The organism is Gordonia amicalis NBRC 100051 = JCM 11271, assembly GCF_000332995.1.
Lineage (GTDB): Bacteria > Actinomycetota > Actinomycetes > Mycobacteriales > Mycobacteriaceae > Gordonia > Gordonia amicalis.
Genome location: NZ_BANS01000009.1, coordinates 1 through 115,343, shown reverse-complemented (window position 1 = coordinate 115,343; position 115,343 = coordinate 1). Strand labels below are relative to the sequence as shown.

Annotated in this window: 98 protein-coding genes, 4 tRNA genes, 5 pseudogenes and 1 riboswitch (1 of these 108 running past the window's edge); of the genes and pseudogenes, 42 read left to right on the top strand and 65 right to left on the bottom strand. The window is 66.6% G+C overall.

Annotated features, from left to right (window positions below):
- From GOAMI_RS05405 to GOAMI_RS05370, 8 genes are all read right to left on the bottom strand, one after another.
- A protein-coding gene (locus tag GOAMI_RS05405) for an MATE family efflux transporter (protein WP_006435385.1) crosses the window boundary here: on the bottom strand, nucleotides 1-378 show its start. Its footprint begins 876 nt before the window's first position; only the first 378 of its 1,254 coding nucleotides appear in the window; its start codon is at nucleotides 376-378; its stop codon lies beyond the left edge, outside the window.
- Nucleotides 375-1,616: an O-antigen ligase family protein gene (locus GOAMI_RS05400; RefSeq protein WP_006435384.1), complete on the bottom strand. Its 1,242-nt coding sequence runs from the start codon at nucleotides 1,614-1,616 to the stop codon at nucleotides 375-377. The genes GOAMI_RS05405 and GOAMI_RS05400 overlap by 4 nt, the downstream gene beginning before the upstream one ends.
- 149 nt (nucleotides 1,617-1,765) lie before the next feature.
- Nucleotides 1,766-2,773 (bottom strand): glycosyltransferase, encoded by a 1,008-nt coding sequence (locus GOAMI_RS05395; RefSeq protein ID WP_006435383.1) that lies wholly within the window; start codon nucleotides 2,771-2,773, stop codon nucleotides 1,766-1,768.
- Nucleotides 2,770-3,627, bottom strand: a complete 858-nt coding sequence (locus tag GOAMI_RS05390; protein WP_255219179.1) for a glycosyltransferase — start codon at nucleotides 3,625-3,627, stop codon at nucleotides 2,770-2,772. The genes GOAMI_RS05395 and GOAMI_RS05390 overlap by 4 nt, the downstream gene beginning before the upstream one ends.
- A 137-nt stretch (nucleotides 3,628-3,764) precedes the next feature.
- The gene (locus tag GOAMI_RS23390; protein ID WP_247603070.1) at nucleotides 3,765-4,064 is read right to left on the bottom strand and encodes an acyltransferase; all 300 of its coding nucleotides are present in this window, start codon (nucleotides 4,062-4,064) and stop codon (nucleotides 3,765-3,767) included.
- 275 nt (nucleotides 4,065-4,339) lie between these two features.
- Nucleotides 4,340-5,338, bottom strand: a complete 999-nt coding sequence (locus GOAMI_RS22300) for a nitroreductase family protein (RefSeq protein WP_006435380.1) — start codon at nucleotides 5,336-5,338, stop codon at nucleotides 4,340-4,342.
- A gap of 96 nt (nucleotides 5,339-5,434) precedes the next feature.
- On the bottom strand, nucleotides 5,435-6,736 hold the full coding sequence (locus GOAMI_RS05375; RefSeq protein ID WP_006435379.1) for a UDP-glucose dehydrogenase family protein: 1,302 nt from the start codon (nucleotides 6,734-6,736) through the stop codon (nucleotides 5,435-5,437).
- A complete protein-coding gene (locus tag GOAMI_RS05370) occupies nucleotides 6,736-8,253 on the bottom strand; it encodes a sugar transferase (RefSeq protein WP_040004572.1) in 1,518 nt (505 codons plus the stop codon). Before GOAMI_RS05370 ends, GOAMI_RS05375 begins: the two co-directional genes overlap by 1 nt.
- A 641-nt stretch (nucleotides 8,254-8,894) precedes the next feature.
- Between GOAMI_RS05370 and GOAMI_RS05365 the strand changes: the two genes are divergently transcribed.
- Both GOAMI_RS05365 and GOAMI_RS05360 read left to right on the top strand, forming a co-directional pair.
- Nucleotides 8,895-9,917, top strand: a complete 1,023-nt coding sequence (locus tag GOAMI_RS05365; RefSeq protein ID WP_006435377.1) for a glycoside hydrolase family 26 protein — start codon at nucleotides 8,895-8,897, stop codon at nucleotides 9,915-9,917.
- 62 nt (nucleotides 9,918-9,979) lie between these two features.
- On the top strand, nucleotides 9,980-10,270 hold the full coding sequence (locus GOAMI_RS05360) for a hypothetical protein (protein ID WP_006435376.1): 291 nt from the start codon (nucleotides 9,980-9,982) through the stop codon (nucleotides 10,268-10,270).
- A 250-nt stretch (nucleotides 10,271-10,520) separates the two neighbouring features.
- Here GOAMI_RS05360 and GOAMI_RS05355 read toward each other — a convergent pair whose 3' ends face one another.
- Genes GOAMI_RS05355 through GOAMI_RS05345 form a run of 3 tightly spaced genes read right to left on the bottom strand, consistent with a single transcriptional unit; the run spans nucleotide 10,521 to nucleotide 14,393 of the window.
- On the bottom strand, nucleotides 10,521-12,638 hold the full coding sequence (locus GOAMI_RS05355) for an acyltransferase family protein (RefSeq protein ID WP_006435375.1): 2,118 nt from the start codon (nucleotides 12,636-12,638) through the stop codon (nucleotides 10,521-10,523).
- A 16-nt stretch (nucleotides 12,639-12,654) separates the two neighbouring features.
- Nucleotides 12,655-12,837 (bottom strand): hypothetical protein, encoded by a 183-nt coding sequence (locus GOAMI_RS05350; RefSeq protein WP_006435374.1) that lies wholly within the window; start codon nucleotides 12,835-12,837, stop codon nucleotides 12,655-12,657.
- Nucleotides 12,834-14,393, bottom strand: a complete 1,560-nt coding sequence (locus GOAMI_RS05345) for a glycosyltransferase family 2 protein (protein WP_006435373.1) — start codon at nucleotides 14,391-14,393, stop codon at nucleotides 12,834-12,836. Before GOAMI_RS05345 ends, GOAMI_RS05350 begins: the two co-directional genes overlap by 4 nt.
- 204 nt (nucleotides 14,394-14,597) lie before the next feature.
- On the opposite strand from GOAMI_RS05345, the gene GOAMI_RS05340 reads away from it, so the two are divergent.
- Together GOAMI_RS05340 and GOAMI_RS05335 are read left to right on the top strand one after the other, a co-directional pair.
- The gene (locus GOAMI_RS05340) at nucleotides 14,598-15,824 is read left to right on the top strand and encodes an alpha/beta hydrolase (protein ID WP_174324707.1); all 1,227 of its coding nucleotides are present in this window, start codon (nucleotides 14,598-14,600) and stop codon (nucleotides 15,822-15,824) included.
- A 94-nt stretch (nucleotides 15,825-15,918) separates the two neighbouring features.
- Nucleotides 15,919-16,746 (top strand): SGNH/GDSL hydrolase family protein, encoded by an 828-nt coding sequence (locus tag GOAMI_RS05335; protein ID WP_006435371.1) that lies wholly within the window; start codon nucleotides 15,919-15,921, stop codon nucleotides 16,744-16,746.
- Nucleotides 16,747-16,804: 58 nt separating this feature from the next.
- Here GOAMI_RS05335 and GOAMI_RS05330 read toward each other — a convergent pair whose 3' ends face one another.
- Complete coding sequence (locus GOAMI_RS05330) at nucleotides 16,805-17,509, bottom strand: hypothetical protein (protein WP_006435370.1); 705 nt, start codon at nucleotides 17,507-17,509, stop codon at nucleotides 16,805-16,807.
- Between the two features lie 434 nt (nucleotides 17,510-17,943).
- On the opposite strand from GOAMI_RS05330, the gene GOAMI_RS05325 reads away from it, so the two are divergent.
- Both GOAMI_RS05325 and GOAMI_RS22995 read left to right on the top strand, forming a co-directional pair.
- The gene (locus tag GOAMI_RS05325) at nucleotides 17,944-19,200 is read left to right on the top strand and encodes an HNH endonuclease (RefSeq protein ID WP_157228268.1); all 1,257 of its coding nucleotides are present in this window, start codon (nucleotides 17,944-17,946) and stop codon (nucleotides 19,198-19,200) included.
- 425 nt (nucleotides 19,201-19,625) lie between these two features.
- Nucleotides 19,626-20,159, top strand: a complete 534-nt coding sequence (locus GOAMI_RS22995) for a hypothetical protein (protein WP_157228267.1) — start codon at nucleotides 19,626-19,628, stop codon at nucleotides 20,157-20,159.
- Here the strand turns inward: GOAMI_RS22995 and GOAMI_RS05320 are convergent.
- The gene (locus GOAMI_RS05320; RefSeq protein ID WP_006435368.1) at nucleotides 20,054-20,953 is read right to left on the bottom strand and encodes an alpha/beta fold hydrolase; all 900 of its coding nucleotides are present in this window, start codon (nucleotides 20,951-20,953) and stop codon (nucleotides 20,054-20,056) included. The two genes, GOAMI_RS22995 and GOAMI_RS05320, sit on opposite strands and share 106 nt — an antisense overlap.
- Before the next feature lie 93 nt (nucleotides 20,954-21,046).
- Here GOAMI_RS05320 and GOAMI_RS05315 point away from each other — a divergent pair.
- A pseudogene (locus GOAMI_RS05315) lies at nucleotides 21,047-21,897 on the top strand (alpha/beta fold hydrolase).
- 210 nt (nucleotides 21,898-22,107) lie between these two features.
- Nucleotides 22,108-22,501 (top strand): annotated as a pseudogene (locus tag GOAMI_RS05310) (HNH endonuclease); the annotation flags it as partial.
- Nucleotides 22,502-22,748: 247 nt separating this feature from the next.
- On the opposite strand, the gene GOAMI_RS05305 reads toward GOAMI_RS05310, so the two are convergent.
- The 4 genes from GOAMI_RS05305 to GOAMI_RS05290 all read right to left on the bottom strand — a co-directional run bounded on the left by GOAMI_RS05305 (nucleotide 22,749) and on the right by GOAMI_RS05290 (nucleotide 25,511).
- Nucleotides 22,749-23,636: a CopD family protein gene (locus GOAMI_RS05305; RefSeq protein WP_006435365.1), complete on the bottom strand. Its 888-nt coding sequence runs from the start codon at nucleotides 23,634-23,636 to the stop codon at nucleotides 22,749-22,751.
- A 3-nt stretch (nucleotides 23,637-23,639) separates the two neighbouring features.
- Nucleotides 23,640-24,191 carry a copper resistance CopC family protein gene (locus GOAMI_RS05300; protein ID WP_006435364.1) on the bottom strand — a complete coding sequence of 184 codons (552 nt, stop codon included), beginning with the start codon at nucleotides 24,189-24,191 and terminating at the stop codon, nucleotides 23,640-23,642.
- Complete coding sequence (locus tag GOAMI_RS05295) at nucleotides 24,184-24,906, bottom strand: YcnI family copper-binding membrane protein (protein ID WP_006435363.1); 723 nt, start codon at nucleotides 24,904-24,906, stop codon at nucleotides 24,184-24,186. Before GOAMI_RS05295 ends, GOAMI_RS05300 begins: the two co-directional genes overlap by 8 nt.
- A gap of 83 nt (nucleotides 24,907-24,989) precedes the next feature.
- On the bottom strand, nucleotides 24,990-25,511 hold the full coding sequence (locus tag GOAMI_RS05290) for a hypothetical protein (RefSeq protein WP_006435362.1): 522 nt from the start codon (nucleotides 25,509-25,511) through the stop codon (nucleotides 24,990-24,992).
- A gap of 85 nt (nucleotides 25,512-25,596) precedes the next feature.
- Between GOAMI_RS05290 and GOAMI_RS05285 the strand changes: the two genes are divergently transcribed.
- A complete protein-coding gene (locus GOAMI_RS05285) occupies nucleotides 25,597-26,442 on the top strand; it encodes a GNAT family N-acetyltransferase (protein WP_006435358.1) in 846 nt (281 codons plus the stop codon).
- A complete protein-coding gene (locus GOAMI_RS05280) occupies nucleotides 26,439-27,614 on the top strand; it encodes an alkaline phosphatase family protein (protein WP_006435357.1) in 1,176 nt (391 codons plus the stop codon). Before GOAMI_RS05285 ends, GOAMI_RS05280 begins: the two co-directional genes overlap by 4 nt.
- A 153-nt stretch (nucleotides 27,615-27,767) precedes the next feature.
- Here the strand turns inward: GOAMI_RS05280 and GOAMI_RS05275 are convergent, their stop codons facing one another.
- A complete protein-coding gene (locus GOAMI_RS05275; RefSeq protein WP_006435356.1) occupies nucleotides 27,768-28,904 on the bottom strand; it encodes a DNA polymerase IV in 1,137 nt (378 codons plus the stop codon).
- A 66-nt stretch (nucleotides 28,905-28,970) separates the two neighbouring features.
- Nucleotides 28,971-29,708, bottom strand: coding sequence for a hypothetical protein (locus tag GOAMI_RS05270; protein ID WP_006435355.1), 738 nt, complete (start codon nucleotides 29,706-29,708; stop codon nucleotides 28,971-28,973).
- A gap of 336 nt (nucleotides 29,709-30,044) precedes the next feature.
- Here GOAMI_RS05270 and GOAMI_RS05265 point away from each other — a divergent pair.
- From GOAMI_RS05265 to GOAMI_RS05255, 3 genes and pseudogenes are all read left to right on the top strand, one after another.
- A pseudogene (locus GOAMI_RS05265) lies at nucleotides 30,045-30,731 on the top strand (DUF4389 domain-containing protein); the annotation flags it as partial.
- Nucleotides 30,709-31,272 carry an Rv1733c family protein gene (locus GOAMI_RS05260; RefSeq protein WP_006435349.1) on the top strand — a complete coding sequence of 188 codons (564 nt, stop codon included), beginning with the start codon at nucleotides 30,709-30,711 and terminating at the stop codon, nucleotides 31,270-31,272. The pseudogene GOAMI_RS05265 and the gene GOAMI_RS05260, both read left to right, overlap by 23 nt.
- Nucleotides 31,273-31,284: 12 nt before the next feature.
- Nucleotides 31,285-34,032, top strand: a complete 2,748-nt coding sequence (locus GOAMI_RS05255) for a cation-translocating P-type ATPase (protein WP_006435348.1) — start codon at nucleotides 31,285-31,287, stop codon at nucleotides 34,030-34,032.
- On the opposite strand, the gene GOAMI_RS05250 is transcribed toward GOAMI_RS05255, so the two are convergent.
- The gene (locus GOAMI_RS05250) at nucleotides 34,026-34,406 is read right to left on the bottom strand and encodes a hypothetical protein (RefSeq protein WP_006435347.1); all 381 of its coding nucleotides are present in this window, start codon (nucleotides 34,404-34,406) and stop codon (nucleotides 34,026-34,028) included. The genes GOAMI_RS05255 and GOAMI_RS05250 overlap by 7 nt on opposite strands.
- A 248-nt stretch (nucleotides 34,407-34,654) precedes the next feature.
- On the opposite strand from GOAMI_RS05250, the gene GOAMI_RS05245 reads away from it, so the two are divergent.
- Nucleotides 34,655-35,596, top strand: coding sequence for a 1-phosphofructokinase family hexose kinase (locus GOAMI_RS05245; RefSeq protein WP_040004579.1), 942 nt, complete (start codon nucleotides 34,655-34,657; stop codon nucleotides 35,594-35,596).
- A 15-nt stretch (nucleotides 35,597-35,611) separates the two neighbouring features.
- On the opposite strand, the gene ppsA is transcribed toward GOAMI_RS05245, so the two are convergent.
- Nucleotides 35,612-37,933: a phosphoenolpyruvate synthase gene (ppsA, locus tag GOAMI_RS05240; protein ID WP_006435345.1), complete on the bottom strand. Its 2,322-nt coding sequence runs from the start codon at nucleotides 37,931-37,933 to the stop codon at nucleotides 35,612-35,614.
- 243 nt (nucleotides 37,934-38,176) lie between these two features.
- Here ppsA and GOAMI_RS05235 point away from each other — a divergent pair, with 243 nt between their 5' ends.
- On the top strand, nucleotides 38,177-38,737 hold the full coding sequence (locus GOAMI_RS05235) for a hypothetical protein (RefSeq protein WP_006435344.1): 561 nt from the start codon (nucleotides 38,177-38,179) through the stop codon (nucleotides 38,735-38,737).
- A gap of 9 nt (nucleotides 38,738-38,746) precedes the next feature.
- Here the strand turns inward: GOAMI_RS05235 and GOAMI_RS05230 are convergent, their stop codons facing one another.
- Complete coding sequence (locus GOAMI_RS05230) at nucleotides 38,747-39,262, bottom strand: flavodoxin domain-containing protein (RefSeq protein ID WP_040004578.1); 516 nt, start codon at nucleotides 39,260-39,262, stop codon at nucleotides 38,747-38,749.
- A gap of 183 nt (nucleotides 39,263-39,445) precedes the next feature.
- Between GOAMI_RS05230 and GOAMI_RS05225 the strand changes: the two genes are divergently transcribed.
- Both GOAMI_RS05225 and GOAMI_RS05220 read left to right on the top strand, forming a co-directional pair.
- A complete protein-coding gene (locus GOAMI_RS05225) occupies nucleotides 39,446-39,865 on the top strand; it encodes an Hsp20/alpha crystallin family protein (RefSeq protein WP_006435342.1) in 420 nt (139 codons plus the stop codon).
- Between the two features lie 17 nt (nucleotides 39,866-39,882).
- Nucleotides 39,883-42,231 (top strand): heavy metal translocating P-type ATPase, encoded by a 2,349-nt coding sequence (locus GOAMI_RS05220; protein ID WP_006435341.1) that lies wholly within the window; start codon nucleotides 39,883-39,885, stop codon nucleotides 42,229-42,231.
- Nucleotides 42,232-42,238: 7 nt separating this feature from the next.
- On the opposite strand, the gene GOAMI_RS05215 is transcribed toward GOAMI_RS05220, so the two are convergent.
- Genes GOAMI_RS05215 through GOAMI_RS05195 form a run of 5 tightly spaced genes read right to left on the bottom strand, consistent with a single transcriptional unit; the run spans nucleotide 42,239 to nucleotide 48,782 of the window.
- The gene (locus tag GOAMI_RS05215) at nucleotides 42,239-43,129 is read right to left on the bottom strand and encodes a universal stress protein (protein WP_006435340.1); all 891 of its coding nucleotides are present in this window, start codon (nucleotides 43,127-43,129) and stop codon (nucleotides 42,239-42,241) included.
- A 2-nt stretch (nucleotides 43,130-43,131) separates the two neighbouring features.
- Nucleotides 43,132-43,641: a hypothetical protein gene (locus GOAMI_RS05210; RefSeq protein WP_006435339.1), complete on the bottom strand. Its 510-nt coding sequence runs from the start codon at nucleotides 43,639-43,641 to the stop codon at nucleotides 43,132-43,134.
- Nucleotides 43,642-43,680: 39 nt separating this feature from the next.
- Nucleotides 43,681-45,477: an Hsp70 family protein gene (locus tag GOAMI_RS05205; RefSeq protein WP_006435338.1), complete on the bottom strand. Its 1,797-nt coding sequence runs from the start codon at nucleotides 45,475-45,477 to the stop codon at nucleotides 43,681-43,683.
- 55 nt (nucleotides 45,478-45,532) lie between these two features.
- Nucleotides 45,533-47,368, bottom strand: a complete 1,836-nt coding sequence (locus tag GOAMI_RS05200) for a GTPase (protein WP_006435337.1) — start codon at nucleotides 47,366-47,368, stop codon at nucleotides 45,533-45,535.
- A gap of 31 nt (nucleotides 47,369-47,399) precedes the next feature.
- Entirely contained in the window at nucleotides 47,400-48,782 is a 1,383-nt protein-coding gene (locus GOAMI_RS05195) for a GTPase (RefSeq protein WP_210737936.1), read from the bottom strand.
- Between the two features lie 211 nt (nucleotides 48,783-48,993).
- Between GOAMI_RS05195 and GOAMI_RS05190 the strand changes: the two genes are divergently transcribed.
- The 8 genes from GOAMI_RS05190 (at nucleotide 48,994) to GOAMI_RS05155 (ending at nucleotide 55,366) form a co-directional block, all read left to right on the top strand.
- Entirely contained in the window at nucleotides 48,994-49,392 is a 399-nt protein-coding gene (locus GOAMI_RS05190) for a hypothetical protein (protein WP_006435335.1), read from the top strand.
- 73 nt (nucleotides 49,393-49,465) lie between these two features.
- Nucleotides 49,466-50,005, top strand: coding sequence for an RNA polymerase sigma factor (locus GOAMI_RS05185; RefSeq protein ID WP_006435334.1), 540 nt, complete (start codon nucleotides 49,466-49,468; stop codon nucleotides 50,003-50,005).
- Between the two features lie 126 nt (nucleotides 50,006-50,131).
- Nucleotides 50,132-50,458: a hypothetical protein gene (locus GOAMI_RS05180; protein ID WP_006435333.1), complete on the top strand. Its 327-nt coding sequence runs from the start codon at nucleotides 50,132-50,134 to the stop codon at nucleotides 50,456-50,458.
- Nucleotides 50,459-50,565: 107 nt separating this feature from the next.
- Complete coding sequence (locus GOAMI_RS05175) at nucleotides 50,566-51,507, top strand: AlbA family DNA-binding domain-containing protein (protein ID WP_040004576.1); 942 nt, start codon at nucleotides 50,566-50,568, stop codon at nucleotides 51,505-51,507.
- A gap of 141 nt (nucleotides 51,508-51,648) precedes the next feature.
- Entirely contained in the window at nucleotides 51,649-52,530 is an 882-nt protein-coding gene (locus GOAMI_RS05170) for an endonuclease domain-containing protein (protein ID WP_006435331.1), read from the top strand.
- Nucleotides 52,531-52,680: 150 nt separating this feature from the next.
- Nucleotides 52,681-53,052: a VOC family protein gene (locus GOAMI_RS05165; protein WP_006435330.1), complete on the top strand. Its 372-nt coding sequence runs from the start codon at nucleotides 52,681-52,683 to the stop codon at nucleotides 53,050-53,052.
- Between the two features lie 36 nt (nucleotides 53,053-53,088).
- A complete protein-coding gene (gene glsA / locus GOAMI_RS05160; protein ID WP_006435329.1) occupies nucleotides 53,089-54,315 on the top strand; it encodes a glutaminase A in 1,227 nt (408 codons plus the stop codon).
- A 52-nt stretch (nucleotides 54,316-54,367) separates the two neighbouring features.
- The gene (locus GOAMI_RS05155) at nucleotides 54,368-55,366 is read left to right on the top strand and encodes an alpha/beta fold hydrolase (RefSeq protein WP_006435328.1); all 999 of its coding nucleotides are present in this window, start codon (nucleotides 54,368-54,370) and stop codon (nucleotides 55,364-55,366) included.
- A gap of 65 nt (nucleotides 55,367-55,431) precedes the next feature.
- Here GOAMI_RS05155 and GOAMI_RS05150 read toward each other — a convergent pair whose 3' ends face one another.
- The 13 genes from GOAMI_RS05150 to GOAMI_RS05090 form a co-directional block, all read right to left on the bottom strand.
- Entirely contained in the window at nucleotides 55,432-59,388 is a 3,957-nt protein-coding gene (locus tag GOAMI_RS05150) for a DNA-directed RNA polymerase subunit beta' (RefSeq protein ID WP_006435327.1), read from the bottom strand.
- Between the two features lie 86 nt (nucleotides 59,389-59,474).
- A complete protein-coding gene (rpoB, locus tag GOAMI_RS05145) occupies nucleotides 59,475-62,981 on the bottom strand; it encodes a DNA-directed RNA polymerase subunit beta (RefSeq protein WP_006435326.1) in 3,507 nt (1,168 codons plus the stop codon).
- A 328-nt stretch (nucleotides 62,982-63,309) separates the two neighbouring features.
- Nucleotides 63,310-64,149 (bottom strand): hypothetical protein, encoded by an 840-nt coding sequence (locus tag GOAMI_RS05140; protein WP_005199672.1) that lies wholly within the window; start codon nucleotides 64,147-64,149, stop codon nucleotides 63,310-63,312.
- The gene (locus GOAMI_RS05135; RefSeq protein ID WP_210735179.1) at nucleotides 64,149-64,793 is read right to left on the bottom strand and encodes a hypothetical protein; all 645 of its coding nucleotides are present in this window, start codon (nucleotides 64,791-64,793) and stop codon (nucleotides 64,149-64,151) included. Before GOAMI_RS05135 ends, GOAMI_RS05140 begins: the two co-directional genes overlap by 1 nt.
- 94 nt (nucleotides 64,794-64,887) lie before the next feature.
- Nucleotides 64,888-66,129, bottom strand: a complete 1,242-nt coding sequence (locus tag GOAMI_RS05130) for an MCE family protein (protein ID WP_005199670.1) — start codon at nucleotides 66,127-66,129, stop codon at nucleotides 64,888-64,890.
- Complete coding sequence (locus GOAMI_RS05125; RefSeq protein WP_006435325.1) at nucleotides 66,126-67,430, bottom strand: MCE family protein; 1,305 nt, start codon at nucleotides 67,428-67,430, stop codon at nucleotides 66,126-66,128. Before GOAMI_RS05125 ends, GOAMI_RS05130 begins: the two co-directional genes overlap by 4 nt.
- Entirely contained in the window at nucleotides 67,430-68,779 is a 1,350-nt protein-coding gene (locus GOAMI_RS05120; protein ID WP_005199668.1) for an MCE family protein, read from the bottom strand. Before GOAMI_RS05120 ends, GOAMI_RS05125 begins: the two co-directional genes overlap by 1 nt.
- On the bottom strand, nucleotides 68,779-69,870 hold the full coding sequence (locus GOAMI_RS05115; RefSeq protein ID WP_024499808.1) for an MCE family protein: 1,092 nt from the start codon (nucleotides 69,868-69,870) through the stop codon (nucleotides 68,779-68,781). Before GOAMI_RS05115 ends, GOAMI_RS05120 begins: the two co-directional genes overlap by 1 nt.
- A 5-nt stretch (nucleotides 69,871-69,875) precedes the next feature.
- A complete protein-coding gene (locus GOAMI_RS05110) occupies nucleotides 69,876-70,958 on the bottom strand; it encodes an MCE family protein (RefSeq protein ID WP_005199666.1) in 1,083 nt (360 codons plus the stop codon).
- A complete protein-coding gene (locus GOAMI_RS05105) occupies nucleotides 70,955-72,292 on the bottom strand; it encodes an MCE family protein (protein WP_005199664.1) in 1,338 nt (445 codons plus the stop codon). Before GOAMI_RS05105 ends, GOAMI_RS05110 begins: the two co-directional genes overlap by 4 nt.
- 2 nt (nucleotides 72,293-72,294) lie before the next feature.
- Nucleotides 72,295-73,122: an MlaE family ABC transporter permease gene (locus GOAMI_RS05100; RefSeq protein ID WP_081598192.1), complete on the bottom strand. Its 828-nt coding sequence runs from the start codon at nucleotides 73,120-73,122 to the stop codon at nucleotides 72,295-72,297.
- 56 nt (nucleotides 73,123-73,178) lie between these two features.
- Nucleotides 73,179-73,985: an MlaE family ABC transporter permease gene (locus GOAMI_RS05095; protein WP_005199661.1), complete on the bottom strand. Its 807-nt coding sequence runs from the start codon at nucleotides 73,983-73,985 to the stop codon at nucleotides 73,179-73,181.
- A complete protein-coding gene (locus tag GOAMI_RS05090) occupies nucleotides 73,982-75,211 on the bottom strand; it encodes an ABC transporter ATP-binding protein (protein WP_005199659.1) in 1,230 nt (409 codons plus the stop codon). Before GOAMI_RS05090 ends, GOAMI_RS05095 begins: the two co-directional genes overlap by 4 nt.
- A 299-nt stretch (nucleotides 75,212-75,510) precedes the next feature.
- Between GOAMI_RS05090 and GOAMI_RS05085 the strand changes: the two genes are divergently transcribed.
- Nucleotides 75,511-76,452 carry a type IV toxin-antitoxin system AbiEi family antitoxin domain-containing protein gene (locus GOAMI_RS05085; protein WP_006435323.1) on the top strand — a complete coding sequence of 314 codons (942 nt, stop codon included), beginning with the start codon at nucleotides 75,511-75,513 and terminating at the stop codon, nucleotides 76,450-76,452.
- A gap of 144 nt (nucleotides 76,453-76,596) precedes the next feature.
- Here the strand turns inward: GOAMI_RS05085 and rplL are convergent, their stop codons facing one another.
- Together rplL and rplJ are read right to left on the bottom strand one after the other, a co-directional pair.
- Nucleotides 76,597-76,986, bottom strand: coding sequence for a 50S ribosomal protein L7/L12 (gene rplL, locus GOAMI_RS05080; protein WP_005199657.1), 390 nt, complete (start codon nucleotides 76,984-76,986; stop codon nucleotides 76,597-76,599).
- An 80-nt stretch (nucleotides 76,987-77,066) separates the two neighbouring features.
- Nucleotides 77,067-77,591, bottom strand: coding sequence for a 50S ribosomal protein L10 (rplJ, locus tag GOAMI_RS05075; protein ID WP_006435322.1), 525 nt, complete (start codon nucleotides 77,589-77,591; stop codon nucleotides 77,067-77,069).
- A gap of 265 nt (nucleotides 77,592-77,856) precedes the next feature.
- Between rplJ and GOAMI_RS05070 the strand changes: the two genes are divergently transcribed.
- The 3 genes from GOAMI_RS05070 to GOAMI_RS05060 all read left to right on the top strand — a co-directional run bounded on the left by GOAMI_RS05070 (nucleotide 77,857) and on the right by GOAMI_RS05060 (nucleotide 82,728).
- Nucleotides 77,857-79,032 (top strand): glycoside hydrolase family 76 protein, encoded by a 1,176-nt coding sequence (locus GOAMI_RS05070; RefSeq protein ID WP_024499807.1) that lies wholly within the window; start codon nucleotides 77,857-77,859, stop codon nucleotides 79,030-79,032.
- Between the two features lie 221 nt (nucleotides 79,033-79,253).
- Nucleotides 79,254-81,311 (top strand): CocE/NonD family hydrolase, encoded by a 2,058-nt coding sequence (locus GOAMI_RS05065; RefSeq protein ID WP_006435320.1) that lies wholly within the window; start codon nucleotides 79,254-79,256, stop codon nucleotides 81,309-81,311.
- A gap of 127 nt (nucleotides 81,312-81,438) precedes the next feature.
- On the top strand, nucleotides 81,439-82,728 hold the full coding sequence (locus GOAMI_RS05060; protein ID WP_006435319.1) for an oxygenase MpaB family protein: 1,290 nt from the start codon (nucleotides 81,439-81,441) through the stop codon (nucleotides 82,726-82,728).
- A 6-nt stretch (nucleotides 82,729-82,734) separates the two neighbouring features.
- Here the strand turns inward: GOAMI_RS05060 and GOAMI_RS05055 are convergent, their stop codons facing one another.
- Nucleotides 82,735-83,253: a TIGR04338 family metallohydrolase gene (locus GOAMI_RS05055; RefSeq protein WP_006435318.1), complete on the bottom strand. Its 519-nt coding sequence runs from the start codon at nucleotides 83,251-83,253 to the stop codon at nucleotides 82,735-82,737.
- Between the two features lie 48 nt (nucleotides 83,254-83,301).
- Between GOAMI_RS05055 and GOAMI_RS05050 the strand changes: the two genes are divergently transcribed.
- The 6 genes from GOAMI_RS05050 (at nucleotide 83,302) to GOAMI_RS05025 (ending at nucleotide 89,614) form a co-directional block, all read left to right on the top strand.
- Nucleotides 83,302-84,201 (top strand): YhjD/YihY/BrkB family envelope integrity protein, encoded by a 900-nt coding sequence (locus tag GOAMI_RS05050; RefSeq protein WP_006435317.1) that lies wholly within the window; start codon nucleotides 83,302-83,304, stop codon nucleotides 84,199-84,201.
- Nucleotides 84,202-84,380: 179 nt separating this feature from the next.
- On the top strand, nucleotides 84,381-85,511 hold the full coding sequence (locus GOAMI_RS05045) for an ABC transporter ATP-binding protein (protein ID WP_006435316.1): 1,131 nt from the start codon (nucleotides 84,381-84,383) through the stop codon (nucleotides 85,509-85,511).
- Nucleotides 85,508-86,890: an ABC transporter substrate-binding protein gene (locus tag GOAMI_RS05040; RefSeq protein ID WP_006435315.1), complete on the top strand. Its 1,383-nt coding sequence runs from the start codon at nucleotides 85,508-85,510 to the stop codon at nucleotides 86,888-86,890. The genes GOAMI_RS05045 and GOAMI_RS05040 overlap by 4 nt, the downstream gene beginning before the upstream one ends.
- Nucleotides 86,887-87,741, top strand: coding sequence for a metallophosphoesterase (locus tag GOAMI_RS05035; protein WP_006435314.1), 855 nt, complete (start codon nucleotides 86,887-86,889; stop codon nucleotides 87,739-87,741). Before GOAMI_RS05040 ends, GOAMI_RS05035 begins: the two co-directional genes overlap by 4 nt.
- A 3-nt stretch (nucleotides 87,742-87,744) precedes the next feature.
- Nucleotides 87,745-88,713, top strand: a complete 969-nt coding sequence (locus GOAMI_RS05030) for a carbohydrate ABC transporter permease (protein WP_006435313.1) — start codon at nucleotides 87,745-87,747, stop codon at nucleotides 88,711-88,713.
- Nucleotides 88,700-89,614 (top strand): carbohydrate ABC transporter permease, encoded by a 915-nt coding sequence (locus GOAMI_RS05025; RefSeq protein ID WP_006435312.1) that lies wholly within the window; start codon nucleotides 88,700-88,702, stop codon nucleotides 89,612-89,614. The genes GOAMI_RS05030 and GOAMI_RS05025 overlap by 14 nt, the downstream gene beginning before the upstream one ends.
- Before the next feature lie 64 nt (nucleotides 89,615-89,678).
- On the opposite strand, the gene GOAMI_RS05020 is transcribed toward GOAMI_RS05025, so the two are convergent.
- The 4 genes from GOAMI_RS05020 to GOAMI_RS05005 form a co-directional block, all read right to left on the bottom strand.
- A complete protein-coding gene (locus GOAMI_RS05020; protein WP_374978477.1) occupies nucleotides 89,679-90,503 on the bottom strand; it encodes a LysR family transcriptional regulator in 825 nt (274 codons plus the stop codon).
- 237 nt (nucleotides 90,504-90,740) lie between these two features.
- Nucleotides 90,741-91,571: a DUF2786 domain-containing protein gene (locus tag GOAMI_RS05015; RefSeq protein ID WP_006435310.1), complete on the bottom strand. Its 831-nt coding sequence runs from the start codon at nucleotides 91,569-91,571 to the stop codon at nucleotides 90,741-90,743.
- A 161-nt stretch (nucleotides 91,572-91,732) separates the two neighbouring features.
- Nucleotides 91,733-92,005 carry an excalibur calcium-binding domain-containing protein gene (locus tag GOAMI_RS05010; RefSeq protein WP_006435309.1) on the bottom strand — a complete coding sequence of 91 codons (273 nt, stop codon included), beginning with the start codon at nucleotides 92,003-92,005 and terminating at the stop codon, nucleotides 91,733-91,735.
- A gap of 137 nt (nucleotides 92,006-92,142) precedes the next feature.
- Entirely contained in the window at nucleotides 92,143-93,096 is a 954-nt protein-coding gene (locus GOAMI_RS05005) for an L-lactate dehydrogenase (RefSeq protein WP_006435308.1), read from the bottom strand.
- 121 nt (nucleotides 93,097-93,217) lie between these two features.
- A riboswitch (cobalamin riboswitch) is annotated at nucleotides 93,218-93,399 on the top strand.
- Nucleotides 93,400-93,471: 72 nt separating this feature from the next.
- On the opposite strand from GOAMI_RS05005, the gene GOAMI_RS05000 reads away from it, so the two are divergent.
- The 3 genes and pseudogenes from GOAMI_RS05000 to GOAMI_RS04990 all read left to right on the top strand — a co-directional run bounded on the left by GOAMI_RS05000 (nucleotide 93,472) and on the right by GOAMI_RS04990 (nucleotide 96,419).
- Nucleotides 93,472-94,524, top strand: a complete 1,053-nt coding sequence (locus GOAMI_RS05000; protein ID WP_024499804.1) for a FecCD family ABC transporter permease — start codon at nucleotides 93,472-93,474, stop codon at nucleotides 94,522-94,524.
- A complete protein-coding gene (locus tag GOAMI_RS04995) occupies nucleotides 94,524-95,348 on the top strand; it encodes an ABC transporter ATP-binding protein (RefSeq protein ID WP_024499803.1) in 825 nt (274 codons plus the stop codon). Before GOAMI_RS05000 ends, GOAMI_RS04995 begins: the two co-directional genes overlap by 1 nt.
- Nucleotides 95,345-96,419 (top strand): annotated as a pseudogene (locus GOAMI_RS04990) (ABC transporter substrate-binding protein). Before GOAMI_RS04995 ends, GOAMI_RS04990 begins: the two are co-directional and overlap by 4 nt.
- 40 nt (nucleotides 96,420-96,459) lie before the next feature.
- On the opposite strand, the gene GOAMI_RS04985 reads toward GOAMI_RS04990, so the two are convergent.
- The 14 genes from GOAMI_RS04985 to GOAMI_RS04920 form a co-directional block, all read right to left on the bottom strand.
- Nucleotides 96,460-97,791 (bottom strand): bifunctional adenosylcobinamide kinase/adenosylcobinamide-phosphate guanylyltransferase, encoded by a 1,332-nt coding sequence (locus GOAMI_RS04985; RefSeq protein WP_006435302.1) that lies wholly within the window; start codon nucleotides 97,789-97,791, stop codon nucleotides 96,460-96,462.
- Complete coding sequence (locus GOAMI_RS04980; protein WP_006435301.1) at nucleotides 97,788-98,576, bottom strand: ABC transporter ATP-binding protein; 789 nt, start codon at nucleotides 98,574-98,576, stop codon at nucleotides 97,788-97,790. The genes GOAMI_RS04985 and GOAMI_RS04980 overlap by 4 nt, the downstream gene beginning before the upstream one ends.
- Nucleotides 98,573-99,595, bottom strand: a complete 1,023-nt coding sequence (locus tag GOAMI_RS04975) for a FecCD family ABC transporter permease (protein ID WP_024499802.1) — start codon at nucleotides 99,593-99,595, stop codon at nucleotides 98,573-98,575. Before GOAMI_RS04975 ends, GOAMI_RS04980 begins: the two co-directional genes overlap by 4 nt.
- Before the next feature lies 1 nt (nucleotide 99,596).
- Nucleotides 99,597-100,496 (bottom strand): ABC transporter substrate-binding protein, encoded by a 900-nt coding sequence (locus GOAMI_RS04970; RefSeq protein WP_024499801.1) that lies wholly within the window; start codon nucleotides 100,494-100,496, stop codon nucleotides 99,597-99,599.
- Nucleotides 100,497-100,606: 110 nt separating this feature from the next.
- On the bottom strand, nucleotides 100,607-101,323 hold the full coding sequence (gene rplA / locus GOAMI_RS04965) for a 50S ribosomal protein L1 (RefSeq protein WP_006358216.1): 717 nt from the start codon (nucleotides 101,321-101,323) through the stop codon (nucleotides 100,607-100,609).
- A 145-nt stretch (nucleotides 101,324-101,468) separates the two neighbouring features.
- A complete protein-coding gene (gene rplK, locus GOAMI_RS04960) occupies nucleotides 101,469-101,903 on the bottom strand; it encodes a 50S ribosomal protein L11 (protein WP_006435298.1) in 435 nt (144 codons plus the stop codon).
- 243 nt (nucleotides 101,904-102,146) lie between these two features.
- The gene (gene nusG, locus GOAMI_RS04955) at nucleotides 102,147-102,980 is read right to left on the bottom strand and encodes a transcription termination/antitermination protein NusG (protein WP_006435297.1); all 834 of its coding nucleotides are present in this window, start codon (nucleotides 102,978-102,980) and stop codon (nucleotides 102,147-102,149) included.
- A 67-nt stretch (nucleotides 102,981-103,047) separates the two neighbouring features.
- Nucleotides 103,048-103,530: a preprotein translocase subunit SecE gene (gene secE / locus GOAMI_RS04950; RefSeq protein ID WP_006435296.1), complete on the bottom strand. Its 483-nt coding sequence runs from the start codon at nucleotides 103,528-103,530 to the stop codon at nucleotides 103,048-103,050.
- 39 nt (nucleotides 103,531-103,569) lie between these two features.
- Nucleotides 103,570-103,642, bottom strand: a tRNA-Trp gene (locus tag GOAMI_RS04945).
- 467 nt (nucleotides 103,643-104,109) lie between these two features.
- Nucleotides 104,110-105,207, bottom strand: coding sequence for a fused (3R)-hydroxyacyl-ACP dehydratase subunits HadA/HadB (locus GOAMI_RS04940; RefSeq protein ID WP_006435295.1), 1,098 nt, complete (start codon nucleotides 105,205-105,207; stop codon nucleotides 104,110-104,112).
- Between the two features lie 239 nt (nucleotides 105,208-105,446).
- Nucleotides 105,447-105,614 (bottom strand): 50S ribosomal protein L33, encoded by a 168-nt coding sequence (rpmG, locus tag GOAMI_RS04935; RefSeq protein WP_003929651.1) that lies wholly within the window; start codon nucleotides 105,612-105,614, stop codon nucleotides 105,447-105,449.
- Between the two features lie 93 nt (nucleotides 105,615-105,707).
- Nucleotides 105,708-105,781: transfer RNA gene (locus tag GOAMI_RS04930), tRNA-Met, on the bottom strand.
- Nucleotides 105,782-105,802: 21 nt separating this feature from the next.
- A tRNA-Thr gene (locus tag GOAMI_RS04925) sits at nucleotides 105,803-105,875 on the bottom strand.
- A gap of 118 nt (nucleotides 105,876-105,993) precedes the next feature.
- A tRNA-Tyr gene (locus GOAMI_RS04920) sits at nucleotides 105,994-106,074 on the bottom strand.
- A gap of 150 nt (nucleotides 106,075-106,224) precedes the next feature.
- Here GOAMI_RS04920 and GOAMI_RS04915 point away from each other — a divergent pair.
- Nucleotides 106,225-106,716 carry a YajQ family cyclic di-GMP-binding protein gene (locus GOAMI_RS04915; RefSeq protein ID WP_006435294.1) on the top strand — a complete coding sequence of 164 codons (492 nt, stop codon included), beginning with the start codon at nucleotides 106,225-106,227 and terminating at the stop codon, nucleotides 106,714-106,716.
- A 200-nt stretch (nucleotides 106,717-106,916) separates the two neighbouring features.
- Nucleotides 106,917-107,774, top strand: coding sequence for a zinc metalloprotease HtpX (htpX, locus tag GOAMI_RS04910; protein WP_006435293.1), 858 nt, complete (start codon nucleotides 106,917-106,919; stop codon nucleotides 107,772-107,774).
- A 137-nt stretch (nucleotides 107,775-107,911) separates the two neighbouring features.
- On the opposite strand, the gene GOAMI_RS04905 is transcribed toward htpX, so the two are convergent.
- Nucleotides 107,912-108,928 (bottom strand): polyprenyl synthetase family protein, encoded by a 1,017-nt coding sequence (locus tag GOAMI_RS04905; RefSeq protein WP_006435292.1) that lies wholly within the window; start codon nucleotides 108,926-108,928, stop codon nucleotides 107,912-107,914.
- A gap of 119 nt (nucleotides 108,929-109,047) precedes the next feature.
- Between GOAMI_RS04905 and GOAMI_RS04900 the strand changes: the two genes are divergently transcribed.
- Both GOAMI_RS04900 and GOAMI_RS04895 read left to right on the top strand, forming a co-directional pair.
- Nucleotides 109,048-110,322, top strand: coding sequence for a geranylgeranyl reductase family protein (locus GOAMI_RS04900; RefSeq protein WP_006435291.1), 1,275 nt, complete (start codon nucleotides 109,048-109,050; stop codon nucleotides 110,320-110,322).
- A gap of 239 nt (nucleotides 110,323-110,561) precedes the next feature.
- A pseudogene (locus GOAMI_RS04895) lies at nucleotides 110,562-111,595 on the top strand (oxygenase MpaB family protein).
- A 44-nt stretch (nucleotides 111,596-111,639) separates the two neighbouring features.
- On the opposite strand, the gene GOAMI_RS04890 reads toward GOAMI_RS04895, so the two are convergent.
- From GOAMI_RS04890 to GOAMI_RS04880, 3 genes are all read right to left on the bottom strand, one after another.
- Complete coding sequence (locus GOAMI_RS04890) at nucleotides 111,640-113,259, bottom strand: HNH endonuclease signature motif containing protein (protein ID WP_006435289.1); 1,620 nt, start codon at nucleotides 113,257-113,259, stop codon at nucleotides 111,640-111,642.
- Between the two features lie 479 nt (nucleotides 113,260-113,738).
- Nucleotides 113,739-114,446, bottom strand: coding sequence for a demethylmenaquinone methyltransferase (locus GOAMI_RS04885; RefSeq protein ID WP_006435288.1), 708 nt, complete (start codon nucleotides 114,444-114,446; stop codon nucleotides 113,739-113,741).
- Between the two features lie 81 nt (nucleotides 114,447-114,527).
- On the bottom strand, nucleotides 114,528-115,343 hold an 816-nt coding region (locus tag GOAMI_RS04880), incomplete at its 5' end, for a glycosyltransferase (RefSeq protein WP_006435287.1).

Sequence of the window (115,343 nt, the reverse complement as noted above, 5' to 3'; positions counted from 1 at the left end):
CGGAGCAAAGACCGCGAAGAAGACGACGGCGTCCTTGTAATCCGGCAGAGCCACCAACATAAGAGGTGTTACCAGAAGGACCGTGCACACTCCGAGAACCAACGAGCTGGCCACAGCCCGCTGCGCCCTCCCACGCGCTTCCAAGTCAGCAACAGCTCTCTCGCCAAACGAGATCGGTTCGCCGGTGTACGCGCGCACGAGTCCGACGAGGATGCCCGTGACCGACATGATCACGGCGTAGACACCCACGGCATCTGTAGTCATGGCGCGAGCCACAGCCATTGTCAGAAGGAAATTCGACGCATTGGAACAGATCTGCACTCCGACTGCGACCGACAACCGACCAACCGGGCGGCGCTTCACTTGCAGGGTCGTCATGGGCTACGCCGCCAATAGGGCTGGTCCATTCCCTGGAGCCTGACTACTGGGCCTGAACCAACTAACGCCGCCAACACCACCAGCAGCTGCGAGGACCCGGCGTCACGCATATACGGGTGGATCAACATCGCGACGAGTGCGAAAGCTGAAAAGGTGAAGCCCGCGCGCCGGAGGGCATCAAAGTTCGAGTCGCTCGTGCTCGGGAAGTCCTGCTTGGTTCGGGATCGAAGTTGGTACATGAGACTACCGAACATCGCGACGAACCCCGCGAAAGCGACCAGACCACCGGCGACAAGAACCGAGAGGTACTGAGACTCAACATAGGCAAAGACCCGGTCAGTACTTCGTATCGGCCCATGCCCGAATATCACGTTCTCCACAAACAATGGCAAATAGTCGTTCTTCCACACCTCGAGTCGAAAAGCGATCGTCTGAGGAAGAATCGAGTCGCGAGACGAAGTCGACTGTTGCTCGACGACGCGCTGCGAGAACAGATCCCCGAGCGGAGTGGAAAGCGCAACCACAACCGCCGCGACGAGCGCCCCCACCGCGACTCTGGCCGCCCTCCTGATTCCAACCGCGACAATCGCTGCCGCGAACGCAACAGCCATCATGTCGAAAGTCAGCGCCGATCCAAGCCCGATCAGGATACCCACACCACACAACCCTTGAATGATGCGGCTATCGAACACACTTTGGTTTCGGGCCCATCCGACTACTAGTAGCACTAACGCGAGCGCCATAATGCTCGCGTATGCATGCCACGAGTTGAACAGCCCGATACTCCTGCTGATCTTCCAGTTGAGTGGATCTATGATGCGGGTGCTACCTGTGAGGGTGGACGTCATCCAGAGAACCGGTGTCACACGCAACGCTTGCAGCAGGCCAAGCACTCCCATCAAGGCGCAGCCTACGAGGACGTACCTTATGGCGAGCCGCGGCAGATCGGGTACCGCTCTTCCGTACAGCGCAGCGAAGTAGATCGCGAGCAGCGCCAACGGGCCGAAACACACGGAAACGAAGCTGAAGTTCCCCAGTGTCGGGTCGAGAAACTGGTGGTAAGCGGTGGCCACGAAGAGGCTGAGAATGTACCCCGCGATGCCCACAGCGAGGGGCCCAACCGACAAAATTCTGGCACCTGCGATCAAAAACCCTACGACCAGTAGGATCGCGAGGATTTCGGAGAGTTTGAGGCCCGGCACGATAAGCCCACGACGCGTTCCCGAAAGCAGGGGCATCAAGGCGATCAATAGCGCGAGAAAGTGGGTCCACGGGACGGCCGGACGCTTTACGACACCGTGACCCGTACCTTGACGGAAGGACTCCTTTGTCGACGCTGAATAACCAGCCATAGTGTCCCTGCCCATCGTCGAAACTTCGGATTGGCTCAAGACGCGCCCCATGGAAGGCGGCTTATGCCGCCCGTTGCTCGGTTGCTCTTCCCTTCGGCGGACTTGACGGCGCGCCGCAACTCTTCGACTGCAAGCGACTGGTCGGCCAGAACCTGTTCGAAACGTCGGCGAACCCTAGCAGTGATCGCCCCCGAGTTACTCAAGGCTTCGCGAACTCCCCGTGCGATATCTGCGTGGCTGTGCGGGTCGACATAAATCGCGGCATCCGCGTGGAAGTCACGCAGCACTTTGAAGTCTGCCGTAACTTGCGGCTTGGCGGCCGCGATCGCCTCGTACCCAGCTCTCTGCATGGTGTGGTCTCTCGTCGTGAGTGCCATCACCACGTCGCAGTTTGCCAGCTCCGCATCGTAATCACTGTTCGTGAGATAGCCAGTGAACTTCACGTTCGGTGGTGCCGCATTTTTGACGGAACCAGGTGCCCGGCCGGTCAACCTGAACTGGACACCATCCGCTGCCAAGTCCTCCGCAGCTCTAAGCAGTTCTTCGATAGGTTCGTCGTTCGCATACCCCAACGGGCAGAGAACGACCTGTCGCCCGTCCGAGAGCGTCTCGCGGTCGATCTCCGGAATGCTGTTAGGGAGCGGATCATGGAGGACGATGGCCTCCAGTCCAGCTCGATTGCATCGGGCCTGCAGAGGATGATTGGTGACCACACAGGTTCCTCCGCGTAACAGGAAGAGGGTGGGCCGGAGGAAAGGACGCCACTTAGGGTTCAGGAACACGCCCGTGTGGAGGTCTCCGATTACGGGGGTGCGCGGGAATAACACGCGCACCAGCAACAGCAACGGAAACGGCGGCAGCATCAAGATTATGAACCGAGGCCTGTTCCTTCGGACCTCACGGACCGTGTCGATCGCGGCATACAGATACTTCGAAGGAGCCGGTTTCCGCGCGGTAGCTTCTGACAAAAACACTGCGGGGATGTCCAGCTGTTCAGCGATGGCTTTGCTTCTGCCGTGTGTCCGCACCCAACTCACGATCACTGTCCGGCCTCCGCTGTGATCACTTTCTTTTCCATTGCTCGCCAAATGTTGTCGACAACGAGATCCGGTGCTTCAACAACTTCGGCAAGGTCCAAGCGCCGCACCAAGTTTGCAATCTGGGTCTGATGGTCATCGACGTGCTCTCCTCGTGAGCGACGACGCGGAACCACCACCGGATACCGGCCCAGCTCCAGTATCCGCATGATGCTGCCGACGCCTGCGTGCGTGATCACAACGTCCGCTGCGAGGATGTTCTTGTCCATCTCTTCGCTGTCCAGCGCTCGATGGACTTCTCCAGGTAGGTCTGTCCTGAAGCTGGACCCGAGCTGCCACACGGTATCGGACAGATCGAGTCCGCTGTGGAGCAAAGCCTCGATGAGCGAATCTTGCTTATACGGACGAATCGTCCCAAGTGTCACGAAGAGTCGGGGAGCCGCGCCCTCCGGACGGCCGACTGCCGCCAGCGTGTGATGTCCAGCAACACTCTTGTACGAGTCCAAGACAGTTCTGCGGTGCTTCCACCTCCGGGTCGACCAGTTAGGATGTTGCGTCTCGAGCTCGACCGCGCGACTGGCCGCCAGCATCCTCCCGGTGAGCGACGGACCGTCCGTTCGAGAAACACTCTCGATATAGAGCGCGGGTATCCCGTGGCGGCGGGCAGCCAACAACCCGGGAAGCGCGAGCGCCGCGCCGGTACTGATCGCCTGGTCGAACGGCATATATTGGGGAATCTCGCGGACGAGCTGACGGTAGACCGTGAAGGCCGTTCGAGCGTCCCGCGGTTCAATGTAAGGCACGTACAACACGTTTCGTCCATGCAGCAATGCTCGGCTCTGGGTGGTGTCGAACGTCACCCACAAAGAGTTCTCACCTGCACCAAGTGATTCCGCGAGTCTGTCCAACTGCGCGAGGTGTCCAACTGTCGATGCGATAAGCAAGAGACGTCTCGCCGCACCGCAATCGAGACCGTGCACCATTTCCCGTTGTTCGGTCACTGCTTGTCCCCGGTCGCAACGACTTCCATCGCCTCCACGGATCTACCGTCCTCACCTGCATCGGGCGGCAGACGCCGCTTCAATCGTGCGGGGACGCCGGCATAAAGGCCGTTCGCCTGTAGGTCGTCGACCACGACTGCGCCCGTAGCTACCACGCAACCTTCTTCGATCGTGACACCTGGGCACACCGTCACTGCCGCTCCGAGCCATGTGCCACTGCCGATGACCACGGGTGCGTACTGCGTTGGTGATGCCGCTCTCTGACGCGATCCTCCGATCGTGTGTGACCCAGTCATCACAGTGCAGTTCGGGCCGAAATGAACGTTGTCGCCGATAGCGACACCTCCAGTCGGAAATATCGAGACGCCTGTGTTGATGAATACGCCGTCCCCGATCGTGAGGTTCGTAAGATCACCACGAAAGGTCCCGCCCGCAAGTATGCGCGCCCCACCAATTCCCGCTCCGGACCATCGGAGGAGGCGACGTCGTAGGACGGGGGGAATCGAATACGACGCGCCTGGACCATTCACAATCCATGCGGCCAGGTAGGAAGCAATCCTGCTCCAAACACTCACGAGATTCCGACCTTGTGTCGGTCCGTGCGTAGCGGGGACACCGTCACACGAGCATCATCCGCCGGGTAACCGACAGCGATCATCATGATGACCAGTTCATGATCTGGCAGGTTGATCTCCCGCCGGAGTCCAAAATCCTGCGCTTTGGTTGCGCTCCAGTTCAGGCAGCACGCGCCGATACCCCGCGCGTGCAACGCGTACAACAGGGTCATGGCGTACAGCCCGCCATCGACGTATGCCTGATTACGTTCTCCGGGCGTCAGCATCGTCCGAAGATCATGGGTGATCAAGAGGACATGACTTGCGTCGCTACCAAAACCTTTATTTCCGTTTTGGTGCTTCAGCATCCGGTCTGCTTCCGGACCACGCGGGACTATCCGGCACAGTGCCCCTTGTCGGTTACACACCGACGGAGACGTCGAAGCGAGTGTGGCCGCCGCCTCGATCTCCGACAGTGGCACGACTTGATCCGAGAAACTACGCACGCTTTCGCGGGAAGACACAAACTCGCTGAAGTCTATGGCGGTCTGGCGCGCAGACGAGGACAGTGGCTTGATACCACCTTCACGTTCGTCCAGGCCCAAGAAGAGTGCAAACTTCTTCCTGACTTCTTCGGCCCATTCAGGCGCCGGTCCGGAAACAGCGTCGAAATATCCGAAGTAGTCGTCGACCGCACCCAACGCCATGCTCCTGGCATGGACAACATGGCTGTCCGCGTTGTTGGGCAGTTCTCCCACCGCCGCCGAAAGCCGCTCGAGCACATCGCGACCGAACCAGTTGCGCGGTGTCGGAAGTGCCAGTCCTTTTTCTATTCGGTGGGAGTCCATGACGACCCGTGCGCAAACCGAGTAATCGTCGACTTCCGCCCGGCCTGAGAACCTACGGTACCGACGCCAGTCAGCAACGTACCCGCGCACGATCTCTACTTCGTCACGGGCCGACCGCGCCCCGGGTATCTCAGCGATGCGCTTCTTGACACTCTTCTTCGTCAACATCGATGTCAAATCCTTTCGCCCTCCCTGCCACGCAAAGACGGTTAGCGGTACACGGTGGCGTCCGCCAACCTCTTTCGTTCCTGCGTCCGGGGACCACTAGGCGCAGTAGCGCCAGCCCGCGGACTTCCAACTCGACGCATCAAGGCAGTTGCGACCGTCGATGATATTCCGTTGTCTCACAAACGGTTCGAGGTCACTGGGGTTCAAGCTGACGAATTCCTCCCACTCGGTCAAAACCAATACGACGTCGGCTTTATCGCAGGCTTCGTGTGCCGATACTGCGTAATCGAGTGTGGGAAAGAGTTTCCGCGAGTTGTCCATTGCCTTCGGGTCATATACTGCAACGGAGGCGCCCTGCAACTGAATCTGACCTGCAACGTTCAGAGCGGGGGAATCTCTCACGTCGTCCGATTTGGGCTTGAACGCCGCTCCCAAGATCGCAATCCGCTTTCCGAGCAGTGAACCACCGCAGACTTCACGGGTGAGCTCGACCATTCGAGTCCGCCTTCGCATGTTGACGTTGTCGACCTCGCGTAGGAAGCTGAGCGCTTCGGCAGCACCGAGTTCACCAGCTCGCGCCATGAAAGCGCGGATGTCCTTTGGTAGGCATCCGCCGCCGAAACCCAGACCTGCATTGAGGAACCTACGGCCGATTCGCGCGTCATAGCCGATCGCGTCGGCGATCGCCCTGACATCTGCTCCGGCAGCGTCACATACTTCCGCTATCGCGTTGATGAACGAGATCTTCGTAGCCAAGAATGCGTTGGCAGAGGTCTTCACCAGCTCGGCCGTCGGCGGATCGGTAACAATGAACGGTGTTCCACTGCTTATGATCGAGCCATAGATGTCTCGGCACACCTCTTCGGCGCAACTACCCGGGAACGCACCGAGAACCACACGATCTGGATGAAGCGTGTCCGCCACCGCGAACCCCTCGCGGAGGAATTCGGGGTTCCACGCGATCTGGACGTCCACATCCTTCGCCAGCTCATCCACGCGCTCCGAGAGTTTCTGAGCAGTCCCAACAGGGACGGTCGACTTTCCGAGGATCAGGGCATCACGAGTGAGCAGCGGCACCAACTCTTCGATGGCGGACTCGACGTATTGAAGATCAGCGCTGTACTCCCCCTTTTTCTGGGGCGTTCCGACCGCGATGAAGAACACGTCGGCGAAGTCTGCCGCGTCTGTGTAGGAGCCCGAGACCTTCAGTGCGCCTGAATCGATGTGCTTCTTCAGGAGCTCAGGCAAGCCAGGCTCGTAAAAGGGCACTTCACCGGCGGCGAGCTGTGCCCGCTTGTCCGGTATTACCTCGATGCCAAGCACCTCATGTCCAAGCTCAGCCATGCATGCAGCGTGGGTCGCGCCGAGGTATCCGAGTCCGAGTACAACCATCCGCATCAGTACGCACCATCTTTCGCTACGACCGCCTTGACCGTCTTCCACAGAATCAGAGCATCTTGCATGATCGACCAGTTCTCCACATAGGAAAGGTCAAGTCGCACAGACTCTTCCCATGAAAGGTCCGACCGACCGGAGACTTGCCAGAGACCTGTCATCCCCGGCTTCACCAACATCCGACGGGCTACGCGTCCGTCATAGCGTTCTACTTCATCCGGGAGGGGAGGCCGCGGCCCCACAAGACTCATAGTGCCGCCCAACACATTGAAGAGCTGTGGCAGCTCATCCAAGCTGTATCTCCGGATGAACGCACCTACGCGAGTCACACGTGGGTCATCCCGCATCTTAAACAGGACGCCCGATCCCTCATTCAACGCTCGCAGGTTCTCTTTGAGGGCGTCCGCATTCTGCACCATCGAGCGAAACTTCCACATCGAGAAAGACACATTGTTGAGTCCTACACGTGTTGCGCGGTAGAAGACCGGTCCCCGCGAGTCGAGCTTGATTGCGACCGCTACGGAGAGCAGGACAGGTGCTAGTAGAAACAGAATCAGCGCAGCGCCGACTCGGTCGACGAACGCCTTACGGAACCGGTTCGCTCCTTCGTAGCGCGGCTTATCAATGTGCAGAAGAGGAAGCCCAGCAACGGGACGAACCATCACTCGGGGTCCTGCGACATCGGTGACCCCCGGGGAGACCATCATGTCGACGTCGAGTCCTTCAAGATCCCATGACAGCGCCTGCATGGCGTCGTGACCCAGCGCCTCTGCGGAGGTCACCGCGACGGTGGTCGCACCCGAGTCGACGACCGCGTTGCAGACGTCTCCGAAAGTCCCGTGTACCGGGACTTCCGTGTCCCCCACGGACACGAATGCTCTGTGCGCCAAGCGATTTGGCAGGCAGATCCCCACTACTCGGTATCCGAGATTGGGTTGCCGCAGAAGACGTTCGATCATCGGGACCGCTGAGACTTCGGTACCGACGACCAGCACGTGCTCCAAACTCTGCGACCTGAGACGTTGGTGCCCTAATCGCTGGCGCCATAACCATCGCGAGATGAGAAGGCCCAAGGTACCCGCGGGTAATGCTATTGCGATGAACCCTCTCGCAATATTCAGACGAAACAACAGGTCCACCATCGCGAGAACTCCGAACAGAGCAAGGCACGCGGTGACGACACGACTGTACTCTTGCGAGCCCGAGCCAACGATCCGTCGGTCGAGTGTCTGGAACGCACGCAATGACATCAGCCAACTAAAGCCGAGCACAACAGAAACGAGCACCGCCGGCACCTGCGCGTCGCCATTCGGCGCCATTGCACTATCAGCGCCGAAGCGAGCTACCTGCGCTAAGCACACCACAAGGGCGACAATCACAGCGTCAGTCCACGCAAGTCGAATGACGTAACCGTGGATCCAGGAACGTGAACGCTCGCCAACCCTGCCAGCAAAGCGCAGTCGCAGGGGTGCGCGCTCCGAACTCCGTCCCAAAGTGTCATAGGCCGGACGATGGGCCACTGCCAACCTCCCAAAACAAAACTTATGAACTCGAAGGCGGCGATCGGCCCCTACGCCCAACCACCAGAACGTCGACGACGTCCGACCGCAATTTGACTACGCGGATGTTAGTGAGCGTATTTCAGGATGGTCGCGGTTACAACCTGAGTGCGCTTTGAAGTCCGACCGAGGAGCGTCTCACATTGCCATTTTGCAGGATCATCCCGTCAGCAAAGAGACGGAGCGGCCGCACGTCACTGCGTCCAGGTGCCTATCCGCACACCTTGGGCCGACCCGCCATGGACCATGGATCGCGCCGAACGACTCAGTGCCACAGGGTCTTCAGCTTCTCGGCCGCTCCCGAAACAAAGTGTGACTCATGTCACTTCCAGCGCATGCCCAGGGGCTGCCTCGTCCGCGGGGTCTGCGGACTCGGTTCCTTACCGAGTCGCGCAAACGAAGGGAAAAGAGACGCGGGATTAATCTTCTCTACACAATGACTGCGACTATCAAATACCAGAAATCGGACACGCGATGCTGAATGTGGTTTATATTCTCGGCCATCGCGAACAATCAGTTTCTGCATCGTGAACGGCCTGTTGTCTTTGGATTGCGGCAGCCCCTGTTCAGGCTGCCGCTTGAGCACAGGCGAGAATGACTAGATGGTCGAGGACGGCAAGCCACTTGCACTAGGTGCCGGCCTACCGCGGCGCACGCTGTTCGGAGCGGTTCTGGGGGCGGCGGTCACGCTCGTTACCGCGTGCAGTGCAGACGATGAGAAGACACAGATGGGATCGCCTGTTCGCAAGCGCTCCTGGGGTGCATTCATGCCGACTGTCGCTGGTACTTCTCGCACAACGGTCGCTTCGATCGACCGAATCGCAACGCTTGCGGGGACAAAGCCCGACTTCATGCACTTATTCGCCGCAATCGGCGACTCTGTACCAGTCGCAACCCTCGACCTTGTTCGCAGCGGCGGAGCGACCCCAGTCCTCACGCTTGAACCGTGGCGCCCTGACGACGGAAGCGACCAACCCGAATATTCGCTCGCGAGCATCGCTGCCGGTCGACATGATCCAGACCTGTTCCGTTGGGCCACGCAACTTGCGTCGTGGCCCTATCCTCTGCTGCTCAGATTTGCGCAGGAGATGAACGGAAACTGGTACCCGTGGTCCGTCGGAGTGAACCAGAACACAGCTGAGCAATACCGCGCAGCTTGGACGAGGATGCACTCGATCGTGAGTGAGCAGGCACCGCATGTCCGTTTCGTGTGGGCCCCGAATGCGATCACTGAGGGCACTCGGGATTTTGAGGACTGTTACCCCCCGGATGACAAGGTGGACTACCTCGGCCTGGACGGTTACAACTGGGGCCAGACACCTGGCCATCAGTGGCAATCAGCCGACAAGCTCTTCTCGGATAGCCTCAAGGCACTGAGCCGGATCAGCCCGGGACGTCCCATTCTCGTCACCGAGGTCGGATCCGCTGACGGCGCCACTCCGAATCTCAAAGCGCAGTGGATCGCAGACTTCTTCCGTGTTATCGAAAACCATCCAAACGTACTGGGTTTCCTATGGTTCCAGATGGACAAGGAACGTGACTGGCGGTTCAACTCGACACCTGCCAGCACCAAGAGTTTCCGCGACGAACTTGCTCAATGGATGAGCGACGGTCGTCCAACCTAGTACGTCTGCACGTGGTCAGACCGTCGGGTTGCAGGAGGAGTAGCGGCAGGGATACTGGTCCGATGCCTGACCAACCCGTCGATCCTTCCGTGTTCCATGCGTTGGTACTACTGAACCTGCTGTTTGTCACAGGAGCGTGGTGCCTCGCACGGCCCACCTACAGGGCGGCTGCGGTGCTCGTAGCAGCATCCGTGGCGTGGTTCATGTGGAACGGTCCGGTCGAAGGCCGCATCTTAATCTCGATCAACATCAACCACGGCTTCACCGAGTCAGACATTCTCTCGATCCTGGGAGTGGCAATCGCCGCAGTCACTTTCACGCGTACACGTGAACGCCGGCGGTACGAGGAGTAGATGGTCGTTGGGGCTGTGGTTTGATTCGTCCGGTCTCCCGCCCTTCGAGGCTCCTCGCTAACGCTCGTCGCACCTCAGGGAGCGAGGGACGCGGGGTTTCGATACGGCTCGTCGCTTCGCTCCTCGCCTACTCAACCGGCGGGAGGGGCTCGTCGCTTCGCTCCTCGCCTACTCAACCGGCGGGAGGGGGTCGTCGCTGCGCTCCTCCCCTACTCAACCGACGGGTGGGAGCGAAGGGAGCGAGAGGCGCTCACCGCGCGTTGTAGTCGAACCTCTTTTTATCCAGCTGCGCGCGCAGCGCCGGCTCGAGGACCCGCGCGGCGGTGGCCGTCAGGTGGGAGTCGTCGCGGTAGAAGAGGATCTTGTTGTGCGCGGCGAAGCACGAGTTGCCCTCACACAGCAGGTCGTTGACGCTCAGCGTCGTGACATCCCGATATTCGCGACGTGACACGGCGTCGGTGATCGGTTCGATGCGTGGGTAGTCGTCGAAGTTGAACTCGCACTTGGTCCAGTCGTCCATCGAGCCGGAGATGCAATCGGCCACCTGGAACCCCGGGTAGGGCGTGTCGGCGATGTACACGAGCTTGGCGCCGGTGTTCCGCAGCTGGATCATCGTGTGCGTCCACGCGGCCTCGGCAACCACACGATCCGGGACATAGGTCGACAGCGACGAGACGAAGATGATCCGCGGCCCCACCTCGGCGATGCGCTTCAGCGTCTCCTCGCGCCACTCCTGGCAGTCCGCCTTCACATACGGGTCCGGGACGCCGGACTGCGGCCGCAGGTGCTGGGCCGGGCAGGCAGCCTTGGTGAACTGGTGAATCCGCCAGCCGTGGTCGGCGCCGATGTTGCGGATCGACTCCGCCCACTGATCGGCATGACTGTCGCCGAAGAGCACCACCGGGATGCCGTTTGCCGGACCGAAGACGCAGTTCTCGCGTGGTGCGGTGTCCCCCACCGGGATCAGACACTCGAACGGGTGGGGCCGATCATCGAACGCCTGGAACGGGTTTGGCGTCACCGGGCCGGACTGCTCACCGCTATCGGTCCCGAACACCGACTGATACGTGAGCGACGCGTTCGCGACCGTGTCGCGGCTGGCCACCTGCACGGTGATCACACCCGCGGTCATCGTGACCGCCAGGGCCGCGATCACGCCCGTCAGCCCCAGCGAGATCGACGCCGAGTCATTGCGTTTGAGCTCGCGATTGTGTAGCAGCGGCTCCTCGAACAGCAGGGTCGAAATCGTTGCGAGCACGAGCGATCCCGCCGACACGGCCAGCAGCACCGGCCAGCTCGACGACCCGACGACCGCCTCGTACAGCACGATCGCCGGCCAATGCCACAGGTACCAGGCATATGACACCCGGCCGAGGAACTTCAGCGGCGGCGTCGCCAAGAGCCGTCCCACGAACACCGAACCCGAACCGACGGCACAGCCGGAGGCGATGACCAGCGCGGCACCCGCGGTCGGGAGCAGCGCCGCGGTACCCGGATACGGCGTGTGGGCGTTCACGATGAAGGCCGCGACGACGATGCCGGCAAGACCGGCCCAACCCAGCACCAGGGCAACAGGACCACCCGCGCGCAGTGCACCGAACCGCGCCAGCGCCGGCAGGACGATCGCCACCAGACCACCGACCCCGAACTGCCAGGCGCGGGTGTAGGTGGCCATGTAGGCCGTCGCGGGATCGGTGGGCGTCAGCACGATCGCCCACACCAGCGACGCCACACTGACCACCAGCACCGCGATACCGACCGACCAGCGAACCGAGAGACGTTCCCGCAACCGGGTCCGGGTCGCCAGCGCACCCGCGCCGATCACCAGGAACGGCCAGATGAAGTACAGCTGAGCCTCGATGGCGAGCGACCAGAAGTGCGTCGCCAGGCTGCCGTCGATCGCGCCGGCCAGGTAGTCGGCGTTCTGCTGGATGAAATGCCAGTTCGCCACTTGTGCTGCCGCGGCCAGCAGATCGAGGGCCTGCTTGAACACCTTCAGCAGCGGCATGAAGATCGCGGCGCCGATGATCGACACCACGATCACCAGCGCGGCCGGCGGGATGATGCGACGGGCACGGCGGGCGAAGAAGCCGCGCAACGAGATCCGCTCGTGCCGCTCGTACTCGCGGACCAGCAGGCCGGTGATCAGGAACCCGGAGATCACGAAGAAGACGTCGACACCGACGAAACCGCCGGTCAGATACGGAACGTGCGAGTGGAACAGCACCACGAGCAGCACCGCGACACCGCGTAGGCCGGCGATGTCGTCGAAGAACGTTGTGGGCGCGGCCGGCATCGGCGAGGTGGGCGCCGCGTCGGGCTCCACCTGCAGCGCATGCATCGGCTGGGTCGGGGCTTCGTGCGGCATCAGCCCGCCCAGCCGATCACTTGGTGTCCCACAGGAGCATGATGTCGAACCAGCCGAGCGCCAGCGCCGCGATGAACAGGATCGCCAGGGTGTAACCGACGACCTCCCACACCGAGATCCGATTCCAGTTCGTCGGGTTGGGGCGCTCGGGATGGGCTACGGGGCGCGCGTCGTCGGGTTCGGGACCGAACGCCGTCATGCTGCGATCTCCTCTGGTTCGACCTCAGCTACGCGCGAACGACGCCGCGGCAGCAGGATCTTCACGAACTCGACGAACAGCGGAAACGCCAGGTACGTGTACGCGAGCATCAGGCCGACCATCATCCAGAACTGGGCCAGCCCGTACTCCATCACGTCCCAGACGATGGACACCCAGAACGCGACCAACGACGCCCCGAGCACCGTGGCGCCGAGCCAGGAGATGGAGCGGGCCAGCGAGTTCGACTGGCCGATCACGCCCGTCGGCACCCAGCCGATCTCGCGGCCGATGATCTTGTGCCAGATCGCCACCGCATGCGCGTAGCTGTAGGCCATCTGGATACGGAGCACCTCGAAACGCCAGCGGGTACGCGACACCAGCGGGAACAGCACCACATACACCCACAGGCCGAGCAGGAACGGGACCAGCTGCGCGGGCCGCACATCCTCGGGATAGAAGACCGCCATGATCACGCCCGGCAGGAACAGCAGGAAGACGTTCATCGCGGTGGTGATGTAGTACAGGACGCCGGCCCATCGGGCGATGCGCTGGCGGAGCGTCTGACGCTGCGGGTGATCCACCGACCGACTGTTCTGCACCGGTGTCAACGTCCCCTGACACCAGCGGTACTGCTGGTTGAGGAAGCCCGCCAGATCCGACGGGCACAGCCCGCGCGACAACACCACCGGCACATAGCGGATCGTGTAGCCGGCCTGCTGGAGGTGACGTCCGGTGTGCAGGTCCTCGCTGTGCTCGATCGCGGCGAAACCACCTACCCGCTCGATCGCGCTACGCCGGTAGATCGCCGACGTCCCGACGCAGTTGGCCGCACCGATCCGATCACGCGACGGCAGCACCCAGCGATAGAAGAATTCCTGCGTCGCGCCGGCGGTGCGTTGAATCCAGTTCATCGACTCGGTGGTGGCGAAGCATTGCGGACTCTGCACGATCGCAACCTGAGGGTCGTCCAAATAGGGGACCAGATGGCCGAGAAAATCGGGGCGGGGACAGAAATCGGCGTCGAAGATGACGATGAATTCCCCATGGCTGATCCGAGACGCATGTCGCAGATTGCCGGCCTTACGGAGGTGCCCGCGGTCGGGGCGGACCGCATAGTCGAAACCGAAAGATGCTGCCAGATCGTGAACTTCCTCGCGTGCCGCGTCGTCGAGGACGTAGACGAACAGCTTCCCGGGCCAGTTCATCGCGACGACATGCTCATAGGTGTTGCGCAGGATTTCCAGACTCTCACCACAGGTGGGCAGAAAGACGTCGACGCTCGGATATCGGCCGTCGGGCGGATTCCAGGAAGTCACGCGCTCCTGATGCGACGACCATGTCACCCGCCGTTTGTTCATGCCGGTCAACAATGAAAATGTGTTCCCGATCACATTCGCTACAAGAATGACGAGAACCGGCGTGAGCCATGGATGGGTCGTCGCGAATGCGACAAGTGAGACGGCGACCAGCACGAACGCGGCTGTCAGAACCAGCTGAATCCAGCGCATCTGCGGACCGAGATATTCGTAGACCTCGTCGTCGTCCGGCGCGGACACGGCCAGCGGGTTATGCTGCGGCGCAGGAGGTTCAGCGTGGCGTCGAGTACTCGGCACGCGCGCCTTATCGACGTCGACCAGCACCGGCCCATCAGCCGATGACACACCTGTTCTCCGAACCCCGACGGATAACTCCACCCACCCAGAATCATTCAACGAATACGTCGACGCAAACCGCCCGAATCGACGGGTTACCGTTCTCGGGTGAATTCCAGGTGGGGGCGAGTGCGGTACGTCGGCGTATGTGTCGCCGTCGTGTCCGTTTTCGGGATGGGGATCTCGGCATGCGCGTCGACGTCGGGGGGCGATTCGACGGCCGGAACGCCGAGTTCGACGGCGTCGTCGACGAGCGTCGTGCTGAGCGCGGAGGCGGTCGAGCAGCGCGGGGAGATTGTTCGGACGGACGACGCTCCCGACTCCTGGTCATTGCCATACGGCACCGTCGCCAAACGACTGGTCTATCGGTCCACTTCCGGCGTCGACGGGTCGACGACCTCGGTGAGCGGGGCGGTTTTCGTTCCCGATTCCACTCCCCCGGCCGGCGGCTGGCCGCTGATCGCCTATGCGCACGGAACCACCGGCATCACCCCCGACTGCGCGCCGTCGGACCAGGCGGACATGTTCGGTGATCTGACCGCGGTCCAGGATTTCCTCGACGCGGGATATGCCGTGGTCACCACCGATTACCAGGGACTCGGCACGCGTACCGGTCGTCAGGCGCCGCACCCGTATCTCGAACCGCGCACCGCCGCATTCAACGTCATCGACGCGGCCCGCGCGGCCCAGTCCGCAGGTCTCGGTATCAGTCCGCGCTGGCTGGCCGCAGGCCGCTCGCAGGGTGGCGCGGCGGTCTGGTCGACCGCCGAGGAGTTCGCCGGCTACGGCGGCGAAAGTGGCGAACTACTGGGCGTCGTGGCCGTCGCGCCACTGCTCGATCCCCGGTACTTCGCGACGCGCGCACAGGAGAACACCCTCACGCGCGCCCAGCAGCACCTGTATCCGCTGGTGGTGCACGGGGTCTCGCAGGCCGACCCGGCGGTGAAATCCGGCGACCACCTCTCCGCGCTGAACAGCTCCGCGGTGCCGGTGTGCGGCGATGACCGCACCGCGGTGTCGTTGCTGTCGGTGCCCGCGGATACCTCGCTGGGCGCCGTGACGCCGGCAGCCGCCCAGACCCTGCACGCGCGCCTCGCGGCCTACACCCTCCCCCGCACCGCGACGAAGGTGCCGATCCTGGCGGTCTACGGGGCGGCCGACAATGTCATCCCTCTCGATGTGATGGAAGACACACTTCGACGCGCATGCGAGGCCGGGGATCGGGTACTGAGTGTTCGGCAAGAACAGCAGGGGCATATCGTCAACCCTGGTCCCGCTATGGCGACCTGGGTCCGCGACCGAGTTGCTGGATTGCCCGCACCGAGTAATTGTTGAAACAAACGAGCCCGACGCCTCGCGCGTGGCCGGTAAATGGCCGCTATGGTGACAAAGTCGCTAGACGAGAAACGCGGGTTGGGAGACTTGTTACATGTTCAATGCCGTAAAGCGCATTGCCGGTTCTGCACCGATCTGGGCTTGGATCGTCATGGTCGTGTGTGCGCTGGTGCTCGTCGTCGGTCTCGTCGTGTCGAGTAATCGAACCGCTCCGACGTCGGACGCGACGGCAGCAATGACCCCGACCAGCTCGACCCCGCTCGAGCAGCCCGCCACCCTTGCCTTCATGGAAGATGCCAAGGCGCATGCGGCTGAGCCGAGAACAATTGTGCTGCTCGGTGATTCGACCGGTGCCGCCCGCGACGGCTGGGCACCCAAGGTCGGCACCGCGATCAGCCAGACCCTCCAGCGGCCGATGGCCACCAAATTCTGGAACACCACGACCAACGATTACGGCGCAATGGTCGGACTCGGCGACGGCCCGAACGGCCCGATCGGATTCTGGAATGGCAGCGCTTCCGGGAAAGACGCGAACTACGCGCTCGAAAATCTCGACAAGATGATTCCCGCGGATGCCTCGCCGGATCTGATCATGCTCAATTTCGGACATACGCAGGATCCGAAGACCGCGCTCGCCGAACAACTGCAGCCGCTCATCGCTCAGCTCCGCAAGGAATACCCGAACGCCGACCTCGTCGCGATCAAGCAGAGCCCGGCGCAGGGCAAGAACACCGGTGAACAGACCGCCGGCTTCGCGTCGGCCATGGACGCCGAGGGCATCCAGGTGATCGACGTCTACTCCGCCTTCCCCACCGACGACGCGTCGCTGGCGCCGCTGCTGAAGGACACCGTCAACCCGAGCCCTGCCGGACAGCAGATCTGGACGACGACGGTTCTCAAGGCCTTCGAAGTCCAGGCGTAGGTTCACGCGTCACAACGGCCACTCTTCACGCGGTGCAGGTTCGTCTGACCCAGCGTGCCTATCGTGCCCCTCTGGCGGAAGCCTGCCGACTCACGCGGAACGCGCGTACTGCGACAGGCCTTCTCAAAACCAGTGCCACCGAACGAAATTCGTAGCGCCTACGGGTGTACCACCGACGAGCTCGACGACCTCGCTCAATCCGCTTTCGGGTCGCCTCTTCGGCGGCGTCGTCGAGCGACGTAAAGAGTCCGTAGTCTGCCCGTATCCGTCGAATCTGCGTGGCATGTGGGGAGTACGCGGGCAAAGGAAGGCCGGCGAGGCGGTACACCGGTTGCCGGAAGTCGTGGGCTGTGAGCAACGCGAGCCAGGCCCAGATAAGCATCCCCAGCGCGAACAGGACCGCCAGTACCCGCGACGAAGCCGTCAGCACGCCGGGTACGAGAGCGCCGACAAAATAGGCGCTACCGATCAAGGCGCTACCCCAGCCAATAGTGGAGAACACAAATGCGCGCCCGCGCTGAGGACGGGGCAGCGTGATCATGTCGAATCGACGCAGAGCCTCGGCCCAGCGATAACGCTGCTTGAGCGACGCAACGGCGGGATCGACATCGTCATCAGGCAGCAACGCCATCAGTTGCTCTACCTGTTCATAGTGCGATCGGCGTTGCTTCTGCCGAATGTACAAGGCCCCCAGCGCAGAGAACGCCGGGACGAGCGCAGCGAGAAGCCCCACATAGAATTGCGGGTCGACAGGAATTGCCACCCTGAACTCCCTTCGGATGGGGGACATCCCCCGTATCCGCTCTGCCAGATGAGGACGCGAGACTAACAAGCGACTCCGACAGATCACCTGTCGAGCGTCCCGGAGGAACCACAAGTTGAAGGTCGCAGAACGGTGCGTCAGTGTTGCGAGTTGCTTTCGCATTGCGAAAGACGTTGTCATACCGCTGGTTTGACCGAGACGTCGACTGTGGAAAAACCTGGCGTTCGAACATATGTTCGTGTACCTTGGAGTCATGGCGGAGCTCACCACACCTCTCGACCACCTCATCGATCAAAACGGTCGGTGCAACCCGTCCGCAGTTCTTGTCAGACCCCCGATGTAGAACTGAAGACACAGAACATTCACGACAGAGCAGCAGTCAACGACGGTCCCACTCACCGCTTGTACACCTCAGAAGAGGGATGGCTGCCGTCATGATCGACACCGACACGACTCCACTCGACGCAATCCTCGATCAACTCGTCGAGATCACCCCACCCACCGACGACCCCACCGGCGTCCACACGTACTCGCAGCTGCGCCGATGGATACTGCTGCGCAACCTCGCCGATCACCAGATCGCCACCCACGCAGCACACCTCGACGATCTCGGCGTCGCGGAAAAGGCGGGTTCGACCACCAAGAAGCTGGTGATCGAGATGGGACTTCCACCTGCAGCAGCCACACGCACCGCCCGCATCGCCGAGCATCTCGGCACGCTGGGCAAGGTCGAAACCTGCGCCGCCGACGGCCGCCTCGCGGGTGAAGTTGTCGACGCCGTCGTGCGCGGAATGTCGACGATCGAGAAACGTTCCCCCACACAGCTCTCCGACGACGACCACGCCATCTACGAAACAGAGCTCCTCACCCAGGCCCTGTCGGGGGCCACCCCCACCGAAATACAGAAACACGCCCAGACGATCGGCAACACCATCGCCGACACCTCCGACAACGGAGTCCCCGCGAGCGACGACCGCACCCTTGACACGCTCTCCCACCACACGACCGATGACAGTCGCGTCGAGATCCACGCCAACGTGACGCAAGTCGTGGGCGAGAAGTTCATCGCCATGATCGACGAACGCAGCGTGCCCCGGCCCGAACCCGACGGGTCGCCCGATCGACGCTCGGCCGCCCAGATCCGCGCGGACGCACTGGAGGTGCTGTTAGATCAAGCTGCCGCAGGTGCGGCGATGGACACCATCGGCACCCCCAGAACCCAAGTGGCGTTGACCATCCCCGCCACCGGCGACCCCGCCACACTCCCCTGGACGGGCTCTGTCACCAACGCCATCGCCCGACAACTGTCGTGTGACGGTTCCTTGACCGAGATCATCATCGACGGCGAGACAGTGCCACTGCAGATGGGTCGCGAACGACGACTCTTCCCAGCCCACCTACGCAAGGCGATCATCATCCGCGACCAGACCTGCATCAAATGCGGTGCGCCGCCATCCCATACACAGGTCCATCACATCCAACACTGGACCGACGACGGTGACACCGACCTCGACAACGGCTGCCTGCTCTGCCAACGCTGCCACACCCAAGTCCACCACAACGGCTGGGACATCGTGCTGGGCTTCGACCGCCACCCGTGGCTCATCCCGCCGACCGCCATCGACCCGCAACGCCGCGCCCTACCCGCCTACAACCGCCGCACCATGCGACTCGACGACATCGCCGCCTGACACAGACTTACGCGCCAGCACCTTCAGCACCCGGCGTTCACCGAACATTAACCGGGACCGCATCCGTACCTTGACAACTCCACAGTGAAACACAGAGCCGCGCAATCGGTTCCGTTCCCGCCCAGCATCGCTGGGCGGGAACGGAACCGGTGACTACGGCGCGGTCGCCGAGAGCCCCGCAACGCGGAGGACTGTAGCCCGTCGAGGACGGCAGCCCGGATTCAGAACCCTTCTTGACCTGAAACCTTGCCAAGAGCAGGGGAATTCAGTATGTCCGGTTCGGCGCTGCACTGCGGCGCGATGGGGCCTACCAGGACCTCCTCGCCAGTCTCACCGCTCACGGACTCGCTGGTTCCGCGGCATCGGACTACGCCGAGATTCGCGACATCGTGGACCGCACCGGACTGTCGGTCGATCAGGTTCGCATGCTTCAGGATTGGGCCGACAGCAACCCGCTGATCCGCCAGCAGTACTTCGCGCGGACCGCGGTCACCGACCGCCTGTGGGATCTGACGTTCGAGATGCGGGGCGGAGTGGCCGCGTCGACCAGAGTCGGTCTACGCGCGCTCGGCCCGGTCGGCACCGTCGTGAGCACGGGCCTGGTGCTCCACGAGTTCGCAACCGCCGAAACGCCGCGCGACTTCGCCCACGCATCCGTCGAGGCCGCTGCAACAGCCGCACCCGTCCTGGGCCTGGTGGGTTGCGTGTTCGGTCCTGCCGGGTGCGTGGTGGGTGTGGCGGCCGGTACCGCGGCCGGCCTCGGACTCTCCGGCGGCAATGCCGTGGCCCGGCTGTGGTGGACTCGCTGGAGGCCTGATGCCCGCTCAGCCGGCGGGGGCCGTCGGCGGAGCCCTCACCGCCGCGTGCTCGGTCTCACCGCCGCGTCCGCGGTCACCGCGTCGAGCGCGTCCGTGAACGGCGGGATGAAGAACCGGGCACCGAGGACGCAGCATGCGTGACCACCGTCGACCTCGAAGCGCTGCGACCCGGGGATGCCGTCGAGCAGCAGTTGCTGACGTTCGGGTTCGACGACGCGGTCGCGGGTGGACACCACGACGGCGGTCGGGACATCGATCTCGTCGAGCCAACCGCGGGAGTCGAATCGCCCCAATCCGTTCCCGAATTCGCCGAGATGTGACAGCGGCGTCGAGAAGAACTGCCGCAGCGCCCAGACGGACGTATGCGACGTCGTCTTGTCGAGGTTCTTATCGGAAATGCGCGGAAGCATCCGGTAGAGCGGCGCGAGAATGCGACCGGTCCGTTGCGACGACCTCTGATGCCGGGGGTCGCTGGTGCTGAAGAACGGTCCCGTCGAGCAGAGCACCAGGCCCGACACCCGCTCGGGATGACGACGCCACACCAACTGGGCGATGCCGCCGCCCATCGAGAATCCGGCGGCGACGAACCGGTCGATGCCGAGGACGTCGGCGACAGCGGCCACGTCGTCGGCGCAGTCACGAAGATCGAAGTTCTCCGACTCGATACCGCGACCGTGCCAGCGGGCGTCGAGGGTGATCACCCGGTAGCGGTCGTTGATCGCCGGGATCGTCGGATACCAGCACAGCAGTCCGGTCGTCAGCACCGAATGCAGCAGGAACACCGCCGGCGCGTCGCGGGGTCCCGAATCGGTGACGTAGGCGCGGCCGCGACCGGGCAGGTCGAGCATCTGACCTTCGGGAATGTCCGTCGCCGGGTACGGCTTGAAGACGTGGCGGACTGCTCTGGCGGCACCGTTGAGAAACTCGGGGATCACGTTTACAAAGCTACGTGAGATGCTGGTCACATGATCGACATCGCCCGTCCGAAGATCGAGGGGTCGATCGCCATGGCCGACGGTGATCGTCGCATCGGGTTCGCCGAATACGGATCAGCCACCGGACGAGCCATCATCTGGCTCCACGGCACGCCCGGAGCGCGCCGGCAGATCCCCGTCGAGGCCCGCGGATTTGCCGCTGAGCGGGGGGTTCGTCTGATCGGACTGGACCGGCCGGGTGTCGGGTCGTCGACGCCGTACCGGTACGACAAACATCGCCGCCTTCGCCCCCGACCTCGCCGACGTGCTCGAAGCACTCGGCATCGACGAGTTCGCGGTCATCGGACTCTCCGGCGGCGGGCCGTACGCGCTCGGTGTGGCTCACGCGATGCCCGACCGGGTGGTCGCGGTCGGCATCCTCGGCGGTGTCGCACCGACCATCGGCCCCGACCGCATCCCCGGCGGCGCGATGCGGCTCGTTCCTGGCGCCGGCGGTCGGTGTCGCGGGGTCGCAGATCGGGCAGGTCCTCAGTGTCGCGCTCCGCTTCGCACGGCCGGTCGCCGAGCCGGCCATCAGCGTCTACGGACGGCTGTCCCCCGCCGCCGACCGCGAACTGCTGCAACGGCCGGAGTTCCGGGCGATGTTCCTCGACGACCTGCTCCACGGCGGCCGACGTGCGATGGAGGCGCCGTTCGCCGACGTCGTCGTGTTCGCCAAGGACTGGGGCTTCCGCGTCTCCGACGTGCAGGTCCCCGTGCGCTGGTGGCACGGCGACCACGACCACATCATTCCCTACGCCCATGGTGAGCACATGGTGTCGTTGCTGCCCGACGCCAAGCTGTTCGAGCTGCCCGGCGAAAGCCACCTCAGCACCCTGCACATGGCCACCGACATCATCGACGAACTGCTCGCCATCTGGGATCAGGCGCGGGCTGTGAAGTAGAGCGCGCCGGATTCCATACCCGCACAATTCACTCGCGCTACGGCTTTTCCGTTCGTCAGCGGCCACTGCAGTAACTGCTGTTGCTGGTGCTCACCAGAGTGGCCCATTTCTTTAGCACGCGTGAAAGATGCTGAAGCACCGTTCTTTTGACGACGCGAAGGCCTGTGGAGAAACCTGGCAGTCGAACGCCTGTTCGAGTACATTGGAGTCATGGCGGAGCTCACCACACTTCTCGACCAGCTCATCGAGATCACCCCACCCACCGACGACCCCACCGGCCGAACAACTTTCGAACAACTCGACACCTGGCGGTTGATAGGCAACGTCGCCGACCACCAGATCGCGACGCATGCAGAAAAACTCGATGATCTACACGTTGCACAGAAGGCTGGTTCAACCACCAAGAGATTGTTGATCGAGATGGGATTCGCACCCGCGGTCTCCACACGCGCGACCCGCATCGCGGAGAACTACTCGAGCTTGAGCAAGGTCGAGGCCTGCGCGGCCGACGGACGCCTCTCCGCCGACGTCGTCGACGCCATCGTGCGCGGCATCACGACCATCGAGAAACGCTCCCCCACACAGCTCTCCGACGACGACCACGCTATCGGCCCCTACCCGCCTACAACCGCCGCACCATGCGACTCGACGACATCGCCGCCTGACACAGACGCTCGCGCAGCAGGGTTTCGATACGGCTCGTCGCAAGCTCCTCGCCTACTCAACCAGCAGGGGTACCCGACATCTGCCGGGACCGCATCCGATCCTTGACAACTCCACAGTGAGAACACAGGGCCGCCCAGTCGGTTCCGTTCCCGCCCACCGTCGCTGGGCGGGAACGGGTCCGGTGACTACGGCGCAGTCGCCGAGAGCCCCGCAGCGAGGCCCAGCACGACGGCCATCAGCACCAGTTCGACGACGGCGTTGCGGATCGACGCGGCCTCGGTCAGTCGGTGGCGTTCGGCGGCGGGCACCCATCGTCGTCGATGCCAGAGGGCGACGCCCACCAGCGCCGCCAGGATGACGACCTTCGCCAGCAGAATCCGACCGTAACCGGTGGTGAACAGGGCTGACAGGCCGTCGATCTCCGTCAGTGCGGCAACCACGCCGGTCACCGCGATCACGCCGACGGCCCACGGCGCACGCTGCGAGAACACCGGCAGGCTGCGCGCCCACCCGGACCGGCCGCGGACCGCGATCACCATCGCAACGAGCAGACCGCACCACCAGGCGGCGGCCAGCGCGTGGGCGCCGACGAGGAACGGGCCGAAGGCGTCGTTGCCGGCGTGCCCGGCGATCGCGGTGGCCAGCACCCCGACCGCCGCGAGCACCCCGACCACGAGGACCGGGATCTCGACCGCGGTCAGCAGATCGAGCACCGCCCACACGACGATGAGCAGACCCGCGACCAGCGCGACCATCTCGGAGGCGCCAGAGTTGAGGACCTCGCCGAAGTCGCCGGCACTCACCTCGAGCACGTCCGTGCCGGACCGATCGGCGGTGCGCACCCAGGCGCTGATCAGCGTCGCCACCACCCAGACGCCCGCGAGTGCACCGATCAGTCTCGACGACGGCTCGGCGTCGACCGTGGGCAACAGGCCGAGGCCGAGAACCACGACGCAGACGCCGAGCGCGAGGGTCGCGGGAATCGCCACCGTGTCCGGCCCGTCGGGGCGGGCGAGCAACCAGCTCACCAGCAGTCCGGCGAACAGGGCCGGGACACCGGCCACGACCCTCACGCGTCAGCTCCGCGTCTTGGGGCGGCGGGTCAGCCAGAACACGACACCGAGACCCACGACCAGCACCACGACGGCACCGACGATGAAGTACCACACCGGGATTCCGTCATCGGACTGGTCAGCGGAGGCGTCGGCGAGCGGACCCGGTTCACCATTGCCGGCGACCGTCAGCTCGAAGCTGCGCTGCCCGCTGATGACATGTCCGTCGGCGGAGGTGACCCGGTAGTTGATCGTGTACTTCCCGGTCGGGCCGAGTTCGCGCACGCCGACACTCACAATGCTGCCGTCGACCTTGGGGTCACCGGACTGCCAGAAATGATCGTCGGGTCCGACGACGTTGAGCACCGCGTACGCCGACTGGATTCCCTCGTTGAAGGTGAGGGTGACGGTCGGCGGACCCGCGGGCAGGCTCGCGCCGTCGGCGGGATCGGAGGACACGAGACGCGAATGCGCCGACGCCACGGGCGCCGACCAGGTGCCGACCAGACCCAGGCAGGCGAGCATGGCCAAGGTCAACAGGAGCGAACGGCTGAGCGGGAGTGCGCGCTTACGCATTGCCACGTCCATTGCGTCGGGCAACCATCAACGCCGCGACACCGAAGACGGTGCCCAGTGCGCCGACGACCAGTCCGATACCGCCGAGCCAGCGGGCGGAGGAGTCGGCCTGGGCGGTCTCCGTCGCCTGCGACTGGGGCACGTCGGTGCCGTTCTCGGGCGCTGCGGCATGGTGTGCGCCGTGTCCGTCGCCGCCCGCCGCGAGGGTGATGGTCGGTGCGGGCTTCTCGGGCTCGGTGCCGTCGGCCGGGGTCGGCTGATTCCAGTCGGCCTTCTCGCCGTCGGCATAGGTCTGCAGCGTCGGGAGGGTGACGGTCTCCTGCTCGGGGAAGGGGCCGCCGGAGAAGCGGAACTGCCCGAACTGGCCGACCGGGACACCGGGCGAACCGGGTTCGGCGGTCCAGGTGATCTCGGTGACCAGGTCGTCCTTCTTGGTGACGACCGACTTCCAGCCGCTCATCACCTCCGGGCGCGCCGACTTCAGGCCGGGCAGGGTCACGCGCAGTGACGTCGTCGGAGCCGCGTCGGACTCGTTGGGGACGACCAGCGTGACGACGCCGTACCCACCCTGGGTGACGGTCGGGGCGTTGGCGGTGACGTGCGCCGACGCCGCACCCGCCCCGGTCAGGGAGGCGACACCGACGACTGCGGCAGCGGCGGCGGGCAGGACGAGGCGGCGAGCGGTCGTGGCCCGCGTCAGGACAAGGTTCTTCATCTGGGTTCTTTCTCAAGAGTTCGGAAGTCTGGCGTTGCGCACGACAGCACCGAACCGTCGAGGGTTCGGTGTGGTGGCGCGGGTCAGAAGCCGAGCGGAGGTCCACGAACGCCGGTCCCGCCGACGGGCGGAGCGGCGAGAACACCGGGTTGCGTCCAGAAGACCGGGCGTGCACCGGGCGCGAGCAATGCGGCGGGCGGCATCAGCGACGCGATGACCGACCCGATGACGGCCAGCATCTGCGCGCCGACGACGATCAGCACGGCGCTGAGCGGGATCGCGACGAGGTGCGTCAACAGCATCGGCAACGCCGGGGCGTCGTGGCCGGCGTGTGCGGCGTCGGCGGCGAGCGACCAGTGACCCGCGACCTGCGCGGCGGCCAGGATGCCGACGGCCGACGCGGTGGCCGGGACGAGGCGTCGGCCTCGGGTCGCCGGTTGCAGGAGCATCGCCGCGACCACACCGATCGCCGCGGTGAGCACCAGGCCACCTGAGCTGGGCATCTGGTCGCCGGCGGCACCGTGCGCGGCGATCGCGACGGCGGGCACCACACCGGCCGCGGCGACGCGTGTGAACACGTCGGGCGTGCGGACGGTGCGTGACATGGCCCCATCCTAAGGAGTGGGTCCCCGCGCAACCGACTCACCCAACCCGGCCAACTCGTCGGTGCGCGGTGAAAGAATCGACAGCATGTCGCTTTCACCGGCTCCTGTCGAGGTACGCACGGTCGAGGTCCGCGAGCTGTCCTCGCCCGACGAACTCGAAGAACTGATGCGGATCTTCGACGACGTGTGGCGGCCGGACCCGACGAGACGCCCGGTGGGCATCGACATGCTGCGGGCGTTGTCGCATTCGGGCAACTACGTGTCCGGCGCTTTCATCGGCGATCACCTGGCCGGCGGAAGTGTCGCGTTCCTGTCGGCGCCGGCCGGCGAGGCCCTGCACAGTCACATCACCGGGGTCTCCCGACGCGGACGCGGCCACCATGTGGGCTACCTGCTGAAGATGCATCAGCGGAAGTGGGCGCTGGCGCGTGGACTGACGACGATCACGTGGACCTTCGATCCGCTGGTCGCGCGGAACGCGTATTTCAACATCACGAAGCTGGGCGCGCTGCCGGTCCACTATTACGAGGACTTCTACGGCGAGATGGGCGACGAGCTGGGCGGCGACGCCGACTCCGACCGGGTGCTGGTGTCGTGGGCGCTCGAGGACCGTCTGCCCGAGGCCGTCGATGGTGTCGGGAGTGTGGAGGCGCTGATCGCCGACGGTGCGGTGCCGGTGATCGACGATTCCGACCGGTCGCGTCCGGTCGCCCATCACGAGCGGGTGGCCCCGGACGCCACCGTGGTGGTGGCGTTGCCGCGGGACGTCGAAGCGATGCGGGTGAGTCATCCGCTCGACGCGGCGCGGTGGCGGATCGCGCTGCGGGACGCGATGTCGCCGTTGCTCCTCGAAGGTGAGGCGCGACGGTCGGTGCGGTTCCTGCGGTCGGGTCACTACGTGTTCGGTCCGGCAGGGTCGGGGGTGCGGTGAGCGTCGAACTGACCCCCGCGGATTGGGGCCGGTACCCGCACACACTCGCCGACGTCCTGCCCGCGGTGTCCTCTGCGCTGGGAATGTCCGCATCGTCGGACCTGGTTGTGCCACCTGGCGATTCGGTGGTGGTGTTGCTCATCGACGGGCTCGGGGCGACGCTGCTGGAGGAGTACGCGGATTCCGCGCCGACGCTGCGCGAGCTGACCGCGACCACGCTGCGTGCCGGATTCCCGGCGACCACGGCGACCAGCATCCTGAGTCTGACGGTCGGGGCGGCGTGTGGCGTGCACGGGATCATCGGATACAGCTTCCGGCCCGACGACGACTGTCGGACACGGGGATCACGCCGGGTGCTGAACTCGCTGCGCTGGAGTCTCGACGACGCGCACGGCCCCTCGGCGCTGGTCACCTATCCCCCGGCTCTGGTGCGGACTCACCCGGGCAGTCTGGAAGCGCTTGCGGATGAGGGCGCTCGGGTGACGTACGTGATGCCCGGGGAGTTCCGCGGCACGGGTCTGACCCTGGCAGCGTTCCGCGCGCCCGGCCAGTACGTGCCGGCGGTGACCCCCGACGGGGTGCGCGACGGCGTCTTGGCCGCCGTGCGCGGACACAGTCGTCATCGCCGGTTCGTGTACGCCTACTACAGCGAGTTGGACACCGCGGGACACATCCACGGTCCTGGTTCTCCGGAGTGGCTGGAGAAGCTCCGGATGGTCGATCGGCTCGTGGCCGATCTCGCCGCCGAGTTGCCCTCCGGGACAACACTGCTCGTCACCGCCGACCACGGGATGATCACCGCCGACCGCGCCATCGACATCGACACCGCGCCAGAACTTCTCGACGGTGTCGACGCCGTGGCCGGTGAGGCGCGTGCGCGGCACGTGTACGCGACGTCCGGTGCTGCCGATGACGTCCTGAAGGCATGGTCGGGGTATCTCGGCGACGCGGCGCACGTCGTCACGCGGGAGCAGACCATCGACGAGGGGTGGTTCGGACCCGAGGTGACCGACGCGGTGGCGCGTCGGATCGGGGACGTGGTCGCGGTGGCGCGGGACTCGGTGACGCTGACACGCTCGACGAGCGAGACGATGGAGTCGAAGATGATCGGCCACCACGGCGCCTGGACGGCCGCGGAACAGCTTGTGCCGCTGGTGATCGCGCAGGGGTGACTCCTGCTGGCCGAGCAGCCCCCGCTGACCGGTAGCTGCCCACGCTGACCGGTAGCTGCCCACGCTGGCCGGTAGCTGCCCACGCTGGCCGGGTACCCCCCCTGCTGGCCGAGTAGCGACGACCGAGCGCAGCGAGGACGCCGCGTATCGAGGTCACGCCACCGGCGCATCCTCGTCGTCGGTCACCAGGTCCAGGCGCACGCCGAGGAGGCGGACCGGGCGGTCGATGTCGAACTTGCTGAGCAGGTCGGCGACCACGCCTTCGAGTTGATCGAAGTCGAGGCTCGGGGCGGGGAGCTTGCGGGATTTGGTGCGCGTGTAGAAGCTGGTGGTCCGGACGGTCACGGCCACGCGGAACGGGAGGCGTTCCTCGGCGACGACCTGGTCGAGCAGCTCGCGCAGCAGTTCGGCTGCCGCGGTACGCATCTCGGACGGTTCGGCGATGTCGGCCGCGAACGTCCGCGACTTGGAGTGCGACCGGGCGAGCCACGGTTCGGCGGTGATCGTCGAATCGCCACCGCCGCGGCACAACACGTACAGCCAGTTGCCCTGGTGCGGGCCGAAGGTGGCGATCAGGTCGTCGCGGGGTGTGGCGATCAGGTCGTTGACGGTCTCGACGCCGTTGGCGGCGAGTTTGGCCGACGTCTTGGGTCCGACGCTCCACAGGTCGCGAGTCGCCCTCTCCCCCATCAGGTCCAGCCAGTTGCGGTCGTCGAGCAGGAACACGCGCGGCGGATCGACGCCGTCGTCGGGCGTGGCACCGGGCGGCCGCTTGGCGAATCCGGTGGCCATCTTGGCGCGCTGCTTGTTGTCGCTGATGCCGACGCAGCTCGTCAGGCCGCAACGGTCGAAGATGTCGCGGCGGACCCGTTCGGCGAAGTCGACGATGGCGGCATCGTCGAACGGGTCGACCTCGGCGCCTCGCGCACTGACACCGAGGTACGCCTCATCCCAGCCCCACACCTCGACGGGATGACCGGTCCCGCGCAGCACATCCATGACGTCGGCCGACGCGGCGTCGTACGCACCCATGTCCAGCGGCAGATACACCGCGTCGGGCAGCTTGCGGTAGGCAGCACGCAGCGGCATCCCGGCCCGCACGCCGACATCCCGCGCCTCATACGACGCGCAGGTCACCACCTTGCGGGCCTCGGTCGGGTCGCCGTTGCCGCCGACGATGACCGGGACACCGACGAGCTCCGGACTGCGCAGCCGCTCGACCGACACCTGGAACTGGTCGAGGTCGACGTGCAACAGCCACCGATAGCGTTGCGAAACCGACGTGGTCACCCCGCCAGGGTAACCACGGACCGGCGATCAGTCGCCGCAGTCAGTCACCGCAGTCGGTCGCCGAAGTCAGACGGCGATACGGACGTCGATCTCGCCGAGTCCCACGCTCCGGCACGACGTGCGCAGCGAATGCGGGTTGTAGCGCAGCACCGACAACCCGCGGTTCGTCTCGGTCGACCAGCCGGCGAACGACTCACCCGCCTCGGTGATGAACCCGGTGAGCGCCGAGAGCGACGATGCGTCGAATGCGGCCACCGTGTGGGTGAGCACCTTCTCCAGCAGCGCACGGTCACGATGCAGCGGCGGCGGAACCAGATTCAGTGCGGGAGAAGCTGTTCCACAGTTCGTCGGATCGGTGAGCGCATGAACAGCGACGAGCAGGAAAGCGAGCGAGACGACGGCCCGCGAGGTGGGATCCCCCGCCCGGCCCGGATACGACTGGATGAGTTGGCACACCTGCACCGGGCGCGGCGGCGTGGCATCGGCAGCCTCGCCCGAGCCGGGCTCGAGGAGCCCCAGTGCAGCCAACACCTCTTGCTGAGCGGACGAAACCGTTTCCGCGGCAAGCGCATCGGCATGCATCCGCTGCAATTGGGCGACGATCGCCTGGTGGCGTCGCGCCGCGTCGTCGATCTCACTGACCAGATGTTCGGTCAGTCCGAAGGTCGACGAATAGTGGGTCAGCGCCTGATATCCGGGCAGCATGATGTGCTGCTCGATGGCGATGGCCTCGGCGATTGCCGACGGTTCGAGAAATTTGCGGACGCTTCGCTTGGACGCGCGCGCCGACAGAGTCCTGGTCAACTGAGCCCTCCACACATGTAGACCACTGATGCTCCGAAATGGAATTCCCAACCCGGTGTTGACCCCCTACGCTTCGACACCCCCTTCGATGCCGTTAACGAAGCGCACGATCACAATAGCGAGGATTCGGACAAACCGTGAGTCGAATGACTGAAAACTGCGGAATTCGGTCATTTCGGATACCGATGCGCAGCGCAATGGGCCTTTTTACCCAGACTCGGTCGGCACATCGGCCCCCCGACACTTCACCGAAGACCCTTCCTTTCCCGCGCCCGGCGGGTTTCACTCGATTCAGAGGCTTCGACGGGAGGACTCGAGACGATGCACGCAGTGACGTTGACCGGACATCTCGACGAACCGCTGTCGCGGTGGCTGTGGCTGATCAAATGGTTGCTGGCGATACCGCACTTCCTGATACTGATCGCGCTGGACATCGCGTTCTTCTTCTGCACCGTCGTGGCCGGCTTCGCGATCCTGTTCACCGGTCGCTATCCGCGTGGCCTGTTCGACTTCAACGTCGGGGTCATCCGGTGGAACTGGCGCGTCGCCTTCTACACGCACTCCGCGTTCGCCACCGACCGGTATCCGCCGTTCGCGCTGCGTCGAACCGACTATCCCGCCGACTTCGATGTCGTGTACCCCGAGCGGTTGTCCCGTGGCCTCGTGCTGGTGAAGTGGTGGCTGCTGGCAATCCCCCACTACCTCATCCTCGCGGTACTCGCCGGCGGGTGGCTGGGCGGCCCGCTGGCCGTCGGATATGTGGCCCAGGGCGACGACGGCCGGGTGACCATCGCGCCGGTGCTGGCGCTCGTGGCGTTCTTCGCCGCAGTCGCGCTGCTCTTCACCGGCGCGTACCCGCGCGGACTGTTCGACTTCGCGATGGGCATCAACCGGTGGCAGTACCGGGTGTGGGCGTATGCGGCGCTGATGCGAGACGAGTACCCACCCTTCCGGCTCGATCAGGGCGGGGACGAACCGACCGACTCGACAGGAGCCCGCGATGTTGCGGTTCCTCTCCCGTGAGTTGCACAGCTGGCGGCTGATGCACGCCTCGTCCAACCGGCTCGTCCGTCCGACGGACCGGGTGGAAACACTTGTGCTGCTGGCGCTCTGGGTGTCGGCCCTGGCGGGCCTACTCGTCGCACTGACCATTGGCGGCAACACGTATGCCACCCACAAGGCCGCCGTCGAGGTCCAGGGACCGCGACATTCGGTGAGTGCCACCGTCGTCACGATGCCCAAGCCGGACGACGATTCGACCATCGTCGCCTGGCGGCGGCCCGACGGCTCGCGCGCCACCGCCGCGGTGGACACCGAACGGCACGACCGCGTCGGCCGGGTCCGCATCATCTGGCTCGACGACGAGGACAAGCCGGCGGACCCGCCGCGCACCACCACCACCGACGCCGTCGTGGAGGGCATCATGGCCGGACTCGGTGTCGTCATGCTGACCACCCTGGGCTGGTGGGGGCTGGCCCTTCTGGTCCGGGCGGCCGCCGACCGGCATCGCATGCGACGGTGGGAGGCCGAGTGGCTGGAGTTCGACATCGACAGCCACCGCTGAGGGCCGGCCACGATGACCGTGCCCGACGAGATGGATGTCGATCCCCAGGAAGACATCCAGCAGCTGCTGAGCGACCTCGGATCGTCCCCGAACGGGTTGTCCCTGCGCGAGGTCGAGCGGCGCCGCCTGATGCACGGGCCCAACACACTCACCAGAACCCGCGGGAGCCGCTGGTTCGGTCAATTGCTCCGCCAGCTGACCCACCCCCTCGCGCTGTTGCTGTGGGTGGCCGCACTGCTGGCGTGGATCAGCGGTTCGCAGCCGCTGTCCGTGGCGATCGTCGTGGTGATCGTGATCAACGCAGCGTTCGCCTTCGTCCAGGAACGTCACGCCGAACGGGCGGTGGAAGCGCTGGCCGACATCATCCCGGTGACGGCCCGCGTGGTCAGGGAGGGCCCGGAGGAGGAGATCCCGGCCTCCGAACTGGTGCCCGGTGACGTCATCCACCTCGCCGAAGGCGACCGGGTGTCGGCCGATGCACGGCTCATCGGCGGTTCCGTCGAGGTCGATCTGTCCACACTGACCGGCGAGTCGGTTCCCGTGCACCTGCAGACGCAGGCCGCCGCCGGCACCGGGCCGATCGTCGAGGCGACCGACATCGTGTTCAGCGGAACGAATGTCGTGGGCGGGGACGGTCGCGCGGTGGTGTTCGCCACCGGGATGCACACCGAACTCGGGCACATCGCCTCGCTGTCGCAGCGGATCGGTCACGACGAGAGTCCGCTGGAGCGGCAGGTGAAACGGGTGGCGTGGCTGATCGCCGCCGTGGCCGTCACGATGGGACTCGCCTTCATCCCGCTCGGCACGGCGCTGGCCGGCCTCTCGCTGCGCGATTCGGTCAACTTCGCGATCGGGTTGCTGGTGGCCAACGTCCCCGAGGGACTGCTGCCCACCATCACCCTCGCCCTGGCGCTGGGCGTTCGCATCCTCGCGCGCAACGGTTCGCTGGTCAAACGGATCTCGGCGGTGGAGACACTCGGGTCGACGACGGTGATCTGCACCGACAAGACGGGCACCCTGACACAGAATCGGATGACGGTCACGCAGATCTGGACACCGGCCGGCGTCGTCGGACTCCCCCTCGACGGCACCCCGTCGGCCTCGCTGCGACACGTGGCACAGGTGATGACCGATTGCTGTTCGGCGACCATCGATGTCGACGAGTCCGGGACGATCACCGAGTTCGGCGACCCCACCGAGCTGGCGCTGCTCCGGGCGGCGTCCGGTCTCGGGGTCACCCCGCCCCGTGCCGGCGATTCCACGGCCTCCCGCACCACGGACGGGCCGGCCGCTGTGCGCCGGACGTTCGCCTTCGATCCGGCACTGCGGCGGATGTCCACGGTCGTGCCTACCGCCGACGGCGGACGGGTCAACGTCAAGGGCGCACCGGAGGAGATCCTCGAGCTGTGCACGCACATCGCCGATCGAGCGCTGACCGCCGCGGACCATGCGGAACTCCACGCGCTCATCGCCAGCTGGGCCGGTCAGGGTCTGCGGCTGCTCGCCGTGGCGTCGAAGTCCGTCGGCCCGGGACAGGTGGGCACCATCGACCGTGCCGGCGCCGAACGTGATCTGACGCTCGACGGCATCGTGGCGATGATGGACCCTCCCCGCACGGGTGTCCGGGACGCCATCGACGTCTGCCATCGCGCAGGCATCCGCATCATGGTCGTGACCGGCGACCATGCCCTCACCGCGCGGGGGATCGCCGAGGGTGTGGGCATCGGCTCCCATCACGGACTCGAGGTGATCAGCGGACCCGATCTGGATGCGATGCCCGAGACCGAACTCGACCGGCTCCTGAAGCGCCGCACCGAACTGGTCTTCGCCCGCACCTCCCCCGAGGCCAAACTGCGGATCACCGACGCGCTGCGCGATCTGGGCGAGGTGGTGGCGATGACCGGGGACGGGGTCAACGACGCACCCGCGCTGCGCAGGTCGGACATCGGTGTCGCGATGGGACGCAACGGCACCGACGTGGCCCGGGAGGCGGCGACGATGGTGCTGACCGACGACAACTTCGCCACCATCGTCACCGCGGTGGCCGCGGGTCGTCGTGTCTACGACAACGTCCGCAAGTTCATCGTGTACATCTTCGCGCACGCCACCCCGGAGGTCGTGCCGTTCCTGATGTACGCCCTGTCCGGCGGGAACATCCCACTTCCGTTGACGGTCATGCAGATCCTCGCCATCGACCTGGGCACGGAGACACTTCCCGCCCTGGCCCTGGGTCGCGAGAAGGCCGAACCCGGTCTGATGAACCGGGCACCGCGCCGCCGGACCCAGAACGTCGTGGACCGGGAACTCCTGTTTCGGTCGTGGGGACTCCTCGGCGGGGTGTCGACGATCCTGGTGGTGGCCCTGTTCCTCGGCACGTTGTGGCGGGGTGGCTGGCACTTCGGCGACCCGGTGGACAGCGGCCCCCTCCACTCGACGTGGGAACTGGCCACGACCATGACCTTCCTCGGCATCGTCGCCTGCCAGTTCGGCACCGCGATGGCCTCGCGGTGCCAACGCGCACCGCTGAGTTCGATCGGCGTGTTCAGCAATCGGCTGTTGTTGTGGGGCTTCGCCTTCGAGCTCACCTTCGTCGTGGTGGTGGTCACGGTGCCGGCGTGTCAGGACCTCTTCGGCACGACGACACCGCCGGCGGATCTCCTGGTGTGGCTGCTACCCATGCCCGTCGTGGTCTGGGGTGCCGACGAACTGTACCGGTGGGCGCGGCGCCGAGGGCAGGCGGATGCCCGCTCCGCTCACTGATCGTCCACGTCCTCGAGGTCGGCTCCGGACAACCAGGCCTGCGAATCGTCGATGCCGACGTGCGGAGGCAACGGCGGCAGGCGGGTTCCGAACACCTCGTGGGTGAGTTTGCTCAGTGCGCGACATTCCTCGGCCCAGGACATCCGTCCGGCAGGTGTCGTCTCGTAGGTGCGGCGCTTCTGGTATCCGATCATCTCGTCCTGGGCGGCGAGGAGGCCGCGTCCGATGAGTTCGTCGAGAACCAGACGTAGGTCGCTCGGCTGCACCCGGTAGCCGCGGCGCACCAGCTCCTCGAGGACTCGGTCCTGCGTGCCCGGCTGCAACGCGATACCCAGGATGTGCACCCGTATCGCGGCGCGTTCGATCGCTTTCATCGCCGCTCCTCCCTTCGTCGGGGATCCTTCCACAATGCACCGGATCGGGTGTGCCCGAAAGGGTCGCAGTGCCCCGATTCGACGGGTGTGAGCGCAGGTCAGCCCGCCCGCGTCGAGGAGCCCCGATCTCCTCCCCGGTGCCGGACACCACGGCATGAGTCGAAATGCCCTTACGGGACGGCCCGGACCGGAGGAGATTTGGATCGGAGGCCATCTGGCGACCGCATACCCTTCCGGAGGTGATTCACGTGCCGCACATACTGACCGTCACGATGAATCCCACGCTGGACATCCACTCGACCGTCCCGCGCTTGCTGCCGAGCTCCAAGATGCGTTGTGGCCATCCGCGTTACGACCCCGGTGGGGGTGGTATCAACGTCGCTCGCGCGGCGACGCGGCTCGGCGTCACCGCCACCGCGGTCTTCACGAGCGGCGGGTACACGGGGCAGCGGGTGGAGTCGCTGCTCGCCGCCGACCCCCTCGAGGCATGCCCGGTACCGGTGGCCGAACCCACCCGTGAGTCACTGGTGATCGTCGACGAGCACAGCGGCGAGTGCTACCGGTTCGTGCTGCCCGGTCCCCACCTGGAGGCCGACGAGGAGCTGCGGTGCCTGAAGGTCATCTACGAGAATGCCTCGGCGGCCTCGATGCTGGTGGTCAGCGGCAGCCTCCCGCCGGGGTGTTCACCGGGTTTCTTCGGCGCGGTGTCGCGAATCGCCGCTCATCACGGGTGCCTCCTCGTCGTCGACACCAACGGCGCCGCGCTGCCCTGGGTGACCGGCGCCTTTCTCGTCAAACCCAGTGTGCGGGAACTGCGCGACCTGACCGGCGCCCCACTACCCGATCGTGCCGCGCAGGTCGCGGCCGCCCGGGACCTGATCCGTCACCACATCAGTGAGGTCGTCGTGGTGTCGCTGGGCGCGCAGGGCGCGCTGGTGGTGACCGCCGACGAGGATCACGATGTCGCCGGGGTTCCGGTGCCGGCAGGCGTGGGGACCGGGGTGGGTTCGGGCGACAGCATGGTCGCCGCCATCGCGGTCGCCCTCACGCGGGGATGGCCGATCGTCGACGCCGTCCGCTACGGCACCGCGGCCGGTGCCGCGGCGATGCTCACCCCGGGTACCGAGCCGTGCCGGGCACAGGATGTCGATCGGCTGTACGGGCAGACATCCCCGGTGTCGTCGGCGTGACCACGGGGCGGGCGACTAGGAGTCCCCGAGCCGTTCGTGGATCACCGCGTCGACGAGCAGGCGCCGTTCGGCTCGAGCGACGTGCAGCCGTGTCGCGGCGACGGCGTCGGGGTTCACCGACACCGAGGTGATCCCCATCTTCACGAGCAGTTCCGCGAATGCCGGGTTGGTCGACGGAGCCTGCCCGCACAGCGATGAGGTGATCCCGCAGCGGCGGGCCGTCGAGATGATCTGGGCGATGGCGTCGAGGACCGCCGGGTCACTCCCGTCGAACAGTTCGGCGCACGATTCGGAGTCACGGTCGACGCCGAGCATCAGCTGGGTGAGGTCGTTGCTGCCGATCGACACCCCGTCGATGCCCGAGTCGACGTACTCCGGCAGCCAATAGATCACCGAGGGGACCTCGGCCATCACCCAGCGATGCAGCCCGCGGTGATCACCGAGAGGGCTCTCGTCGATCAGCTCCAGGCAGCGTTCGAGTTCCCAGCGGGTCCGCACGAAAGGCAGCATCAGATGCAGGTTCGGGTGGCTCTCGCGTGCCCGTGCGAGCGCCTCGAGCTCGAGCCGGAAGACCTCCGGCTCACGGACGTATCGGTAACAGCCGCGGAAGCCGATCATCGGATTGCGTTCCTCCGGCTCGAACTCCGCACCACCGTCGAGGCCACGGAACTCGTTGCTGCGCAGATCGGTCGTCCGGTACACCACCGGCCGGGAACCGAAGGGTCCGGCGATGGAGGACAACGTGTCCGCCATCGCCGAGACGAAGGCGTCCGACTCGCCGGCGGCGATGACCGCCCGCGGATGACGGCCCGACAGCGCCTCGGTCAGCATGAACTCGGCGCGCAGCAGGCCCACGCCGTCGACGTCGGTCGCCCCGACCTCCGCGGCATGCGTGGCGGAGGCCAGGTTCACGTAGATCTTGGTCCCGGTGATCACATCCGAACGCGGTTGCGGCGCCGAGGCTTCCGTCGTCCGCGCGACAGTGGGCCGCGCCGTCCGGCCGGCGGTGACCTCACCGGAGCCGCCGTCGACGGTCACCGTCGCACCCTGCTGCAGATCGGTTGTCCCGGTGCGTGTTCCCACGATGCACGGCACGCCGACCTCACGGGCGACGATGGCGGCGTGACAGGTGATGCCACCCCGATCGGTCACCACCGCCGACGCGCGCCGGATGGTCGGCAACCAGTCGGGGTCGGTCATCGGGGCCACCAGCACCTCGCCGTCCACGAGCTGGTGCCCGTCGCGCGGTGAGTGCAGGATGCGGACCTGTCCGGTGGCGATCCCGGGGGCGGCCGCGAGGCCGTGCACCAGCACCTTCGCGCGGGGTGGCGCCACCGACCCCTGCGTATCGGCGCGGCCCGTCGTGGTCTGCTCATCGGACAGCGTGGTGATGGGCCGCGACTGGACGATCCAGATGTGACCCTCGGGATCGACGGCCCATTCCATGTCCTGCGGGCGGCCGTAGTGTTGTTCGGCCTGCAACGCCATCCGCGCGATGGCCTGCACGGTGGCCGGTTCGATGACCGGCTCGGACCGACCGGGCGCCACCGGTTCACGGCGATCATGGCCGTCGTCACCGCGCACGATCCGGAACTCCTGGTTGCCCAGACTGGTCTGCAATATCGAACAGTCCGTTCTCGACACCAGGAAGGTGTCGGGGGTGACCGCGCCGGAGACCACGGCCTCGCCGAGTCCTTCGACGGCCTCGACGACCAGATGATCGAGGTTCCCGGTGACCGGGTCGGCGGTGAAGACGATGCCCGCGGTCGCCGACGCCACCATCTTCTGCACGACGACAGCCATCAGGGGCTCGGAGGTCAGGCCCTTCTCCGCGCGATAGGTGATCACGCGGGGTGAGAACAGCGATGCCCAGCACCGCACGATCGCGACCAGCAGATCGTCCGGACCGCCGATGTTGGTGAACGTGGCGTTCATCCCCGCGAAGGAGGCGTCCTTGCCGTCCTCGCCGATCGCCGACGACCGCACCGCCACGTTGACGTCGGAGCCGCCGCCGGCCAGCCGCCGGTATGCGGCGAGCGCCTCGGCGGAGATCTGCGGCGCGATACCGGCCTTGGTCACCATCTCCGCCATCCGGTTGCTCAGGTCGGCCATGCGTGCGTCGTCGCCGACGGCCGACAGCGCCTCCCGATGGGTGGCGAGCAACTCGGCGCGAACCCCGCCGTGTTCCATCGAGACCGCGAACGATTCCGCGGTCAGCGCGAATCCGTCCGGCACCGGGAGTCCCGCGGTGACGAGTTCGCCCAGGTTCGCGCCTTTGCCCCCCACCAGTGACAACTGATCGAATCCGAGCTCCGAGAAGGTCAGCACGTGCGTCATATACCCACGATGGTCTTTCGTCGGGCCTTCCCCTAGTGACCAACGGCGACGGCGGAAGTGACCAAAGTCCATGTCTTCGCTTCGACGAGGCCGACACCAGGTGTGTCCGACGTTCGTCTCCCGGCCGGAGGCCATTCGGCACTTGAGCCGCGGCGGGTCGGCGGGGTCGAATGACGGTGACGGAACCGTCCGACGGAAGCCGGGGAATCATGGTGACCTTCCGAGACTCGACTCGCACCTGAGATGGCCACTCCGCATCCCGCACCGTGGCCGCGCGCGCTGATCGCCTTCGGGCGATGCTTCGCCGAGGTCGTGCGGTCCCTGATCGGGCGGCGACTCCACCAGCCGCTGCCGAACCTCGGGCGCGTCGTCGCCTTCGCCGACGGGACCACCGCCACGGTCTACCGCGAGACGCGTCGCGACAACCATCCGGTCACCGAGCCGGTCTGCCTCGTCGTCTGCTTCCGGTTGCGGTGGGTCGACGGCAACCGGCTGGCGCATCGGGTCTTCCGGGTGGAGAGCGTGTGCAACACCATCCTGTTCGCGGGCTTCGACGGATTCGTGTCGAAGCTGTGGATGACCGCCGACGGCGACAATCGTTACCGCGGCATCTACGACTGGGACGGGTACGACAGCGCCGTCGACTACGTCAGCGCCCTGTGGTGGCCGCTGATGGTGGTCGCCGAACAGGATTCGATCCACTATCACGTGGTCGGCGACCGGACGCGGGATTCACTCCTCGCCGGTGGCGGCCCCGTCCCGGATCAGCGAGAGTGGTGGCGACCGGTGAGGCGGGGCGGATGAGGCGTCGGCTCAGCCGGCGTCGAGAATCTCCCGGGCCCACCGATCCACGTCGTCCCAGTCACGGGCGTCACCGTATTTCCCACCCATGAGCCGGAACAGGATCCGGCCGAATCCCGGCCAGTCACCCCGCGCTATGGCACCGGCGAACGCACGATGGGATCGCAGGGCCCCGCTCGCCTCGATCGCGGCGACCGCGCGCGGTAGCGGAGTGCGTGGACGCAGGAAGCGTGCGATCCGCGGTGACAGGAAGGTCGAGGTCGCACCGACCGAGGAGACCGAGAACGCCCACACCGGGCTTCCGGAGTCCTTCGCCACCGACTCGGCGACCTGCTCGGCTTCCGGCAGCCACTGCCCGTTGTGAATGGCGCTGCCGATCACGAGCCGGTCGGCCCGGTCCGGGCTCCGGTCGCTCTGCAGCGGCCAGAGCTCCACCGAGTCCCCGCCGTTCCGCAACCCGTCGGCGATCCGTTGTGCGATTCCCTCGGTGGCTCCATGAGCGCTCCCGTACGCGACGACGGTGTGCATGTCGAAACCCCGATCTCTCAGCTGGACGACGCCGTCATGGTATCCCCGTTCACCCGCGCTCCGGGCCCACACCGGCCCGCTCGGTCAAGAGGTCGGGTAGATGTCCTTCGACCCTCCTGCCGGGGGCGCGCCCGAGCGTTCAATGGTGGTGTCCCCATTCACTCGCGACGACGGAGGACCATCATGGCCACACCAACACACCACACGACCCGCTCCCTCCTGCCCGACATCGCCGACCTCTTCTCGACCATCCCCGCCGTCGGGATGCTCCGCCCCAGCGGCCACCTGATCCGGGTGGAGGAGGAGCTCGCCGACGACAAGTACGTCGTGCGCGCCGAACTCCCCGGCATCGATCCCGCCAAGGACATCAACGTGACCATCCTCAACGGGATCATGACGATCACCGCGCAGCGCACCGAACGCAGCAGCCACGACGGCCGCTCCGAGTTCTCCTACGGTGAGTTCACCCGGTCGATGTCCCTGCCGAAGGGCTTCGTCGAGGACGACGTGAAGGCCGGCTACCGCGACGGGATACTCACCGTCACGGTGCCGCTGACCGCACCGAGCAACCCCGGAAAGCAGATCAAGATCGAAAGCTCCTGAGACACTTGATCACTCGCATGCGCCTGCCGGCCAAACCCTCGGCCGAGGCGCTCCTGCTGGCGGCGACCGTCACCGCGTTCGTCGTCGGCGGGGCGTTCTGGGTGGCGGGGTCGGACCGGCCCGCTGACTGGCTGTGGATCGCCGGCACCGTCACCGCGCTCATCCCGTCGCTGTGGTGGGTCGTCGCCGGCCTCCGGCGCCAGAACTTCGGGGTCGACATCATCGCGTCCCTCGCCCTCGCCGGGACGCTGATCGTCGGCGAATACGCGGCCGGAGCGCTGATCGGCGTGATGCTCGCGACCGGCCGGCTGCTCGACGCGTCCGCCTCCCGGCGCGCACGCAAGGATCTCAGCGCCCTCATCGACCGGTCCCCGTCCCTCGCCCGCCGCCGCGACGGTGACCAGATCACGGTCATCGCCGTCGACGACGTGCGGGCCGGTGACGTCCTGTCGGTGGGCAACGGCGAGATCGTTCCCGCCGACGGGTGGCTGCACGACGACGCGGTGCTCGACGAGTCCGTCCTCACCGGCGAACCTCTCCCGCGGACCCGCGCACGAGGAGACGGGGTCCGCTCCGGCGCGGTCAACGCCGGCGGCACCTTCGAGCTGACCGCACGTTCGGTCGCCGCGGAGAGCACCTTCGCCGGGATCGTGCGAATGGCGGGGGACGCCGCGGCCGACCGCGCGCCGGTCGTCCGGATCGCCGACCGTCTCGCCGTCTGGTTCGTTCCGCTCGCGCTGGGCGTCGCGGGCATCAGCTGGCTGGTCAGCGGTTCGATGACCCGGGCGGTGGCCGTCCTCGTCGTGGCCACGCCGTGTCCCCTGCTGCTGGCCGCGCCGATCGCGATCGTGGCCGGCCTGTCGCGGGCCTCCCGGATGGGCGTCATCATCCGCGACGGCGGAGCACTGGAGAGCCTCGGGCGCGCCCATACGCTGATGGTCGACAAGACCGGCACCCTCACCACGGGCCGGCCGGAGCAGGTCGCGGTGACCGCGGCCCCCGGCGACGACCCCGTCGAACTCCTCCGGCTGGCCGCGTCGCTGGAACAGCTGTCGCCGCACGTCTTCGCGACCGCCATCGTCGGCGAGGCGAACCGTCGCGGTCTCGAACTGACCGTCCCGACCGCGGTGCAGGAAAGTGCGGGACGGGGCGTCTCGGGCCTGGTCGACGGCCGCGCCGTCGAGGTGGGCGCGCGGAGCACCCCGGACGGCGACTGGGCGCGGGCCGTCGCGCGCGGCAGCGAACTCGACGGTGCCGCCGTCGCCTGGATCGAGGTCGACGGCCGGCCGTCCGGTGCCATCGCGATGAGCGACCCCATCCGCCCGGACGCGCCGCGGACACTACGCCGCCTCCGCAGCGCCGGGATCGAGCGGATCGTGCTGCTCACCGGCGACCATCCGGCCACCGCCGTGGAGATCGGCACCCTGCTCGGCATCGACGAGGTGTTCCCCGACCAGAGTCCCGCCGACAAGGTCGCCCACGTCCGGGAGGAACGGTCGGCGGCGTCCACGGTGATGGTCGGCGACGGGGTCAACGACGCCCCGGCACTGGCCGGCGCGACCGTGGGGGTCGCGCTGGGCGCGCGCGGGTCGACTGCCAGTGCGGCGGCCGCCGACGTCATCCTCACCACCGACAGCATCGAGCCGCTCGCCACCGCGATGGAGATCGCCCGCCGTTCCCGCCGCATCGCGCTCCAGAGCGCCGGGGTCGGGATGGGTCTGTCCCTCGCCGCGATGATCGTGGCGGCGTTCGGATTCCTGCCGCCCACCGCGGGTGCCCTGCTCCAGGAGGGCATCGACGTCGCGGTCATCCTCAACGCGCTGCGCGCGCTCCGGGCACCGCAGACCGACATCAAGATCGACCAGTCGACCGATGTGCTGCTGCACCGGTTCGCCGCCGAACACGATGCGCTGCGGGAGAAACTCGTACTGCTGACGATCACCGCCCAACGGCTCGTCGACCTGTACTCCGCACACCATCCCGAGACCACCGACGAGGCGGCCGAGCTCAACGGGTTACGCGAGGTCGACGACCTGCTGACGACCACGATCCTGCCCCACGAGCATGCCGAGGAGGACTTGCTCTACCCGGCACTGGCCAAACCCCTGGGCAGCAGCGAAGCCACGGTGACCATGAGTCGCATGCACGCCGAGATCGACCGCCTGGGCCGCCGGGTGCATGCTCATCGTCTGCGCGCGGATCGATACGGCCGCGTGACCGACGACCAGCGCATCGACGTCATCGCGACCCTGTACGGACTGCATGCGCTGCTGCGTCTCCACTTCTCGCAGGAGGAGCAGACCTACTTCGCGCTGGCCAGCACGTCGCCGGCCGATCCCGTGACCGGCGAGACGACGAGTCCCTGATCGCTGCTCAGGGCTCGTGGTGCGTCACCATCACCGGACACGACGCGACCTGCAGGACCGCCCGGCTCGTCGACCCGAGGAGCAGCCCCCGGAAGCCACCACGACCCCGCGTCCCGACGACCACCAGTTGCGCCGACTCCGCGGCGTCGACGAGCTCGTCCGCCGGTGACCCGATCTCCACGCGGCGTTCGATCTGCACGTCCGGGTAGTCCTCGGGATATCCGGCCAGCTGTTCGCCCAGCAGTTCCATGGCCTCGTCGCGAAGCTGACGGATGATCTGCTCTTCCTGGCGGCCGTAGAAGGCCGCACCGGAGAAACCGCCGAACGCGTGCACCGCGAGCAACGACGTCTGCAACAGGTCGGCCTGACGGAAGGCATGCTCGATCGCGGCGGTCGACGTCGACGAACCGTCGACGCCGACGACGACCGGCCCCGTCGTGGGCGGTTCGCCACCGACGACCACCACCGGACATTCGGCGTGCGCGGCGGCGTCGGCGCTGACCGAACCCAGCAACAGGCCCCGGACGCCGCCGAGCCCTCGACGCCCCACGACGAGCTGGTGCGCCTCGCTGGACGCGTGCCGCAGGGCGAGCATCGGTGAGCCGCCGACGATCTTGCCGTCGACGGACACGTCCGGGTCGACCTCCTTCGCCAGGGCCATCGCCGCGTCGACGGCACGAGATGCCTCGGCCTGCATGGCCTCGACCACCGCCGGCGAGGTCATCATCACCATCGGCGCATAGGCCCCCGGCACCATTCCCACCGCGGACAGCACCCGCAGGTGCCGCTTCTCGCGCCCGGCGGCACCCACCGCCCACCGGACCGCGGCCAGCGCACACTCGGAGCCGTCGACGGCGACGACGATCGGTGCGGACGGGTCGGTTCCTGCATCTGCCATCTTCATCTCCTCCGTAGAACCGTCTGGACGATGAGGACGATCATCGCCACCGCGGTGCCGGCCATACCCACGACGAGCACGACGCGGACGATCGTCGACCACGGGAAGGTGCTGTCCCCGAAGTCGAATGGGAAAACCTGCCAGAGCCGGATCAGGGCGACCAGTCCGAGCGCGTCGATGACCAGATCACCGAGGGCCTTGATCGCCGGCGGGTCGGCGACGACGTAGATCGCATTGGCGACCACCCCGGCGATCAGCCCGGCGACCACCCAGCCGAGGACCTGACGGAAATCATCGGTGAGGAAGGGAAGCACGTCCCACCCGGGCACCCCGAGAATCGCAACCAGCAGAACGGAGTTCACGACGATGCTCACCGAGTAGCCGACCCGCCGGCGCACGGCGTCCGGCCGGTGGTGCGACAAAGACTCCGAGGTGGTCACGGTCAGCCCTTCCTCTCCGGCACCTCTCATCGTCGCCGTGGCGCCGATACCGACACCGTAGTCGAAGGTCACCGGTGTCGGGCCGAAAGTCCTGGACCGGCGCGGGTTCCCTCAGCCGCTGACGAGGATCCAGATGAGAAACCCGACCCAGGCGATGGTGCCGAGGATGTTGACGCCGAGCGCCGTCATCAGCAGGGCATCGCGGCGACCCTCCGCCCGGCTGATGCCGATGACGGTCAGTGCCATGCCGACGATGGTGCCGAGACAGATCGGGAACCCGAGGATGCCCACGATCAGTCCCGCCAGGCCGTAGGTGTCGACACCCGACGAGGACGCCGCAACCGGCTGTGCCCCAGCGAGTTCCATCGGACGATAGCCGGGCTGCGGGGGCGGATACGGCGGCTGGGATGGCGCGTGGACCGGCTGCGGCGGCGCGACCGGTGGGGCCGCGGACACCCCGGCCGGCGCGCGGTGAAGCTGCGCCCACTGCTCGGGGCGGAGATCGGCCGGACCGATCGCGCCGAAGACGACGCCGGGTTGGCCGACGACCCCGGGACGCAGATCGAATCCGTGCAGTACGCCCGCCGCCGGGGCGTCGACCGTCAGCCGGCCGGACGCCGATTCGAGCGTCGCGAGCGGTTCGCCGGCCCGCACCATCTGGCCGGTGCGGGCGAGGACGCCGCTGATCACCGTGCCGGGCGGCAGTGTGGGGAAGGCGATCCGGCGTGCCGAGGCGTCCACCGCGGTCGCCGACGGCCGGTCGTTCGGACGCGGCTCGTACGGCTGGGCCCGGTGCTGTCGGGCCGCGACCTTCTCCGTCTCGGCGCCGGGCACGACGTTGGTCGAGCGCAGCAGGCCGCCCTGGGCGACGACGACCTTCGGGTCGCCGATCCGGGCGACGCGTCCCACCGACGACAAGGCCGACTGCAGCATCGGGATGCTGCTGGTGCCGCCGGTGACGTAGACGATGACCGGTCCCTTGGGGCCGGTGCCGGCGGCGTCGGCGCGGGCGATGGCGTCTCGGGTGAGTTCGACCGCCCGCTCCACGAACGGCGCGATCATCGACTCGAACTCGCGGCGGGTCAGCAACAGCGTGTGCCGGGTGCCGGGCAGTTCGATGACGGCCTGCGCGGTGTCGGACAGGGCTTCCTTGGCCGAGCGGACGTGATCGGCCAGCGCGATGGCGGCGGCCGGGGCGCGAAGCCGGGCCGGGAGTTCGGGGTCGAGTTCGGCCGCTTCCTCGAGAACCCAGCGCGTCATGCGGGCGTCGAGATCGCGGCCACCGAGGTTGTTGTCGCCGCCGGACCCGGTGACCGTGAAGCCGTCGGCCCCGGCGCGGATGAGGACGGCGACGTCACAGGTGCCTGCACCGAAGTCGAAGACGCACATGCGCTCGTCGCCGGTGACGTCGTGGCCGCGGTAGACGTAATACCAAGCGGCAGCGAGGGATTCGGAGGCGATACGCAGACGGTCAGCGGAGATGCCGGCGCGCTCGGCGGCGCGTCGGAGCACACCCTTGCGTCGTTCGCTCCACTTGTCGGGATGGGTCAGGATGATCGAGTCGAAAGCCGCGAGACCACTGTGGCGCAGCGCGGTCCGGTGTACGTGACGCAGCACGGCGCCGATGAGGTCCTCGATCGGCCAGAACCGGTCGCCGAGTTCGATCTCGCCCTCGTCGATCCGCGACTTCGGGGAGTCCTCGTAGGCGTCCGGGGCCTGCACCCGGCGCAGCGCGGCGTCGTGTCCGACCACGATCCCGCCGTCGCCGGCGAAGACCGCCGACGGCATGGCCGGGCCGCCCGGGCCCAGCGGCACGATGACCGGCTCGGCCAGCCCGACGCGGTATGCGGCCGCAGTGTTGCTGGTACCGAAGTCGATACAGAGTCGCCTGCGGCTCTCCTGTGTCACCTGAACACCTCCCGCCATCCGCCCCGGGGCACATCGTTGCACACGAAACCGGCGTTCATCCGGTGGGCGCCCGGAGAACTCGGGCGATCGACTTGCGGACGTTGTCGACGGCCACGATCTGGTTGCGCAGATCGGCGGCCGTCTTCTCCCGCTCGGCGGCCGACTTCTTGGCCTCGACCGCGGCGTCGTTGATGATCTTCGTCGACTCGGCCAGGAGTCGTTCGAGCAGTTCGTCGTAGGCGATCTGCAGGTCGGCGCTCGCCTCGGATTTGATCGACTGCAGCTGAGACCGCACGTCGGCCTTCATGTCGTTGACCGCCTTGGTCAGCCACTTGCGGTGGTTCTCCTTACCGACCTTCGACGCCCGGAACCCCACCACCACACCCGCCCACACGGGCACGGCCACCACGTTGATAACCGGGATGATGGCCAGCGGGCCGCCGGCGGCCACGATCGACAACAGCACCGGGTCGACCATGTTCTTCCAGGGCGAGATCTTCTCCTGCTCACGCAGCTTGAGGTCGGCGACGTTGCCGGAGATCCGGTCGACGAGTTCACCGGAGATGGTGGCATCGGCGAAGAGGGTGTCGGCGATGCGCTCGATCGCGGCGACGAAGAACGCGCTCACCTCGCGTGCGGCGGCCTCGAGGTCGACGGTCATCTGCCCGATCAGTTCCTGTCCGGCGCGGTGCGGCTCGTAGAAGCGCAGCTTGTCGATCCGCGTCGACCACTGGCCGAGCAGTTTGTCGAAGCGGTCGCGCATCAGGTCGTCGGTCTGCAACGACGCGGCGGTGATGTCCTGATTCAGCCGTGCGCGCCACTCGCGTCGTCGATCCTTGAGTCGCTGCAGGCGATCCCGTTCGGCTTCGATGTCGGCGCGTTCGGCGGGGGTCGCGGTGGCGGCCTTCATCTCCAGGACGAGGCGCTTGCGGACGTCGTCGAGTCCGGCGAAGGTCAGTTGCAGCGCATTGCGTTCCGGCGACGCGGCGCCCTCGGCCACCAGCGGTGTGAGGGCGTCGACGAGCTCGCCGATGCCCGACGCCGCGAGGGCGCGTGCGCGGCGGTCGGGGTCGGTGATGGCGGCCGCCTGTTCGGCGATGCGGTTGGAGATACCGATGATCGGGATGTGCGCGAAGCGAGGTGCGTTGGCGCCGATGAGTTTTCGGTTCTCGGCGACGATGGTGCGCCACTGCCGCATCACCACGTCGATCTTGGTGACCACCAGGACCACCGAGGCGACCTCCTCGCTGACGCTGCCGAGGAAGGCGAGTTCGGGGGCCGACAGCGGTGCGGTGGCGTCGCACACCATCACGAGCACCGACGCGCCGCGGGCCGCGCTGACCGCCGCTTCGACGTGTTCGGGGACCAGCGACCCGACGCCCGGGGTGTCGACGATGGTGACGCCCGGCAGCAGCGCGGAGTCGACGGCCACGCGGGCCGAGACCGGCGGCACGAGAACGGAATCGACCGCGGCGTCGGGGGCGAGGCGTTCGGCGGGGACGCCCGCCGCGTACCGGCCGCCGACGGTGACCCACGCAGCGAGGTCGGCGACCGGGATGCGGTGTGCCGCACCGGGAAACTCGACGAGTGCCGAACCGACCGGCAGATCCTCGGTCGCGGGGGTGAACCGGACGTAGACCGAGGTGGTGATCTCGGTGTCGACCGGCGCCAGTCCGCTCACGCCGACGAGGCTGTTGACCAGCGAGCTCTTGCCCCGGCTGACCTCGCCGATCACCACGACGGTCCCCTGCGGGGCGGGCCGGTCCTTCACGCGCAGAGCACGGTCGGCGATGGCATCCTCGCCGTGTTTGCGCAGCATGTCCACGGCCGTCCGCAGCACGGCGTCGGGGGTGGGAGCGGCGGGCTTCGCGGGTGTCTTCTCCAGACTCATCGGGCCACTCCTCGTCTCACTGCCGGCCGGCTCAATGGGTCCACCGTCCGCGGCGCACCAGCTGATAGGTCTGTTCGAGTACCAGCAACGCCTCCCGTTCGGCCGACGTCGCGGCGAAGGCACGGCGGGTGCGGCAGTCGGTGGCGCGTTCCCGCGCGGCGTCGGCGATCTGGGGCGGTGCGGCATTCGGCGGCAGCGACAACAGCACGCGCACATCGCGACTCGCGACGACCAGGTTCAGCTCGCCGATCAGCTCGCTGTCCGGTTGCCAGCGCGCGAGCGCCTCGAGCGCGGCGACCTCGCGCACCCGGTGCAGCTCGGGAGCGGTCTCGGCCTCCTCGATCGCCTCCAGGAAGGCATCGCGGCGTGCGCTGCGGTACGCCGCCTCGCGCAGTTCGGCCAGCACCGTGCGGGCCTTGAGGATGTCGCCGACCGCGAGGAAGCGCCGGCCGATCGCGAGGCGGAGTTCGTCGATACCCGAGACCCGGTGCAGCCATTCACAATACGCACGCGCACCCTGGCCGGCGACGTCGGCGCCGGCGTCCATCGCATACGTTCCGACCAGTTCCTCCAGCCGGCCGAGCAGGTCGACGTCGAGACCCGGTGGCGGCGGGGCCGCGCCGTCGAGGATGCTGAGCAGCTCCCACGATTCGAGAGCTCCTCGGCGGGAGATCTGCGCGGTCTCACGTTCGGTCACCCCACAGACCCCGGCCTCGGCCATGAGTCCCGACACCGCGACCACCGCACCCGCGATCGCCGGGAACCGCCGCCAGACCCGTCGGGCGATCTCCTGGGCCTTGAGCATCGGGTTGTCGGCGGCGATGAGGTCGGCGTGCGAGATCACCAGGATCGTGTTCTGCGCCGACGCCCCGGCGTCGGAGAGGAACGCCACCTCGTCGGACTTGGGGCCCGCAGCGTCGTCGAGCAGGAACAGGATGACGTCGGGTCGCGGGAGGCGGCTCTCCCCGGAGAACACCCGGCGGGTGGCGATCTCGGCGGTGTCGGTGAACCCGGACAGACCCGGGGTGTCGATGACCCGGAACCGTTCGCGGAGCAGGCGTGACGGGGTGTGGACGACTGCGTGGTCGATGTCGTCGGGACGCCGGCCCAGATCGCCGCGCATGGTTCCGGGGATCTCGGTGACGGTGCCGTCGAGGCCGACGACCTCGACGCGCTGTGGGTTGCCCTCGGTGTAGAGGGCGGCGACCTTGGTGCACTCGGCGCGGTCGGTGGGCGCGACGCGGTCGCCGACGAGCGCGTTCAGCAGCGTCGACTTGCCGGCGCTGACGCGTCCCACGAGCGCGACGGTGAGCGGGTTCGCCAGCTGCGCACGCAGGGAACCGATCACCGTGGCGTCGGGCGCGAGCGGGGTGACCTCGTCGAGCAACTGCTCCACGCGTCCCCGCACGGTCATGCGTTGCTCCACGCGATCGGTCCTCCAGTTCACGGACATTGCCTCGTGATAGTCCACCGTGTCGTCGCCACCGGGAACATTCCCGCGTCGCCGACACTCCTAGTCACGTGACGAGAATTCTCCACCACCGTCGACGCCCTGACAGTCGACCGGATGACGGTATCCGGGCCGGCGTCGTGCGCGTCGCAGATCCGAGCAGGAGCCGACGACGATGACCGACAGCAACACCGGTTGGGACGACCCCTTCGACGGGGACGACTTCGACTCCTGGCTGCGCGAGAGCGATCCGCCGAGTGAGCTGGCCGTACCGGCCGCGACCTGGGATTCCGCGATCGAGACCGCCTTCGACCCGACGCACGAACTGGCCGAGGACCTCACCGCCGCGCCCGGCCCGGACCCACTGTCCGAGGAATCCGACGATTCCCTCTCCGACGACACCGAACTCGCGGGATTCGGCGACGATCTCGGCGGGGACCTCGGTGGGGATCTCGGTGGGGACTTCGAGGACACCTTCGACACCCCGGACGTCTTCAGCAACGACGACGACGGCGGCGGCGAGTCATTCGGGGATACGACTTTCGACGACTCATCCCTCGGTGACGACTTCTGAGGATGGAGACTTCTGGACATGCACTGCCCGAACGTCCCAGGCCATCGACAGGTCTGCGCCCCACGATGAGCGGGTGTGTGCGTTGACCGACGAATCCGAGTCGGGCACAGACCTTCTCGACCGTGCGCGCGCCGGCGACCAGCAGGCTTTCACCGCGCTCGTCGAGCAGCACCGGGATCGGCTGTGGGCCATCTGTTTACGCATCACCGGCAACCAGCACGACGCCGAGGACGCCCTCCAGGACGCATTGGTCGCCGCCTGGCGCGCGATCGGCGGCTTCCGCGGCGACGCGCAGGTGTCGACGTGGCTGTACCGGATCGGGTCGAATGCGGCCCTCGCGCGTATCCGTAAACGATCCGACGCCGACGACATCGACGACCACGACCCGATGAGTTCGGTGGACGTCGCGCAGCAGGTCGTCGTCTCCGACCGTATCCAGGAGGCGTTGACGCAGGTCCCGGACGCCTACCGCGCCACGTTCGTGCTGCGGGTCTACGGCGAGCTGAGCTACTCGGAGATCGCCGAGGCCCAGGGCATCGGTTTGCAGACCGTACGCAGCCGGATCTCGCGGGCACGGTCGATCCTCGCGGAGTTGCTCGCGGATCTTCGGTAGGGGGTCATCTGATCGGATGATCGACGACAAGTCGACTCCTCCCAGGGAACAAACTCCGCCCGGTCCATCTCCAAGTAACCAGAGCACGAAAAACCGCAACCCACACCATCCCTGGAAGGAAACACCATGAGCACCGAGATCCCCGAAGACGCAGTACTCGTCGACACCGACGGCGACGGCACCATCGACGCCGCACTGGCCGACGTCGACGGCGACGGCACCACCGACGCCGTCCTCGACACCGACGGTGACGGTCAGGCCGACTCCATCGCCTACGACACCGACTCCGACGGCGAGATCGACGTCATCGAGGCCGACACCGACGGCGACGGCTACACCGACCTCGCGGTCGCCGACACCGATGGCGACGGCACCTTCGACACCGCCGTCGACGACGAGGGCAATGTCGAGGTAGGCGACTTCGGCAGCGTCGACGGCGGCGACGCGGTCTGATCTGACGAGTCCACTCGCACGCCGAATCCCGGTCGCACATCGCGACCGGGATTTCGCTGTGAGTACGGGTGGCCGGAACCCATGTCCGATTCGTCATACTGTCCGGTGTGCGAGCTGACCTGATCCCCCTGGCCGAAAACGATCGCGGAAGCATCGGATCGCTGGAATTCGCCATCCCGGTGTGGGCGACCGCCACCGCCCTGGTGCTGGTGCTGATCGTGGCCTGGTTCTTCGGTTCCGTCGCGAAATGGCTGCTGCGTCACCGGGCACGACTGAACACCACCACCTGCATGGTGCTGTCGATCCTCGGTACGGCCGTCGGACTGTTCATCGCCGGGGCGATCGACCATCGCATGAACGTGTGGCACCCCGTCACCATCGTGCTGGGATTGGCGAGTTCGATCGTGGCGGTCGGCGCCTACGCGATGGTCGCGGCACGGCTGCAGACCCCGACCGGCATCCCGGTCGCCGAACTGCTCGCATCCGGGGAATCCGAGCGGGTCGAGTTCAAGTCGACCGCCCGCGTGAACCTGCACACCAAGCAGCGGGACGTCGCGATGGAGACGGTGATCGTGAAGACGGTGGCCGCATTCCTCAACTCCGACGGCGGGAACCTGCTGATCGGAGTCGACGACGACGGCACTCCCCTGGGCCTCGACGCCGACTTCACGACGCTCCGCCACCCCGACGCCGACCGGTTCGAATTGTTTCTGCGGGACCTGCTGACCGCCACGCTGGGTCAGAGCACCGCCGCGGAGGTGGGCATCTCGTTCGAGCAGGTCGCGCGACCCGCCGGCGACGCCGAAACCTCCGCGAGCCCGACCGAGGTCCTGGTGTGCCGGGTGGAGTGCACTCCGTCGCCGAGGCCGGTGTACCTGCGCGGCATGAAGAACAACGCGCTACCCGAGTTCTGGGTGCGGGCCGGCAACTCGAGCCGGCAGCTGAGCGTCGACCAGGCCGCCGAATACGTCATGCACCGCTGGCCGCTCGGCGCCGGTCGTGCGCTGGCCGCCCAGGTTCGGGCGGCGGTGCGGTTCTCGTCGGTCTGAGACCGTTCCGCCGAGCCAGTAGCGCGAAAACTCGTCCATCTGAGGCACTTCGAAGGGCAATCTGCCCTTGCCTGACCGCCAGATGGACGCGAATTCCCCAACTCCGGAAACCGATCGACCTCCGCATGCGTCCAAGTCGTCATGACCTCGGATTCTGGCGTGTACACGCTCAAGGAACTGGCGACGATGGACTGGTCGCCCGACGACATCACGCGCGCTCGACGATCGGGAACGCTGATCCCGGTGGCTCACGGGTGGGTACGGTCAGCGACCGCCGACCCCCGAGTGGTCGCAGCGGTGGCGGCGGGGGGCGCGTTGTCGTGCGTCGGCGCGCTGCGCTTTCACCAGACGCACGGATCGAGCGAGATCTGGGTTCCACCCGGGTACACCGAGACCCATGTCCGTCTGAGTAAGCACATGAAGGGCAGACCTCGTCCCAGCGGACCCTTCCGATGGTGTCAGGGCTACGGCCAACCACTACCGGTGGTCACCGCGGTCGACTCGATCCCGCTCGCACTCGGTTGCGCGGCACGATGTCTCACTGCCGAGGAGTGGGTTGCGACCGTCGACTCCGTCCTCAACTCGACCGACTGGACCATCCCCGACATCCAGGCCGAGATGGGTCGCGTGGCCAGGGCGGTGATGGCCATGTTCGGTCGGTGCGATGCCCGCTCCCAATCCGGAACCGAATCGATCGCCCGGTTGCGCCTGATCGCGGCCGGTTTCGAGGTAGAGGTCCAACCCGGCATCGGCACACATGAACACGCGGACCTCCGCATCGGAGCACTGCTGATCGAATGCGACGGCAGGGCCTACCACTCGGATGTGGAGACCTTTCGCAACGACCGCCGCCGCGACCGCATGACGATGATCGACCGATGGTTGACGATGCGGTTGACCTACGACGACGTTCTCTACAACTGGGACGGGGTACTCGAGGATGTTCGGGCCGTCACCCGAAGCGACCGGCACCGCATCAGGCGGGACAACGACCCTCGCCGTCGGGGAAACGCGTCCATCTGAGCGCCACCGAGGGGCAATATGCCCTTGGATCGCGCTCAGATGGACGATTTTCCGGCCGATTCACCCACCACGACAAACGAGGACCGAAACCGTCCTCGATTCCTGGGATTGTTGTCTCAGACCGCACGACCCAGGACAGCAGGAGGAAGCATGAACTGGACACTCGAAGTCGTCACCCTGCCCGTCACGGACGTCGACCGCACCAAGGAGTTCTACGAGTCGATCGGATTCAACCCCGATGAAGACCACACCGTGAGCGAGGAGATCCGCTTCGTCCAGATGACCCCTCCCGGTTCGAACTGCTCGATCGCCTTCGGCAAGGGCCTGACCGACAAGGCGCCCGGGTCCACCGGCCCGATCATCATCTGCGTCACCGACATCGACGCCGCCCGCGAACAGCTGCTCGCCGCCGGCGTCGACGCCAGTGACGTCGACGTGCAACCGTGGGGTCATTTCGTGTACTTCACCGACCCCGACGGGAATCAGTGGTCGGCGCAGTACCTGCCGTATCGCGACAACTGAACGCAGCACCACCGAGGGTCGCGGCTACGGTGGGATATGCGATCCCCCATCGACGACTATCTCCACGAGGTTCTCCGCGACTGCCGCGATGACGACGCCGGGGACGTCATGTCCGGAAACCGCGAACTCGAGCGGGCGGACCCGTCGTCCTTCGGGATCGCTCTGGCCACCGTCGACGGAACCGTCTACACCGCGGGCGACGCCGACCACGAGTTCTCCATGCAGTCGATCGCGAAACTGCCCGCTTACGCACTAGCGCTGCGGGACCGGGGGCTCGACGGCGTCCTCGACCGCGTCGACACCGAACCGTCCGGCGACGCCTTCAACGAGATCTCGCTCGAAGCCGAGACCGGACGACCCCGCAACGCCCTCATCAACGCCGGTGCCATCGCCGTTCACGGGATGCTCGACGGCGACGGCGCCACCGAACGGGTCGATCGCATCGTCGACCTGATGGGCACGCTCGCCGGGCGAGAACTGTCCGTGGACAGGGAGGTTCACTCCGCCGAACTCGCCTCCGACGACCACAACACAGCACTGGCGTATCTGCTGCGTTCCGCGGGCAAGCTCGACTACGAACCCGACGAGGTCGTCGACGGCTACGCCGCACAGTGCGCGATCAAGGTCAGCTGCCGCGATCTCGCCGTCATGGGATCGGTCCTCGCCAACGGCGGACTGTCGACCAGCGACGACGAACGCCTCCTCGACGGCTGGATCACCCGGCACCTGCTGTCGGTGATGGCCACCTGCGGCATGTACGACGGCAGCGGCAGCTGGATGGCGACGGTCGGGATACCCGCGAAAAGCGGTGTGAGCGGGGCGATCCTGGGTGTACTGCCGGGCCAGGTCGGGGTTGCGGTGTGGTCGCCGCGGCTCGACGAGCAGGGCAACAGCGTGCGTGGCGTCGCCGTCTTCGAAAGACTTTCCCGCGACATGGAATTGCACATGATGCACGTGGCACCGTCGGGCATGCCCGCGCTTCGGTCGGTACACGAACGCGACGGTGCGACCGTCGTCGAACTCCAGGGCGACGTCCGCTTCGCAGGCGCGGAGATCGTCGCAAGCCGTGCGTGCGAGGGTTTTTCGACCGACGAGGTGATCCTCGACCTCACCCATGTCCGCGTGATGGACGACGCCGCACGGGGACTGCTGCGCGAGGTGGCCCGGCGCCTCGGCGACGACCACGACGTCCACATCGAGGACCCGAACGAGCTCATGGAATCCGGCCCCGACGACCGGGACACCGACCGGCCCCGCGCCTGAAACTCCCCGGAGAACCCCGTTCCCGGCATCCGCCCGACCCTAGACTGGGCGGATGTCGAGACGAAAATTCCGCTGGCCGTGGGTCGCGACCCTCGCCGCGATCGCCTTGTTCTTCGGTGTGACACCGTCGGCGGTTCTGGCCGCACCGGCCGCCCGCCCACCGGTGGTCGTTTCGTCGTCCTCGGTCGCGACCGAATGTGCGGGCAAGCCCATCCGGGTCGCCGCCCGCTGGTACTTCCCGCCCGGCCGGCCCACGGCACTCGTCTGGTTGCAGCACGGCTTCTCCCGGACCGCGGCCAACCTCGACGCCGTGGCTCGCGCCTACGCCGACGCCGGTTTCCTCGTGGTGAGCCCGACGCTGGACTCGATCAACCTCGGCGGGTGCGCCGTCGCCTTCAACATCGCCGACAATGCGGCGTTCGCCCGGACCATCGGCGGGGTGTTCGGGTCGGGCGGGGAAGCCGGCAGCCCGCTCGCGACGAGCCTCATCCGAGCACGAGAAGCCGCCCACCGTCCCGATGTGACGATGCCGTACCGGATGGTCTTCGCGGGCCACTCGGCCGGCGGCGAATTCGTCGTCGTGGCAGCCGACGCACTCCGACGCGCGGACCCGGTCGCCTTCCGGCGCCTCGCCGGGCTGATGCTGTTCGACCCCGTCAACTCCTTCTTCGGTGGTCACTTCGCCTCTGCCGCAGAGGCTCTCGGCGCCGACCGGCTCCCCATCCGGGTGATCGCATCGCAGCCGTCGGTGTCCAACTCCTTCGGGTCCGGGGTCGCCGTCCTCGAGCGGACGACGCGGCAGGAGTTTCTCGGCTCGCGGCTGGTCACCGGCATCCACATCGACGCCGAGGGCGACTCCACCGACCTGATCGGCGAACTGTCAGAGGTCGGCACGCCGCGACCCCGCAACGGTCGGGTCATCCGCGCATTGGCCACCGGATGGTCGTCGGACATGGTCACCGACTCGGTGACCGCGACCTACTATCCGGGTGGCGATTACTACGACCTGTTGCTCGCGACACGCACCGTCACCACACTCCCCGTGCGCTGAGGCTCGAAGACAAGCGAAAAGCCCTCGCACTCAACGAGTGCGAGGGCTTTTCAGCTCAGTACGGCTTACCGGTATTCGTTGGAGAAACCGTAGTCGTCCAGCGGCACCGCAGCGCCGGCCGGAGCACCGAAGGTGCCGTCCGGGCTGTAGTAGGTGTCGTCGTACGACGGCACCGCGTAGGCCGCGGCACGTGCCTCTTCGGTCGGCTGAACCTGGATGTTGCGGTAGCGGTTGATGCCGGTACCGGCCGGGATCAGCTTACCGATGATCACGTTCTCCTTGAGACCGATCAGCTTGTCGCTGCGGCTGTTGATCGCCGCGTCGGTCAGGACACGCGTGGTCTCCTGGAACGACGCCGCCGACAGCCACGACTCGGTCGCGAGCGAGGCCTTGGTGATACCCATGAGCACCGGACGTCCGGCTGCGGGCTCGCCACCCTCGGTGACCACCTGACGGTTGGCCGCCTCGAACTCGGCACGCTCGACGAGCGAACCGGGCAGGAACTCGGTCGCACCATGATCGATGATCGTCACGCGACGCAGCATCTGACGGACGATCGTCTCGATGTGCTTGTCGTGGATCGACACACCCTGGCTGCGGTAGACCTCCTGGACCTCGTTGACCAGGTGGATCTGCACCTGACGGGGACCCATGACACGCAGGACCTCGTGCGGATTGGCCGAGCCCTCCATGAGCTGCTGGCCGACCTCGACGTGGTCGCCGTCGGCGAGGAGCCGCTCGGAACCGTCGTCGTGCTTGAACACGCGCAGACGCTGACGCTTCGAGATCTTGTCGATGACGACCTCTTCGGAACCGTCGTCCGGGATGATCGTGATCTTGTAGAAGCGGTCGTCGTCCTCGAGACGCACCCGGCCGGAGACCTCCGCGATCGGCGCGACGCCCTTGGGGACGCGGGCCTCGAAGAGCTCCTGGACACGCGGCAGACCACCGGTGATGTCGTCACCGACGCCACCCTGGTGGAACGTACGCATCGTCAGCTGGGTACCGGGCTCACCGATCGACTGGGCCGCGATGATACCCACGGCCTCACCGATGTCGACGAGCTTGCCGGTGGCCATCGAACGGCCGTAGCAGTGCGCACACACACCGGTGCCGGTGGCACAGGTGAGGACCGAACGGACCTTGACCTGCGCGATGCCGGCAGCGAGGAGAGCCTCGATGGCCGGGTCGCCGAGGTCGTGGCCGCGCTCGACGACGACGTTGCCGTCGGCGTCGACCGCGTCGGCGGCCAGGGTGCGTGCGTAGGCCGAGGTCTCGACATGCGCGTCGCGGATGATCGAGCCGTCGGGCTGCTTCTCACCCAGCGGCACGTTGATGCCGCGCTCGGTGCCACAGTCGGTCTCGCGAACGATGACGTCCTGCGACACGTCGACCAGACGACGCGTCAGGTAGCCCGAGTCGGCGGTACGGAGAGCCGTGTCCGCCAGACCCTTACGGGCACCGTGCGTGTTGATGAAGTACTCGGCGACGGTCAGGCCCTCGCGGAACGAGGACTTGATCGGACGCGGGATGAACTCACCCTTCGGGTTGGTCACCAGACCCTTCATGCCCGACAGGTTACGAACCTGCGTCAGGTTACCGGTGGCACCCGACTTCGGGATCATGATGATTGGGTTGTCTTCGGGGTAGAAGTCCTCCATGGCCTTACCGACTTCTTCGGTGGCCTGCTTCCAGATCTCCACCAGTGCGTCGCGACGCTCGTCCGGCGTGAGGGCACCGCGCTGGAACTTGCGCTCCAAGCCGTCGGCACGCTCCTCGTAACGGTCGAGGATCTCCGCCTTCTGCGGCGGCACGAGCACGTCGGCCATCGACACGGTGACGCCCGAACGGGTGGCCCAGTAGAAGCCGACGTCCTTGAGCTTGTCGACGGTCTGGGCGACCACGATCATCGGGTAGCGCTCGGCGAGATCGTTGATGATCGCGGCCTGACGCTTCTTCGGCATCTGCTCGTCGACGAACGGGTACTCGATCGGCAGCAGCTCGTTGAAGAGCACGCGGCCCAGCGTGGTGATGGTGGTCCACGGCTGACCGAAACGCCATCCCTCGGGGAACAGCTCGGCCTCGACCTCGGCCGGCGGACGCTGCCCGGTCAGGCGCACCTTGATGCGCGACTGCACGGTGAGCTGTCCACGGTCGACGGCCATGATGGCCTCGGCGGGGCTCGAGTAGACACCGCGCTCGACGTCGTCGGCGGTTGCCGGGGTGTACTCGCCTGCCGCGCCCTCCTTGAGGGAGGTCAGGAAGTACAGACCGGTCACCATGTCCAGACGCGGCATGGCGAGCGGGCGGCCCGATGCCGGCGACAGGATGTTGTTCGACGACAGCATCAGGATGCGGGCCTCGGCCTGCGCCTCCGCGCTCAGCGGGAGGTGCACGGCCATCTGGTCACCGTCGAAGTCGGCGTTGAAGGCCTCACACACCAGCGGGTGCAGCTGGATGGCCTTGCCCTCCACCAGCTGCGGCTCGAAGGCCTGGATGCCGAGACGGTGCAGCGTCGGTGCACGGTTCAGCAGCACCGGGTGCTCGGAGATGACCTCTTCGAGGACGTCCCACACCGCGGGGCGCTGACGCTCGACCATGCGCTTGGCCGACTTGATGTTCTGGGCCTGGTTCAGGTCGACCAGACGCTTCATCACGAACGGCTTGAACAGCTCGAGAGCCATCAGCTTCGGCAGACCACACTGGTGCAGCTTGAGCTGAGGACCGACGACGATGACCGAACGGCCCGAGTAGTCGACGCGCTTGCCGAGCAGGTTCTGACGGAAACGACCCTGCTTGCCCTTGAGCAGATCGCTCAGGGACTTCAGCGGGCGGTTGCCCGGTCCGGTGACCGGACGGCCACGACGACCGTTGTCGAACAGGGCGTCGACCGACTCCTGCAGCATCCGCTTCTCGTTGTTCACGATGATCTCGGGAGCACCGAGGTCGATCAGACGCTTGAGGCGGTTGTTGCGGTTGATGACGCGGCGGTACAGATCGTTCAGGTCGGAGGTCGCGAAGCGGCCACCGTCGAGCTGAACCATCGGACGCAGCTCCGGCGGGATCACCGGCACGGCGTCGAGGACCATGCCCAGCGGCGAGTTGCCCGACTGCTGGAACGCGGCGACGACCTTGAGGCGCTTGAGAGCACGAAGCTTCTTCTGGCCCTTGCCGCTGCGGATGGTCTCGCGCAGGGACTCGGCCTCGGCGTCGATGTCGAAGGTCTCGAGGAGCTTCTTGATCGCCTCGGCACCCATCGAACCCTGGAAGTACTCGCCGTAGCGCTCTTCGAGCTGGCGGTAGAGCTTCTCGTCGATGATGAGGTCGCCCGGGGAGAGCTTGACGAACTTGTCCCAGATCTCCTCGAGACCGTCGAGCTCACGCTGCGCGGAGTCGCGCATACGACGCATCTCGCGCTCGGCGCCGTCGCGCACCTTGCGGCGCACGTCGGCCTTGGCGCCCTCGGCCTCGAGCTCGGCGAGATCCTGCTCGAGCTTCTGCTGACGCTCGTTCAGGTCGGCGTCGCGCTGATCGGCGACGGCCTTCTTCTCGACCTCCATCTCGGCTTCGAGCGTGGAGAGCTCGTTGTGACGGAGTTCGTCGTCGACCGCGGTGATGACGTACGCGGCGAAGTAGATGATCTTCTCGAGATCCTTCGGCGCCAGGTCGAGCAGGTAGCCCAGGCGGCTCGGCACACCCTTGAAGTACCAGATGTGCGTGACCGGTGCGGCCAGCTCGATGTGGCCCATGCGCTCACGGCGCACCTTGGCCTTGGTCACCTCGACGCCGCAGCGCTCACAGATGATGCCCTTGAAGCGGACGCGCTTGTACTTGCCGCAGTAGCACTCCCAGTCGCGAGTCGGTCCGAAGATCTTCTCGCAGAACAGGCCGTCCTTCTCGGGCTTCAGCGTGCGGTAGTTGATCGTCTCCGGCTTCTTGACCTCACCGTACGACCAGTTGTGAATATCGTCGGCCGTCGCAAGGCCGATCTTGAGTTCGTCGAAAAAGTTGACGTCGAGCACTTGTTACCTTTCCAGAGCTCTGTTGTCAGTGGGTCGGGCCGCCGGTCGTAGCGAACGAACCGGCGGCCGGCCCGGGTTGGTGAGGATCAGTTGGCGAGGTCGTCGACCGTGGCCGACTCGTTGCGCGACAGGTTGATCCCGAGGTTGGCCGCAGCGCGCTCCAGGTCCTCGTCGTCGGTGTCGTGCATCTCGATGGCGGCACCGTCGGAGCTGAGGACCTCGACGTTCAGGCAGAGCGACTGAAGTTCCTTCAGCAGCACCTTGAACGACTCGGGGATACCCGGCTCCGGGATGTTCTCGCCCTTGACGATCGCCTCGTAGACCTTCACGCGGCCCACCACGTCGTCCGACTTGATGGTGAGCAGCTCCTGCAGGGTGTAGGCGGCACCGTATGCCTGCATCGCCCAGCACTCCATCTCACCGAAGCGCTGACCACCGAACTGCGCCTTACCACCGAGCGGCTGCTGGGTGATCATCGAGTACGGACCGGTCGAACGTGCGTGGATCTTGTCGTCGACCAGGTGGTGCAGCTTGATGATGTACATGTAGCCGACCGACACGGGGTACGGGAACGGCTCGCCGGAGCGACCGTCGAACAGCGTCGCCTTGCCGTCGCCGTTGACCATCACATCGCCGTCGCGGTTGGGGAGCGTCGAGGACAGCAGTCCGGTCAGCTCCTCCTCACGCGCACCGTCGAACACCGGGGTGGCGGTGTTGGTGTCGGGCTCCGCCGAGTACATGTCCTCGGGGAGGTTCGACGCCCACTCCGGCACGCCCTCGGCCACGTTGATGTTCCAGCCGGCCTTGGCGATCCACCCGAGGTGGGTCTCCAGGATCTGGCCGATGTTCATACGACGCGGCACACCGTGGGTGTTCAGGATGATGTCGACCGGCGTGCCGTCGGGCAGGAACGGCATGTCCTCCTGCGGGAGGATCTTGCCGATGACGCCCTTGTTGCCGTGGCGACCGGCGAGCTTGTCGCCGTCCTGGATCTTGCGCTTCTGGGCGACGTACACGCGGACCAGCTCGTTGACGCCGGGCGCGAGATCGTCGTCGTCGTCGCGGCTGAACACGCGCACGCCGATGACCTTGCCGGTCTCGCCGTGGGGCACCTTCAGCGAGGTGTCGCGGACCTCACGGGCCTTCTCACCGAAGATGGCACGCAGCAGGCGCTCCTCCGGGGTCAGCTCGGTCTCGCCCTTCGGGGTGACCTTGCCGACCAGGATGTCGCCGTCGCGGACCTCCGCACCGATGCGCACGATGCCGCGCTCGTCGAGGTCGGCGAGGACCTCGTCGGAGACGTTCGGGATGTCCCGGGTGATCTCCTCGGCACCGAGCTTGGTGTCGCGGGCGTCGATCTCGTGCTCCTCGATGTGGATCGAGGTGAGCACGTCCTCTTCGACGAGACGCTGGCTCAGGATGATCGCGTCCTCGTAGTTGTGACCCTCCCACGGCATGATCGCCACGAGCAGGTTCTTGCCGAGCGCCATCTCACCGTTCTCGGTGCACGGCCCGTCGGCGAGGACCTGACCGGCCTCCACGCGCTGGCCCTCGTCCACGATCGGACGCTGGTTGGCGCAGGTGCCGTGGTTCGAACGCGCGAACTTGCGCATCCGGTAGGTGTCACGCGTGCCCTCGTCGGACATGACGGTGATGTAGTCGGCCGAGACCTCCTCCACCACACCGGTCTTGGACGACACGATGACGTCACCGGCGTCGACGGCGGCACGGAGCTCCATGCCGGTGCCGACCAGCGGCGACTCGTTGCGCACCAGCGGCACGGCCTGACGCTGCATGTTCGCACCCATCAGGGCGCGGTTCGCGTCGTCGTGCTCGAGGAACGGGATCATCGCGGTCGCGACCGACACCATCTGACGCGGCGAGACGTCGAGGTACTCGACATCGGTGGCGCCCACGAACTCCACCTCGGAGCCCTTCTTGCGCACCAGCACACGCTCGTCGGTGATACGGCCGCTGCCGTCGAAGTTGGTGTTGGCCTGACCGATGAGGAAGCGATCCTCCTCGTCGGCGGTCATGTACTCGATCTCGTCGGTGACGACACCGTCGACGACCTTGCGGTACGGGGTCTCGATGAAGCCGAACGGGTTGACCCGCGCGTACACCGAGAGCGAACCGATCAGACCGATGTTCGGACCCTCAGGGGTCTCGATCGGGCACATACGGCCGTAGTGCGACGGGTGGACGTCGCGCACCTCGAGGCCGGCACGCTCACGGCTCAGACCACCCGGGCCGAGCGCCGACAGACGACGCTTGTGGGTGAGACCCGACAGCGGGTTGTTCTGGTCCATGAACTGCGACAGCTGGCTGGTTCCGAAGAACTCCTTGATCGCCGCCACGACGGGACGGATGTTGATCAGGGTCTGCGGGGTGATCGCCTCGACGTCCTGGGTGGTCATGCGCTCACGCACGACACGCTCCATACGCGAGAGGCCCACGCGGATCTGGTTCTGGATCAGCTCGCCGACGGTACGCAGACGACGGTTGCCGAAGTGGTCGATGTCGTCGACCTCGACGGGCACCTCGACGCCACCGGGCACGGTCATGTAGGTGACCGTGTGCGGATCGGCCTCGTGCAGACGCACCAGGTACTCGACGGTCGCGATGATGTCCTCGCGGGTCAGGGTCGACTCGCCGATCATCGGGTTGGCCGTCAGGCCCAGCTTCTTGTTGACCTTGTAACGGCCCACGCGAGCGAGGTCGTAGCGCTTGTCCTTGAAGAACAGGTTCTCCAGGAGGTTCTCCGCGGACTCCTTGGTCGGCGGCTCACCCGGACGCAGCTTGCGGTAGACCTCGAGGAGCGCCTCGTCCTGGTTGGCGGTGTTGTCCTTCTCCAGGGTCGACATCATGATCTCGGAGAAGCCGAAGCGCTCGGAGATCTCCTCGGTGGTGAAACCGAGGGCCTTGAGCAGCACGGTGACCGGCTGACGGCGCTTGCGGTCGATACGCACACCCACGGTGTCGCGCTTGTCGACGTCGAACTCCAGCCACGCACCGCGACCCGGGATCACCTTGACGGTGTGCAGGGTCTTCTCGGTGGCCTTGTCGATCGCGGCGTCGAAGTAGACGCCGGGGCTGCGGACCAGCTGGCTCACCACGACACGCTCGGTGCCGTTGATGATGAAGCTGCCCTTGTCGGTCATGATCGGGAAGTCGCCCATGAAGACGGTCTGCGACTTGATCTCACCGGTGTTGTTGTTGATGAACTCAGCGGTGACGAACAGCGGCGCCGCGTAGGTCATGTCCTTGTCCTTGCACTCCTCGACAGAGGCCTTGACCTCGTCGAAGTGCGGCTCGGAGAACGAAAGGGACATCGACCCGGAGAAGTCCTCGATCGGGGACAGCTCGTGGAGGATGTCCTCCAGCCCGCCCGTCGGGTTCTCGTCTCCGCGGGCGATCGCCTTGGCGCGCCACTCCGGGGACCCGACGAGCCATTCGAAGGAATCGAGTTGGAGGTCGAGGAGGCCGGGAACCTCCAGCGGCTCGCTGATCTTTGCAAACGACGCGCGATGCGGCGCGCCGGGGATTGTTGAGGTGGACTGGCGGTTGACTGCCAAGATGCGTCCTTCCAACACGACGTTATTCACAACCTAGATGTGCGGTGGCTTGATGGGCCGTTCGCTGGTGACACCCTGAGATCGGCGATCACCGCAGCACACACAGCTAAGAGTGGCCGTAGAAGGATCGGTAGATGGACAGGAGGCAGCCAGCGCAACGTCCAACTGTAGCAGAAAATAGACGTACTTTGTCAAGCCCGTCAAGAAGCGATTTCGCACGGGTGGCTGCCTGCACGTCGACCGCTGGTCACAGCCTGGCCCGACAACGCCCAAACGTCAAGCGGTACGCGCCAATTTCGCCAACTTGTCCCGCGAGTCACCCGTCCACCTGGCGCTCACGCGGCGATCAGAAGGGCTCGACGCCCTGGATCCGCCACGTATCCCCCTCCTTGACCATCGCGAACTGGACACGCGGGGCGAGACTGTTGGTGGCGATGCTGTTCTGTGTCTCGCTGATGATGAGGTTCGCGATGACCGTCGCACGCGCGCCGTCGCCTGCGCCGGACAGGTTGGTGACGCCGACCGCGTCGACCCGGCATTCGGCTCCCGACTTGGTCTGGGTGATCAGGTCGCGCTGGGTCTTCAGCGACTCGTCGAATTCCTTGCGCGCATCTCCGGTGAGCGCGTTCTGGGCGCGTTTCGCCCAGCCGTCGAGGTCGGTGTGCTCGTGTCCCCACACCGCGCAGATCTGCTCCTGCGACTGGCCGATGAGCTCGGTGGTGGCGCTCTGATCGACGAACGCCCGGTTCTCCCCGAGGCCCGGCCGGAAGGCCAGGATCACCGCGGCGACGCCGAGCAGCACGGCCACCCCGGCCAGCATCGCGGTCAACAGCAGCGGATTGCGCTTCTTCGCCGGTCCCCGCTCGGGGGCCGGCCGAGACGGCCCAGAACCGGTCGACGACGGACCGTCCGCGCCTGTCTGCGTTCCGCTGGGACGCAGAGTCGAAACCCGCGACACCGGGCGGGTCCTGGTCGTGGGCGGGGTGGGTTCGGCCCCTTCGAGGCCCGGCGTCTCCGCTCCTCGCTCCTCAGCGGGCACGGAGACTTCCGCGTCGTCGGACTTCGACAGGGACACACCGGATTCGGTGGCCAGCTCGTCGGCGTCCGAACGCGCGGCACGGGTGTGTCCGGCGACCTTCGGCGTCGGACGTCGCTTGCGCGGGGGCTGGTTCGGGGTCGGTGCCATCAGTTTCCGCCTCCCGTCGCGGGCGCCTGGCCGGCGTCGGCGTACTCGATGCCCTCGAGACCGGCGACGTTCTCGGCCTTCCAGGTGTCTCCCTCACGGGTCATGCTGACCTGGAAGCCGCGCGTCTGGTCGACGTTCGGCTCCCCGGCGCGCTGGAGAGTCGTGAGGACGTAGACGAGGACCTTCGCCTTGCCACCCTCGTCGTCGACCTCGCTCGGCGCACTGCGCAGCAGCCGCGCACTGAGCTTCGCGGTGTTCTCCCCCGCCTCGGCGAGCACGTCGAGGACGTTGCCGGTCTCGCCGGCCTTCTCGTCGCCGGCCTTCTCATCGCCGTCCGTCGCGTCGCCGAGGACCTCTTGCTTGGCCTTGCCGGTAAGCGAACCCTCCGCGCGCTGACGGAAGTCGTCGATGTTCGCCGGGTCGATCGTGGTGATGTTCAGGACGGCCTGCTCGGCTGCCTGGGTCGCCTCGTCGCGCGCGTCCTTGGTGGCGTACGCACCCATGGCCTGGACACCGAAGACCGCCACGCACACGAGTGCCGCGATCACCGCGACCACGGACAGCGCGAGTAGTCCCACGCGGGTCGTCGTCGAACCCGAGGAATCCGGGGTCTCGGGGCCGGTGATTGTCGAGGTGCCAGTCATAGCAGAAGACACTGTATAGATCGCTCCTGAGCACAGCCTAAGTCCCGATCGGCCCGCGCTGGGCGGGGCGTCGGGCTCGGCAGGCCGCGCGTCGTTACTTGGGCCGCACGCCGAGCAGCGCACTGAGCTGCATGGCGAGCGGGTTGAGGTTCAGCTTGTCCGGGTCCTTCTTCGGCGTGTTGTCCCACGGCTGCGGGTACGCCGGGTTGGCGTACTGCGCACGGTCGGCGCCGCGCACACCCGTCGGGTTCCCGAACGGCACCTTGCATCGGGCCTCGGTGTTGAACGGGAACTCGTCGTAGTGGACGTCGAAGTTCGGGTTCTTGCGCTTCATCTCCGCGATGATCTCCTGGGTCCCCTCGTAACCGCGGGTACACGAGGCCGGGTTGTTGGTCTCCAGGACGATACCGAAGTGGATCTGACCGTCACCGGGAGCCGGCGAGTGACTGCCCGCAGACAGTGCCGACAGCATCGCGAACGTCATCGACGTCGTGTAGGTGACCGGCTCGATCGTGCGCGCCACCTCGGCGAGATCCTTCACCACCTTGGAGATGTCGTTGCCGTTCTTCTGGATCAACTCGGAGATCTGCGTCGCCGACAAGGTGCCGGTGGTCAGCAGCCGGCGCAGATCCGGATCCGACGACGCCAGGGTCGCGGTGATCAGGTCGAGGTTGCGCGACCAGCTGAGGATTGCGTCGGACTGGTCGGCCTGTGTCGCCAGGACGACGTTCGAATCCTGGATCAGCCCGACCACCTCGCTCAGGTTGTCGACGCCGGCCCGCGAGAGCTTGCCGAGGGAATCGACGAGCCGGGTGAGGTTCTCCCCCTGGCCGTTGAATGCGTTACCCAGTTCGGTGATGACGGTGTGCAGGTCGTCGACCGGGATCGACGAGGTGAAGTCGACCGCGGACTTGACCACGTCCTCGAGCGGCTCGGGCAACCGCGATTCCCGGATGGTCGAGCCGTTCTCGAGATAGGGCCCCGACGCCGAGGTCGGCTGCAGGTCGACGTACTGCTCACCGATCGCCGAACGCGATGCCACCACGGCCACCGCCGACGCCGGGATCTTCGGTCCGCCCGAGTCGAGCTCGAGCTTGACGTCGACACCCTCCTGGGTGAGGTCGAGCGCACCGACCCGGCCGACCGGCACACCCAGGTAGGTGACCTCGGCGTTGGTGAAGATGCCGCCGGAGGCGGGCAGCTCGGCGGTGACGGTGTACATGCCGACGCCGACCAGCTTGTCCAGCCGTGCGTACTTCGCGCCGACGTAGGCCAGTGCGACGAGGCCGACGATGACGAAGGCGATCAGCTGGATCTTGACGAGCTTGCCGATCATCGTCCTGCTCCTGTCGGTGACTCAGGGGCCTGGGACTTGGGGGCCAGACCCATGGCCGCGAGCGGGCCGTCGAGAACCCCCTGGCCGGGCGCCGCCGGTACGGGCGCCGAGGCCGGGTAGGTGCCACCCGACGGTGGGGTGTTGGGTCCCGGCCGTGAGTTCGGGGCCGGCGGGAGCAGCGTGATCGTCGGCCAGCCGTACCGCGGCCCGTTGCCGTTGTAGTACGGGTTGCGCGGATTGACCGGCACCTTCACGCGGGCCGGCGGCGAGTACTTCGGTGTCCCCTGCCCGACGCCGAGGGCCTCGAGCTGGTTGAGGATGCGCAGGTCCAGCGTCATGAACAGATTGGCCGAGTCACCGTGGAAGGCCGGGAGGACCCAGTCCGGGAACGGGAGCGTCAGCATCAGCGGCGCCGCGGTGATCAGGTCCGGTGCGGCCTTGGTCAGCTCGCTCAGGATCGGCCGCAGCGCCTTGAGATCGTTGATCAGCGCCGTGCGGGACTTGCCCAGCACATCGGTACCGACCTGACCGAGCTGATCGAGCTTGGTCAGCAGGTCGACGAACTGCGGTCGCTGTTCCTCGAGCACCTCGATGCCCTCGGGGAGCTGCTTGAGGATGCGGTCGATCTGTGCGGTCTGCTTCTCGGTCCGTGCGGACAGATCCGCGAGACCGTCGATCGCGGCGACGATGTCGTCGCGCTGACGATTGAGCCCCGCGATGAGTTTCTCCGTCTGATCGATCAGGCTGCGCACCTCGTCGGTACGGCCGCCGAGCGTCTTGTTCAGCTCCGAGACGATCGGCTGCAGCTGGTTGATGCCACCGCCGGTCAGCAGCAACGCCAGGGCTCCGAGAACCTGCTCGATGTCGGTCGCGGTACGCGTGCGGTCCACCGGGATCGGCTCGGCGGGATTCTGCCGCGGCGCGTTCGCGCTGTTGTCCGGATCGCTCAGCGACACGAACTTCTCACCGAGAAGCGAGGTCTGTTGGACGCTGGCCTGCGCCTCGTCGGACAGGTCGACGTCGTTCTGGACCTCGACGGTGACCTGCGCGAACCAGGCGTCGTTCGGCACCTCGACCTTGGTGACGCGCCCGACGGGGATGCCGTCGCGTTTGACCATCGACTGCGGCACCAGGTCGAGCACGTCGTCGAACTGGATCTTGTATGTGCGCGGGCTGCTCCCGGTGTCGACGCCGCCGGGCAGCGGGATCGACTGGATGCCGCCGGACATACAGCCCGACACCATCACGGTCAGCGAGAGCGCGGCGCCGGCCAGGGTGGTCCGCACGGAGCGTCGGTTCATCAGTTGCCTCCCCGGGGTCGCGGGGCACTCGAGCTCGGTGACGGCTTCGTCGACGGGGTCTTCGTCGCCGACGGTGCAGGCGTGTTGATCTGCGGGTCGGGGTTGCCCGGAACCGTGCCCGGAACCGGTGCCTTCTGCAGCTTGTTGTTGCTCATGATGCCGAAGGGCAGCACCGGTAACACCGGCTCGAGCACCCCGTCGGTGATCTGCTTGCCGATGGCCTCACATTGGTTGATCAGCGGGCGCAGAGTGTTGCTGAACTGCGTGAACTGCGGGTTTCCCGGCATCAGCGCGCCCAGATCGAGCAGGCGGCACTGCGCGCCGATCAGGTCCTGCAGCTCCGGGATCGTCAGACGCAGGGCCAGCGTTCCCGACTCCGCGTCGTAGGCGTTGATCAGGTTGTTCATGGCCACCGGCAGGACCGTCAGGACCTCTTTGAGGTTGTTCTTCTCATCGAGCAGCGCTTGCGTGGTCGGCTGCAGGTCCTTGACCGTCTCCCCGATCTGCTCACGGTTGTCGGCCAGGAAGCCGGCCACATCCCCGAGCGCGATCGACAACTTGTTCAGCGCGGCTGCGAGTTGTTCGCGCTCACCCGCGAGGAACCTGTTGAACGACGCCATCTGGGTGTTGAACTGCCGCACCTGGGCGTCGTTCTCGCGCAGCGCGCCGACGAAGGTGTTGAGGCCCTTGACGGTGTCGAAGAGGTTGTTCCGCGAATCGCTCAGCGTCGTGGAGGCCTTCGACAGGTTCTCGATGGCCTTTCCGAGCTTCTCGCCGTTGCCGGCGAGGTTCTCGGCGCCCGTCGCGACGAGTTCACTCACCGCGCCCTGGCGTCCGGTGCCGTCGGTCTTGTTCGCGCCGTCGGGCCCGAGGGCGTCCGACAGTTCCTTGACGCTGGCGTAGAGCTCGTCGACCTCGACCGGGACCATGGTCTGGTCCTCGTTCAGGGTGATGTCGCGACCGGCCTTCGGGCCTCCCGAGTAGGCCGGGGTCAGTTGCACGAAACGGTCGGCGACGACCGATGGGATCATCTGCACGGCACGGACGTTCTCGGGCAGCGTGATGCCGCGGTCGACCGTCATGGTCACCTTCACCGTCTCACCCTGCGGCGTCACCGAATCGACCTTGCCCACGGCCACGCCGAGGATGCGGACGTCGGAACCGGAATAGATGCCGACCGAACGTTTGAACGTCGCGGTGATCTTGGTGGTCCCGATCGCGGAGAACACCCACCACAGGGCGCCCGCGACGACGAGCGCGAGAATCAGCCCGAGGATGAGCGCGACGATGTGCCGCGGGGTGAACCAGCGGCCGGGGCCGGAGATCTGTGTCAGGTCTGGTGCGGTCATCAGCCTGCCCCCGTTCCGCCGTTGTTTTCCATCGCCGTCTTGTTCGGCGGCCGTGTGGTGTTCTGCTGCGGCAGCGCCGGCGGCAGTAGGTTCACCACGACCTGATCGAACCAACGGCCGTTGCCGAGGACGTTGGCGTACAGGCGGTAGAACGGCGCCATGTTCTTGATCGTGTCGCGGATGTTCTGGTTCTGACGCTGCAGCAGCTCGTTCACGCCCTTCAGCGCGTCGAGCGCCGGGCCGATCTGCTCCTCGTTGTCGCGCACGATGCCGGTAAGCGAGTCGCCGAGGCTCGTCGTGCTGGCCAGCAGAGCGGAGATGGACTGCTGCCGGTTGTTCAACTCGTCGAGCAGCTGGCCCGCGCCGCCGATCAGGCGCACGAACTCCTCGTTGCGATCGGCCAGGAGCTTCGAGGTGTCCTTGGTCGCGGCGAGGAGCTTCTGCACCTCCTGGTCGCGGCTGGCGATCGTGTTGGACAACCGCGCGAGACCGTCGAGCGCGGGTCCGGTGTTGCCGGCCGTACCGGAGAAGGCATCCGACAGCACGCGCATCGACTCGGCCAGCTGATCGTTGTCGAAGTCCTCGATCTGCTGCGCCGCACCCGAGAACGCCTCGATGACGTCGTAGGGCGAGACCGTGTCGGTGAGCGGAACGTCGGGGTCGGCCGGTTCACTGCCACGCGGGTTCAGTCCCAGGTACTTCTGCCCCAGGATCGTCTTGATCTGGATCGATGCCTGTGTCTGGTCGCCGATCCAGGTGTTCTCCACCTTGAAGCTGACGTCGACGCGGTCGCCGTTGAGCTTCACGCTCTCGACCTCGCCGACCTTGACGCCTGCCACGCGCACCTCATTACCCGCCCTGAGTCCGGCGGCCTCGGTGAACTGCGCGGTGTAGCGGGCGCCGGCGCCCAGCAGCGGAACCTCGGTCAGGTAGAAGGCACTGAGTCCGAGCATCAGGAGGATCAGGACACCGATGGCGCCGATGCTGACCGGGCTGCGTCGTCCGCCGAAGCGGCGATGCGGGTGCTGCGCCGGCTGCTTCGCGGCGTCGTCGTCGCCGTTGTCGTCGGCGCGGTTGTTCTCGTCTGCCATCGTGGTCACCCCCCTGGCTTCTCGTCAGCCCAGCAACGGGTGGCCGCACTGGTGTAGAGCACGTGATTGATGTCGGGCAGCGGCACCAGCGGCTGTGTCAGCAGCGTCGACTTGCCGTTGCCGGCGACGACGTCGATACCGCACAGATAGAACTGGAACCAGGAACCGAAGGTCGCGGCCCGGCCGACCTTGCGCAGCTTGACCGGGAGGTTGGTCAGCGTCTCCTCGATGTCCTCGTTGCGCTTGTTGATCTCGTCGGACAGCGACTTCAGTCCGGCGATGTCGCCCTGGATCGACGGGCGCGTCGCACCGAGGATGTTCGCGGTCACCGAGGTCAGATTCGACACGGAACTGATCGCCGATCCCACCGAACCGCGTTGCGCGGCAAGCCCGGTCACCAACTTCTCGGTGTTGTCGAGGAGGCTGGTGAACTGCTCGTCGTTGCGGTTGACCGTGTCGAGGACCTTGGTGAGGTTGCCGATCAGCTCACCGATCACCTTGTCCTTGTCGGCGATCGCGTTCGTCAGGTCCGCGGTGTCGCTGACCAGCCGCGTGATCGAGCCGCCCTGACCGTCGAAGACCGCGATGATCTCGGAGGTCAGCTTGTTGACGTCGTCGGCCGACAGCTGTTGGAACAGCGGCCGGAACCCGTTGAACAACTCGGTGAGGTTGACCGGCGGGTGGGTGGAGTCGTCGTCCTCGTCCAACCCGAACGTGTGACCCTGCGACACGGTCCGGGCCGGGTCGCCGGCGCCGCGTTCGAGCGCCAGATACCGCAGGCCGGTGAGGTTGCGATAGCGGATGTAGAGCTGGGTCCCGTCGGGCAACCGGTCGCGGTCGAGGTTGAACGAGACCATCGCCCGGTTGCGGTCGTAGACCTCGACTTTCTCCACCTGTCCCACTCGCACGCCGGCGATGCGGACGTCGTCGCCGGAGTTCAGCAGGGTGGCGTCGTCGAAGACGGCCTTGAACTTCGCGTCTCCGCCGCCGCCGGCGTTCGCGATGGTGATCGCGAGCAGGCTGGTCGTCACGACGGTGACGACCGCGAAGATGATCAGCTTGACCAGGGGCGCGATTATCGACCTCATTTGATCTCGACCTGCGCTCCCTGGAGGGAACCGCCGGCGATCATGGTCACCCAGGTCGGCACCGACTCCGGCGAACGGCCGCTCGTGGCGCCGTAGATGACCTGCAGCTGCTTGCGGTAGTCCGGATCGTCGAACGGGTTGGACCGGACCGATGCGGTACCGGCAGGCACGCCGCTGAACTGCGGCTGCGGCAGCTTCTGAACGTTGCGCGGACCGGCGTTGCGTGACGGCGGCTGGTAGCTGCCGTCGGCGAGACTGCCACCCGGATACTGCGGGAACGGGCGACCGTCGGTGGGGGGCTCGTAGCAGACGGCGGGTGGGTCGAGATCCATGAAGCGGGGTTCGTCCTGGTTCGGTAGATAGCGGCCACGAGGATTGATGAACTGCAGGTTCACCCGCACACCCGGGTTCTTGGTGCCCTCGCCCACGATTCTGCGTGACTCGGGGATCAGACCCACGAAGTTGCGGAACGTGCAGACGAAGGTCGGCGACTGCTTCGCGAGTCCGACGAGCAACTCTTCCGAGTCGACAGCGAGGTCGATCAGGTCGGTGCGGTTCTGGCGCAGCCAGCCGGTGAGGTCGTCGGATGCCACACCGAGGGTCGCGATGAGCGTCCGCAGATCTGCCTGCCGTTCGACGATGGTGTTCGACGTCGTCCGGAACGAGTCCAGTGCGTCGACGACGTCGGGCAGCGCCTGCGAGTAGGTCTGCGAGAAGGTCGCCAGGCCCTCGAGGGTGCCCTCGAGGTCGGGCAGGTTCTTGTTGACCTCGACGAAGATCTGGTCGAGCTCTTCGAGCGTCGTGCCGAGCTGCTCACCGCGGCCCGACAACGCCTTCGACAGCGCGGTCAGCGTGGCGTTGAGATCCTGCGGCGGGATGGCGTCGAGGACCGGAAGCAGCTTGTCGAACAACTCCTGGACCTCGAGTGCGTTGCCGCTGCGATCGGTCTCGATGGTCGCGCCGTTGGTCAGCGTCGGTCCGGTGTTGTCCTCGGGGACCTGCAGCGCCACGTACCGCTCGCCGAAGAGCGTCTTCGGCAGGATCCGCGCGGTGGTCTTGTCCGACAGTTCCTTCGCCTTGTTCGGGTCGAGGCCGAGGATGACCTCGACCGACCCGTCGGGCGCCGGCTTCACCTCACGGACCTCGCCGACGACCATGCCGCGCGCCTTCACGTCGGCGTTCGCGGGCAGCGCGTTGCCGGTGGAGTCGGTCATCAGGGTGACGTCGGTGAAGTCCTGGAACGTCTTGTTGAACTTGGTGATGGTCGCGGTGAGGAACAGTGCGACCACGAGAAAGAAGACCAGGCCGAGCAGCCTTCTACGCAGGACCGACACCGCTAACCTCCCACTCTGACCGTCGTCGTGGTGCCCCAGATCGCGAGTCCCAGGAAGAAGTCGAGGATCGCGATGAGGACCAGTGCCGAGCGGACCGCGTGACCGACGGCCACGCCCACACCTGCGGGTCCACCCGATGCGTAGTAGCCGTAGTAGCAGTGCACCAGGATGATCACGAAGGCGAAGACCAGCACCTTGCCGAACGACCAGAGCACGTCGGCCGGCGGCAGGAACAGGTTGAAGTAGTGGTCGTAGGAACCGCCTGACTGTCCATTGAAGACCGTCGTGACCACCCGAGACGCCAGGTACGCCGACAGCAGACCGAGCACGTACAGCGGGATGACCGCGATGAACCCGGCGATCACGCGCGTCGACACGAGGAACGGGATCGACGGCACGGCCATCGTCTCGAGGGCGTCGATCTCCTCCGAGATGCGCATGGCGCCGAGCTGGGCGGTGAAGCCACAGCCGACGGTCGCGGACAGGGCGAGGCCCGCCACCAGAGGCGCCACCTCACGGGTGTTGACATAGGCCGACAGGAAGCCGGTCAGTGCCTGCGACCCGATCTGGTCGAGTGCCGCATAACCCTGAAGGCCGACGACGACGCCGGTGAAGCCCGACATCAGCACCATCACGCCGATGGTGCCGCCGATCACCGCGAGTCCGCCCGAGCCGAAGGCAACTTCGGCGAGTAGGCGCAGGACCTCACGGGTGTAGTGCACCAGCGTCTTCGGCATCCACGCGAGCGTGCGGCCGTAGAACGACATCTGCTCACCGGCGCCGTCGAGCACCTTGAGTGGTCTGCCCAGCTGTTTGCGGGCCTCGTACATGTAGTACTCGGGCCTGCTCTTGGCGATCGTCACGCCGCCGCCACCATCGGTCACGACTAGCTCCCCTTCGGTGGGACGATCTGCAGGTAGACCGCAGTGATGATCAGATTGGCGAGAAACAGCAGAAGGAATGTGATGACGACGCTCTGGTTGACGGCGTCACCCACACCCTTCGGGCCGCCCTTGGGATTGAGGCCCTTGTAGGCGGCGACGACGCCGGCGAGGACACCGAAGACCGCGGCCTTCAGCGTCGACACCCAGAGGTCGGGCAGCTGGGCGAGGGCACCGAACGACGCCAGGTAGGCGCCCGGGGTGCCGCCCTGCATCACCACGTTGAAGAAGTAACCACCACCGATGCCGATGACGGCGACCAGACCGTTGAGCAGTATCGCGACCAGGACCATGGCCAGCACACGCGGGACCACGAGTCGCTGGATGGGGTTGATGCCCAACACTTCCATCGCGTCGATCTCCTCGCGGATGGTGCGCGAACCGAGGTCGGCGGCAACCGCCGACCCGGCCGCACCCGCGATGAGGAGCGAGGTCACGAGTGGTGACCCCTGCTGGATGACCACCAACACGCTGGCCGCACCGGTGTACGACTCGGCGCCGAGTTGTTTGATCAGCGAACCCGTCTGCAAGGAGACGATCGCGCCGAACGGAATCGCGATCAGGGCGGTGGGCAGGATCGTCACACTGGCGATGAACCACGCCTGCTGGATGAACTCCCGCCACTGAAACGGGCGCACAAAGGTCTGGCGTGCAACATCGACGAAGAGCTGAACGATATTGCCGGTCTGGGCTAGGGCGCCCGTTCCGGCCTGCGCGATTCGGTCGACGCCACGCGTGGTGGCATTGGTCATCCCTGGATCGTCCGCCCTTCGTTTGCGTCTGAAGCACGATGACTGGGCTTGGTCAGTGCGTCGCCGCCACCGGGCGTCTGCCACTGCTCTGTCGGCGCATCGCTGCCGCCGTAGTCGATCACGTCGGTCTTGGCGTCGGCGACGGCCAGGTTCCCCGAGGAAGCGCTCGTCCACTCGTTGTCCCCGCTGTGGCGTCCGTTCGCCACATCCTCGGCGTGGGCGCGGCTCTCCTCGCGGATCTGGTCTTCCTGCTCCTGGCTGCGACGGATGGCCTCCTGCGCGTTCTGCGGCAGGCCGGGCAGCATCGCATGCACGCGCTCACGGTGACGGGCGACCGCCTTGCGTTCGGGCATACCCGGATTGGGCTGGACCTGCGGGATGATCTCGGTGAAGTCCTCCTTGGTACCACCACCGGAGATACCCGCGGCCTGCATGGCCTCTTCCTGCTTCTGGACGGCCTCGTCCTTCTCCTCCGACATACCGATCGGACCGAACCGGTCACCGGAGAGGAACTGCTTGACCACCGGCTGCTCCGAGGTCAGCAACTGCTCACGCGGACCGAACATCACCAGCTCCTTCCGGAACAACATGCCGATGTTGTCCGGGATCGTGCGCGCGATGTTGATGTTGTGCGTCACGATCAGGATCGTCGCATCGATCTGGGCGTTGATGTCGATCAACAACTGGCTGATGTAGGCGGTACGCACCGGATCCAGACCCGAATCCGGCTCGTCACACAAAATGATCTGCGGATCGAGCACCAACGCGCGCGCCAGACCGGCACGCTTGCGCATACCACCGGAGATCTCACCGGGAAGCTTGTCCTCGGCACCGGTCAGACCGACCAGATCGATCTTCTCCATCACGATGTCGCGGACCTCGTTCTCCTTCTTCTTCGTGTGCTCACGAAGCGGGAACGCGATGTTGTCGAACAACGACATCGAACCGAACAGGGCACCATCCTGGAACAGCACACCGAACAGCTTGCGGATCTCATAGAGCTCTTTGGCCGAACACTGCGTGATATCGGTGCCATCGACGATCACCGACCCCTGCTCGGGATGCAGCAACCCGATCAACGTCTTCAAGAACACCGACTTACCGGTACCCGACGGACCGAGCAGCGCAGACACCTCACCCTCCGGGAGGGTCAGCGTGACATCACGCCAAATATTCTGCGAACCAAACGACTTCGTGAGCCCCTCGACACTGACCTCAACACCCACAACTTCCTCCAGACGATCGCTGCCCCCGAAGGCGGCCACGGTGTGACCGCACACCAACCGGTGGCATTTGTGGTTGGGGTCACTGTAACCGACCAGCGACCGCTCACAGAGCGACCGGCACCCTCAGCGTTGGCAGCGGCGGAAGCTACCGGCAGGTAACCACGCCGCGTCGATGACATTAGCTGATGTTAAGTGGTGAGGAAAGTCGGACACCGACCCCGTTGTGACGCCCGACGCAGAGTCCCAGGTCACTCCGGGAGTGTCCGTTTCGGGGACGCATTGAACGGAGATGACGCGTCGTGCGTCCAATCCCCATGACATGGTTCCCGACCGATCGATACGGACTCATACGGCGCGAATCGACGCTGCGGGTCGGCATCAGCGACGACACCGTCGCGGCGGCGGTGGACAGCGGGGACTTGATCCGGTTGGCCCCCGGGGTCTACTTGGAGGCCGATCCCGACGCTGCCGATTCCACCGCGATCCATCGGCTGCAGTCCATCGCAGTGGCGACCTCGGCACGTGATCGCGGCAAGGCGACGCTGAGCCATGATTCGGCGGCAGCCGTCCTCGGGCTCGAACTACTCCACCCCGACCGCGAGGCTGTCCATCTCACCAAGAAGTCCACCGCGGGCGGTTTCGTCCGCGGCCATCGGCACGTACACAACGGCCCGCTGACATCCGGCGACATCAAGATGGTCGACGGGATCGAGGTGACCACGCTCGAGCGCACTGCGGTCGACATCGCCACGAACGGCAACTTCGCGCAAGCACTGGTGGCCTTCGACCGAGCACTGGCGATGAAGGCCGATTCATCCGTCATGACGGCCATCCTCGACGCGCGTCTACGGCGACCCGGGACCAGCACCGCACGACGAGCCCTTTCGCTCGCCGACGCGTCCTCAGAGGGCGTCGGGGAGTCGTGGAGCCGCGCCCAGATGATTGCAGCCGGGCTCCCTCTTCCCCGTCTCCAGCACACGTTCCAGACATCACAGGGCGAGGCGCGGGCGGACTTCGACTGGGAGGGTCGGCTCGTCGGTGAGTTCGACGGGATGCAGAAATACGGTCTGCGCCCCGGAGAAACCCCGCGCGAGGCATTGATCCGCGAGAAGCGGCGCGAGGATGCCCTCCGGGCCATGGGCATCATGGTGGTCCGCTGGACGTGGGCCGAACTCGAACGCGAAGAGCTGGTCGGCCTCCTCAGACCCTGGCTCATGAAGTTGGGGCTCACTGCCGCCTGAGCGCTCGACTCCCAGACTTCATTTCGACGTTGCGACTTCGATCGAGGTCGCAACGTCGAAATGAAGTCTGGGAGTCAGGCCAACACAGCAACGAGCCCGGGACAGCAATGCTGTCCCGGGCTCGTGAGTCGCGTAAGAAGAGTCTTACTTGACGGAGACCTTGGCGCCGGCCTCTTCGAGCTTGGCCTTGGCAGCCTCGGCGGCGTCCTTGTCGACCTTCTCCAGGAGAGCCTTCGGAGCACCCTCGACGAGGTCCTTGGCTTCCTTCAGGCCCAGACCCGAGACGACCTCGCGGACGACCTTGATGACCTGGATCTTCTTGTCGCCGGCACCCTCGAGGATGACGTCGAACTCGTCCTGCTCGGCAGCAGCCTCGGCGCCACCGGCAGCCGGTGCACCGGCAGCGGCAACGGCGACCGGAGCGGCCGCGGTGACCTCGAAGACCTCTTCGAACTTCTTCACGAAATCGCTGAGCTCCAGCAGGGTCAGTTCCTTGAACTGATCGATGAGCTCGTCAGCGGTGAGCTTCGCCATGGTGGCGTCCTTCCTGTAAGTCCCCGTACGGGGTTGGTGTGCATCCCCGTACGGTTCGGGGATCGGCTTGGTGCGGCGAGTTATTCGCCGGCTTCGTTCTTCTTCTCCTGCAGGGCCGCTGCGAGACGCGCGACCTGCGATGCCGGCTGGTTGAACAGGCCGGCTGCCTTAGCCAAGTTGCCCTTCATGGCACCGGCGAGCTTGGCCAGCAAGACCTCACGGGTCTCAAGGTCGGCGATCTGCTCGATCTCGGCAATGGACAGCGCGCGGCCGTCCATGTACCCGCCCTTGATGACCAGAGCCTTGTTGTCCTTGGCGAACGTCTTGATCGCCTTCGCGGCCACAACCGGCTCACCTTCGATGAAGGCAATCGCGGTCGGACCGGTGAACAGCTCGTCGAGCCCTTCCACGCCCGCTTCAGCAGCGGCACGCTTCACCAGGGTGTTCTTGGCGACGGAGTAGGTTGCACCCTCACCGAGGGAACGTCGCAGCTGGGAGATCTGGGTGACGGACAGACCACGGTATTCCGTGATAACCGTCGCCGTGGAGCCCTTGAACTGCTCTGCGATCTCCGCAACAGCGGCGACCTTTTCGGACTTGGCCATACTTCGCCTCCTCTCCTCGTCACTTGAGTTGGTCGGGTTCAACTGAGCGACGGGCCGTGGAGGCGGAAATGACAAACGCCCCGGCGCGCAGGCACGGGGGTGAAGACGCACACACGTAATGTGTGGGACAACATTCCTCGTTCATCCTGCGTGGGCCGGCGACTTCGTCGCGCCTTCGTTCGGGAGTTCCCGACGACCAACGGTCTCTGGTTGAACCGATACGACGCACGGGTGTGCATCACATCGACGATTAGGCTACGTGGTCGTGGGGCAACAATCCAAATCGACCGAGGTGCACGACCCCAATGAGCGCGCGCAGGCCGCCATGGACGCCATCGCGGCACGCCACCTGCAGCGCGCGTTCGGGTTGCCGGCGACGCGCACGGCGGCCGTCGCCTGGCCGATCGGATTCGTCGCGGCGCACCTCGGATCCTGGCACTACTGGTGGCATGCGCATCTCGTCGACCTTCTCGTCGACGCCGCGATCCACCGTGTCGAGGGTGACCGCTCCTTCGATCCGCACATCGCCGACGACGCCAACCGGGTACTGCGCGGGATCAAGGTCCGCAACCTCGGGCGGTGGACCAACAACTACTACGACGACATGGCCTGGCTCGGCCTGGCGATCGAACGAGCCGACCGCCACCTCGACCTCGACCACCGGCGGGGCCTGGAGACCCTGACCCGACGGATGCTCGACGCCTGGGTCCCCGAGGACGGCGGCGGAATCCCGTGGCGCACCACCGATCAGTTCTTCAACGCCCCCGCAAACGGCCCCGCCGCGATCCTGGTCGCCCGCACCGGCCACGTCGAACGCGCCGTCGCGATGTGCGACTGGATGGACGCCAACCTCATCGACCCGAAGACCCACCTGGTCATCGACGGCCTGAAGAAGCAGCCCGACGGTTCGCTGAAGGCCGAGACCGGCACGTACACCTACTGCCAGGGCGTCGTACTCGGCGCCGAACTCGAGGTCTTCCGCGAGACCGGTGAACAGCGTCACCTGGACCGTCTGGCCCGGCTTCTCGGGGCCGTCGAGAAGCACTCGTGCACCGACGGGGTGATCAACGGCGGCGGAGGCGGCGACGGCGGCCTGTTCCACGGGGTGCTCGCCCGCTATCTGGCGCTCGTCGCCACCGATCTGCCCGAGGTCGGCGGATCGGATGAACTGCGCGCCCGGGCAGCCCGGATCGTGACCTCGAGCGCCGACGCGGCCTGGGCCAATCGCACGGAGATCCGCGGGCACGTGGTCTTCCCCAGCGACTGGCGCCGCAGGGCCGTCGTACCAACGGCTTCCGGCAAGAAAGCCCAGTTCGTCGCGGGTGCCGTGACGCCGTCGGAGGTCCCCGAACGTGACCTGTCGGTGCAGCTGTCGGCCTGGATGGTCCTCGAGGCCGCCGCCGCGATCGACCTGTCGCTGCCCGAACGTGATCGTTCGTAGATCCCCCGATGGTCAAACCGACGCCACCCGGTTAGCCATCCGATACCGAAGCTGAGCTATTCTTCAGCGAACGTGTGAGGTGACCTGGAACACACCGGATCCCAAGCAGTCGGATCCGCCTGGCGCCCACGACCGACACGACGGGGCGTCGGTGTCCACCCGGCCATCTCGACCAGCAGCACACACGGTGTGGCACCCCACCCCAGGCAGGGTGATGCACCATGACGTATCAGCTGGATCCCGCGGAACGACGCGCGCGCCCGGTTCCCTCGCCACTTCCCTCGCGGCGCATCACCGAAGCGCCCCACTTCGGCACCCTCCCCCTCGGCGACCCCACGGGTGGCGCCGACGCCATCCGCTGGCGTGAACAGGTCGACGGCAAGCAGCTGTACCCGCGCGTCGTCATCGATCGTGACGTCTCGATCACCATGAGCGACGGTGCCGTCCTGCGTGCCACGGTGATCCGCCCGGCCAACCGGTTCGGTCAGACGGTTCTCACGCCCTACCCCGCGATCATCAACATCAACCCGTACAACCGGGCCGCCATCGACTTCGTCGATCAGGCACTGCACGCTCCTGTGCTCGGCAAAGCCCTGCACACGGCGTCGGCGTCGATCGACGCCAGCGGCACCGCACTCGAGGGCCTCACGACACTCACCCAGACGCTGTCCGGCGGGGTCTTCGACGTCTTCGGCATCAACCGCAACCTGGTGCGCAGCGGCTACGTACAGGTCGTCGTCGACGTACGCGGTACCGGAGCCAGCCACGGCAAGTGGCAGATCCTCGGCCCGCGTGAGCAGCAGGACTCGCTGGAGATCATCGACTGGGTCGCCGAGCAGGAATGGTGTGACGGAACCGTCGGCCTGGCCGGCTGGTCCTATTCGGCGATCAACTCGCTGCAGGCCGCGGACAAGCGACCGCCACAGCTGAAGGCGGTCTTCGCGGTCGAGGGCTGCGACGACATCGTGCGTGACATCTACATCACCGGCGGGATGCCGTCGGCGTTCATCCCGGTGTGGTTGTCGGCGGTCAACATGCTCAAGTGGGTTCCCAACCCCGCCAACATCGTTCGTGACATCGTCAGCGGCCACGCTCTGCGGTGGGCCATCGACCGGGTGAAGTCGCCGGCCACCGATATCCCCTCGCTGCTCTGGGGTTTCCTCACCGCGCGCGACCCACGCATCTTCGACGACCCGTATTTCGACGAACGCGACCCGATCGTCGACCGCATCGAGGCCCCCACGTTCACGGTCGGCGCATGGCACGACCTGTTCGGTCGCAGCGCCACCGGTGTCTACGAACGACTGAAGATGGAACCGGGCCGCAAGCAGATGATCGTCGGCGACGGCTATCACCTCGACGTCGGCTCGGGCTACGGCGGCAAGTTCGCGCCGCCGCGACTCGACGTCCTCGAACGCGCCTGGTTCGACCGTTGGCTCAAGGGGCACCGCAACGGAGTGGAGTTCTACGGTCCGGTCACCATGCTGCAGCAGGGCGGCGCGTGGACGGCCGGACAGAACTTCCCGCGGCCCGGCGTGGCGCCGACCCGGCTCTACCTGACGCCGGACACCTCGTCCACCGCCGATCACGCCGTTCATGACGGAACGCTGGGTTCGACTCCCGCACAAGGTGTCTCATCGCTGCACATCCGTCCCGACACCCGCGGACTGCGGTCGCGCGACATGACCCAGGTGACTGCCGGCGCAACGATGGTCCTCGGCGCCGACTACGCCAAGGACGCTCGTTTCCAGGAGCGGGGTGCGCTGTCGTTCACGACGGCACCGGTTCTCGAGGCGACCCCGGTCAGCGGTGCGATGAACCTGCGACTCAACGTCGCGACCACCGCGCACGAGGCGATCTGGGCGGTGACCGTGAACGACGTTGCGCCCGACGGCACGTCGACCGTACTCACCAACGGCGCACTGTCGGCGTCGAATCGCGCCCTGGACCGCAGCAAGTCGACGTACACCACCGACGGCAGCCTGCTGTCGGCGCACCACTACCTGTCCCACAAGCACAAACTGCCGGTCCCGGCCGACGAACCGGTCCGCATCGATGTCGACCTCGTCCCCACCGACGCGGTACTGCAACCCGGCCACCGTCTGCGCGTAGACGTCTACGCGGCCAGCCTGCCGCGCTACCTCACCGTCGTGCCCGACCTGATCAAGGCACGCGGCCGCAAGCAGCGCCTGGTCCTCGACCCCGCGCATCCGAGTTACCTCACGTTGCTCGCCGGTGAGGGGTTGCGTTCCGACCTGGAGGACGCCGCCACCGTCTGACATCCCGATCCTGCGACCAGCCATTTGGGACGAATATTTTCATCCGTCCCATTGACTCTGCGGCGCCGGAGACCTACGTTTCGATGACAGCCCTGTTCGAAACGTCTCCGATCGGAGTGCACGTCCGATGACCACCTCACGGGTCGCCTCCACCGCACCGCAGGCGCCCCCGGGCCCCGCCGCGCCGATCCCCCCTGCACCGCTCCCCACCGCGACGACGATCCCGACGCGACACCCATCGGGTCCGTGCAAGATCCCGACCGGCCTGTGGGCCGTCGGCCTTCTGCTGGGCCTGCGTAAACCCGACCGAGAACTCTTCCGCCACATCGGCGAGCTCCTCACCGTCGGCGACGAACCGGCCGATCGCCTGGTCGAGTGGATGCACACGGCCGGGATGACGCAGGCGCGTCCGCTGTTCGAGCAGGCGCTGGAGAACGGCATCGCTTCGGTGACCGACGCCCCGGCTCCGCTCCGCGAGTTCTTCGAGGTCTACGAGAAGACCCCGGACTGGGTCGACCGGGACCTGATCGAAGAGGGTGCCCGGATCATGCGCAGCGGCGGCGCCGACGGCCTGTACGTCGCACGTGACGTCGCGTTGCTGGGCGGCTACCAGTTCTCCGGCTTCAACCAGACCCTGTTGCGCACCGGCGCATTGGAGAAGGGTTCGAACAAGCGCTTCGCCGAGACCACCCAGTGGGCCACCGACGTCATCACCGAGAACGGTTTGCTGCCACAGGGAGTCGGCTATCGATCGACGCTGCACGTCCGGCTGATCCATGCATTCGTCCGACGCCACGTCGCCGCCCTCCCGGACTGGGATTCCGACGCCTGGGGACTTCCCATCAACCAGACCGACATGGCCGCGACGCTGATCGGGGCGCTCGTCTCGCCCAGCCTCGGAGCGGTGATGATGGGACTCGTCAATCGGCCCGGCGAGTACGACGCCGTCGCACACCTCACGCGGTACACCGGTTGGCTTCTCGGCGTCCAGGACGAGTTCCTGCCCAGGGATTTTCGCGACGCGATCCGTGTGCTCCACCAAACCTCGTACGTCCTCTCGACCCCGGATGAGACGACCAGGCAGCTCTCGGTTCCGATGGCCGACGACCCACTCCAGTGGGACTATCGCCGGTTCGCGGGTCTGCGGCGCAAGATCGCGCGCTCGCAACATCTCTCGATCACCAGCGCGTTCCTCGGACGAGGTGCGATGCACACCCTGGGACTGCCGTTCGTCCTGCCGTGGTATCCGGCGATCCGGTTCCCCGTCAACATCATCCGTTCGATCGCCGCCCAGCGACCGGGAGGACGGGAACGGGCCGCGGAGCGTGGGATGGCCGAACAGCGCGAGTTCATGCGGATCATGGCCGGGGGCGATGCGACGATCGGCCATTCGGCCAAGGCGATCACCGGCCACTGAACCCGATCAGCCGATCCCCGAGTCGGCGAGGACGACGCGGAAGACGAACGCCGCCTCGGGCCCGAGGACCATACCCACGAGTTCGATGAAGGTGAGCACGAAGCCTCGTCCGTGTCCCGGGCCCCTGGAGTCGTCGAGATGATGGGCGAGTTCGTGCAGAACGACCAGCTCCCGTAATGCCCACCGCCCCTCGGCCGACGACGGGATCGCGATCTCGGCGCGCACGAGTTCGTTTCCGGACACCGTCGTCGACCGGGCGTAGTGCGCCGAGCTCTGACCTCGGCGCTCGCGTACCGACACGGGCTCGGCGGCGCGCGGGAACCGCGATCGTACGCTCGGCAGCTCCAAGACCCGCCGCACGTAGTCACGCACCGCCTCGATCGAGGCGAACCGGGCCTCGGCCGGCAAGGTGAGTTCGGTCCCGGCCAGCTGCACGGTGCGCGACGACGACGCGGTGTCGAAAAGCCGGAACACGAGTCGCTCGGCGTCGTAGTACCGGGCACGCCCGGTGTCACGGGGGCTCACGGCATCACCAATGATGATGAGGGTCCGCTGTACCCGATGGGAGTCTTCATGCGCCGTCCCGACGTGCGCGCGTTCGCCGAACGCGTGCTCCGACTCCCTGGTGCGACGCTCAGCCTGCGCATCCTCACCGACATCGCCCGCGGTGACGTGACCGACCGGGCGATGACCCTCGCCGCGCAGGCGTTCACCTCGATCCTGCCCATCGTCATCCTGGTGCTCACCCTGCCGGGCACGGACGTCGTCGACGACGCGCTGACCGAACTCGGCATCCCGGTGAGCCGCCTCGACCACACGTCGGTCGACGACCCGCAGTCCTTCGCCACCTTCGGGGTCATCGGCGCACTGATGACCATCGCCGGCGCCACCTCCCTGTCACGTGCACTCGGCCGAATGTATGTCTCGATCTGGGGTGTCACCAAACTGCCATGGCGAGCGTTCTGGCGTTGGGTGGTCGTGTTGTTCCTCATCCCGGCCGCCGTGACCGCGCAAGGATTGTCGACGGGATTGCGGGCCGAATCGCTCTTCGGCATCTATCTCGGGGGCAGCGGGCTGCTCGGCATCGTGCTGATCTTCGTGGTGACGGTCATGATCTGGTCCGCCACGTTCACCGTGATCCCGCGACTGCTGGTCTCCACCCAGGTCCCGCTCCGCCTCCTGGTGCTCAACGGCGTGGGCACGGGCCTGCTGATCACGGTGCTGCTGGCCGGGAGCCGCGTCGCGCTGCCCACGCTGGCGTCGAGCACCATCCGCTACTTCGGCACGCTCGGCATCGTCTTCGTCGCGATCGGCTGGCTGTTCGTCTTCGCCGCGATCCTGGTCGTGACCGCCATCGTCGTGCATGCCGTGGTCACCGACGAGGGCCGCGTGGGACGCCGGGTTCAGCGGTGGGCGGGAACGCCTACACCGTTCACCGTGCCGACCGCCTCCTGGTACCGCCCGCCGGTGTGAGCTCCGGGCCGCCCGCTCTCGCACGATAGGCGCTGCCTATCCATCCCCCCTCGTCACCGTCCGCGCCCGACACTGTGTCTGCGCAGATCGTGAACCGGAGGGGACACCATGACCGCAGGAACCGCACGACACCATCCAGATGACCGCCCGGATCGGTCGCTGCCGGAGGCGATCTCGTCGTGAGCCGGATCGAGCTTTCCGGACTCACCAAGGATTACGGGTCCACACGAGCGCTGAACTCGATAGACCTCGACGTCGCCGACGGCGAGTTCATCGTCTTCCTCGGCCCCAGCGGATGCGGCAAGTCCACGCTCCTGCGGATGATCGCCGGTCTCGCCGAGCCGACCGCGGGTGAGATCCGGATCGACGGCCACGACGTCACCGATCTGCCGCCCCGAGACCGGCGTCTCGCGATGGTGTTCCAGAGCTACGCCCTGTATCCGCATCTCACTGTCGCCAAGAACGTCGCGTTCCCGCTGCGGGCCCGGTCTGTCCGGCGCGCTGAGATCACCGGACGGGTCGAGCGGGTGGCGTCGTCGCTCGCACTCACGGAACTGCTCGCACGCCGCCCGGCAGCCCTGTCGGGCGGACAACGCCAGCGCGTGGCCCTCGCCCGTGCGATGGTGCAGGAACCGGGCGCTTATCTGATGGACGAACCGCTGTCGAATCTCGATGCCCGGCTGCGTTCGGCCACCAGGACCGAACTCGTCGACCTGCACGATCGCATCGGCGCCACGTTCCTGTACGTCACCCATGACCAGATCGAGGCCATGTCGATGGCGACGCGCATCGTGTTGCTCGACTCGGGCCACGTCGAGCAGGTCGGCGCGCCCGACGAGCTGTACGACCAACCCGCGTCGACCTTCGTGGCCGCGTTCCTCGGCGCCCCGCCGATGTGCCTGTTCGACGCCGTGGTGGCCTCCGAGAACGACCGGATGGTGGTGCGCGCACCCGGGATTCACCTACCGATCGACCTGCCCACGCCGGCCGGCGGATATGCCCCGCACGAGGTCACCGCCGGAATCCGGCCGGAACGGATGGTGCTCGACCCGCGCGGCCAGATCGCCGCGGAGGTCCTCACCGTCGAGAACGTCGGCAGTGACGAGGTCCTGCACCTGCGCGCCCACACCACGACATTGCAGGCCCGCGTCCGACGCCCGACGGCGCGCGCGGGCGACCACATCCGCCTGTCCGTCGCTGCCGGCGACATCCATCTCTTCGACCGGTCCAGCGGCCGGCGTCTGCAGTGGAAGCCGGACACCTCCACCACCCGCGAGAACACCCTCATCCGACAAGGAGCAGCATCATGAGTCGCAGGTCCCTGCGTCGCAGAGCAGTGGCGATCGTCGCCGCACTCACCACCACCGCCGTCGTACTGTCCGCCTGCAGCATGGGTTCGACCGCCGGGGAGGGAACCGCCGTCGCGGTGCCCGAACTCGATCCGGCCCAGAAGGTCACGATCGTCTTCGAGAGCTACAACTACGGTCTGGCCGGTGCATGGACCGACACCTTCAACACACTGATCGCCGATTTCAGCAAGAAACACCCCAACATCACCGTCAAGGCCCAGAAACCGCAGGGCAACAGCCCCAACCCCGCCCGCGACGCCATCTCGAGCGTGCAGAACCAGTCGGTGGCCGGCTCGGCCCCCGACGTCGCACAGCTGGGCTTCGGCGATTTCGGTTTCGTCGTCGACCAGCTCGGCGCCCAGCCACTCTCGGCACTGTTCGGCACCGACGCCGTCGAAGCGCACTTCGCCGAGCGCCACCCCTACGCGTCGAGCGTGCGAACGCTCGGTGTGTCCGACGGCGTCACCTTCGGAATTCCGTTCGTGATGTCGACCCCGGTGTTCTATTACAACGCCGACCTGTTCCGCCGCGCCGGCCTCGACCCCGACAAGCCTCCCGCCACGTGGGACGAGGTCGCCGGAGCAGCCCGTGCGATCGCCGCCCGGACCGGCAAGGGCGGCGTCTACATCGACTGCCTGACCAAATCGGCCACCGACTGGGGCTATCAGAGCCTGATCCGTTCCGCCGGCGGACAGGTCATCTCCCCGGACCGCACCACCTTGTCATTCGCCGACCCCGCCGCGATCGCGGTCACCACGATGGCCCAGCAGCTCGTGAAGTCCGGTGGCACACCGGCATTCACGCAGAAGCAGGGTTACGAGGCATTCACGCGTGGCGACATGGGCATGATCCTGGAGAGCAGTTCCATGCAGGCGACGTTCCTCGGGGGCGCGAAAGACAAGTGGGAACTACGCGCGGCACCGATGCCGGCCTTCGGCCAACATCCCACGGTACCCACCAATTCCGGTGTGGCACTGTACATCTTCGCCAAGGACCCAGCCAAGCAGCGGGCGGCGTGGGAGCTGATCCGCTATCTGACCGGCAACGACGCGTTCACGACGATCGCCAAGGGCATCGGATACCTGCCGCTCCGTACCGGCCTCGTCGACGACCCGGCTCACCTGAGCGAATGGGCACGCGAGAACCGCGGGCTGATCGATCCGAATCTGGATCAGCTGCAACGACTCGAACCCTGGCGGTCGATGCCGGGCAACAGCTACAAGCAGATCCAGAGCAACCTGATGACAGCCGTCGAGAAGGTCGTCTACCAGGGTGCCGACCCACAGGCCGCGCTGAGCGAGGCGCAGCGCCAGTCGACCCGATTGATGCCGGCTCGATGAGTACGACGGACTGCACCATCTTGCAGCTGACCGACACCCACATCGTGCCCCCGGGACAGTTGCTGCGGGGCGTCGTGGACAGCGCCCGCAACCTCGGCGAGGTGCTCGAGCGGATCGTCGCCTCCGGCAGGCGCGTGGATGCGCTGCTGTTGTCGGGTGATCTCACCGACAACGGGGACGTCCGGGCCTACCGCAGGTTGCGCGACCTCGTCGAGCCCGCGGCCGGGTCGATCGGCGCACAGGTGATCTACGCGATGGGCAATCACGATGCACGAGAAGCATTCCGGATCGGATTGTTCGACCAGCCGGGTGATCCCGATGCGCCGCACGACACCGTGCATCTATTGCGCGGAACCCGGGTGATCACCTTGGACAGCACCCGTCCGCGCCGGCATGACGGATGGCTTGAACCCGAGCAGCTGGCCTGGTTGCGCGACGAGGTGGCAACGCCCGCACCGTCGGGCACCACGGTGCTGGCGCTTCACCATCCGCCGTTGCGATCGGCGATCGCGCCGATCGACCTGCTGCGCCTGCGCGAGGCCGACCGGCTGGCAGAGGCCCTTGCCGGATCCGATGTGCGGATGATCGTCTGCGGGCACTCGCATCTCACCGGAGGCGGTTCACTGGCGGGGATCCCGGTGTGGGTCGGGCCGGCACTCGCCTACCGTCTCGACACCCTCGCCCCGGTGGGGCGGCATCGGGGGCACATCGGATACGGCTTCAGTCGCATCGACGTCGTGGACGGCACCGTCGTCGCGACCGCGGTCGAGGCCACCCCGACCGAGACGGTGTACGACGCCGACGAATCACAGACGCTGGCGGCACTGCGTGAGCCGGCACGTCAGGACTGACCCGTGCTGATTCCTCTCGGCAACCCCTCTCCGTCCGGTACGACGCCCCGGGATGTGCCCGCTGCCGCGCCCACCCGGGTACGACGACCATCGCGTGGGCGCATCCTCCGCCGCGCGACACCGTACATGTATCTCGCCCCGGCGGTCGCGTTGCTGGTGATCTGGACGTACCGGCCACTGGCGCAGGCCGTGCAGCTGTCGTTCCACTCGTGGAACCTGCTGCCGGACAACCCGATGGTCGGGGTCGGCGGGGACAACTACCGGCGGCTCACCGAACTCCCCGAGGTCGGTGAATCCCTTTGGCACACAGTGGAGGTCATCGTGGGACTGTTGCCCTTCGCGGTACTGGCCCCGGTCGTGATCGCGTTTGCGAGCCGCAGCGTCACCGGCCGGATGCGGGTGATCTACCAGAGCGTCATCTTTGCACCGTTCCTCGTCGCGCCCGTGGCATCGGCGGCGGCCTGGCGGTGGCTGGCCGAACCGGAGGACGGTGCCATCAATCGCGTCCTCGGTCTCGAGGTCAACTGGATCAACGACACCCGGACGGCGCAGCTCGCGATCATCGTGATCACCGGGTGGCATGTCGTCGGCTTCGCCGTCCTGGTCGTCACGGCCGGCATCGCCGGCATCAACCCCGACTACCACGAGGCCGCCCGCGTGGACGGTGCCACGAACGCGCAGATCGACCGGTGGATAACGCTGCCGCTGCTCTCTCCGTCCCTCGTGCTCCTGGCGCTGCTCACCGTGCTCCTGAGCGCGCAGTGGACCTTCCCACTGATCGACACCCTCACCCAGGGTGGTCCGTCCGGTGCCACCACCAACGTGTACTACCTGTTGTGGGAGTACGGCTTCCAGACCTTCGATGCCGGCATGAGTGCGGCGATGGGCATCGTCGTCTTCGTCCTGTTCGGACTGCTCGCCGCCGGGCTGGTCCGCCTATCGGAACGGGTGACCTTCCATGACGACAAGTGACCTGCGGACCCACGACCTGACCGGCGCCGCCACCACGCGTGACGCCGCGACAGCGGTGGGTGCGGTTCCCGCCCGCGAGTCACGCGCCCGCGGCGTCACCCGCGGTGCACGGATACGCGGTCACCTCGTCCTCGCCACCATCGCGGTGGCCTGCGGGTTCCCGATCTACTGGATGGTCGCGACCGCGCTGCGACGACCCGAGGACCAGTACTCGCTGGCCCCGCTGCCGTGGCCGCTGTCATTCCAGAACTTCGCCGACGCGGGGGCGCAGACCGATGTAGTCCGTCTGCTGCTCAACACCTGCGCGGTCGCCACCGGCTCGATGGTCGCGCAACTACTCGTCGCGTTGCTCGCGGCCTACGGATTCGCCGTCTTCGAATTCCGTTTCAAGGGACTGCTCTACCTCGGTTTCGTCGGCACCTGGCTGGTGCCCTTCCAGGTCACGATGCTGCCGAACTACGTTCTGCTTCAGCAGCTCGGTCTGCTCAACACGCTGGCCGGCGTGGTGATGCCGACGATGTGCTCGGCTCTCGCCGTGCTCATGCTGCGCCAGCACCTGGAGTCCTTCCCCAAGGAGCTGGTGACGGCCGCCGAGTTGGACGGCCGGGGGTCGTGGTCGATCCTGTGGACCGTGGTCGTGCCCAACCTGCGGCCGGCGCTGGCGGCGCTCGGAATCCTCCTGTTCATCAATGCGTGGAATGAGTACTTCTGGCTCGCGATGATCCTGCAGCGGGCGGGTTCGGTCGTGCAGATCGGCCTGCGGAGTTTCATGACGGCCGAGGGCACCAACTGGGGCGCGATGATGGCCCTTGCCGGGATGACCTGCCTCCCGGTGTTCGTCCTGTACCTGCTCATGCAACGCCACGTCGTCAACGCGTTCGTGCGCTCCGGACTGAAGTAGGCGTCGGGTCTTGCTCGAGGTGCCCGCATTCGCGTCATCCCGACGAGCACGCGAGTCGCCCGCGTCAGCCGACCAGACGCCGGGAGTCGGCCTCGTCGCCCAGGCAGTCGAGAAAGCGAGCGACCACCGGGCTGGTGTCGTCGGCACGCCACACGGCGTACAGGTCGATGACCGGGATCGGGTCGAACAGCTTCACCGCGACGGGTCCCGGCCCCGGGACACCCCGTCCCACGGCCACCGCACGCGGCAGCGACGCGAAACCGACCAACGGTTTGGCCGCCACCATGTAGGCAGCCGCGCCCGGATCGTCCGCTGTGCCGGCGAGGGTTATCTCGATACCCGCCTCGGCCGCTGCCCTCACGATCGAGTCGTACATCGCGGGGGTCTGTTCGCGCTGGAACAGCAAACACTGCTCGGCGGCGAGTTCGGCGAAGCGCACCCCGGACCGCCCGGCCCACCGATGGCCGCGGCCGACGATCGCCACGATGGGGATGTCGGCGAGCAACCGACGCGACCGGAACTGTCGGGTGTGCGGACGCCCGTACGCCAGGGCGACGTCGAGCGTGCCGTCCGACAGTGCCGCCAGTTGCGGTCCGGTCCGCTTCTCCCACAGCGAGATCGAGATGTCCGGATAGTCCTTGCTCATCCGCGTCATCACCGTCGGCAGGACGTGGTGTCCGGCCGGCAGGTTGTATCCGACGTTCAGCGACCCGGACAGCCCCTCGGCGGTGGACTTGGCGCTGGTGGCCGCTTTCTCCATCTGCAGGACGATGAGCCGGGCGTGGGACTCGAAGGCCTCACCGGCCGAGGTGAGTTTGACCTCGTGCGAGGTGCGCTGCACGAGCTGCACGCCCAACGACCGTTCCAGTTTCTGGAGCTGGGCGCTCAATGACGGCTGGGTGAGGTGGAGACGGGCAGCGGCCCGGCCGAAGTGGAGTTCCTCGGCTAATCGCGAGGAACGAAACCAGGTGCCTGAATTCCACGGATTCCCCCTTGGTCAAGCCGTGATGCGGTCAGGTGATCACGCTATCGACACCGACTAACGTGCGGTGAACTCCGGGCGAAGCCCACCTGTCGGACGGATCCCTGGCCGCAGCACCCTCGATCGGCGAGGGGTCGAGCGCCGTCAGGCCTCCAGAGCCCCTCGGGCACCGCCGAATTCGCGGTCGGCACCGATCTTGGCCCGACGCCCCGCGCGGTCGCCCGCCTTCCGTGCGGCCTCGGAGTAGCCGGCCGATGCACTCGACGGTCGCCACGTGCCGCGTGCGGTGGACTCGGTCTTGTAGAAGTCGGTGACCTCGAGTTCCTTGTTGAGCAACGCCAGCGCCGTCGAACGTTCGGGCTCACCGGACCTCCGCTCGGCGGCGAGGGCTTCTTCGCGGGCGGCGTCGCGCGCCTCGGTGAGCCGCTTGCCGATGCGTTCGGCGAAGGCCGATTGGAAGTTGAGTCGCGCCGTGATGGGCGACAGCGGTTTCTCCTCGATCACCCGGCGGGCACGCCATCCGCTGCCCTTCGTGACGACCCGCGCGAATGTCTCGCCCTTGTACGCCCCCGACCTCAGGTAGGCGTCGCTGGCGGCGACCATCTGGATGATCAGCGACGTGTAGAGCGCCTCGCAGGCGTCGATGTCGGCCTCGTAGCCGTAGGCGAGGACGAAGGTCGAGTTGCTCGCGACGTCGACGGTCACGTCGTTGGCCGCGGTGATGGCCACGAACAGTTGCACGTAGGTGCGCAGGCCGCGCTTGCCCGGCTCGCCGATCTTGATCTGCCGCGAGATGGGGGTGGCCTTCTTGCGGGCGGCCGGATCGTGCGCGCGGGCCACGGCGAGATCGATCGACGACGCCGTGGCCAGACGCTGTGCGGCCTGCATGAACGTCTCGGCTTCGTGCTCGTTGTCGGTGTTCTCCGCCTGTCGCAGGAGGGCGGAGATCCGGGTGAGCAGCTTGTCGTCGCGCATGTATTTCAGACTATCCAGCGGCCCGATCGGTTCCATCGGGCCGCCGACGGGCCGGAAAGGCCAGGGTCGGGAGCTCCGCCCGCGGACAACCAGCGGGCGATGTCGCGCGGGTCTCGCCGAACACGACGCGGGGTGAACACGTCACCGGAGTGGAATCGCGGTCACTGCTTCTCGCAGGCGATGCCGTCCTTGTCGCGATCGCTCTCGTCGTTGGCGTCGTAGAGGGCCTGGTCGACGGTGAAGTTCGTGACCGGGGTGCTGGAGGTCGAATCGACGGCACCGGGCTCGCCGACGCCGTGCGGGTAGTCGGCGTTGAGTGCCGTGCAGTTGGCGTAGTCGGTCGCGGCCGACGCGGGTGCCGCGACCATCAGCGGCGCGACTGCCATCGACGCCGCAGCGACGAACCCCAGAACCATCTTTCGCGAAGCACTCATCGTCGAACTCTCCCTAGACCGATGTGACCAGGCAAAGCTAACCCGGCAGCGTCGTCGGTATCCGCGTTGTGTCGCGGGATTGGTCCGGCCGATGGACAGTGCGCCATGCAAGGTCGTCACGGGACCGAAGGAGCGCGCTACAACCCGAATCGCGCCTGCATCCCGCGCAGGGTCTCGGCCGATGCGAGCAGACCCGCCTCCTCGTCCGGCGACAGCGGCACCTCGAGTCGCGTCTGCGCACCACCGCGGTCGACGACCGTCGGCAGGGACAGACATACGTCCTCGAGCCCGGGGAACCCGGAGGCGACCGTCGAGACGGGCAGCACCCGGTGTTCGTCGCCGAGCACAGCTTCGACGATCCGGGTGGCGGCGAGGCCGATGGCGTAGTTGGTCGCACCCTTGCCTTCGATGATCGCGTAGGCGGCGTGCACGACCTCAGACCGAATGCGTTCGCGGGCAACGGAGTCCATGGCCGGTCGGCCGGGCAAGGCCTTCCAGGATGTCAGCGGCACCCCGCCGATCGTCGCCGAAGACCACAGCGGGATCTCGCTGTCGCCGTGTTCGCCGACGATATAGGAATGCACACTCTGGACCGCCACACCGCAGTGCTGCGCGATGAGGAACCGCAAGCGCGACGAGTCGAGAACGGTTCCGGAACCGAACAGCCGATTCGACGGCAGGCCGGTGACCCGCTGGGCGGCGTAGGTGACGACGTCGACCGGGTTGGTCACCATGAGGTAGATCGCATTCGGCGCGACCTCGAGCACACCGGGCAGAATCGATCGTGTCAAACCTATTGTCGCCTCGGCCAATTCGAGACGCGACTGACCCGGCTTCTGCTTGGCGCCGGCCGTGAACACGACGACGTCGGCGCCGGCGCACACCGACACGTCGTCGGAGCCGATGATGTCGGCACGGGGCACGAACTCGAGACCGTGCGACAGGTCGAGCACTTCCGCGGTGACCTTCGTCGCCTTGATGTCCAGCAGGGCGACGGTCCGCGCGACCCCCCGGATCAGTGCTGAGTAGGCGATCGCGGTGCCCACCGCGCCCGCGCCGATGATGGCCAGTTTCGTGGGCCGTCCGTCCATCGGATCACCGTCCGCCTCGGTTCGATTCGCGTGTGGTCGTTGCTCTGCCGGCCCCAGCCTACGACCTCCGGGCAACACTCGCCCGGCTACGCGACGGTGGGGCCTCGGTGTCCGTATTGCTAACCTCACCGGAGAGATCGGTCGCACCTGCACAAGCGGGTGCCAGGGAACCTGGTGCGAATCCAGGACTGGCGCGCAGCGGTATGGGGGACGGACCCGACATCAAGCCACTGGGGCAACCCGGGAAGGCGTCGGGTTCGGACGAACCCGAGTCCGAATACCTGCCGTTCTCGTCGAGTCCACCCGGTATCTCGCGCACAGATGCCCAGACCGAAGGCAGTACCACCCGTGCCCCGTCCTCCTGACGGCACGACGATGATCGCCACCGACACGTCGGTAGGGCGACTTCCGTCGATGCCTCTTGCCCTGATCCTTCTCGTTCTCACCCTGGTGAGCATTACTGTCGCCACCGCTTTCGGCGCCGAGACCATACCCATCGGTGATGTCTGGCGTACCGTCGCCGGGCGTCTCCGGGGTGACGAGCTCGACGCCGCGCACTCCGTCATCGTCTGGGATCTACGTTTGCCGCGTTCGGTTCTCGCGGCGATCGTCGGCGCCGGTCTGGCCCTCGCCGGTGCAGTCATGCAGGCCCTTGTCCGCAATCCGCTCGCCGAGCCGTACCTTCTGGGCGTGTCCGCCGGAGCCGCGGTCGGCGCCACGGCCGTCATCACGCTCGGTTCGTTTGCCGCCCTCGGCGTCTGGGCGTTGTCCGGCGGCGCCCTGGTCGGCGCACTCGTGGCGTCGGTCACCGTGTACGCGGTGGCCCGGGCGCAGGGCGGACTGACCGCCTTGCGCCTGATCCTCTCCGGGGTGGTGCTGTCGTCGGCGTTCATGGCGCTGTCCTCGTTGCTGGTGTTCACGTCCGCGGACCCGCATGCCGCCGACAACGTGATGTTCTGGATGCTGGGCAGCGTCGCCGGCGCGACCTGGGCGAAAGTCCAGATCGCCGGCGTCGTCGTCGCCCTCACGGTGTTCGCGATGCTGGCGATCCACTCCTGGCTCGACGCCTACGCGGCCGGCACGGCCACCGCGACGTCCCTCGGGGTTCCCGTGCGTGCCATGCGGAACGCGTTGTTCGCGGTCCAGGGCATTCTCGTCGGAGTCCTGGTCGCGGTCGCGGGCGGAATCGGATTCGTGGGATTGATCGTCCCCCACGCCGCTCGCCTGCTGGTCGGCGCGACGCACCGGGCGATGATCCCCGTCGCGGTCTGCGGCGGTGCCCTGTTCCTCGTGTGGGTCGATGTCATCTCACGAGTGGCGGCCTCACCACGCGAGATGCCGCTGGGCATCGTGACCGGACTGATCGGCGCACCCATCTTCCTGTTCTTGATGGGACGACGCCAGTACGTGTTCGGCGGCGGGTCCTGATGAGCTCCGGCACACGTTCGATGACCCTGTGCGCGAGCGCCGTCAGCTGTCGTCGTGGGGGCCGCACGATCCTGCGCGAGGTGGACCTCGACGTCCCGGCCGGAACCCGCCTCGCCATCGTCGGCCCGAACGGGGCGGGGAAGAGCACGTTGCTCCGGACCCTGTGCGGTCTCGAGAGACCGGCGACCGGGCGTATCCGGTTGGCCGGCGACGATCTCGATCGTCTTCCCGCGCGGCGTCGTGCGCTGTCGATCGCGGTCGTCGGTCAGGATGAACATCCGTCGTCCGAACTCACGGTCGCCGAAGCGGTCGGCCTCGGACGCACGCCGTACCGGTCTGCCTGGTCCACAGGCAATTCCGACGACCACGAGATCATCCGGTCCGCTTTGGAGCAGGTGGGACTGGGCGGTTGGGAACGCCGGTCGTGTATGCATCTGTCGGGCGGCGAACGGCATCGAGTCGTGCTCGCCCGCGCGATCGCCCAGCAGACGCCGATCGTCGTTCTCGACGAGCCGACGAACCATCTCGACGCGGCCTGGCGGCTGCGGTTGATGCAGATCCTCGACGACCTCGACGCCACGGTCATCGCCGCCATGCACGACCTGGACCTCGTCCTCCGCCATTTCGACTCCGTCGCTGTCGTTTTCGACGGCGGCATCACCGCGCACGGCCCGCCGGTCGAGGTGTTGACACCCGATCTGCTTACCTCGGTCTTCGATGTGTCCGGCACCGTCGTGTCGCACCCCGAGACCGGTCTCCCGCATCTCCTGTTGAACTCTCCCATCACTGCGCAGCAGGCCCACACCAGCAAGGAAAACCGATGAACCGCACCATCACCCGAGTCGCACCCACACTCGCCGCCGTAACCGTTCTCCTAGGGGTGGCCGCAGGCTGCGGCACCGAGTCCGACGCCACCGCATCCGACACCGTGACCGTCACCAACTGCGGCGCCGAGGTCACTTTCGACCAGCCTCTCGATCGGCTGTTCGCCAACGACGGCGGGATGATCGCGATCGCGCTGGCGGCCGGCGCACGCGACAAGATGGTCGCCGTCAGCGCGCTCGCGCGCGACAAGGACGTTCTCCGACTCGAATACGGCCCGCAGGTCGACACGCTCGACGAGGTAGCCACCGAACCGCCCACGCTCGAGAACATCGTCGGGGGCCAAACCTGAGGTCCTGTACGCCGGATACAACTACGGCATGAGTGAGTCCCGGGGGATCACCCCGGAGATCCTGGCCTCGCACGGCATCGACGTGTACCAGCTCTCGGAGGCATGCCGTCAGGCCGACGGTCAGGCACCGCGGGGCACGATGGATCCATGGGTCGCGCTCGACACCGACCTGCGCAACATCGGCACCATCACCGGCAATCCCGAGCAAGGGGCGAAGGCGGCCGACGAGATCGCCGACCGCCTCGAAAGCCTCCGCAGCGCACCGCAACCGACGGAGAAGCCGACGGTCTTCGTCTTCGACAGCGTCTCCGACACCATCTTCTCGTCGGGCGCTTTCGGCGGACCGCAGGGCATCATCGACGCCGCGGGCGCGCGGAACGCCACCGAGGACGTCCAGGACACCTGGACCGCGGTCAGCTGGGAGCGGATCACCACGGCCGACCCCGATCTGATCGTCTTCGTCGACTATCCCGGCCAGTCCGTCGAGCCGAAGATCGAGGCGCTGCGCACGAATCCGGCCGGCCGCAACCTGAAGGCCGTGCGCGAGAACCGCTTTGTGAACCTTCCCTATGCGATGTGGGTGTCGAGTCCGCTCAACATCGACGCGGCCGAGACCTTGCGGTCGGTCCTCGAGGCACATGATCTCGTCCCCGCGTCGGGGATCACCCCCACCCTCGACGTCCGGCAGCTGGGTCTCGGCGGCAACGACTGGCTGAACTGAGCCGTCACCCCATCCCGGAAGTGGCGATGCTGCGGGCGGTTCAGCGGATGGTGACCGGCTGCCCGGCGACCATGAGAACCACCTCGTCGGCGAGGTCGGCGATTCCGGCGTTCAGACGGCCGAGCTCGTCGCGGAACAACCGGCCCGACGCGGTGGCCGGGACGACACCGCTGCCGACCTCGTTGCTGACCGCGACGACCGGGACCGCACAGGTCCGCCAAGCGTCCAGGAGATCGTCGACATCGGCTCGCATGGTGTCCAGATCGCCCTTCTCCCAGGCATTGTGGTGATCGATCCGGGCGGTCAGCCAGGTACCGAGGCAGTCGACGAGGACCGGCTGAGCCGCCGACCGCAGGACACCGGCGACGTCGGTGTCCTCGACCGTCGTCCACGACGCCGGCCGGCGCCGGCGGTGGCTTTCGACACGGCGCTCCCATTCGGGATCGCCGGTGCGCGGACCGCCCGCAGCGACATAGACGACGTCGTCGACGCCGGCCAGCAGGCCTTCGGCGTACCGAGACTTCCCCGACCTCGCTCCGCCGGTGACGAAGACCCGACGCCGCACCGGTCCACCCATGTCGAGCACCTCCCCGTCTCGTCCCGCGCGCGCACCCAGACCTCGAAGCCGCTCGCGCAGCGTGCCGACCGGCGGATTGTGGTGTCCCAGGTGAACTGCCACGACGTCGGTGGAGTCGACGACGGCACCGACCTTCCGCATGGCCTCGACCATCGTCGCGAAACCGGTCAACCCCAGATGACCGTCGGAGAGGTCCTCGCGATCGCCGAAGGTCTCCTCGAGGAAGACCGCGTCGAATGCGACGCCCGCGACCGCCCCGAACCACTCACCCGGCCAGACGCCGGTGTCACTCGCCCAGAGCAACCGCGTGCCGTCGGGGCCGGTGACGTCGTAGAGGACCGCATCACCGTCGCGAAAGACCTTGTGGCGTGCGGGAAGCACTCGCACGTCATACTCCCCGACCCGCACCTGATCACCGGCGACGACGGGAGTGAACCGCACCGGGTCGCCGGGACCCACCCACGCTCGACAGGAGTCGAGGGCATCAGCCGGCCCGATGACCTCCAGATCGCCGGAGCGCTCGACCCATGACCGGAACAACAATGATTGCGGCGCAAGGTGATCGGCATGTGCATGAGTGACCAGGACATGTCGCACCCCGGCGAGCGAACATCCGTGGCGGACCGCCGCGCCGGGCGCGTCCGGCCCGAAGTCGAGCATCAGCACGTCGTCGACGAGTGCCGCGGTCTGGGCACGGAAGTCGCGGAGACGGCGCGCATCATCACAGGAGACGCAGTGGCAGAACGCATTCGGCCAACCGTCGGCGGCGCCCGTGCCCATTAGCGTGACCTTCATCGCGATGTTCCCGAATCCCGAACCGGCAGCACGGCCGGGCCGTCACGACGGTCGAGCACCTCCACCTTCGCGGCGTAGACATCCCGCAGGCGTTCGGCGGTGAGCACCTCGGCGGGCGGACCGTCGGCGACGATGCGTCCCCGGTCGAGGAGCATGAGTCGTTGCCCGTACTGAGCCGCGGACGTCAGGTCGTGCATCGCGGCGATGACGGTCAGCTCGCTGGCCCGCCGCATGGAGTCGACGAGGTCGAGGACCTGCTGCTGATGGCCGATGTCGAGGGCGCTGGTCGGTTCGTCGAGGAGCAGCACACGCGGTTGCTGGGCCAGCGCCCGCGCGAGCACGACCCGCTGCAGCTCACCACCCGACAGCGCGGACGCGGACCGGTTCGCGAACTCCTGGAGGTCGAGGCACTCGATGACGTCGTCGACCACCTCACGGTCCGAACGGGTTTCACCACTGAACCGGGCGATGTGCGGGGTGCGGCCCAGACCGATGAGCTCGCGCACCGACGTGCCCTCCGGCACGATCGGCCGCTGCGGCATCAACGCCACGGCGCGGGCTGTCTCGCGGCGACGGGCGCGACCGGGGTCGACGCCCGCGACGTCGATCCGTCCGGTCGAGGCCACCAGACCGGCGAGTGCGTGGAGCAGCGTCGTCTTGCCCGAACCGTTGGGGCCGACCAGGGAAACCCAGGCGCCCGAGCCGATCTCGAGGTCCACGTCGTGCAGGACCTCCACTCCCCCACGGGATGCGCAGACACCACGGCAGGTGATCGAGGCGGTCATTGCGGACTCCGACCGCTGCGCCGGAGGACGACGAGGAAGAACGGCGCGCCGATGGCCGCGGTGACCACACCGATCGGCAGCTCGGACGGCGACATGGCCGTCCGAGCGACCACGTCCGCGAGCACCAGGAACGCCGCGCCCACCAGCAACGACAGCGGCAGCAGTAGTCGATGTCCGGGTCCGACGAGAAGCCGGACCGCATGCGGGATCACGATGCCCACGAACCCGATCAACCCGCTCACCGACACCACGGCCGCGGTCCCCAGGGTCGCCACGCAGACGAGCAGCAGTCGCGCCCGTTCGGGTCTGATCCCCAGACTCGACGCCTCGATGTCGCCGACCGCCATGACGTCGAGTGTGCGCCCGAACAGCACGATGACGGCGACACACGCGACGACGTACGGCAGTACGGTGATGACCTCGGACCAGCCGTCGGTGGCCAGGCGCCCGAGCATCCAGTTGTAGACCTGCCGCAGCGTGTCGTCGTGCTGCTGCATGAGGAAGGTCTGGATGGCGTTCGCGAAGGCCGCGACCGCGACGCCGGCGAGGATGATGACCACCTCGGTGCGGCCACCGCCGACGGTGCGGCCCAGCGCATACGTCGCTGCGACGGCCACGATGCCGCCGACGAACGCCGCGGGCGGCAGGCCGATCGTGCCGGCCGCGCCGCCGAGGACGATCGCGACGGTCGCGCCCAGCCCGGCGCCGCTGGACACGCCGAGGAGATACGGGTCGGCGAGCGGATTGCGGAAGACGCCCTGATAGGCGGCACCGGCGACGGCGAGCATCGCACCGACCAGCGCGCCCAGTGCCACCCGCGGCATCCGCACCTCCCAGAGGATCGTCTGCTGACGCCGGGTGAGCCCGGACTCGACGTCGACGAGCGGGAGGCGGTCGAGAAGGTCGAGCAGAACGCCCTTCGGTGTCAGTCCGGCCGGGCCGACGAGGACTGCGAGCAGACATGCGCCCAGCAGCACCGCGACGGCCCCGCAGATGACCCCGACCCGACGGCTCACCATCTCAGTTCGAGGGTTGTCCGTCGACGCCGGAAACGATCTGGGCAACGTCCCGGACCAGGTCGACGACGCGCGGACCCCATCGGCTCGCGATGTCCTCGTCGAGGACGTGGACCTGCCCGTTCACGACGGCACGCAGGTCGCTCCAGCCGGCACGCGCGGCGACCTTCTCCGGTGTGACCGCGCAGCACTGGGAATCCGCCAGGAAGATGATCTCGGGATCGCTCTCCAGGATGTACTCGGTCGACAGCTGCGGATAGCCGTTCTGCCCGGATGCGATCGACCGCAGGCCGAGAAGCCCGTAGATCTGGCCGAGGTAGGTGTCGTCGGTGACGGTGTAATACGTGTCGTCGAGCTCGTGGAAGTAGGTCAGCGGCACCTCGCGCAGCGGGACGGTCCGGACGGTCCGCTCGATCTCGTCTCGCATCGACGCGACGAGCTGATCGGCCTTCTCGGCGTGGCCGGTGGCCTCGCCGATCTGCTGGATCTGTGCGTACGTCTCGTCGAGGTTCTTCGCCGCGGGGAGCCGCAGCACCTCGACGCCCACCCGGTCCAGACCGGCGATGATGTCGTTGTTGTCGTCGGTCAGGACGACGAGATCGGGGTCGTAGGCGAGGATCGCCTCGAGGTTCGGGGTGTACCCGGACAGTGTGGTACGCGGGGCCTCGGCGGGATAGTCGGACTGGTCGTCGACGGCGACCACCTGATCACCCGCACCGACGGCGAACAGCATCTCGGTGGTCGTCGGACTGAGCGACACGATCTTCGACGGCGTCCCCGACCCCACCGCGACGTCGTTCCGGCCATCGTCGGCACCACAGCCGACGAACACAAGCAACATCGTCAGCAGCGCGGCGGTCACCGCACCACCACGACGACGGGTTCCGGCAGGGATTCTCACCACGAGCCAATGACCTCCGAGGAAAAGAACGGGGAGACAGAACACGAGGGGCCCGGCAGTGATTTGCCGGACCCCTCGTGGTCTCTGTCTACGCGAGAGCGCCTACTACCGGATCAGGCCTGCGGCGCTTCGGCGAAGTTGCGGCTCACCTGCGGGTCGACCGGGATGCCCGGACCCGTGGTGGTGGAGACGGTGACCTTCTTGATGTAGCGGCCCTTGGCTGCCGACGGCTTCGCACGCATGATCTCGTCGTACGCGGCGCCGTAGTTCTCGGCCAGCTTGGCCGGGTCGAACGAGGCCTTGCCGATGACGAAGTGCAGGTTGGCTGCCTTGTCGACGCGGAAGTTGATCTTGCCGCCCTTGATGTCGTTGACGGCCTTGGTGACGTCGGTGGTCACGGTGCCCGTCTTCGGGTTCGGCATCAGGCCACGCGGTCCGAGGACACGCGCGATGCGGCCGACCTTGGCCATCTGATCCGGGGTGGCGATCGCGGCGTCGAAGTCCAGCCAACCACCCTGGATGCGCTCGATCAGGTCCTCGGCGCCGACCTCGTCGGCACCGGCGGCGGTGGCCTCGGCGGCCTTGTCGCCGGCGGCGAACACGATCACGCGGGCGGTCTTACCCGTGCCGTGCGGCAGGTTGACGGTGCCTCGAACCATCTGGTCTGCCTTACGGGGGTCGACGCCCAGCCGGATCGCGACCTCGACGGTCGCGTCGGTGTTCTTCGACGAGGTTTCCTTGGCCAGCTCCACAGCCTCCAGCGGGCTGTACAGCTTGGACTTGTCGACCTTCTCGGCCGCGGCCGCGTAGGCCTTGCTCTTCTTGCTCATTGCTCTGTTCCTTCTCCGCACTGAAACGGCGGGGTGTGTGGTGCGGGCCGAGCCGGCCCTCCCACGGGGTTCTGTTTGCTGATCAGCGGACCTGCCGGTCCTGCTGATCGAGTAGTCCGAGGCGCTAGCCGAGGACGTATCGAGATCAGCCCTCGACCGTGATGCCCATGGACCGAGCAGTACCGGCGATGATCTTCGCGGCCTGGTCGATGTCGTTGGCGTTCAGGTCCTCGGACTTGGTCTTGGCGATCTCACGGACCTGGTCCATGCTCACCTTGCCGACCTTGTTGGTGTGGGGCTCGCCGGAGCCCTTCTGGAGACCTGCGGCCTTCAGGAGCAGCTTCGCAGCCGGCGGGGTCTTCAACTTGAAGTCGAAGGAGCGATCTTCGTACACGAAGATCTCCACCGGGATGACGTTGCCGCGCTGCGACTCGGTCGCCGCGTTGTAGGCCTTGCAGAACTCCATGATGTTCACGCCGTGCTGACCGAGCGCCGGACCCACGGGCGGGGCCGGGTTGGCCTGGCCTGCCTGGATCTGGAGCTTGATGATCCCGGCGAGCTTCTTCTTCTTGGGAGGCATCTTCTGTTCCTTGCTTGTTTCCTTGCGAATCCACGCCCGCTGGAGACGTAGAAGTCTTGTGTTTAACCTGCTCCCCGCTCCCTGAGGTGCGAGCGAAGCTGCTTTCCCCGCTCCCTGAGGTGCGAGCGAAGCTGCTTTCCCGCTCCCTGAGGTGCGAGCGAAGCTGCTTTCCCCGCTCCCTGAGGTGCGAGCGAAGCTGCTTTCCCCGCTCCCTGAGGTGCGAGCGAAGCGAGCCTCGAAGGGTCAGATCTTCTCGACCTGATTGAACCCGAGCTCGACCGGTGTCTCGCGACCGAAGATCGACACGAGCACCTTGACCTTGCGCTGCTCGGCGTTGACCTCGCTGATCGACGCGGGCAGCGTCGCGAACGGGCCGTCCATGACGGTGACCGATTCGCCGACCTCGAAGTCGACCTCGATGACGTTCGACGCGGCGGCAGCTGCGGCTTCGACGCCCTCGGCGGCCCCACCCTTGGCGGCGGGCTTCTTGGCCTCCACACGCGGCATGAGGAACTGCAGCACCTCGTTGAGAGACAGCGGCGATGGCTTGCTGGTCATCCCGACGAAACCGGTGACACCCGGGGTGTTGCGAACGGCGCCCCACGACTCGTCGTTGAGTTCCATGCGAACGAGGATGTAGCCCGGAAGCACCTTGCGGTTGACTTTCTTGGGCTGACCGTTCTTGATCTCGGTGACCTCTTCGGTCGGGACCTCGACCTGGAAGATGTAGTCACCGACGTCGAGGTTCTGCACGCGGGTCTCGAGGTTGGCCTTGACCTTGTTCTCGTAGCCGGCGTAGCTGTGGATCACGTACCAGTCGCCGGGCGCGCGGCGCAGTTGCTTGCGCAGCTCCTCGACCGGATCGACCTCTTCTTCAGGCGCTTCTTCGGCGGACGCGTCCTCAGAGGCGACGTCGGTCGCGGGAGCGTCGTCGCCCTCGGCGGCCGCCTCGACGTCGGTGTCACCGGCCTCGTCGACTGCAGCCTCGTCGACCTCGTCGGTCACGGCCGCGTCGACGTCGGTGTCAGCCACGTCGACGGCGTCGGTCGATGCGAGTTCGTTCTCCGGGGTGCTCACTGCAGCCCACGCTCCTTATGGTTCATCTCCGGTCGGCTCCCGCTCGCCCGGCCACCCACCGCGTGGGTCAGCCGAACAACCAGAGGACGCCCTTGGCAAAGGCCAGGTCGAGGCCGGAGATGAACGCGGTCATCACGATGACGAACACGAGCACGACGATCGTGTACGTGATCATCTCGCGCCGCGTCGGCCAGATGACCTTCTTCAGCTCGGCGACGACCTGCGTGAGGAACAACCAGATCCGAACGAACGGATTCCGACTGTCCTCAGCAGACGCCTTTTTCTTCTTCTTGCGTTCCTTGACGGCTACCGACGACCCCGTGTCGGAGTCGGCGTCTCCGTCGGTTCCGGATACACCGGTCGACGAGCGACGTCCACGAGCCGAGCGCTTGCCGGACGGACGCAGCTCCTTGGCGGCGCCGGTCGACGTCTCGTCGGCCGCTGCACCGCCAGTTGCCTCGTCGCGACCGTCGAGCTCAGCCGCTGCCGAATCGGCCGCAGAACCCTCGGCGGCTTCTTTGGCGCGGGCAGCCCGGTCTCGCTTGCTCAACTTCGCGGTCCTCTCGTCAACGTGTGCCCTTCACCAGGGCAGGGGCGACAGGACTTGAACCTGCAACCTGCGGTTTTGGAGACCGCTGCTCTGCCAATTGAGCTACGCCCCTTTGCGACTTCCCCACCGAGGTGGTTCCGCTGCCATCCGATCGAATCCCGGTCTCGCGACCGGCGCCTGCGATTCATCGCCGACAAAACCAACGCGCCACCCTATGGGTAGCGCGCAAGCCTGAATCAATCAGACACTTCAGTGTAGATCACCGGGGCTGTGGACCCAAAACGCGCTCCATCTGCTCCCTCGACGACCGTACACGCCGCGGGCCCCGCGACACCCGGCGAGCCCCCGAGACACCACCACCGACATGGCTGACATCGCGCCGCGACCTGCAAAGACGCTCACGTCCCGGGGTGTCGAAAGCCGGGCCGGCTGCGCCGGATCGACACCCAGACGCCCTGAACCGAGGACACGAAGTCGCACGCGACATCGACCCGGATGCACGACTCGATCCACGTCGCACCGCCTGAACCATGTCGCATGCGAACGCGGTTCGGTCGGCCCCGTCGGTGTCGGGAAGCGTCAGTTGAACTGAACGACCACCGTGGCGCGGCCGAAGATCCGGCGGTCGCCCTGTTTCGCGGTGATCGCGATCGTGCCGCGCCGGGTCTCCGGGTCCAGGGACTTGACCTTGCCGGTGAAGTCGACGGCGGCGCTGTCGTCGGCCGGGACGTACACCGGACTGGTGAAACGCACGTTGTACTCGCAGAAGGCGGCCGGATCACCGATGAACTCGGAGACGAAGCTGGCACCGAGGCCCATCGTCTGCATGCCGTGGGCGACGACGTCGTCCATCCCGGCCGCGTTGATCACATGGTCGGAGAAGTGGATCGGGTTCGGGTCGCCGGCGACACCGGCGTAGTTGGACAGGTTGCCGCGCGTGAGGAAGTACCGCTTGGGCGTGAGTTCCTGCCCGACGGAGAGAGTGTCGAAGTTCACCGCGGCGTAGGCGCCGGGCGACTGGGTCGGGTCGGGCAGGTCATACCGACCGGCCTTGGGCTCGACGGTGTGCCCGGGTTCCCCGATCGCGTCGATCTTCATCATCACGTGGTCGAGCGAGGCCTCGAGCTCGGGATCGACGTCCATGCCGGGACGAGCGGCCAGCGACGTCCAGGTGGTCATGACCGGCTCGTCGTGCTGGTTCCAGATGACGTTCTTGGTGACCATCAGGTCGATCATCTCGGGGCTGCTGACGTGACGGAACGACTCGAGCGAGACGTCGCAGATCAGGCGGTCCCCGACCTTCATCGGCTGGTGGTAGACGAGGCGCTGATCGGTCTGCATGATCTGCCACATGTCGTAGCCGGTGATCACGTCCTCGAACAGCTTGCGCTGCGCGATGATGCCGAGGACCGAGACGTATGTGGGCGCGGCGATCAGGGTCTCGTGCCCGAATTCGCGGGCACCCTTCTCACTCCAGTGGGTCGGGTGCGCGTCCTGCACAGCCATGGCGTGCTTACGCACCTCTTCGCGGCCGATCTCGTAGTAGTCGTCGACGGTGTAGTGGAAGCCGACAAGCGACTGGGTGTGCGCGGCGATCTCCTCGGGGGTGAGCTTGGCGCCGCCGTTCCTCGACTCGGCTATCCGCTCCTGGAGGTCTGTTCCACTCGCGTCTGACATTTGACTACTACTCCCTTCGCATGACCGATCCGGGAGGGCCCGGACCGGACTACGTGGGGCCGCTTGTCGACGACCCACCCGCGCCGCGCTGCGCGTGTTGTCTCGATTGAGTCTATTTAGTTGTGCGAAGCACCTCGTGACCGGGCGACCCCCTACCCGGTAACAAGCAAAACGAGCCGCCTCTTCGCAGAGGCAGCCCGTGTGCTGGTTCTTGTACCGGAATCGCCGACAGGCGTTGTCTAGCGCGATTCCTTGTGCGCCTGATGCTTGCCGCAGTTCGGGCAGAACTTCTTGATCTCGAGGCGATCGGGATCGTTGCGGCGGTTCTTCTTGGTGATGTAGTTACGGTGCTTGCACACCTCGCAGGCCAAGGTGATCTTGGGGCGAACATCTGTTGAGGAGGCCACTTGATTGCCTTCTTTCGGGTGGTACGTGGTCGGGTTCGGCAGTTCCCTCAGGGCTGGCGACCCTTGCGCTCGGTTCCGGTCGGACCCGATGTGTAGCGGTGGAGGGACTCGATCCCTCGACCTCACGATTATGAGTCGTGCGCTCTAACCAGCTGAGCTACACCGCCCCGCGGACTTCTCGTCCAGCGAGCCCCCTGACGGAATCGAACCGTCGACCTTTTCCTTACCATGGAAACGCTCTGCCGACTGAGCTAAGGGGGCGTGCCCCGGGCATTTCTGTCCGAGAGCCTTAACGAGGTTACACACTCACGTCCGTGCTAGACAAATCGCTGGTCAGAGACCGTCTGTCGGGCAGTTTTCGTGAACATCGACCACGCCGTGGCAGGTATAGGATTCGAACCTATGTAGCTTGCGCGACGGATTTACAATCCGCTCCCTTTGGCCGCTCGGGCAACCTGCCGTGCTGCTCCCACGGCCGCCGTGACGGTCGTTCGAACAACGCGGTGAAGAATACAACGAACCATACGTCCGCATGCAAACCGGCTGGTCAGGGACGGGTATCTGCGGGCTGTCACCGATCCCGCGGCGGCAATGGCATAACCTGTCGGACATGGCTGATTCATCGTTCGACGTGGTGAGCAAGGTCGACCGCCAGGAAGTCGACAACGCCCTCAACCAGGCTGCCAAGGAGCTGTCGCAGCGCTACGACTTCCGCGGTACCAACACCGGTATCGAGTGGTCCGGCGAGGAGACGATCGTGATCACCTCCGACGCCGAAGAGCGCGCGCAGGCCGGTCTCGAGGTGTTCAAGGAGAAGCTGATCCGCCGTGACATCTCGCTGAAGGCGTTCGACGCCGGCGAGGTCGTCGGATCGGGCAAGACCTTCAAGATCAGCGGAAAGCTGGTCCAGGGCATCGACTCCGAGCACGCGAAGAAGATCTCCAAGAAGATCCGTGACGAGGGCCCGAAAGGCGTCAAGGCTCAAATCCAGGGCGACGAGCTGCGCGTCTCCAGCAAGAAGCGCGACGACCTGCAGGCCGTGATCGCGCTGCTCAAGGGCGAGGATTTCGGCATCGCCCTGCAGTTCGTCAACTACCGCTGACCTCGACGACGTCCCCGCCCGCCATCCGTGCCGGGCGGGGATGTCGCCGTTCACCCCACCGAGCCCACGACGCCCGGCCGCTTGCGATGTGTGTGCAAGATCGCACCGGGTCCGCCGGAAACCCAAACGGACGTTGCGTCGTTTGAATGAACGAGGCGCCTTTCATCCACCGGTCGGCGCGCGACAGACGAGGACCCGCGATGCATTTCAACGGATTGAAGACCGCAGCCCTGTTGGGTGTGATGTCGGCGATCATCGTCGGAATCGGTGCGCTGTTCCAGAGCCCCCTGATCCTCTGGGGCTCGGTTGTCCTCGCCGTGGGCATGAACGCCTACGTGTACTTCAACAGCGCCAAGATGGCGCTGAAGGCGATGCACGCCCAGCCCGTCACCGAGCTGCAGGCGCCCGTCATCTATCGCATCGTGCGTGAGCTGGCGACCTCGGCCCACCAGCCGATGCCTGCGCTCTACATCTCGCCCACCGAGAACCCCAACGCCTTCGCGACGGGCCGCAACCCCAAGAACGCCGCCGTGTGCTGCACGACGGGCATCCTGCAGCTGCTCGACGAGCGCGAGCTGCGTGCCGTGCTCGGTCACGAGCTGTCGCACGTCTACAACCGCGACATCCTGATCAGCTCGATCGCGGGCGCGATGGCCGCCGTCATCAGCGGCCTGGCCAACTTCGCGATGTTCATGGGTGCTTTCGGCGGCCGCGACAGCGGGCCCAATCCGCTCGCGATGCTCCTCATCGCCTTCCTGGGACCGATCTCGGCCACCCTGGTGAAGATGGCGGTGTCACGTTCACGCGAGTTCCAGGCCGATGAATCAGGCGCCGAACTGACCGGCGACCCGCTGGCTCTCGCCTCCGCGCTGGCGAAGATCTCCGGCGGGGTCCAGGCCGCCCCGCTGCCGCCGCAGCCCGACATCGCCGCGCAGTCACACATGATGATCGAGAGCCCGTTCCGCGCCGGCGACCGCATGGCGAAGATGTTCTCCACCCATCCGCCGACCGCCGAACGCATCCGGCGTCTGCAGGAGATGGCCCGCAACGGGCAGTGACCTCGATACGCGGCGTCCTCGCTTCGCTCGGTCGTCGCTACTCGGCCAGCAGGAACTGCCGGCTGAGCCCACCTGCCAGTTGAGCCCCCTGCCGGCTGAGCCGGTACCGAGCGCAGCGAGGCACCGCGTCGAAGCCCCTACCCGACCCGCTCGACGGTGTAGTCCACCAACGACGACAACGCCTTGTGTGCCGGCGTCTCCGGCAGCTCCGCGAGCATGGTGTGGGCCTCGTCGGCGAAGCTCTGCAGCTTGGCCCGCGCGGCGGCCATACCGGCCGACGAGCCGAGCAACTCGAGTGCCTCGGCGACCTCGGCGTCGTCGGTGAGCGGGCGTGATCCGCCCTCGGCACCGACGAGCAGTTCACGCAGCCGCGCCGACGTGGCGTCGTCGCCGGTGAGCGCGTAGAGGACGGGCAGGGTGTGGACACCCTCGCGCAGGTCGGTGCCCGGGGTCTTCCCCGACTCGACCGAGACCGAACTGATGTCGATGATGTCGTCGGAGACCTGGAAGGCCACGCCGACGATGTCGCCGATCCGGGACAGCCGCTCGATGTCGTCCGCGGTCGCCCCGGAGGCCATCGCGCCGAAGCGTGCGGCGGCGGCGATCAGCGAACCCGTCTTCTCCCACACCACCTGCAGGTAGTGGTCGATGGGGTCGGCGCCGGGTTTGACCCCGACGGTCTCCCGCATCTGGCCGGTGACGAGTTCGGCGAAGGTCTCGGCGATGATGCGCACGGCCTCGGGGCCCAGCGTCGACACCAGGCGGGAGGCGCGGGCGAACAGGAAGTCGCCGGAGAGAATCGCGATGGAGTTCGTCCAGCGGGCGTTGGCGCTCGGGGCGCCGCGGCGCATCGAGGCCTCGTCCATGACGTCGTCGTGGTACAGCGTCGCGAGGTGAATCATCTCGACGACGGTCGCCGACTTGATGACGTCCTGCGAGTCGGGACGCGGCCCGAACTGCGAGGCGAGAATGGCGAACATCGGCCGGAACCGCTTGCCACCGGCCTTGGCCAGGTGGGTCGCCGCCTCCGTCATGACGTCGTCCCCGGACGAGAGCTCGCTCAGCAGCAGGTCCTCGACCTTCTGCAACGAGGAGCGCACCGTTTCGGCGAACTCATCCGATACCAGGTCCAACCCGGCGAATGTGGACTTCACAGCTAGGCCGCCCCATCTCGTCTGATCCGGCAAATTCGTGGTGGCGGATGCCCGAGTGTCCTCGTCGCCCCACCTGCCTGCCGAGCCTATCCGGTCGGGGCTACGGACATACTGTTCGGGTGAGCCCTGAGAAGACGACGCCCCAGGACGCTGCCCCCTTCCCCGACCACGCGGACGTGTTGGTGGTCGGCGCGGGACCGGGCGGGTCGGCGGCCGCCGCGCATGCCGCCGCGGCCGGACGCGACGTCGTCCTGGTCGACGCCGCGGTGTTCCCGCGCGACAAGACGTGCGGCGACGGACTCACCCCGCGCGCCGTCGCCGAGCTCGACGCCCTGGGCCTCGGCTCTCTGGTGGCCGACCGGCCGCGCATCGACGGCCTGCTCCTCAACGGGTGGGGCGCGCGTCAGCAGGTCCGCTGGCCCTCGGGACGCTTCCCCGCCTACGGCAGCGCGGTCGCCCGCACCGAGTTCGACGACGCGATCCGTGCCCACGCGGTGCGCACCGGCGTCCGAATGGTGGAGGGCGCCAAGGCAATCGACGTGACGATGGACGGCGACCGGGTCGGCGCGGTGACGTTCTCCGCCGGCGGCGACACCCACACCGTGCGGGTGGGTGACCTCATCGTCGCCGACGGCGTGCGGTCGGGATTGGGCAAAGCCCTTGGCCGCGAATGGCATCGGGACACGGCCTACGGCGTCGCGGCGCGCGCGTACGCGCCATCGGCACGTGCCGACTCCCATTGGATGGGTTCGCATCTGGAGCTGCGCGGCCCCGAGGGCGAACTCCTCCCCGGCTACGGATGGGTGTTCCCCCTGGGCGCCGCGGGCGGCGGACTGGTCAACGTCGGAGTGGGCGCGCTCGCGACCTCGAAACGACCGGCGCACATGGCACTTCGACCGATCCTCGAGCACTACGCCGCCATGGTGCAGGACGAATGGGCACTGGGCGGACCGCCGGTCCGTATCGCCTCGGCCCTGCTGCCGATGGGTGGCGCGGTGACCGGGGTCGCGGGCCGCAACTGGATGCTGATCGGCGACGCCGCCGCCTGCGTCAACCCGCTCAACGGCGAGGGCATCGACTACGCGATGGAAACCGCCCGGCTGGCCGTCGAACTCCTCGGTGCCGACGACTACACCGACCGCTGGCGCGACATCCTCGTCGGCCACTACGGGCTGGCGTTCTCCGCCGCCCGACGCCTCGCCGGACTCCTGACGATGCCGCAGACGGTGCCCACGCTCGGCCGTCCGGGCATCCGCTCACCGCAGCTGATGTCACTGGTCGTCCGCGTCATGGGCAATCTGATCACCGACGAGGACGCCGACCTCGTCGCCCGCGCCTGGCGGACCGTCGGTCGCATCTCCAGCCGCATCGATCCGCGGCCGCCGTTCGCCTGAACCTCGATACGCGGCCGGCGGGCGCAGTCCCGCGGCGTCGTTTCCCAGCCGCCGATCGAATCCGGTCAGCGGCCGGGAAGCGGTCGCCGACCGGACCGAAACGTGCACGCGGGAAAAATTGCGACGTCTCACCACCCCGGCACACCCAATGAGACATAGAGGCGGTAATGTTCCAACCTGTGTGGCCTCGGCCACACACATGCAACAATCGAGACCACCGCCGACCCAGGAGATGCACGATGCCCACTGCATCCACTCTCGCCACCCGCGCCAAGCACGCCGTCCAGAACCGGGTGACGCAGCGCTATCACCTGCGTGGCGACATCGATCGGATGGACGCCGACAACGACCCGACGTCGATCGCACGGGCACTCGGCACCCAGGAGTTCCCCTGGGGAATCACCCAGGCGCTGAGCTTCGCCCTGTTCCGCACCTACGCGGTGCCGTCGATCGGCGACCTGCTGTACAAGACGAGCCAGTTCACCGAGTCGACGCAGAAGCGCTACGACGACACGGTCCTCCTTCTCGACGCCCCGATCGAGCACGGCGCGACAGTCCACTGGGACGCGCCGGCATCCGGCGCATCAACCAGATGCACGGCATGTACGACATCTCCAACGGCGACTTCCTCTACGTGCTGGCGACCTTCGTGGTGTGCCCGGTGGAGTGGGTCAACGCCTACGAGTGGCGCAAGCTCACCAGCCACGAGATCCGGGGCCTCACGAACTACTATCGCCGGCTCGGTCAGCTGATGGGCATCAAGGACATCCCGGAGACCTACGAGGGCTTCAAGCAGTTCTACGAGGACTACGAGACGGCCAACTTCGCGTTCAGCCCCGACGCCCTGGCCGTCGCGGACTCGACCCTCGACCTGCTCGGCACCTTCATGCCCTACAAGCTGCTCTCCCGCGCGGTCGTACGCCGGATGTCGTTCGCGCTCATGGACGATCGCCTGCTCAACGCGTTCAAGTACCCGAAGCCGACCCTCGTCGAACGTATTCTGGTGCGTGGTGGACTGAAGGCCCGCGGTCTCGCGATCCGGCTGTTCTTCCCGCCGCGGACCGAGCCGCTGTTCGGCCGTCAGACGAAGCAGATCCGCAGCTACCCCAACGGTTATCGCCTCGAGGAACTCGGCACCTTCGGGGCCGGTTGCCCCGTCCCCGGCGCGTCGAATCCCGAGAAGGGTTCCGGCGCAGCACAGTCCGCGCCTACCGGCTGCCCGGTCCCGCACGACCTGATCGCCGAGGACGCGCGGCAGGCCACCGGCTCCTGACCCTGCGGTTCTCCGAGCTCGGAGAGTCACCGCGCTGGAGGGGTTCAGATCTTGTTGAGTCCGAGGAGTGCGGCGCATCGCAGTTCGATGGGCGACAGGTCCTTGAGAGACAGACCCCGGTTTACGGGCGCCTCGGATTGGTGGCCGATGACTTCGCGGATCTCGAGGCGTGTTTCATCGCCGGACGCCGGGTCGGGTCCGTGGATCTCCTCGCGTACCTGTTTCAAATGTTCGGCGAACCGGCGCGGTAGATCAGGTCGCCGATTGATCCGCTCCGGATTCGGAGGGGCACCGGGTTCGACGTTCAGCTGCCAGGTACAGCGGCCTTCATCGGGTCCTTCGCGGACCATGCGGGTGGTGTATTGGCCGGGTTGGTTACCGACCATGTGGTGGTGTCGGGTGCAGGCGGGAGTGAGGTTGGTGATGTCAGTGAATCCGCCGTCACCCCAATCGATTTGGGCGTGATGCATTTCCACGTGGGCGGCGGGTACGCGGCAATCGGGAGTGGAGCACGATTCGCCGTCGGGCCGGGCGAAGGACACCAGGCGTTGTTCGCGAGTGGCCAATCGTTTGCCTTGTCCGAAGTACAACGGGACCGCGGTGGCATCTTCGAACACCGCCAACCACGGTTGCGCATCAGCGGCCAGCTTGATCAGATCCGGGATCGGGATCAACGTGCCGGTCGCCGTCGTCGCCACCCCGGCTTCACGGATCAGATCATTGAGGTCAGCTTTGACGATCAACTGCTCCGGCAGTCCGCGGTGACTGGTGCCGAGCATGCCGTCGTCGAACACTGCTTTGAGTAGCGCGTTGAACGCGTCATGGTTCAACTGCGCCGGGCTGCGGTCATCACGCTCGGCCGCGGCTGCCAGCTGGTCGGGGTCGGCGTCCTCGATCGACCCGCACGGGGATTCAGCATCATGCGGGTTGTTCATGCCGGGTTTCGCCCACACGGCCAGCATCATCTCCAACCGCGCCACCAACTCGGGGGTGAGGGTGCCGTTGAGTTTCGCGGTCCCGTCGGCACGTTGCCGGTTGAGCCAGAAGTTGCGGCGACGTTGCCGATCCGCATCATCGGCGAGGGTGCCGTCCGGGTCGAGATGGCCCAGGAGTCGGGCGCCGAGGTGGGTGATGTCGGCCGGGGTGTGCTCGACCGCGATCTCGGCCATCTGCTGTTCGGCCGCGACCTGCACATCATGGGCGACGGCGTGCGGAATCTGGTCGAGCACGTCGAGCACCGCGTGCACGTGCGCGGACCCGACTCGCCCGGCGGCGAACGCCTCGGCCAGCGCCGGATGTGCGGGTGCGAGGGGTTCACCGGTGGTCAGATCAGGAAACGATGCGGTGGCCCGGGTTTGTTCGAGACGTTTACCGGGATTGGCCATCCGCAGGCGGTGGGTCATGAACTGGATGATGCTGCGATGCCCGGTCTTGCGCGGCAGATCACGTTCGGTGGCTTCCACGATCTGACGATCGCCGGCGAAAGTCAGTCGCGCGATCGCCCGTTCGGTCTCTACCGCGACATCGACCAGTTCGGCATCCGAACACCCGGTCAGGTTCACTGTCTGCAGCTGATCGATGAGGGTGTGGATCTGGCCGACCAACACGGCGGGACCCGAGGGTGGCGGTGTGGTGGTGTCATCGCGCAGTGCGTGATCGGTCATGTGGTCACCCCCTGGAGACGTCGACTCGAATACGTGTTCGATAACTCGACTGTAGGCGCAATTCGGCTGCCTCGCAACGAGTATCGAGGATCAGATTCATTTCCGGACTTGTCGGTGGTGTCTGGTAGAGGGGCCTTTCGATACGCTCGCAAGCTCGCTACTCAAGGAACAGAAAGACCGCTCGCAAACTCGCTACCCAAGGAGCGGAAGGTTCCTCGCAAACTCGCCTCAGAGAGCGGAGAGTTGCTCGCAAGCTCGCTACTCAAGGAACAGAAAGACCGCACGCAAGCTCGCTACCACGGTAGCGAAGGGTTCCTCGCCAGCTCGCTACCCACCGATCGGACTGCACGCACTCCTACCTCGTTGCCCCACAACCGAAGTCGCATGCGACACCGATTCGGGATCTGCGACGCCAGCTGACGTCGCCGGACCGGATCGAGGTCGCATGCGACGTCGTTTTCGAAGTGGCGTCGGGGACGTCAGGCCCGGGCGGAGTGGATCGCCGCGATCCCGCCGGTCATGTTCTGCCAGCGCACCTGGTCGAAGCCGGCGTCGCGGATCAGGTCGCCCAGCGCGAACTGGTCGGGCCAGGCCCGGATCGATTCGGCCAGGTAGACATACGCGTCCGGACTGCTCGACACCTTCGTCGCCACCGCCGGCAGCGCCTTCATCAGGTACTCCATGTACACGGTGCGGAACGGCTTGAACGTCGGCGTGGAGAACTCGCAGACCACCAGTCGCCCACCGGGTTTCAGCACACGACGCAGCTCGGCGAGCGCAGTCGGGACATCGTTGACGTTGCGCAGCCCGAAGGAGATGGTGGCCGCGTCGAAGGAGTCGTCGGCGAACGGGAGCGAGAGCGCGTCGGCCGCGACCTTGGGCACGTCGCGGTGGGCGCCGGCCTTGAGCATGCCGAGTGAGAAGTCGGCGGCCACACAGTGGGCACCCGACGACGCCAGTTCGACCGTCGACACCGCGGTCCCGGCCGCGAGGTCGAGCACGATGTCACCCGGACGCAGGTCGAGCGCCTTGCGTGTCTTCTTGCGCCACCCGCGATCCTGCCCGAAGGACAGCACCGTGTTGGTGATGTCGTAGCGTCGGGCGACGCCGTCGAACATGGCCGCGACCTCGGCCGGATCCTTCTCCAGACTTGCTCGCTGAGGTGGGTTCGCGCCCGTCGATGCCATGCCGCTCACGCTACCGCGCGCCGGCGCCACGACGAGCGTGAGGTACGCCGCACGCCGCCACCGCGACCGGTGTCCCGGCGATCAGGCGGGCCGGTCGAACTCGGCCGCGGCACCCGCCCCGGTCACCGACCGGTAGTGCCCCACCAGCTCGGCGCACACAGACGGCCAGGTCCGTGACCGCACCGCCTGGAGTGCCGCCCGACCGAACGCGGCCCGCACCGCATCGTCGTGCAGCGAGTCGACGATTGCCGGCAGGGCGGCCTCGAATCGCGCGACCTCGAGCAGGTACCCGGTGCGGAACGGCGTCACCAGATCGCACGGTCCGCCGGCAGCGGGGGCGATGACCGGCAGGCCGCTGGCCATCGCCTCCTGGATCGTCTGACAGAACGTCTCGTGTTCGCCCGCGTGCACGAAGACGTCGAACGAGGCGTACGCCCGGGCCAGCGCGTCGCCGCGGAGCTCGCCGGTGAACACCGCATCCGGCATCAAGCGTTCGAGGCGAGCGCGTTCGGGACCGTCGCCGACGATCACCAACCGCACCCGCGGGTCCCCGGACAGCCCGGCCAACCGTTCGACATGCTTCTCCGGCGCCAGCCGACCCACGAATCCGCACACCAGCGCGTGGTCGCGGTCCTGCCGCCACTGCGCGCGCAGAGCCTCGTCCCGACGGTCCGGCGCGAACAGGTCGAGGTCGACGCCGCGCCCCCACTTCCGGAGCCGCGGCACGCCGCGCACGGCGAGGGCGGTCATCGTCTCGCTCGACGGCGCCAGCGTCAGATCGCACATCTCGTGCAACAGGCGGGTGTATCGCCAGGCCGCCTTCTCCACCGCACCCAGCCGGTACGACGCCGCGAACCCGGCCACATCGGTCTGGAAGACCGCGACCACCGGCACGCC

Bases quoted from the DNA above. Each gene is read 5' to 3' on its own strand.
- htpX (WP_006435293.1), top strand. From the start codon at position 106,917: ATGCATTTCAACGGATTGAAGACCGCAGCCCTGTTGGGTGTGATGTCG.
- rplK (WP_006435298.1), bottom strand. From the start codon at position 101,903: ATGCCTCCCAAGAAGAAGAAGCTCGCCGGGATCATCAAGCTCCAGATC.
- GOAMI_RS05200 (WP_006435337.1), bottom strand. From the start codon at position 47,368: ATGAGTCTGGAGAAGACACCCGCGAAGCCCGCCGCTCCCACCCCCGAC.
- GOAMI_RS05015 (WP_006435310.1), bottom strand. From the start codon at position 91,571: ATGCGCGACGACAAGCTGCTCACCCGGATCTCCGCCCTCCTGCGACAG.
- GOAMI_RS04885 (WP_006435288.1), bottom strand. From the start codon at position 114,446: ATGGCATCGACGGGCGCGAACCCACCTCAGCGAGCAAGTCTGGAGAAG.
- GOAMI_RS04975 (WP_024499802.1), bottom strand. From the start codon at position 99,595: ATGGTGAGCCGTCGGGTCGGGGTCATCTGCGGGGCCGTCGCGGTGCTG.
- GOAMI_RS05400 (WP_006435384.1), bottom strand. From the start codon at position 1,616: ATGCCCCTGCTTTCGGGAACGCGTCGTGGGCTTATCGTGCCGGGCCTC.
- GOAMI_RS05190 (WP_006435335.1), top strand. From the start codon at position 48,994: ATGACCGACAGCAACACCGGTTGGGACGACCCCTTCGACGGGGACGAC.
- GOAMI_RS05220 (WP_006435341.1), top strand. From the start codon at position 39,883: ATGCGCCTGCCGGCCAAACCCTCGGCCGAGGCGCTCCTGCTGGCGGCG.
- GOAMI_RS05260 (WP_006435349.1), top strand. From the start codon at position 30,709: ATGTTGCGGTTCCTCTCCCGTGAGTTGCACAGCTGGCGGCTGATGCAC.
- GOAMI_RS05230 (WP_040004578.1), bottom strand. From the start codon at position 39,262: ATGCACACCGTCGTCGCGTACGGGAGCGCTCATGGAGCCACCGAGGGA.
- ppsA (WP_006435345.1), bottom strand. From the start codon at position 37,933: ATGACGCACGTGCTGACCTTCTCGGAGCTCGGATTCGATCAGTTGTCA.
- GOAMI_RS05135 (WP_210735179.1), bottom strand. From the start codon at position 64,793: ATGACTGGCACCTCGACAATCACCGGCCCCGAGACCCCGGATTCCTCG.
- rplL (WP_005199657.1), bottom strand. From the start codon at position 76,986: ATGGCGAAGCTCACCGCTGACGAGCTCATCGATCAGTTCAAGGAACTG.
- GOAMI_RS05170 (WP_006435331.1), top strand. From the start codon at position 51,649: ATGACCTCGGATTCTGGCGTGTACACGCTCAAGGAACTGGCGACGATG.
- GOAMI_RS04940 (WP_006435295.1), bottom strand. From the start codon at position 105,207: ATGTCAGACGCGAGTGGAACAGACCTCCAGGAGCGGATAGCCGAGTCG.
- rplA (WP_006358216.1), bottom strand. From the start codon at position 101,323: ATGAGCAAGAAGAGCAAGGCCTACGCGGCCGCGGCCGAGAAGGTCGAC.
- GOAMI_RS05155 (WP_006435328.1), top strand. From the start codon at position 54,368: ATGTCGAGACGAAAATTCCGCTGGCCGTGGGTCGCGACCCTCGCCGCG.
- GOAMI_RS05255 (WP_006435348.1), top strand. From the start codon at position 31,285: ATGACCGTGCCCGACGAGATGGATGTCGATCCCCAGGAAGACATCCAG.
- GOAMI_RS05065 (WP_006435320.1), top strand. From the start codon at position 79,254: ATGACGTATCAGCTGGATCCCGCGGAACGACGCGCGCGCCCGGTTCCC.
- GOAMI_RS22995 (WP_157228267.1), top strand. From the start codon at position 19,626: ATGCTTCAGGATTGGGCCGACAGCAACCCGCTGATCCGCCAGCAGTAC.
- GOAMI_RS05125 (WP_006435325.1), bottom strand. From the start codon at position 67,430: ATGAACCGACGCTCCGTGCGGACCACCCTGGCCGGCGCCGCGCTCTCG.
- GOAMI_RS04980 (WP_006435301.1), bottom strand. From the start codon at position 98,576: ATGACCGCCTCGATCACCTGCCGTGGTGTCTGCGCATCCCGTGGGGGA.
- GOAMI_RS05300 (WP_006435364.1), bottom strand. From the start codon at position 24,191: ATGCGTAAGCGCGCACTCCCGCTCAGCCGTTCGCTCCTGTTGACCTTG.
- GOAMI_RS05100 (WP_081598192.1), bottom strand. From the start codon at position 73,122: ATGTACGAGGCCCGCAAACAGCTGGGCAGACCACTCAAGGTGCTCGAC.
- GOAMI_RS05120 (WP_005199668.1), bottom strand. From the start codon at position 68,779: ATGACCGCACCAGACCTGACACAGATCTCCGGCCCCGGCCGCTGGTTC.
- GOAMI_RS05365 (WP_006435377.1), top strand. From the start codon at position 8,895: ATGGTCGAGGACGGCAAGCCACTTGCACTAGGTGCCGGCCTACCGCGG.
- GOAMI_RS05335 (WP_006435371.1), top strand. From the start codon at position 15,919: ATGTTCAATGCCGTAAAGCGCATTGCCGGTTCTGCACCGATCTGGGCT.
- GOAMI_RS05095 (WP_005199661.1), bottom strand. From the start codon at position 73,985: ATGACCAATGCCACCACGCGTGGCGTCGACCGAATCGCGCAGGCCGGA.
- GOAMI_RS05005 (WP_006435308.1), bottom strand. From the start codon at position 93,096: ATGGACGGACGGCCCACGAAACTGGCCATCATCGGCGCGGGCGCGGTG.
- GOAMI_RS23390 (WP_247603070.1), bottom strand. From the start codon at position 4,064: ATGACTGGGTCACACACGATCGGAGGATCGCGTCAGAGAGCGGCATCA.
- GOAMI_RS05325 (WP_157228268.1), top strand. From the start codon at position 17,944: ATGATCGACACCGACACGACTCCACTCGACGCAATCCTCGATCAACTC.
- GOAMI_RS05375 (WP_006435379.1), bottom strand. From the start codon at position 6,736: ATGCGGATGGTTGTACTCGGACTCGGATACCTCGGCGCGACCCACGCT.
- GOAMI_RS04915 (WP_006435294.1), top strand. From the start codon at position 106,225: ATGGCTGATTCATCGTTCGACGTGGTGAGCAAGGTCGACCGCCAGGAA.
- GOAMI_RS05290 (WP_006435362.1), bottom strand. From the start codon at position 25,511: ATGTCACGCACCGTCCGCACGCCCGACGTGTTCACACGCGTCGCCGCG.
- GOAMI_RS05010 (WP_006435309.1), bottom strand. From the start codon at position 92,005: ATGAGTGCTTCGCGAAAGATGGTTCTGGGGTTCGTCGCTGCGGCGTCG.
- GOAMI_RS05140 (WP_005199672.1), bottom strand. From the start codon at position 64,149: ATGGCACCGACCCCGAACCAGCCCCCGCGCAAGCGACGTCCGACGCCG.
- GOAMI_RS05050 (WP_006435317.1), top strand. From the start codon at position 83,302: ATGCGCCGTCCCGACGTGCGCGCGTTCGCCGAACGCGTGCTCCGACTC.
- GOAMI_RS05285 (WP_006435358.1), top strand. From the start codon at position 25,597: ATGTCGCTTTCACCGGCTCCTGTCGAGGTACGCACGGTCGAGGTCCGC.
- GOAMI_RS05215 (WP_006435340.1), bottom strand. From the start codon at position 43,129: ATGGCAGATGCAGGAACCGACCCGTCCGCACCGATCGTCGTCGCCGTC.
- GOAMI_RS05350 (WP_006435374.1), bottom strand. From the start codon at position 12,837: ATGACGGCGTTCGGTCCCGAACCCGACGACGCGCGCCCCGTAGCCCAT.
- GOAMI_RS22300 (WP_006435380.1), bottom strand. From the start codon at position 5,338: ATGTTGACGAAGAAGAGTGTCAAGAAGCGCATCGCTGAGATACCCGGG.
- GOAMI_RS04890 (WP_006435289.1), bottom strand. From the start codon at position 113,259: ATGACCGATCACGCACTGCGCGATGACACCACCACACCGCCACCCTCG.
- GOAMI_RS05295 (WP_006435363.1), bottom strand. From the start codon at position 24,906: ATGAAGAACCTTGTCCTGACGCGGGCCACGACCGCTCGCCGCCTCGTC.
- rplJ (WP_006435322.1), bottom strand. From the start codon at position 77,591: ATGGCCAAGTCCGAAAAGGTCGCCGCTGTTGCGGAGATCGCAGAGCAG.
- GOAMI_RS05035 (WP_006435314.1), top strand. From the start codon at position 86,887: ATGAGTACGACGGACTGCACCATCTTGCAGCTGACCGACACCCACATC.
- GOAMI_RS05025 (WP_006435312.1), top strand. From the start codon at position 88,700: ATGACGACAAGTGACCTGCGGACCCACGACCTGACCGGCGCCGCCACC.
- GOAMI_RS05130 (WP_005199670.1), bottom strand. From the start codon at position 66,129: ATGATCGGCAAGCTCGTCAAGATCCAGCTGATCGCCTTCGTCATCGTC.
- GOAMI_RS04995 (WP_024499803.1), top strand. From the start codon at position 94,524: ATGAGCTCCGGCACACGTTCGATGACCCTGTGCGCGAGCGCCGTCAGC.
- GOAMI_RS05235 (WP_006435344.1), top strand. From the start codon at position 38,177: ATGGCCACTCCGCATCCCGCACCGTGGCCGCGCGCGCTGATCGCCTTC.
- GOAMI_RS05225 (WP_006435342.1), top strand. From the start codon at position 39,446: ATGGCCACACCAACACACCACACGACCCGCTCCCTCCTGCCCGACATC.
- GOAMI_RS05115 (WP_024499808.1), bottom strand. From the start codon at position 69,870: ATGGCAGACGAGAACAACCGCGCCGACGACAACGGCGACGACGACGCC.
- GOAMI_RS04985 (WP_006435302.1), bottom strand. From the start codon at position 97,791: ATGAAGGTCACGCTAATGGGCACGGGCGCCGCCGACGGTTGGCCGAAT.
- GOAMI_RS05355 (WP_006435375.1), bottom strand. From the start codon at position 12,638: ATGCCGCACGAAGCCCCGACCCAGCCGATGCATGCGCTGCAGGTGGAG.
- GOAMI_RS05060 (WP_006435319.1), top strand. From the start codon at position 81,439: ATGACCACCTCACGGGTCGCCTCCACCGCACCGCAGGCGCCCCCGGGC.
- GOAMI_RS05250 (WP_006435347.1), bottom strand. From the start codon at position 34,406: ATGAAAGCGATCGAACGCGCCGCGATACGGGTGCACATCCTGGGTATC.
- GOAMI_RS05110 (WP_005199666.1), bottom strand. From the start codon at position 70,958: ATGAGGTCGATAATCGCGCCCCTGGTCAAGCTGATCATCTTCGCGGTC.
- GOAMI_RS05180 (WP_006435333.1), top strand. From the start codon at position 50,132: ATGAGCACCGAGATCCCCGAAGACGCAGTACTCGTCGACACCGACGGC.
- GOAMI_RS05360 (WP_006435376.1), top strand. From the start codon at position 9,980: ATGCCTGACCAACCCGTCGATCCTTCCGTGTTCCATGCGTTGGTACTA.
- GOAMI_RS05195 (WP_210737936.1), bottom strand. From the start codon at position 48,782: ATGACCGTGCGGGGACGCGTGGAGCAGTTGCTCGACGAGGTCACCCCG.
- GOAMI_RS05000 (WP_024499804.1), top strand. From the start codon at position 93,472: ATGATCGCCACCGACACGTCGGTAGGGCGACTTCCGTCGATGCCTCTT.
- glsA (WP_006435329.1), top strand. From the start codon at position 53,089: ATGCGATCCCCCATCGACGACTATCTCCACGAGGTTCTCCGCGACTGC.
- GOAMI_RS05040 (WP_006435315.1), top strand. From the start codon at position 85,508: ATGAGTCGCAGGTCCCTGCGTCGCAGAGCAGTGGCGATCGTCGCCGCA.
- GOAMI_RS05165 (WP_006435330.1), top strand. From the start codon at position 52,681: ATGAACTGGACACTCGAAGTCGTCACCCTGCCCGTCACGGACGTCGAC.